The following is a 108,929-nucleotide window of genomic DNA, read 5'->3' as shown; positions in this document are numbered from 1 at the left end:
CCGGGAGATTGGCCGCACCGGGCAGCAGGTCCGCGCTCGGCTCGCAATACTCCACCCCGGCGAGGTGCTCGCCGTCGAACTTCAGGCTGGTCACGGAGGCCAGCGTGCACTGCCGCCGTCGCGGGTCGTGCCAGAGCCGACGCCGCTCCGCGGCCAGGCGCGTGACCCAGATGGGCAGCTGGTGGCTGACCATGATGGCCTCCGCCCCCGGGCCGCCGATTTCCTCGGCGGCCTTCCGCGCATCTTCCGCCGCCGCCATCACCCGCAGGACCTGGGCCGTGTATGCCTCGCCCCAGGACGGCCGCATCGGATTGCGCAGGGAGGCCCAGTGCCGCGGATCGCGCAGCTGCCGCCTGATGTCCGCCAGGCCCTCGAAGCGGTTTTCCGCCTCGATAATCCGGTCGTCGGTGACGATTTCCAGGTTCAGCGCCGCCGCGGTCGGCTGGGCCGTCTCCTGCGCCCTGGTCAGCGGCGACGAGACGAGATAGCAAATGTTGGCACCGTGGGCGACCCGGTCGGCGAAATAGTCCGCCGCCCGCTGCGCCATCTTCTGGCCCAGCTCCGACAGGTGGAACTCGGGCAGCCTGCCATAGAGCACACGGCCCGGATTATGGACTTCTCCGTGGCGGAGCAAATGAACGGTCGTTGGCGGCATGGTCTTAAGTGTCTCAAAGGAGGCCGCTATTGCCCAAAGCGCGGGCCGCCGCAAGAATGGCCGGGGAGGGCCCTCGAGCGCGGGCCCTTGAGGCACGAACCGTTGATCCAGGCATCTACCATTCCAGGAGTTCACGATGACACTGCCCCAGGGCCTCACCGAAGGCATTTGGAAACTCGACCAGGCGCACAGCGAGATCGGCTTCACGGTCCGCCACGCCGGCATCAGCAAGGTCCGCGGACGATTCACGGACGCAGACGCCGAAGCGCGCGTCGGAGCGACACTGGCGGACTCGACCCTCCACGCGACCGTCAAGACCGCCAGTTTCAACTCGGGCGAGGCCAACCGTGACGCACATGTGAAGGGCCCGGATTTTTTCGATGTCGAGCAGTTCCCGGAGATGACCTTCGTCGCGACGGGGGTTGAGGGCGACGGCGAGGAGTACACCCTCACGGGCGACCTCACCATCCGCGGCGTCACCAAGCCGGTCGAGGTCGAGGTGGAATTCACCGGCGTCGCCGTCGACCCGTTCGGCGCCACCCGCGCCGGCTTCACCGGCGAGGCCGAGATCAGCCGCAAGGAGTTCGGTCTGACCTGGAACGCGGCGCTCGAGGCGGGCGGAGTGCTGGTCAGCGACAAGGTGAAGATCAACCTGGACGCAGCGCTCATCAAGCAGTCCTGAACCGTCGCCCGCGGGCCAGGGCCCTGCGCTTCCGCCCCGCCCGCCGGCGGCGCCGAATATCATCCTTTCGAGCTAGTCACAGCGCACTCGGCGCCGCTGTAATGTTGGCTTAACAGGCCCTGCGAAGGCGCCTGCAAGCGTCCGCCGCTTCCTGTGCAGCCAAGAAAAGGATCCGACCATGTCCACTCCTGAAAACCAGCCCGACCCCTCCGGCCAGCCGGAACAGCAGCGCGGCCAAGCGGCCAACGGTTCTGGCCAGGAGCAGCCCCGGTACGGGCAGAACCCGCCGCAGTACGGTCAGAACGCCCCTCAAGACGGACAGAGCCAGCCCCAGTACGGGCAGAACGCACCCCAGTACGGACAGTCCGCCCCTCGATACGGGCAGAACCCGCCCCAATACGGCCAGAACGCACCGCAGTACGGACAGCAGCCCGGCCCCTACGGCCAGTCCGCTCCCCAGTACGGCCAAAACCCGCCGCAGTACGGACAGGCTCCCCAGCAGTACGGCCAGCAGCCCGGCCCCTACAGCTACCAGAGCGCCCAGCCGGGCCAGTACAGCTACCCCTCCTCCCAGCCGCAGGCGGGCGCTGTGCCAACCCGGCCCAAAGAAGTAGTCATCGCCTTCTGGCTGATCATCGCCGCGGCGGTGCTGACCGCCATCTCGATCATCACCTCGCTCGCCACGATGGACACCCTCCTGGCGGGTATGGCGGACGACCCGGCCGTCCGCGACGCCCTCGCCCAGACCGGCGGCGAGATCAGCGAACAGCAGTTCATGGACATGATGAGCGGCACGGCGGGCGTCGTCCTCGTCATCGCGGGCCTGATCGCCGTCGGCCTCTACCTGATGGTGGCCTTCGGTGTGAAAGCCGGCAAGAACTGGGCCCGCATCACCGGCACGGTTTTCGCGGCGCTGTCGCTCGTGGGCCTGGTGCCGTTCGGACTCAACACGCTGACAGCGCTTCTGGGCATCGCGGCGATCGTGCTGTTGTTCATGCGGCCGTCCAACGAGTTCTTCAAGGCCGTCTCGGCCCGGAAGTACGGCATCTACGGCCGCTGACCGGCCGGCTCTAGCGGGCGCTGCGGGCGCGGGATTCGGAACCTGGTTCCGATTCCTGCGCCCGTTGTGCGTGGTAGGCAAGAATCTGCAGTTCGGTGGCCATGTCCACCTTGCGCACCTCGACGCCCGGCGGCACCTGCAGGACGACTGGAGCGAAGCTGAGGATACTGCGCACCCCGACGGCCACGAGTTCGTCGCAGAGCTCCTGCGCGGACCGGGCCGGAACCGCCAGGACCACCATGTTCACTCCGGTGCGCGCCAGCACCTTCTCCAGGTCCCTGACCGCGCTGACCTTCAGCCCGCCGACCTCGGAACCGATGATGGCGGGGTCGGCGTCGAAAATGGCCGCCACTTCGAAGCCACGGGTCGTGAAGCCGGAGTAGCCCGCCAGGGCCCGGCCAAGATTACCGGCGCCGACAATGGCGACCCGCCACTCCTGGGTCAGGCCGAGGCGCGCGGCAATGGTCCGGGTGAGGAGCTGGACTTCGTATCCGACGCCGCGCGTGCCGTAGGAGCCCAAATAGGACAGGTCCTTGCGCAGCATGGCCGACTTCACGCCGGCGGCTTCGGCGAGCTCCTCCGAAGAAACGCGCTCCACGCCTTCGGCCAGCAGGGAGTTGAGGGCCCTCAGGTAAATGGTCAGCCGGGCCACCGAAGCGGGAGGAATGGGCCGACCGCGCATCTCCGGCCCCGCAGCGGGACCTGAAGGATCGTGGGTAGTCACGGTTCGGTCCTTACGCTATCGGTCTGTATCCCAACTGTAGGGGCTCGGTTCGGCGCCCACCAATCCGGCCGCACCGTCACGCGGTAAGCAAGCGCCGCAGCCGGTCCGGGTCGATGTGCCAGAAGTCCCGCTGCACGCCGTCGATCATCACGACGGGAATTTCCTCCGCGAAGCGCCGCTCCAGCTCGGCGTCGTCCAGGATCGACTGCTCCCGCCATTCCACCCCAAGTTCGCCGGCGACCTCGGCCACGGTGCGCCGCGCAGCCTCGCACAGGTGGCAGCCGGGCTTGGTCAGCAGCAGCAGGTCGTGCGACGGGGCGGGTGATTCACTCATGGCACCACGGTAGCGCGAGCCGTACTCGGGGCGCCACGCGGCATTCAGCCGCCGGAGACGGCGGCCAGGGCGGCACGGCGAGTTCCCGGGCGGTCTGCACCCGTGGACCTCGGTCGCTAGACTCGAGACATGCCGACAGCCGACCAGGACCCAGCCTCCCGCACCACCGGCCCGCCGGACCGGCAGGCAGCGGCCGCATTCTTCGACGTCGACAACACCCTGATGCGCGGGGCCAGCCTCTTCCATGTCGGCTTGAAGATGTACCAGCGCGGTTCCTTCCGGCTGCGCGACGCCCTCGGTTTCGCCATCAAGCAGGGCCGCTTCCTGCTCACGGGCGAGAACCTCAAGGACATCCACGCCGTCCGGGATTCTGCGATGGCCATCGGAACCGGCCTGCTGGTGAGCGACGTAAAGGCCCTGGGCGAGGAGGTCTACGACGAGATCATCGCCTCGAGGATCTGGCCCGGCACGCGCGCACTGGCGGACCAGCATCTGCGGGCGGGACGCCGCGTCTGGCTGGTCACCGCTACTCCCCTGGCGGTCGCCGAGGTCATTGCCGACCGTCTCGGCCTGACAGGTGCCCTGGGCACCGTGGCGGAAATCGCCGACGGCGCCTACACCGGAGCGCTGGTCGGCGAGATCCTGCACGGGCAGGCCAAGGCGGACGCCGTGGTGGAACTGGCCCGTCTGGAGGGGCTCAAGCTGGAGCGTTGCTGGGCGTACAGCGACTCGTACAACGACGTGCCGCTGCTGTCGCTGGTCGGCAATCCCGTGGCCATCAACCCGGACGCCCGGCTGCGCCGGCACGCGCGCGAGCACAACTGGCCGGTCTACGATTTCCGCAGCGGCCGCCGTGCTGCGACGCTAGGCCTGAAGGCCGCGACCGGCGCGGGAGCCATCTACGGTCTCTGGCGGGGCCTGAGCAGGGTCCGGCGTCCCCGCGCCTGATTGCCGGGGCTACCCGGCTGCGGGCCGGCGGCCGGGCGAAGGCCCGGTGTAGGCCGGGCTTAAAGACAGCAGGCCCGCCGGTTTCCCGGGCGGACCTGCGAACTGCCGGCTGTGCGGCTACTTCTTGTTGCGGCGCTGGTGGCGGGTCTTGCGAAGCAGCTTACGGTGCTTCTTCTTGGCCATACGCTTGCGGCGCTTCTTGATAACTGAACCCACGAGTTCCTCACAAATCACTTCGGTTGGCATCCGCCGGCCCCGACTGCCCGAAGGGCCGGGCAGGCCAGCAAATCTTACGACGACGTAAAACGTTCCTTAACAGGGTACCGCCTAATTCGGAACAGCTTTGACCGCGGCCCGGCAACCCGACCCGCGCCGCGCCCGATCCGATCGGGTCAGGCGGTGCCGCTCTCGCCGTCCACGACTGCTCCCTGCACATACTGCTCCACCGCGGATTCCGGAACGCGGTAGGAGCGGCCGAAGCGGACGGCAGGCAGATCGCCGGCATGGACCAGGCGGTAGACGGTCATCTTCGAGACGCGCATGACCTCGGCAACCTCCGCGACCGTCAGGAAGCGGACGTTCGAGAAGTTCTTCTCCTCAGCCATTGCACATCAATCCTTAACTCCAGGCGGGCCCACTCCGGGCTAAGGCCCAACGGCGTGCCGCCTTGCCAAGCGAGTAAGTGCCGTCTCACTCGATACTCTAGATGCATGAGTGGCCAAAGTGAAAGTTGCCCCTGTGGCTTAACCGTTAGATGACTAGGGCTTTTTTATGCCCGGACCTATGACTGCCCGGCCGCGGCACGGCTGGCGGCCGCCAGCTGCTCGAGCACCAGCTCGGTCGTTTCCCAGCCCATGCAGGCGTCCGTCACACTGCGCCCGTAGACGAGCTCGGCCTCTCCCCTGGCCACCTCGGCCACGTCCAGCTTCTGCGCGCCGCCGGTCAGGAAGCTCTCGAGCATGACGCCGGCCAAAGCCCCGGTCCCGGCGGCCTCCAGCTGGGCCGCGAGCTCCAGCGCGACTTCGGCCTGCCGGTGGTGGCTCTTCCCGCTGTTGGCATGGCTTGCGTCCACGATGACCCGCGGGTTCACTCCCGCCGCGGCCAGCTGGCGGGAGGCGTCGAGGACGCTGTCCGCCGAGTAGTTCGGGCCGCCACTGCCGCCGCGCAGGATCAGATGAGCGTCCGGATTACCGGGGGCCGCCACCACGGCCGCGCGCCCGTCGTCGTCCATGCCAAGGTAGGCCTGTTCCGCCGATGCCGCCAGGCATGCGTCGACCGCTACCTGGATGCCGCCGTCGGTCCCGTTCTTGAAACCGACGGGCAGCGGCAGGCCGGCCGCGAGCTGGCGGTGGATCTGGCTCTCGGTGGTGCGGGCCCCGATGGCGCCCCAGCTGACCAGGTCGGCGAGGTAGGGCGCGCTGACCGGTTCGAGGAACTCGGTCGCGACGGGCAGGCCGAGTGCCGTCACATCCAGCAGGAAGCGGCGGGCCGTGCGCAGTCCGGCCGCCACATCGTGGGAGCCATCGAGGTGCGGGTCGTTGATCAGGCCCTTCCAGCCGACTGTGGTGCGCGGCTTCTCGAAGTACGTCCGCATCACCACCAGCAGGTCCGCGCTATGCCGGCGGGCCGCCTCGGCCAGCCGCGCGGCGTAGTCCAGCCCGGCCTCCGGATCATGGATCGAGCAGGGTCCTGCGATCACGAGCAGCCGGTTATCAAGTCCGTTGAGAATGGCCCGGATCCCCGTCCGTCCGCGTTCGACGGCGGCAATCGCCCCGGGCGCCGCCGGCAGTTCCGCTGTCAGTTCCCCCGGCGAGGGCAGCGCGCTGAACGTCGCGACGCCGGTCGAAGGGCTGTGCGTGGCGGTGAGGCTGGACAGTGGCGGCATGTGGGTTCCCGTCTGGTAAATGGCGGGAACGGTAGCCCAGAACCCGCCGTGGAAATGGCGAAGGGCAGAGAATGATCTCTGCCCTGTTGGCTCTGGAGGTTCGTTGGGTGCGTATGCCGCTAGGCAGTCACGTTAGGCCCCTCCAGAGCCAACGGAAAATACGCATACCAACGGGTTGTCATGTAGCGAGGGTACGCCGCGCGCAACCGCGGACGCCACTTGTAACGGAAAATGACGCGGCGCCCTCAGGCCTGTTCCCAACCCGACAGGAAGGCCGCTCCCAGCACCGGCGCCCGGTCGAGGGGCCGCACACCGGTGATCCCGTGGGCGGCGACCTCGGCCGCAATGCCCTGCGCCATCCGGGGAACGTTCGCACCGATGCTGCCGCCGAGGATGACGGGGCCGCGGCTGCCGGTCCGGCGCGCAACCAGGACAATCAGTTCTGCCAGCTCCCTGACGGCGGCCTTCAGCAACGCTCCCGCCACGGGATCCGAGCCGGCCGCGTCGACCACCACGCGCGACCTCTGCGCCCAGTAGGCCCGGCCCGCGCCGCCATGGAAGGCGGATATCAGTTCCACGGGTTTCGACAGGCCGCAGTCCGCCAGCAGCGCCCGAGTGAGTCCGTCCGGTTCCAGGCCCTGGTCGCGGCGGCGAAGGGCATGCCGGACGGCCTCGCGGGCCAGCCAATAGCCGCTGCCCTCGTCGCCGAGCAGGTAGCCCCAGCCGCCGGCCCGCGCCTCATTTCCCGCGCCGTCGGTCCCCCAGACCGCGGACCCCGTGCCGATGATGACGGCGATGCCGCTGCTGGCGCGGCCCGCGGCCAGGATGAGCCGCGAGTCGTGGACCGCCTCGATCCTGGCCCCCGGCGCAAGAGGGGCGATAAGCGATTCGAGGGCACCGGCGTCGTCCGCGGTATCGATGCCTCCGGCACCGGCTACGACGTGGTGCGCCCCCGCACCCACCGCGGCGAACACCTTCGCCAAGGATTCCGCGGCCTCGTCGCGCGAGACGTTCTGCACGTTCGCGCTGCCGGCCACGGCCTCGCCCGCGGGCACGCCGTCTTCGAAGCGGACGGCATGCGTCTTGCTGCCGCCGATGTCCAGCCCAATCAGGACGTCCGTCATGGGCAGAGCCTACCGGGAAACTGCTAGATCAGGCCCTGGGCCAGCATGGCGTCGGCTACGCGGCGGAAGCCGTCGATGTTGGCACCGGCAACGTAGTTGCCCGGCATGCCGTACTCCTCGGCGGTTGCGGCGCACCTCTCATGGATGTTGACCATGATGTCGGTGAGCCGCTCCTCCGTGTGCTCGAAGGTCCACGCGTCGCGGCTGGCGTTCTGCTGCATTTCCAGGGCGGAGGTGGCCACGCCGCCGGCGTTGGCAGCCTTGCCCGGACCGAAGAGGGTGCCTGCTTCCTGGAACAGGGCGGTCGCCTCGGCCGTGCACGGCATGTTGGCACCCTCGGCGACGGCGATCAGGCCGGCGTCCAGCAGGCGGGCGGCGTGCTTGTCGTTGAGTTCGTTCTGGGTGGCGCACGGCAGGGCCACCGTGGCGTCGACGTCCCAGACGGATCCGTCGGGAACGTAGCTCACCGACGCTCCGCGGCGCACCGCGTAGTCGGAGATCCGGCCGCGCTCCACTTCCTTGATCTGGCGGAGGAGTTCGACGTCGATGCCTGCCTCGTCCACGATGTAGCCGCCGGAGTCGGAAGCGGTAACGACCTTGGCGCCGAGGGACTGGGCCTTGGCGATGGCGTTGATCGCCACGTTGCCGGAGCCGGAGACGGAGACACGCTGGCCGTCGAAGGTCTGGCCGCGGGTCTTGAGCATCTCCTGGGCGAACAGGACCGCGCCGTAGCCGGTGGCCTCCGGGCGGACCAGGGAACCGCCCCAGCCGATGCCTTTGCCGGTGAGCACGCCGGATTCGTAGCGGTTGGTGATGCGCTTGTACTGGCCGAAGAGGTAGCCGATTTCGCGCCCGCCGACGCCGATGTCGCCGGCCGGGACGTCGGTGTACTCGCCGATGTGGCGGTAGAGCTCGGTCATGAAGGACTGGCAGAAGCGCATGACCTCGGCGTCGGACTTGCCGCGCGGGTCGAAGTCTGCACCGCCCTTGCCGCCGCCGATCGGCATGCCGGTCAGGGCATTCTTGAAGATCTGCTCGAAACCGAGGAACTTGACGATGCCCAGGTAGACGGAGGGGTGGAACCGGAGGCCGCCCTTGTACGGGCCGAGGGCCGAGTTGAACTCCACCCGGAAGCCACGGTTGATCTGGACCTTGCCGGCGTCATCCACCCACGGAACGCGGAAGATGATCTGCCGCTCCGGTTCGCAGATCCGCTGCAGGATGGCGGCGTTGGCGTATTCCGGATGCCGGGCCGAGAGCGGCGCAAGAGACTCGAATACCTCGTTGACGGCCTGGTGGAACTCGGTCTCTCCCGGGTTGCGGCGGAAAACTTCGTCACGGATCTCGAGCAATTGGGCGTCCAAGGCCTGCTCCTTCTGTTGCGTTTTCGGCGCACGCATCCGGCGTGCATGGACCGACTAACGATGGAACCACAGACCTGTGAGAAAAACGAAACACACTCGACACGTCGGGAGTCAAGCGTGTAATGAAGGCTGCGCCGCAGCGCGCGGTTCAGGTCCGCCGGCCGCGCCTCAATTTCGGCAGGTGCGCCAGTAGATCCGCGGCCTGTTTCGCGGCCTGGTTGGCGGCCTGTCCGAACGACCGGCCCAGCGGCGCGGCCCCTGCCGCTTCGCCCTCCGCGGCCGGCGCCATCGCCACGGCCGGCTCGGGAACCAGCGCAACGGCCGGCGGCAGCGGCTCGGCCGCGGGGGCCGGTGCCGCCCCGAGACCGAACGATCCGACCCAGTCCGCGACATCCTGCAGCGGCCCGGGCTGCAGACCGTAGTAGCGCTTCTGCCCCTGCGCCCGCATCGAGACGAGGCCGGCTTCGCGCAGGACCTTCAGGTGCTTGGAAACCGTGGGCTGGCTGACTTCGAGCTCGTCCACGAGTTCACCGACGGCCTTGTCGCCGTCCCGGAGCGCCGCCAGGATTTCCCGGCGGGTTGTCTCCGCGATAACGGCGAAGACATCATCGATGACCATTCCATTACCCTAACCGCATATACGCTCTCTGGCATCCTCCTAGGCGGGCGCGCCGCCGGGACCTCAGTCGAACCAGGGATCCAGGCCGTGCAGCGGGAAGATTTCCTTGCGCGTTGCCATTACCGTGCGGTCAACGGCGTCGTTGGGGTCGTAGCCCACTTCCCAGGATCGCCACCAAAGCCGGGCGTCGTCATTCATCACCAGAGGCGCCGACTGGCCGTACCGTTCATGGACGTACGCGCGCCACGGACGAGGCACCTCGGACTGCAGGGGAACCGGGTGGCCCGAGACGATGGCCAGCAGATGCGTCCAGGCGCGGGGAACGACGTCGAAAATGTTGTACCCGCCCCCTCCCGTGGCGACCCACCGGCCGCCACAGACCTGGTCAGCGAGTTCCGCGATGTCCAACATCATCTGCCGCTGCGCGTCGACGCTCAGCCGAAGGCTGCTGAGCAGGTCCTGGGCGTGGCCGTCGCAGCCGTGCTGGCTGACGATTACTTCGGGCTGGAACGCCTTGGCCAATTGCGGCACGACGGCGTGGAAGGCGCGCATCCACGCGGCGTCTTCCGTGCGCGGCGGCAGCGCGACGTTGACGGCGCTGCCGAGTGCATCCGGCCCGCCGACCTCGTTCGAGAAGCCGGTACCGGGGAACAGGGTCCGCCCGGTTTCATGCAGCGAGACGGTCATCACGCGCGGGTCGTTCCAGAAGATGTTCTGCGTGCCGTCCCCGTGGTGCGCGTCCACATCCACGTAAAGCACGCGCTGCACGCCGCCGTCGAGCAGCCGCTGGATGCCGACCGCGCAGTCGTTGTAGATGCAGAAGCCGCTGGCCTTACTGCGGGCCGCGTGATGCATGCCGCCGCCGAAATTCACTCCGCGGACGGCGCGGCCGTCGAGCAGTGATTCCGCCAGGTGCAGGGTTCCCCCGGCCAGCCTGGCGCTGGCTTCATGCATCCCGGCGAACACCGGGTCGTCCTCCGTACCCAGTCCGCGGTCCTCGTCCGGTTCATCCGGATTGGCGCTCACCTTCCGGACGGCCCTGACGTACTCGGGCTCGTGGACCGTTTCCAGCTGCGTGTCCGTGGCCACCTCGGGCCGGACCACAGTGACGTTGCTGCGCTCGAGGATGCCGAATTCGGCGGCCAGCCGGGCCGTCAATTCCAGCCGGATCGGCGACATCGGGTGCTGCGGCCCGAAGTTGTACGCCAGCATCGATTCGTTCCAGACGATTTCCGTAGGAAGGGCGGCTGCTGGGTTCTCGGACATCTCAGACATCCCCGTCAGGCTACGCGAATCGGCGCCGTGGCGCATGATTCTGCTCACTGTGACGAAGGGAGGATGATTTACTACTGCTAGGAAAACCGTCCTCCCCGATCCAACCGTCAGAAGCGGACCATGACACTGAACCAGCGGCCACGGCTGCAGGAGCAAAACACCGGGCTGCGCTCCATCTTCGGCAACATCCGGGACTTTGTCGACCGGGTGGCCAACAGCTCACCGGCACGGCTCGCACTGATCGTATATGCCGCCGTCGTCCTGGTCTTCGCAGGGCTGCTATCCCTGCCTATTTCCGCCGTGAACGGGCAGATCACGCCGCTGTACGACGCAGTCTTCACCGCCGCTTCCGCGGTTTGCGTGACGGGGTTGACCGTCGTGTCCACGGCGACGTACTGGACCTTCTTCGGGCAGGCGGTCATCCTGCTGGGCATTTTCATCGGCGGCTTGGGCACCCTGACCCTCGCCTCGATGCTGGCGCTGATGGTGAGCAAGCGGCTGGGTGTGCGCGGCAAGCTGATCGCCCAGCAGGCCCTCAGCAATGCGGGCCGTCTTGGCGAGATCGGCACGCTGCTGCGGATCGTCATCACCACCTCGGTGCTGATCGAACTGGCCTTGGCGCTGATGCTGATCCCGCGGTTCATGATCCTTGGCGAGCCGTTTGGCCAGGCGGTCTGGCATGGAGTCTTCTATTCCATCTCGGCTTTCAACAACGCCGGTTTCACGCCCCACTCCGACGGGCTGGTGCCCTATGAGGAGGACCTCTGGATTCTTGTGCCGCTAATGCTCGGCGTTTTCCTCGGCAGCCTGGGCTTCCCCGTCGTCATGGTGCTGCTGGAGCGCGGCTGGCGCTTCAGCAAGTGGAACCTGCACACGAAGCTCACCATCCAGGTCAGCCTGATCCTGCTCGCTGCCGGCAGCGTGGCGTGGGGAGCGCTGGAGTGGAACAACGCAGCGACCATTGGCGGCCTGTCAGCAGGTGACAAGAGCATTCACGCCGTCTTTGCCTCCGTCATGACGCGCTCCGGCGGCTTCAACCTGGTTGACCAGAATTCCATGGAACAGACCAGCATGCTGCTGACCGATGCGCTCATGTTCGCCGGCGGGGGTTCCGCGTCGACTGCCGGCGGCATCAAGGTTACGACTATCGCCATCGTCTTCCTCGCCATTGCGGCGGAAGCGCGCGGCAACCGGGACGTGACCGTACACGGCAGGACCGTTCCTGAGGGCGCCATGCGCGTGGCCATCTCCGTCATCGTTATGGGCGCAACGTTCGTCGCCCTGGCGGCGGGTGCCCTGCTGACGATCTCCGGCGATTCCCTTGACCGCGTGCTGTTCGAAGTCATCTCGGCCTTCGCGACGGTGGGCCTGAGCACCAACCTCAGTGCGGAGCTGCCGCCCGAGGGCAAGTATGTGCTCTGTATCCTGATGTTCGCAGGGCGCGTGGGAACGATCACCCTGGCCTCCGCACTAGCGCTGCGCGAGCGGCGCCAGCTCTACCACTTCCCGGAAGAAAGGCCGATCATTGGCTGACAGATCCTCGGGCAACCGCCCCTCGCACAACGCTCCGGTGCTCGTCGTCGGACTGGGCCGTTTCGGGGCTGCCACGGCCGAGCAGCTGGTCAAGCAGGGCCGCGAGGTCCTGGCGATCGAACGCGACCCCGCGCTGGTGCAGAAATGGTCCGACCAGCTGACCCACGTCGTCGAGGCCGACGCGACCAACATCGACGCCCTCCGGCAGCTCGGCGCGCAGGACTTCACCTCGGCCGTCGTCGGGGTGGGCACCTCGATCGAGTCCTCGGTGCTCATCACCGTGAACCTGGTGGACCTGGGCATCGAACACCTGTGGGTCAAGGCCATCACCGCCTCGCACGGCAAGATCCTGACCCGCATCGGCGCGAACCACGTGATCTACCCGGAAGCCGATGCCGGCCGCCGCGCCGCACACCTGGTCGGAGGGCGGATGCTGGACTTCATCGAGTTCGACGACGGTTTCGCGATCGTCAAGATGTACCCGCCCAAGGAAACCCAAGGCTTCACGCTCGGTGAGTCCTCGGTCCGATCCAAGTACGGGGTGACCGTCGTCGGCGTGAAATCACCGGGCGAGGACTTTACCTATGCCCGGCCGGAAACCAAGGTCTCCGGCCGGGACATGCTCATCGTTTCAGGCCACGTCGACCTGCTCGAGCGCTTCGCCGCCCGCCCTTAGCGGGTCAGCCCAGCTCCTTCGAAAGTTCCGCGGCCCGGTCCGCCGCGGCGCGCATCCCGGCGGCAATAACGGCGGGCAGCCCGGCCTCGTCGAAGGCCGCGATCGCTCGTTCCGTCGTGCCGTTCGGGCTGGAAACGGCCTTCCGCAACGCCGCTGGGTCCGCCCCTTCCTGGGCCAGCATGGCGCCCGCCCCGGCCACAGTTTCCTGTGCGAGGATCAACGCCAGCTCGGATCCCAACCCAAGCTCCGCCCCCGCCTTGGCCATAGCCTCCGCCAGGTAGAACACATACGCCGGACCCGACCCGCTGACCGCGGACACCGCGTCCAACTGATCCTCCGGCACGACCACCACAGTCCCCGCCCCGGAGAACAATGCCTCGGCCAGCTTCAGCTGCTCCGCGCCGGCATGGGTTCCGGCGGCGATTCCGACGGCGCCGCGCCCCACCTTCAGCGGGGTGTTCGGCATGCTGCGCACCAGCGGCTGGCCCTGGGGCAGGGCTGCCTCCATGGTCGCCACCGTGATCGCTGCGGCAACACTAACGACGACGGTCTCCCGCGCCAAGTCATCCGAGATCCGCCGGCAGAGGTCTGCGATGCCAGCCGGCTTCACGCCCAATACCACAAGCCCGGCTCCCTGCACGGCCTTGCTGTTAGCCTCGGGATCTTCGTTCTCGGCCAGCACCGACAGACCCGGATACCGGCCGCGCAGCTCCTCTGCGCGCTCCGCGCGGCGCACCGTAGCGGTGACTGATTGCGCGTCCGTCCCGCTGGACAGCAGCCCCGCCAAAATGGCCTCGTTCATGGATCCGCAGCCGAGGAAGACCGTGCGGCCGGAAGAAGAAGTGGAAGTCTGTGCAGTCATGCTGACATTGAATCACGGGGCGGAAGAGGGCTCCGGCGGAAAGCATTCACAGACTTCTCCCAGCTTCTTAAGGGTTTCGTCCCAAATTCGCTCCCTACAGTCTTAACTACCTCATAAAGGTGCGAGTGATTACGGATCAGACTTCCTGGTCTGATCCGAGTGCCGGCAGGTCAGCGGATGTCTCCCCCAACCGTCCGCAGGACCTGCCGGCACTTCTCTTTAACCAGAACCTGCACCGGCTCCCGGGGTCATCTCCCCGCCTCGGCCGCAAACGAACGGGCCGTGACCTACCCAGAAGCTGCACCGGCTCCCGGAGTCATCTCCCCGCCTCGGCCGCAAACGAGCGGGGCATTGCTACCGCCCGAGGGCGCCGGATTGCCGGGTGAACCACCTCCTCGCCCGTCGGCCTCTTACCCGGTTTCGGCCCGTTTCACTCGTCCTACACTACGAAGATTTAACGTGCTATCAGAACGTATCTTCGATAGAATGAGACATGGCGATCGCACCCTTCGAAGCGGTTCAGGAAGCCCCCGGCTTCCTCGCTTCGATGCGCGACGAACTGCAGGACTTCGCCGCCGCCTTCCGCCGGGAAGCCGGCCTCCAGAGCCCGCAAACGGTGGCCCAGTGCGTCGGCCTCTTCGAAGACCTCTCCCGGACCCTCGAGCAGCTCCAGGTCGCCGGGGCGCACGCCGCCGACCGGCACGGCGTCGCCGGCATGACCGGCCGGGATCCGGCCAGCCCGGACCCGGGCAGCCCGGAGCCGAGGTCGGAGTTCCGGGACACCGCGGACTACCTCCGCACGAGGCTGCGGATCAGCCGCAGCGAAGCCCGGCGCCGCCTGCGCATCGGGGCCGGCACCCTGCCGCAGACCCTGATCTCCGGCGGCCAGGCCCCGCCGGCATACGAACACCTCGCCGAAGCGCTGGCCGGATCCGGGCTCGGCGGCACCGCCGCCACCCTGATCCACGACACCCTCGAACGCGTCCGCCCGGCAGCGGCCCCGGAGGACCTGGCCGCCATGGAACACCAGCTCACCCGGCAGGCCACCGAAACCGACCCCGACACCCTGCGCGTCATCGCCCGGTCCTGGGAAGCCGCGATCGACCCGGACGGGGCCGAACCCAGCGACGAACAACTCGCCGCCCGGCAGGGCGTCTTCCTCAAAGGCAAACGCCGCGGCCTGCACCGCTTCGAAATCGCCGCGACCGACGAACAATACGAACACCTCATCACCGCCATGAACACCGCCACCAACCCCCGCCTGCAGACCACCTTCGGCGATCCCGGTGACACGAGTGAAGGCGGTAAGACCGCCGGCACCGACAACAGCGAAGCCGCCACCGGGCACGGCGACCGCGCCGACGGCGACTCCGCAGCGGCCGGGGTCGCGGCCGGCATGGACGGCGACGGGCGGGCGTTCCCGGGCTGGCCGATGCCCACCCGCCCGCAGCAGCTGCTCGAAGGCCTGGTCGGCTCCTGCCGGATCGCCCTGACCACCGACAAGCTCCCCAGCGCCGGGGGCCACCGGCCGCAGGTCATGGTCACCATCGACTACCAGGACCTCGTCCAACAGATCGGCGCCCAAGCCGGCACCTCCGGCCAGGCCGTGTTCGGCGGCCTCATCACACCCCGCACCGTCCGCAAAATGGCCTGCGACGCCGACCTCATCCCCATCGTCCTCGGCGGCAAAGGCGAAGTCCTCGACGTCGGACGCGCCCAACGCCTCTTCACCCCCGCCCAGCGCCGCGCCCTCGTCGCCCGCGACAAAGGCTGCGCCTTCCCCGGCTGCACCATGCCCGCGCACTGGACCGAAGCCCACCACATCCGCTACTGGAAGAAACACAACGGCCGCACCTCCGTCGCCAACGGCGTACTCCTGTGCTCCTTCCACCACCACCTCATCCACACCGGCGACTGGACCATCGAAACCATCGACGGCATCCCCTGGTTCATCCCGCCCGCCTACACCGACCCCTCCCAAATCCCACGCCGCAACCACTACCGCTCCCCACCAGTCCTCAAACGAGCCGAACAACCCACCGAAACCACCCGACGGACCGACAGCCGAAGCCCAAGCTCCGCAGGGCCACCCCCACAGGCCGACAGCAGAAACCCAAGCACCGCAGGCCCACCCCCGCGGACCGACAGCAGAAACCCAAGCACCGCAGGGCCACCCACGCGGACCGACGGCCGAGGCCCAAGTCCCGCCGCGTCCCCGTCGGCGGGCACTGCCGCGGCTTCCCCCGAACCGGCACCGGCCACATCAACCCGCGGCTGGAGCCGACCCTTCGGCGACGGCCCGCTGCAGCCGGACACGCCTCCTTGGTAGAAAGGTATTGGCAGCACACGACCACTTGATTCCAGCCAGAGAAATTGGTGACCGATTATGCCCACCCAGGCGCAGGCAACCGTCCAGATCGACAACGAACATTTCCGCGTCACCGAATGGCGGTTCCAGCCCGGTACCGAGACCCGTTGGCACCGCCACGAGTTCGACTACGTTGTGGTGCCGATGACGACGGGGCCTCTAAAACTGCAATTGGCTGACGGCGAATCCATCAATGAACTGACAACCGGCCAGTCCTATACTCGGCTGGCCGGCAGCGAACACAACGTCATCAACCCCGGCCCGGAGGAGTTTGTGTTCGTCGAAATCGAGGCCAAGAATCACTCGCGAGACTAGGACCTGAGCCCATAGCCACTTAGGCCGCGTAGGAGGAAAATCAATACCGGCACCGCCATTCTCCCGGGGGAATTCGGGAAGGAGTCTGAAATGGCATGGCATATTGAGGGGACCTACTTCGAGAACTGCAATTGCGACATGGCCTGCCCGTGCTCGATCTCGGGTTTGACCGCGCCGGCGGACCAGGACCGATGCGTTGTCGCACTCGTCTTCCATGTGGAGAACGGGGAGGTAGACGGCGTCGACGTCGGCGGCCTGACCGTCGGGGTGCTCGGCGATGCGCCGCCATTGATGAGCGAGGGCGGCTGGAAACTCGGCTTGTTGCTCGATTCCAGGGCCTCCGCCGAACAGGCGGCAGCGCTCGAAGGTGTGTTCAGCGGCCAGCTTGGTGGCCCAATGTCAGGGTTGGCTCCGCTGGTAGGTGAGATTGTCGGCAAGGAATCCGTTGAGATGTCCTACTCCGACGATGGACGGCAGCACCGCGTGTCCATGGGCAGTGCCGTCGACCTGGCCGTCGAGGACTTCGTCTCCCCGCTCGATCCCACCGAGCAGGGCGTCAAGCTCACGGGAATCGGGTTCCCCGCCGACACCTTGGCCGTCGGCCGAGCGACCACCGGACGCGTAGATGTCTTCGGAATGACTTGGGACAATGCCGGCAAGAACTCCTTCTCCGCTCCCTTCGCCTGGTCAGCGTAGGAGCACAGGCAGCGGCACGCTGGCGCGGCTCCATCCGGGGCTGTTCGTGCTGCTGGCACTTGCACTGGTCGCCTGGTACTTCACCGTGCAGGCCGCCATGGCTATGCCTGCCGGGCCGGGCACTATGGGCCTTGGCCTGGGCGGCTTCCTCGCGGGCTGGGTCCTGATGATGACCGCGATGATGTTTCCGGCCCTGGCCCCGCTGCTCACTGCTTACCTCCGCACGATCCGCGCCGTGCGCAGCGGCTGGGTCAGGATCGGGCGTACGACGGCGCTGTTCGTCGGCTATTTGCTGGCCTGGGCCCTCTTTGGTGTGCTGGCCTATGGGGCGGCCGCGCTAATGGGCAGGGTCGCCGAGGAAAAGCCCGCCGCGGCCCCCTGGATCGGCGCCACCGTGCTGGCAGCTGCAGGCCTTTACCAGCTGACGCCAATGAAAAACTACTGCCTCCGGCACTGCCGCTCGCCGATCAGCTTCCTACTGCACGTTTCGAACTACAAGGGGCCGCTCCGCGACATCCGCGTCGGTATGTACCACGGCACCTACTGCGTCGGCTGCTGCTGGGGCATGATGGCCGTGCTCGTGGCCGTGGGAACGATGAACCTGGCATGGATGGTCGTCATCGCGCTGGCAATCCTGTTGGAGAAGACATGGTCGCACGGGGTGCAGTTCAGCAAGGCCGTCGGCGTAGCCCTGATCGTCTTCGCCTTCCTCGTCCCGGTTAACCCCTCGCTGCTCCCCGGGCTCTATCCCGGACCCGGCACGGTCCAAGACATGGAACCGGACATGCCGGCAGACATGCCCGCGATGTAGCGGCCGCACGGCTTCCTGCAGCTACCTTCCGCACCCGCCGCCGCGGCAGGTGCCGCCCTACCGCAGGCGATCCCGGCACCTCAGCGCACCGGCACCTCCTACCTGCTGGCGCGCAGCACCTCCACACGCTGGCAAACCAACACGCCGGCAAACCAACACGTCAGCACGCCGGCCCGCAGCGCGCCCGCCGGTCACGCCAGTGCCGGGCGGCGGCGCCAGGTGAGGCGGGCAATGCCCCAAACGGTGAGGAATACGGCGACGAGGATAAGGCCCGCGTGGCCGAGGTCGAGTTCGCCGAGCCAGGTGGTGATGGGGTCGCTCAGACCCGCACTGTGGAGCAGGCCAGCGATGGTGATGGCTGCGATGAACAGCGCCGAGAACGAGGACAGGCCTGTGACGACCATATTGAAACCGATCTTCTTCTCAGGTTCGGAGATCGCCGTGCGGTACATCTTCATCATGGCGAGGCCGTTGGCGGTGTCGCAGAGGGTCATGGCGGCGGTGAAGCCGAGGGGCAGGGCCATGAGGGCCAGTGGTGAGACGCCGGCGAGAGCGGCGGAGGCGGTCAGGAGGAGGAAGGCAATGGTGGTGGCGGTGTCGAAGCCGAGGCCGAAGAGGAAGCCGATCACGTAGATGTCGCGCGGGCGGTTGATGCGGGACAGCGGCTTGTCGAGCAGCCGGGCGACGAGTCCCTGCGGGCGGAGTTCGTCGGCGGTGACGGGTTGGCCGGCGCGCACTCGCTGGTAGACCTTGGCCGCGCGGCGGAAGGCGGCGCCGTTGAAGATGCCGATGGCCAGCAGGAAGGTGGCGGATACGACGGCGCCGATCAGCCCGAGGGCGGTGTTAACGGGCGAGCCGTCGTCCAGCGCAGTGGCGATCACGGCAGCGCCGCTGACCACGAGGATCCCCGCGATCAGGACGATGCTGCTGTGCCCGAGGCTGAAAGCGAAGCCGACGCTGACCGGCGAACGGCCTTGGGCGGCGAATTTGCGGCTGGAGTTGTCGATGGCAGCGATGTGGTCCCAGTCGTAGCTGTGCTTGACGCCGGCTAGGTACGCGGTGAAGAACATGCCCAGCGCCAAGGGGCTGGCGTCCGCCGTAAAGGAGTAGGCGAGCAGGCCGAGGCAGACCAGGTGGAGCAGGCCCACAGCGCCAAAGGTGGCGGCGATGCGTTGGGACTGCGGAAGTTGTTCCCGCTCGAGGTGGCTGAGTCGGGATGGGGAGAACGGCAGGGCGTTCATACTTTGTCTCCTTTGGCCGGTCCTCCAGTCCAGGGTGGCCGATGTTGAGGACCGGATCAGTACTTGCGAAGATTCAGTGGCTGCTGACGGTACCAGCGGTGGCGAAGCAGGTCGATGGCTGTGAACAGCATTTTGTTCAGGGCGCCGGTGGAGCGGGACAACGCGCGCAATGCGAAGCCGGGGCCGTTGAGCAGGGAGAGGCCGAGCTGCCCGCCGGGATCCAGCGGGGCCAGCAGATCCTGCAGTTCCTGCACTAGGTCGGCGTCCACCCGCGGGTCCACGACGAGCATCGAGCCTAGGTGCGAATAGTCCTCGAGGAAGAGCATGCCGGAGAGCGGCGAGGCCGGATCGCCGGGGCGGATCAGCAGGTTGTCCAGGGCAAGCAGGTGGCCGTCCCGATGGATCTCGTTGCGGAGGCGCACCTCCTCATATCGGAATAGGTCACCATCCGGCGACCACCCGGGGGTAACGACGTCGCACATCACCAAGGAGGAGTCCGCGGCGAGTTCGACGACGGTCTGCTGCCGGTAGGTGGCGTCGCGGTAGGCGATGAGCTGGTCGGGCACGTACTCCAGGCTGGCTCCGGGGCCGAGCCTGATCCGGGTGTGCTGAAGGGCCGGAGCGCCGGGGGTCCGGTAGATCTTCGTGGCGGACTGCGTGGTCAGCAGCAGCCGGGCCTGCTCCTCGACCTGGATGTCGACGTCGTAAACGTCCCCTCCCAGATAACCGCCGCCGGGGTTGACGATCGTGTACGCCACCTGCCCGGACGCGTCCAGGTAGTGCGGCCGGATCACCCTGAGGGCGCCCTGGTGGTACTGCGAGGTGGCGACACCGCGGCCGCCGCGCCGGCCGACCGTCAGGCGCAGCTCGCCCGTGGGCAGCTGCGGGTCAGCAGGTTGGGCCTCGGTCACTGCCCCAGGTCCTGCATCAGCACGTCGCGGCGGAGCCATTCGATGACCTTGTCCAGGCCCTCGTCCGTCTTGAGGTTGGTGAAGCAGAAGGGCCGCTGGCCGCGGAACTCCTTCGAATCGCGCTCCATCACCGACAGGTCGGCGCCGACGTACGGCGCCAGGTCCGTCTTGTTGATGATGAACAGGTCGCTCTTGATCATGCCTTGGCCGGCCTTGCGCGGGATTTTTTCGCCTTGGGCCACGTCGATGATGTAGATGGAGAAGTCCACCAGCTCGGGGCTGAAGGTCGCAGAGAGGTTGTCTCCCCCGCTCTCGATGAACACCACCTGCAGGTCCGGGTGCCGCTGCTTGAGCTCCTCCACGGCGGCCGAGTTCATCGAGGTGTCCTCGCGGATGGCCGTGTGCGGGCAGCCGCCGGTTTCGATGCCGATAATGCGGTCCAGCGGCAGGATGCCGTTGGCAGCGAGGATCTTGGCGTCCTCGATGGTGTAGATGTCGTTGGTGATGGCGGCCATGGAGATCTCGCCGGACAGGTGCCGGGTCAGGCGCTCGACCAGCTGGGTCTTGCCTGCGCCGACGGGGCCGCCGACGCCGATCTTGATGGGTTCCATTGCGTCTCCTTGTTCCGGGGCCGCCGCGGACTGCGCGGCGGCGGGTGTTAGTCAGTGGGTAGGCTGCGGGGCGGGTCAGCAGGCCGTGCGGGGCGGGTCAGCAGGCCGTGCGGGGCGGGTCAGGCGGCTGGGCCGTGCAGAGCGGGTCAGGCGGGCCGGGCCGGGCGGTCAGGACATGAACATCCGCGCCCGCTGCCGTTCGTGGCGCATCTGCGCGATTTCCAGGCCCGGTGCCGTGGCGCCGAAGTCGCTGCGGTCCAGTCCGGCGATGCGCGCTGTTGCTGCGGCGATGTCCGGATGGATGCGGCGCAGCACCCGCTGTCCCGCGTCCTGGCCGATCGGGATGCCGCGGATGGCGTTCTGGGTCAGCGAGGTCGCCGTCGAAAACAGATAGGTGCCTACCAGCTCCGGCAGCGGAACCTGCAGGCTGCGCCCGGCGAGGGCGAACGCCAGCGCCGGATGTCCGCTGCAGTCGCCGCCCGCCACGTCCTCGCGGTACTGTTCCACCTCGGCAGTGTCGAGGATGAGGGAGGCGATCTGCAGCATCCGGGCGCCCATTTTCACACCGGCTTCCCGCACCTGCCGCGGCAGGGCCTGGGCCGTGAGCAGCGCGTCCAGGTCCCTCAGCTCGGCCGCGGATCCGGCCTCCAGCGCCAGCCGGATGGCCAGTCCATCGCTGTAGGTCAGCTGGGTATGGATGAACTGGCTTAGCCAGATCCGAAAGGTCTCCTCGTCGCGGACCAGGCCGCGCTCCAGGAAGGTTTCAAGTCCGAACGAGTGGCTGAAGGCGCCCGTGGGCAGGGCCGAGTCGGCCAGCTGCAGCAAGGGCAGCCAGTACGATGGCGGGTGGTGCCCGGGTGCCTCCCGCGGCTCAGTGCGTGTGTTCTGCATGTCGAAAGGGCGCCGGCATGACCCGCTCCTGCCGCGAGTACGGCACCTGCATGTGCTGCAGGTAGTCCTCGACAGTGTGGTCGTACTGCACCACCATGACTTCCGCGCGGTAGTCGCTGCCGCCGTCGAAAAACTGCGCCTGCAGGTGACGGTTGCCCAGGCTGTGGGCCACCACGCCCATCTCCCGGATGGTGCGCGGGGCAATGACCAGGACATCCGTGGGCAGGACGCTGACGACGATCACGTTGGACTCGTCGCGGAACAGGATGTCGCCGTCGCGCAGGTCGCCCTGGGTGGCCAGCCGGATGCCGATTTCGCGGCCGTGGTCGGTGGTCACGCGCTGGACGCGTTTGACCAGCGCGGCGCTGGGCAGCGCCACTTTCTCTTCGTGCAGCCCGGCCAGTTCCGTCTCCGGAAGATCGTGCCGGTTGGCGATGACGCGCTCAATGATCATTGACTACGTCCTTTCGGTAAGAGTTCGGTTCATTCGGGAAGCACGCGCGCGTGTGCGGAGCGGGGACACCCTCGACGAGGGGCACCGCCTAGAACAGGAAGTAGCGCTGGGCCATCGGCAGCACGCTCGACGGCTCGCAGGTCGCCACTTCCCCGTCCACGGTGACGGTGTAGGTCTCCGGGTCCACCTGGATGTCCGGTGTCTCCCCGTTGTATTTCAGGTCCGCCTTGGTCAACGCACGGATGCCGTGGGCGGGACGGACGGTGCGGCGCAGCTGCAGCCGCTCGGGAATTCCTTCGTCGATGGCGATTTGGGGCAGGAACGTGATCGACGACGTGTGCACCGCCTTGCCCATGCCGCCGAAGTTGAGCCGCAGCGTGCGCGGCTGCGGGGTCGGAATGGATCCGTTGGGGTCGCCCATGATGGACTGGACGATCTGCCCGCCCTTGATCACCATGTCCGGCTTGACGCCGAAGAAGGCCGGATCCCAAAGCACCAGGTCGGCGAACTTACCGACCTCGACGCTGCCGACCGAGTCGGCGATGCCGTGGGCCAGCGCCGGATTGATCGTGTACTTGGCGACGTAGCGCTTGAGCCGGAAATTGTCGCCCACTTCGGGGTCCTTGGCGAACTTGCCGCGCTGCCGCTTCATCGAATCGGCCACCTGCCACGTCCGCAGCACCATCTCGCCGATCCGGCCCATAGCCTGCGCGTCGGAGCTGGTAATCGAGAAGACGCCAAGGTCATGCAGCACGTCTTCGGCGGCGATGGTCTCCTTGCGGATCCGCGAGTCGGCGAACGCGACGTCTTCGGGGATGTCAGGGTTCAGGTGGTGGGCGACCATGAGCATGTCCAAGTGCTCGTCGACGGTGTTCTTCGTGTACGGCAAGGTGGGGTTGGTCGACGCCGGCAGGACGTTGGGCATCCCGGCGATCCTGATGATGTCCGGGGCGTGGCCGCCGCCGGCGCCTTCGGTGTGGAAGGTGTGGATGACGCGGCCGTCGATGGCGCGGATGGTGTCCTCGACGAAGCCGCACTCGTTGAGCGTGTCCGCGTGGATGGCCACCTGCACGTCGAACTCGTCGGCTATGCGCAGCGACATGTCGATCGAGGAGGTCGTGGCTCCCCAGTCCTCGTGGATCTTGAGTCCGATGGCGCCGGCCCTGATCTGCTCGGCCAGCGGACCGCGCGCGCTCGCGTGGCCCTTGGCGAGCAGCCCGATATTGATCGGCAGGTCATCGACGGCCTGCAGCATCCGGCCGATGTGCCACGGCCCGGGCGTGACCGTGGTGGCTTTGGCCGCGTCCGACGGCCCGGCGCCGCCGCCGATCAGCGTCGTGACGCCGTTGGCCAGCGCCACCGGCACTTGGTCGGGGCTAATGAAGTGCACATGGGTGTCGATGCCGCCAGCCGTGAGGATCTTGTGCTCCCCCGCGATCACGTCCGTGGCTGTACCAATGACGATGTCGACTCCATCGGAGATATCCGGGTTTCCGGCCTTGCCGATCTTGAAGATGTGTCCGTCGCGGAGCGCTACGTCAGCCTTGTAGATGCCGGAGTAGTCCAGCACGACGACGTTCGTGATCACCGTGTCGGGGACGTCCTGGTCGCGGGTGCGCTGGCCGTTCTGGCCCATGCCGTCGCGGATCACCTTGCCGCCGCCGAACACCACTTCCTCGCCGTAGCGGGTGTAGTCATGTTCGATCTCCAGCAGCAGATCGGTGTCGGCCAGCCGGATGGCGTCGCCGGTGGACGGACCGTACATTTCGGCGTAGTGCCTGCGGCTCATTTCGAAGCTCATCGCTGCTCCTCCCCGCTGTCGCCGGATTGATCCACCGGATCGCTGCCGAAGCTCGGAAGGAAGCCTTCCCTCTCCTTGCCAACGTTGGGCAGGTCGATGTCGTATTCCGCGGCGACCTCCGGCTCCTTCTCAGCGTCGATGCCCGCCGTGCCGCCGATGGCCTCGGTGTGGACGGCCGGGACGCTGACGCCAACGGCGCCGTTGACCCGGTTCTGGAAGCCGTGGACCTCCCGGTTCCCCGAGATTTCCACCAGATGCACGCTGCGCGCATCGCCGGGTTCGAAGCGCACGGCCGTGCCGGCAGGAATATCCAGCCGGAAGCCGCGCGCCGCCACCCGATCCATCTCCAGCGCCGGATTCACCTCGGCGAAGTGATAGTGGGACCCAACCTGGACCGGCCTGTCGCCGCGGTTGGTCACGTTCATGATCCTGGTTTCGGCGCCCTCGTTGCACTGGATGGGCTCGTCGCGGAGGATATATTCTCCCGGTTTCATGGGTGCTCCTCTACTCGATCAGCGGATCGGGTTGTGGACAGTGACCAGCTTCGTGCCATCAGGGAAGGTGGCTTCGACCTGCACGTCGGCGATCATGTCGGCAACGCCGTCCATCACGTCGCCGCGGCCGAGGATGGTGCTTCCGAAGCTCATCAGCTCCGCGACGGTGCGTCCGTCACGGGCCCCCTCGACCAGTTCGTACGTGATCAGGGCGACCGCTTCGGGATAGTTGAGTTTCAGGCCGCGCTGCTGGCGCCTGCGGGCCAGGTCGGCCGCGACCACAATCATGAGTTTTTCTTGCTCACGGGGCGTTAAATACATGCAGAACTCCCTGGTTCGTCAGGAACAAATAGGTGTCCACCCGTTATCTACAACCGGTCAGAGACTAGACCGGGAGGCCCGTGGATATGGCAAGAGTAGCAGAGCTGGACGAGCCCGCAACTTGGCTGCTTTGCGCCGCGCCGCCGGCCGCCGTCGACGGGTCCAGGCTGGAGATCCACATCACAGAACCTACTCCATGCAAACGGCCGCATCGGCCCATCCCGGCAGATTTTCGGCAGGCTGCGACGTCCCCGGGCGGGGCCGGCTACGGCAGCCCGGCAGCCCGGACACCGCCGGCCGGCGGACGGGGCCTACGATGGACCCATGTCACGGACGGACAGTGCCTCGCGCGTAGTTGCGGCCTCGCCGGAGAAGGTGTTCGCCGCGCTCATCGATCCGGAATCGCTCGCGGCATGGCTGCCGCCCGAGGGCATGGCCGGCAGGTTCGAGCGGTTCGATGCCCGGCCTGGCGGCTCCTACCGGATGGTCCTCACCTACTTGGATGGAACGGCGGCATCGGGGAAGGCGACAGCCGACACGGACGTTGTGGAAGCCCGCTTCATCGAGATCGTGCCCGGCGTACGAGTGGTTCAGGCGGTGGACTTCGTCTCGGATGACCCGGCCTATGCCGGGACGATGACGATGACATGGGAGGTGTCGCGGGCGGATGGAGGAACCCGGGTGGAGATCCGGGCCGACGACGTCCCGGACGGCATTTCCGCCGAGGACCACGCCGCCGGACTCGCCTCGTCCTTGGCCAACCTGGCGGCGCACCTCGAGCGGTAGCAGCCGGACCCGCCTCGTCACTGGCCAACCTGGCGGCGCACCTCGAGCGGTAGCAGCCGGACCCGCCTCATCCCCTGCCCGATCCGGCGGCTTACGCGCAGCGCCAGCGGCCGCCCCGTCTCCGCGCCCCCGAGCCCCGCCGGCGGCCAGGATGCTGGCCGGCTTCCGCGCGGGAAGCGTCTAGGGTTTATTCGTCGGTCGTGAAGTACCACTGCCCGTTGGAATCGGTGCAGTCCCGGACGAGCGTGGTGTCAGGCTGGTTGAGCACGGACCACTGCTTGACCTTGCAGTTTATGTAGCTGGGCTCCCAATACACGTAGGTCATTCCGGCCGCGTTGGCGGCGGTCATACCCACGGCGGCGAGGCCGGTGGCCAGGGTCGTGGCGGCGATGGCTCGCGTCATCACGCTACGGATGGACATTGCTTCTCCGTTCGTTGTCGACAGCCAGGCTGGGGCCCGGCCGCTTACCATCCTAGATCACGTTTCCATAACGGCGGGCGGCAGAGGAAGAAAGCGTGGCGAGCGCGGCATCACATCAAGCCGGCATCACCGCAGGTCACTGACTCATTTGGGCAAGCTTCCGCCGCCCCGGACAACATGGTTCCGCTACCGGGAAGGAGCGCCCCAAGTCATGCCTGCGTTCCTGCGGCCGGCACCGGGGCGGCGCCGAGGCCCAGTTCGTCCGGGCCGAGGTCGGCGAAGTAGGCCTCGACGGTGGCGCGGTCCACGTCGGCCAGCGTGGCGGGATTCCAGCGGGGGTTGCGGTCCTTGTCGATGACCTGTGCTCGTACGCCTTCGGCAAAGTCCGGGGCGTGCAGCAGGCGGATGCCGAGCCGGTAGTCCTGGTCCAGCACCTCCTCGAGCGTGGCCATGCCGCGGGCGCGGCGGAGGGCTTCGAGCGTGAGCTTCACCGAGGTGGGCGATTTCGCGGCGAGTTCGACGGCGGCCTCCCGCGCCTTGGGTTCGTCACTGGACTCGAGCGCCGCGAGGACCTGTTCCGCGTCGTCGTGCCGGTAGCAGTCATCGATCCAGCGGCGGTCCTTGTCCAGGTCCGACGGCGGGACCTCCGTGCGGGCGAAGCGGGCAATGGCTTCGTCCGCGGAGGCTACCGCGAGCGCCTCGGCCAGGGCCGGCAGGTCCGTGCTGTCCACGTAGTGGTCGGCCAGGCCCAGCACGATGGCGTCGGCTCCGGTGCCGGTGCCCGCGGTGAGGGCGAGGTGGGTGCCGAGTTCGCCCGGCGCGCGCGAGTAGAGGTAGCAGCCGCCGACGTCGGGGATGAAGCCGATCCGGGTCTCCGGCATGCCGACCGTGGACCGCTCGGTGACCACCCGGTGCGAGGCGTGCGCGGAGACGCCGATGCCGCCGCCGAGCACCACGCCGTCCATCAGTGACACGACCGGCTTGCGATAGCGGGAGATGTACGAGTTCATCCGGTACTCGTCCTCCCAGAAGATCTCCTTGGACGCGCCAGCCTGCACGTGCTTGTAGATGGCGACGATGTCGCCGCCTGCGCAGAGCCCCCGCTCCCCCGCACCCGAGATGAGGACGGTGGCGACGCCGTCGTCCGTTTCCCAGTCCCGGAGCGCCGCCGTAATCGCGGTGATCATGGCGTCGTTGAGGGCGTTGATCGCCTTGGGCCGGTTCAGGACGATGTGCCCGACGTGGCCGCGGCGCTGCAGCAGGATCTGGTTCGTCTCCACAGGCACAGCCTAGCGTGCCCCGCGAACCGGCACCTGACTTTGGCCGTTGCCGGAGCGTGCCAGAATGGTGTGAGCTACGCCGCAATCGCGGCATCTACTTCGGACGGAGGTTGGGGATGGCTGTGTCGGAGCAGGCGAAGACGGTGCGGACGGCGCGGCTGGGCTTTGTGTTCCTGGGCATTGTGCTCATCGCGGTCAACCTCCGGGTGGCGTTCGTCAGCGTGGGCCCGGTGCTTTCCGACATCAGCAGCGAATTCGGCTGGTCCGCGAGCACGGCTGGATTGCTGACCGGGCTGCCGCTGATCTGCTTCGCCGTCTTCTCGCCGGTGGCGCCCGGGGTTGCCCGCCGGCTCGGCCTGGACCCGGCGCTGTGGGTCTCGCTGCTGCTCCTCCTGGTCGGCATTCTCACCCGCTCGGTTCCGGTGGAGGCGGCTGTCTGGGCCGGCACCGTGCTGATCGGAACCGGGATTGCGTTCCTGAATGTCCTGCTGCCCTCGCTGGTCAAGCGGGACGTGCCCTCGCGCGTGAGCCAGGTGACCGGGGTCTACACCGCGATCCAGGGCGCCGTGTCCGCGGTGGGGGCGGCCGTCGTCGTACCTATTGCCCAGGCCACGCCCTACGGGTGGCGGCTGGCGCTGGGCGTGTGGGCGGGGCTGGCGCTGATCGCGCTGGCGGTCCTACTGCCGCATCTGCGCGCGCGGAACGCGGGAAACAACGACGGCGGGGGCCGGGCGGTGCGCTACCGCTCGCCGTGGAAATCGGCGCTTGGCTGGCAGGTCACGCTCTTTATGGGGCTGCAGTCGCTGGCCTTCTTCGTGATGATTACCTGGCTGCCCGCGATCGAACATGACCAGGGCCTTTCGGCGATCACGTCCGGCCTGCATACCTCGGTGTGGCTGCTGGTGGGCGTGGGCGCCAGCCTGACCGCCGGCGCGGTGCTGCACCGGGCATCGGACCAGCGGCCGGTGGCGCTGGCCAGCAGCCTCCTGGCGTTCTGTGCCTACGCAGGCCTGGCCCTCGCCCCGCAGCTGTCCCTGCTCTGGGTGGTGGTCGGCGCGGCCGGGTGCGGCAGCCTCATCGTGATCGGGCTGTCCCTGTTCAGCCTGCGCACCGAGCACCACGAACAGGCGGCCGAACTCTCCGGCATGGCACAGTCCGTCGGCTATGGCATCGCCGCCGTCGGGCCGGTGGCCTTCGGCGCGCTGCACGATGCTACCGGCGGCTGGACCGTGCCGCTGCTGGCCGGGGCGGGACTCATGCTCATCCTCTGCGTGACCGCCTTGCTGTCGGGACGGAACCGTTTCATCGGCTGATATCGGCAGACCCGGGCCGCCGATGCCGCGTGCCGGCCTCGACACGTCCGCCATTGGCGGCCACACTTTTGGTAGCACCACCCCTGCGGACTCATCGCGCGATCTGTCGCCCATAGCGGCCTCCTGTCCCCCGGACCTGTCCCCTGCGAAATGGTGAACTCCCATGAGAAATGCAGCACTGGCCTCCCTGGCCCTCGCGATCCTGCGGGTTGTCCTCGGTTACATCTTCGTCATGCACGGCTGGCAGAAGTACAACGACATAGGCATCGCGGGGATGCAGGCTGGGTTCGGCCAGATGGGCGTGCCGAATGCCGAGGTCTTTGCCGTGCTCGTCATCATCCTCGAACTGGTTGGCGGCGTCCTGCTGATCATCGGGTTCCTGTCGCGGCCCATCGCGGCCCTGCTGGCCGTGGAGATGGTCGGCGCCTGGGTCCTCGTCCACGCACCAAACGGCTTCTTCGTCAGCGAAAACGGCTACGAGTTAGTGCTCATCCTGGCCGCCGCCGCGCTGACGATCGTGCTGGCCGGTCCGGGACGTTTCTCCCTCGACTACGCCCTGTTCGGGCGCAGGAAGTCGAAGCTGAGCGCCTTGGCCTGACCTCGGGGGGCGACTGCCGTGAGGCTGCGCTCCCCCGGGTCCGGTGTTCCCGCCAGCGCTTACGCCGCCGCCCGAACGAGGGCCAAGCGGGCGTCGTGCCGCTACCTCCGCACGGGCTGGAAGGTTGTCGCCCGGCGGAGGATCTTCACGGGGCGGTCATGCGGGACCGAGACGGCCTCGGGAATGTCCTGCAGGTGGATGTCCACGGTTTCCTTGGTGCGGCGGACGATGTAGCCGGCGAGCACTCCGGCGTGCTCGTCATCGTTGAAGCCAACTATGCTCACCGGACGGCCCAGATCCTCCAGCCTGAGATCCGCCGCGAGCCTCTTGATGGTGGCCATCCTGGCTCCTCTAGGAGTTCTTATCGGTAGGGGAAGTCTATGCCCGGCAGTAGGCTGGGAGTACCTGCGACCAAGGAGAACAGATGAGTTCACTGCTGACGCCGCTGATCACAAGCGCCGGGCTGATCGGCGGATTCCAGACCGCGCGAGCCACCAAGAACCGGCCGCTGGGCGGGGCCGTCCTCGCCGCCGCCGGAGCCGCCGCCTTCACCCTGTGGAAGCGCGACGCCGGAACCGCTACGGCCTCGGCGCTGACCGCCGCGTACCTGGCCGCGTTCGGGCTGTCCCATCCGCTGGCGAAGAAGATCGGCGCCTGGCCGTCCGTCTACACCGTCACGGGAGCGACGGCGGTGCTCGCCGCGATCTTCGGCGGCCGGCGCGGCGCGTAGCAGCAGAAAGGACCCGAACGCGGAAGGCGTCGGCCGCGGCCCTGGCGCGCAGCCGGCCCTGGCACCGAAGAGTTCGGCCGGTCCTTACAGGCCGGCGAGGTAGCCGGCGAACCCCGCGGGGGTCCGGCCGTGCAGCCGCCCGGAGGTGACTGCCGTCAGCCCCGGGCAACTGCGCACGGCAGCGCCGGCGGCCCGCAGCCTGGCCACGAGCCGGACGTCTTCATGCTCGGACACGCTCTCGAATCCGCCGGCGGCGAGGTACGCCGACGCCCGGAGGCCCAGGTTGGCTCCGTGGATGCGGCTGTGCCGGTCCTGCTGGGTGTACTGCCGCCGCCAGCTGCTCAGCCGGACCGCGTCCAGTTCGTCCGGATCGGGTTCCACTGTCCCCAGGACGGCGTCGGCTCCCGCGTCCGCCAGCGCCGCCTGGACGCTCAGCCAGTGCCCTGGGACGCGGGTGTCCGCGTCGGTGCAGGCGATCCAGGCCTGCGATGCCATACTTCCGCCCGCGAGGACGGTGAGCTCTCCCCCGGAAGCGACGGGGCCGCCGGCCAGCACAGTGTCCAGCACGGGTCCGCCGCGGAGGAGGCTCCCCAGCGCGGCGGCGGCTCCGGCGGCCCGGGCCGCGCCGACCGACCCGAACCGGGCGTCGAGGATCCGGATGCGCGGGTCCCGGGCTGCCGCGGCGCTGGCGATCCGGCCGGACGTGTCGGTGCAGCTGTCCAGCACGAGCGTTAGCGTCGCCGAGCAGCCGGGGCGGGCTTCCGCCAGCCGGTCCATCGCCACCCGAATGTGCTCAATGCAGGCCCCGAGGAGTGCTTCCTCGTTCCGGACCGGGACCACCACCAGGACCTGCCCGACCGGCACGGGACCGGAAGCCGCGGGTGACGCGGTGCGCTCGGCCCGGGACCCCGGCGTCGTTCCCGGCAGGACCCCGGCGAGCTCAGCCATGCGTTTGCTCCGGCGCTTGCAGGACTTCCAGCAGGAAGTCGCGTTCCCGGTGCTCGACAACCACGTCCCAGCCGGTCGTGGCTCGGGCCATCGCGTGCACCGTCTCGCCGTCGAGCTCCCAGCCCATGATCGGGTTCAGCCAGTGGCAGAGCACCAGGTGGCCGCCCGGCACCAGCGCCCGTTTGGCGCGCTCCAGGAGCCGGCGCAGTTCGGCTGCCTGGAGGAAGTAGCCGATCTCCGAAACCACCACGAGGTCCAGGTCCCGGGCGGCGTCCGGCCACCCGTCCGGAAGGTCGGCGCGCAGCAGCTTCACCTGCGGGCGGCCGGCGAGCCGTTCCCCGGCGCGCTGCAGGGCGACCTCGCTGGCGTCAACGGCGGTCACCCGGCTGCAGCGGGCGGCGAGCTCCTCGGTGAGCAGCCCCAGCGAGCAGCCGGCTTCGAAGGCGTGCCGGTAGCGTTCGCGGGGCAGGGCGGCCATGGTCACCGACCGCTTGCGCTGCTCGTACCAGCTGGAGAGGTACGACCACGGGTCTGGCTTGCGGCGGTAGAGCGAATCGAAGTCCTTGGCGGCCGTGCCGGCTCCGCGCGGCGGCGGCGTCCAGCGGAAGACCTCGACGCCGCGGTCGAAGTAGGAAAGGAAACCGGGGCTCAGCAGGGCTTCGTCGCCCGGCAGCGGTGACAGCGGTCCGGTCTGCGACACGTGCGCGGCCAGGGCCTGCTGCTTGGCATCCAGCGCCGCGGAGTCCAGCGGCACGGCGCACCAGTTGCGCCACTCCTCGTGCCCGGGCTCGGGCTCGGACCAGTGCCAGTACCAGATGGGGAATTCCAGCAGCCCGGCTCCGGCTTTGCGGGCGGCGCGGGCGGCCGACCGGCCGACGGCCTCGTGGTCCGTGTGCCCGTCGTCGCGGTAGGTGGAAACGACGACGGCGTGGCGGCCGGCGGCGAGGAGTTCCGCCAGGGCGTCGTCCAGGTCCGCGGTCCGCTGGGCGACGCCGCTGTCCGGCAGGCCCAGGTACCGCCAGGTCAGGGTCCCCGGGCCGGCGGCGTTGGCGGCGGAGGCTTGGGAAACGGCCGCGGTTTCGGCGGTGTTCCGGGCGGCCGCCGACAGTGTGTCCATGGCCCGCCCGAATTCGGCGAGCCGAAGCTCCGCCAGCTGGTCGGGGGTGGTCGACGGCGATTCAGGGTGGGATGCCTCGCCGGCCGTGCACAGGAGGACGGCCACGTCCGCGCCCGCACGCAGGGTCCGGTGCACGAGGCCGGCCGCCCCGAGGGACTCATCATCCGGATGCGCGGCGACGACGATCAGCTGGCCGCCGCGGCCCGGCAGCGCGTGCGGATCCAGGGCTGGCAGGGCCTCGACACCAGCCTCCTGCCAACTCTGCTCGGGCGTACCTGCGTCCAGATGCGAAAAGGTCACCATGGGGATCCGTCCTCCGCCAGGACCAGGCGGCCCAGGGCGGCGTCGTCGCGGGCTGCGTGATGCTGGCGGACGTAGAGCGTGAGGTCGGCGATGCGGCGGGCATGGTCCTCGTCGAAGGCAAGCGGCCCGGGGCCGAGGGCCTGTCCGCAGATGTCGATCATGCGGGCGCAGAGCCCGGCGATCTGCCCGCGCACGCGGTGGGCTTCGGCGGCCCCGGCCCGGTCCCGGTCCACATGGCCGGCGGCGGCCTCGAGCGCCGCGGCTCCGGCGGCCAGGAGCCGGTCCGCCTCGCCCAGCCATGCGAGCGCCAGCTGGTCGGGTTCGCGGCGGCGGGCGGCCGCTTCGAGGGTTCGGAACAATCCGACGGCGCCGCCGAACCAGCAGGCGGCCACGCCGATCCCGCCCCAGGCAAAACCCGGCCTCGTAAGGTACCAGTCGGTGCCGCCGACCGGTCGGGCCGCCGCCCGCTCAAACCGCACGGGGCCGCTGGGCAGCTGCCGCAGCCCATGGCTGGTCCACGCGCTTTCGACCGGCCGCACGCCCTCCTGCCGCAGGTCCACGGCAAAGGCGCGGCGTCCGCCGGGAACGTGGGCGGTGACGATGGCGGCGTCCAGCTCCCCCGCGAGGGAGCACCACGGTTTGGTGCCGGTCAGCACCCACCCCGGCGCCCCGCCGTCGTCAGTTGCTTCGAGCCGTTCGGTGGCCGACTCCGCGGCGAAGACGCCCCACGCCGTCCCGGCAGGCAGCGTGTCGCCGGCCTGGTCGAGGATGGCGGCGGCGTCCAGGTGCGGTTCAACGGTCCTGGCGGCAGCGAGGTCCACGGCCGCCAGCGCTGCCAGTAGCTCCCACAGCGCCAGGGTCTGTCCGGCGCCCGGCAGCGGCACCGGCAGCCGGTTGCCGCGCAGCACGTCGAGCACGGGCTTCGGGTCGCCGGAGCAGTCGGCGGCGGCAGCCAGCAGGGGCCCGGCCGCGCCCCAGGCATGCTGGGCGGCGGGCCGGGCCCCGAAGGCGTGCTGCACTGGTCCCTCTGAGGACATCAGGACAGTGCTACTTGGACTTGCCGGACTTGTTGTCCTTCTCCGTCTTGCCGGCGGCATCCTTTTCCGTCTTGGCGCCCTCCGACTCCAGCCGGCCCTCGGAGTTTTCCAGGTGCGCGCGGATGAACCACTGGAACAGCTCCAGTTCGGCGGTCTGGCCGATCAGCAGGTCCTCGGTGATCGGGTCGAGGTCCCCGACCGCTTCGATGGCCTTGCGGTGGTCCTCGACGACGCCGTTGTAGACCAGGTTCAGCGCGGCCAGGTGCTCGGCGGTGCCGGCGCGGCCGATCGAGTAGTCGTCCCAGGTGCGCTCGCTGACCAGTGCGCCGGGGAGGCCGTTGGGCGAGACGCCCATGGTGGCCATGCGCTCGGCCACCGCGTCGATCATTGCGCGGACCTGCTCGATCTGGGGGTCCAGCATCTCATGGACGCCGATGAAGTCCCGGCCCACCACGTTCCAGTGAGCGTGCTTGAGGGTCAGCTGCAGATCGTTCAGGGCATGCAGCCGCATTTGCAGCGTCTCACCGACCTTGTAGCCGTCCTCCAGCTTCAGACCCGGTACCGTAAAGCCTGCCTTCGATCCGTTCTTCCCGGCCATCAAAAACCTCCTTACTCGGCGCTGCCGCTTCTCGGCGCGTTGTGTTCCCCAACGTAATCAGCATGCTTAGGGAAGTCCATTCGAACCGCACACCGTCCGCTGAGCGCGAAAACTGCGCCGCCGCCGGAATTGCCACTGATTCGCTCCGTCCCCACCCGGCCGGTGCTAGATTTCGGAGCATGACGGATGGATCACCCGACGAACCTGACGCGGCCCACCAGCGGCCGGCGGGACTGGACGACGCGACCGTGGAAGCGCTCGGCAAGCTGTCCGAGGCGCTCGAGGTGGTCGAGCACGCGCGCGGCAATCTCTACGGCTTCCACCGGCTGACCGGCAAGGCGGACCTCAACCTCGGAGAGGCGGCCGAGCTGCTCCGCAAAGCCGGACATTCGGATCTGGCGGACAGGATCGATACGGAACTTGTGGGCCGCAACGTGATCGAGGGCCGCTGGACCTTCCAGATCGTGGAGGATTACGACGACGGCTACTACGCCGCATTCAAGGAACTGGAACGGCTCGCGCGGGATGAGCTTGCCGGGGGCCGGCGCCACCTGTTCGAGGCGGAGATGAAGGAAGCGCGCCGGACCCACGGGCGGCGCCACCACGAGGCGAGGCCGCAGCAGGGACCTGGGCCGGACGACGAGCCGGCGCCCGGGAAAAACCCGCGCGACGGCTAAGCCCGCTACCCCGGCAGAGCCCGCCACTGCCCCGCAGAGGTTGGTCAGGCCGGAAGGGTCCGCCGTCCGCGGCGCAGCCGGAGGACAATGCCCGCGATGAGGACCACGGCGGCGCAGATTGTGGCGGCCGTGGCAACGCCGGTTGAGACCAGTCCGCCGTCCAGCCGGCCTACGCTGATCCAGGCCAGCCCCCAGGACAGAGCCAGTGCGGGAGCCAGCCGCCCGCCGAGCCACGCCGTGGCCACACCGATCAGGGCCGCGGCAGCCAGCACGGCTGAGGCGAGCGCGACCGGCATGCCGAAGCCGTCGAAGCCGGCGGCCCCCAGGACGGCGGAGGTGTTGGCGACGGTAGCGATGGTGACCCAGCCGAAGTAGAGGCCGAAGGTTCCGTCAGTGATGATCGTGTCCGCGGTTCCTTCGGGGCTGGTACGGGCCAGCAGCACGAAAATCCGGGCCAGTACCGCCAGCAGCACCACGATCACCGCCAGGCTCAGCCCCAGCCAGCCGGCCTGCACCACCCAGATCCAGGCCGCATTCAGCAGCATGGCCGCGACTGCCGAAGGCCGCAGGATCTGCTGGCGCGCGGACCGGCGTTGGGCCGGCAGCAGCTGCCAGACAGAGTAGGCCAGTAGGCCCAGGTAGATCAGCGACCAGATCCGGAAGGCGCCCTTGGCCGGTGCCAGAGGTGTGGAGTCCTCATTCAGCCATCCGTCTGCGGCCAGCTGGATCGGCGTCCCGCCTAGCACCCCGCTACCCAGGAAGGCGCCGACAATCGCGACGATGCCGCTTGCCAGCACCAGCACCGGGACGGCCAAACCGGTCCCGCCCCGTGTTGTGGTCTCCATGGTTCCTCCTCGGTTGGCGGCCGGTTGCCCGGTGTGCTTGACTCGATCATAACCATTTCGATAATCGAGAGATAAGGCAACTGTTCATCCCGTGGCAGGGTCGGCGGGACACCAGGAAGGGGCATCCCATGACGACGTCGCTGGTATGGTTCCGCGACGATCTGCGGGTCCGGGACAACCCGGCGCTGCTGGCCGCGGTCGCGGACTCCGCCGCGGTGGCGCTGTATGTCCTGGACGAGGAGAGCGACGGGGTCCGCCCGCTCGGCGGCGCCGCACGCTGGTGGCTGCACCACGCGCTGGAAGACCTGCGCGGCGAGCTGGACGGCCTCGGCGTCCCGCTGCTGCTGCGCCGCGGGGCCGCCGCCGGAATCGTGGGCGAAGTTGCGGACGCCTTGGACGCGGAGGCCGTGTACTGGAACCGGCGCTATGGCGTGCCCGAGCGCCAGGTCGATGCCGAGGTCAAGGCGAAGGCGGAGGAGGCCGGCCGCCACGCGGAGAGTTTCCAGGCCTCGCTGCTGCATGAACCGTGGCGGATCCAGACCGGCCAAGGCACGCCGTACAAGGTGTTCACGCCGTTCTGGAAGACCGTATCGGAGCTGGATTTCCGCAAGCCGCTGGACGCGCCGGAACCGGCGCAGCGCTTCCGCGGCCGGCTCCCGCAGTCCGACGAGCTGGACGGCTGGGAGCTGCTGCCGCGCCGGCCGGACTGGGCCGGCGGCCTGCGGGAGACCTGGACCCCGGGCGCCGCGGCCGGCCACGAGCTGCTGGAGGACTTCGTCGACGGGGCGCTGGCTGACTACCCGCAGGGCCGCGACCGCCCGGCCGTCCGGGGCACCAGCCGTCTCTCCCCCTACCTCCGCTGGGGGCACCTGAGCCCGTTCCAGGTCGGGCATGCGGTGGCCGCCCGGCGCGGCGCCAAGACCGGCGAGGCCGTGCGCACCTACCTCGGCGAGCTGGGCTGGCGGGAGTTCTGCTGGCACCAGCTCTACCATCAGCCGCTGCTGGCGGAGCGGAACCTGCGTCCCGAATTCGACGCCTTCCCGTGGGATCGGCCGGGCCGCAAGCGGCAGGCGGACGACGGCGGCCCCTCGCCTGCCGCACGGGTCCGCGCCTGGCAGCGGGGCAGGACCGGCGTTCCGCTGGTCGACGCCGGCCAGCGCGAGCTCTGGACCACCGGCTGGATGCACAACCGGGTGCGGATGGTCTCGGCCAGCTTCCTGGTCAAGAACCTCGGCATCGACTGGCGGGTCGGCGAGCAGTGGTTCTGGGACACGCTCGTGGACGCCGACGCGGCGAACAACCCGGCGAGCTGGCAGTGGGTGGCGGGCTCGGGAGCGGACGCGGCACCGTTCTTCCGCATTTTCAACCCGCTGACCCAGCAGGCCAAGTTCGACCCCGAAGCCCGCTACGTTGCGCGCTGGGTGCCGGAGTACGCGAGCCCGGAGTACCCGGAACCAATCGTGGACGTGAAGGAATCCCGGCAGGCGGCGCTCGAGGCGTACCAGGCGCTGCGCGAGGACAAGTCGCCGGCTCAAGACAAGGCCAGCCGCCGGGGCGGGGCCGGCTGATGGGCTCCGGCGTCTCCGTGGTGATCCCCTGCCTCAACGACGCGGGGCCGCTGGAGGCCTGCCTGCGCTCGCTCGCCAGCCAGCTAACGCCGCCGGACGAGGTCATCGTGGTGGACAACGGCTGTACGGACAACAGCGCGGAGGTCGCCCGCAGGTCCGGCGCCCGCGTGGTCGCCGAGCCCGCCCCCGGCATTCCGGCCGCGGCGTCGGCAGGCTACGACGCCGCCGCAGGCGAGATCATCGCGCGCTGCGACGCGGACTCCGTCCTGCCGCCGGACTGGATCCTCCGGATAGCCGCCGCCTTCTCCCGCGATCCCGGCCTCGCCGCCGTGACCGGCAACGGACGTTTCTACGCACTCCCCCGGCCCGCCGCCGTCGTACTTTCCGCCCTGTACCTGGGCTCCTACTACCTCGCGGCCGGGTCGGCGCTGGGCCACCCGCCGCTGTTCGGATCCAATATGGCCCTGCGGCGCTCGTGCTGGCTCCAGGTGCGGGACCAGGTGCACCGCGCGGACGCCGAACTGCACGACGACCTGTGCCTGAGCTTCCACCTCGGGCCGCTGCGGCGGATCCGCCTCGATCTGCGGCTGGCGGCCGGCATGTCACCCCGGGCGATCGCCAGCCGGCACAGCCTGGTGCTGCGCTTCCGGCGTGCCTTCCACACGTTGTCCGTACACTGGCCGGAGCAGGCGCCGGCGCGGCGCTGGCAGGCCCGCCTTGCCGCCGGCCGCACACTTCCCGCCAACCGAAGGAGACAGTCCGCATGACACAACGGGTACTGGTCACCGGGGCCACCGGCTACATCGGCGGGCGGCTCGTCCCGCGGCTGCTCGAGGCCGGCTACACCGTCCGCGTGCTGGTGCGGTCGCCGTCGAAACTCACGACGGTCCCCTGGCACGACGACGTGGAAGTCGCCGAGGGGGACCTGGGTGACGCGGAGGCCGCGGCAAAGGCCTGCGAGGGCGTGGAGACGCTCTTCTACCTGGTGCACTCGATGGGCTCCGGCGCCGGGTTCGAGCAGAAGGAACTCGCGATGGCCCGGACCGTGGCCGAGGCCGCCGCGCGCTCCGGGGTGAAGCGGATCGTCTACCTCGGCGGGCTGCACCCGGAGGGGGTGGAACTCTCCCGGCACATGCGCTCGCGGACCGCCGTCGGACGGGTGCTGCTGGAAGGCGAGGTGCCCGCGGTGGTGTTCCAGGCCGGCGTCGTGATCGGCTCCGGTTCCGCGTCCTTCGAGATGATCCGGCACCTGACCGAGAACCTGCCGGTGATGCCGGCGCCGAGCTGGGTCCGGCGGAAGATCGAGCCGATCGCCATCCGGGACGTGCTGCACTACCTGGTACACGCACCGGAGCTGCCGGAGGGGCTGAACCGGACGTTCGACATCGGCTCGCGCGAGGTGCTGACCTACGCCGGCATTATGTACGGCTACGGACACCAGGCCGGGCTGACGCGGCGCAAGGTCTTCTCGCTGCCGGTTCCGGCGCCGAAGCTGGCGGGCTGGTGGGTGGCGCTGACCACGCCGATCCCGCACTCGATGGCGGTGCCGCTGGTGGAGTCGCTGCAGCATGACGCGGTGGCCGCGGAGCACGATATCGACGCCTACATCCCGCAGCCGGACGGCGGGCTCACCGGCTACCGCAGGGCGGTGGAGCTGGCGCTGGGCAAGATGGCCGCGGGCGAGGTGGAGACCAGCTGGACCAACGCGTCGCAGGCGCCCCCGTCGGATCCGCTGCCCAGCGACCCGGAGTGGGCGGGCCGCACGGTGTTCGTGGACGAGCGCACGCGCAGCACCGATGTCGCTCCGGAGCATGTCTGGCGGGTGATCGAGGGGATCGGCGGGGCCAACGGCTGGTACTCCTGGCCGGCCGCGTGGGCGATCCGCGGCGTGCTGGACAAGCTGGTCGGCGGGGCCGGGCACAACCGCGGCCGCCGGCACGGGGACCGGCTCAGCGTCGGGGAGGCCGTGGACTGGTGGCGGGTGGAGGCCATGGAGGACTCGCCGGAAGGCAAGGTGCTGCGGCTGCACGCGGAGATGAAGGTCCCCGGCCAGGCCTGGCTGGAGCTCTCCGCGCTGCCCGACGGCGCCGGCACCACCTACCGGCAGCGGGCCATCTACTTCCCCACCGGGCTCTCCGGCAAGCTCTACTGGTGGATCGTGCTGCCGTTCCACGGGCTGATCTTCCCGTCCATGGCGCGCAACATCATTCAGCGGGCGGCCGCGTACCAGAGCAGCAGCATGGTCACGAAGAACCCGGTCACGTAGTTCAGCCAGAGGAACCGCTTCCAGCCGGCGTTGCTGGTCTCCGCCTCGGCGTCCGGGACCGACCGGAACGGCCAGATGTTCGCCAGGTACGGCAGCGCCAGCAGGGCGCCCAGCGCGCCCGGCCAGCCGCTGAAGAGCATCAGGATGCCGGCCAGCGCATAGGCAGCGAGGGCGTACCTGACCGTGGCGGCGGCCCCGAGCACCGTCGCCACGGAGCCGACCCCGCCCTGCCGGTCCGCATTGATGTCCTGCACGGCGCCGAACGCCTGGCTGGCCATCCCCCAGAGGAAGAACGCCCCGAGCACCGTCCACAGCCCGGCGGTGAAGTCCGCCCCGGCGAGCACCAGCCCGAACAGCGCCGGGCTGACGAAGTGGAAGCTCGATGTCATCGAGTCCACGAACGGGCGCTCCTTGAACCGAAGACCGGGCGCGCTGTAGGCGACCACGGCGAACAGGCTGAGCGCCAGCACCACCGCGGACAGCCAGGTCCCGACCGCCAGCAGGTAGGCCACGAACGGCAGCGGCAGCAGCACGGCGGCCAGCAGCGTGGTCCGGTGCAGCGAGCGGTCCAGCACGGCGCCCTCCGCGCCGCCCTTGCGCGGGTTGAGCACGTCGGACTCGTAGTCGAACACGTCGTTGATCCCATACATCGCGAGGTTGTACGGGATGAGGAAGAACAGCGTGCCGATGATGAGCGGCAGGTCCACCGTGCCCGCGGCGAGCAGGTAGGCGGCCGCGAACGGGTAGGCGGTGTTGACCCACGAGACCGGCCGCGAGGAGACCAGCAGGTTCCGCAGGGTCGATCCGGGCTTGAGGTCATTCTCCATGCGCGTCCTTCCTCCTGGCCGGTTGCTTTCCGACGGCTTGCTTTCCGACGGTTTGCCGGCCGGCCCTCTGCCGTCCGGCCGGCAGCAGCGTCCACAGCGCCGGCAGCAGCAGCGCCGCCGCGAGCACGTAGGCAAAATCCTCCAGCGGGGCGAGCCCGATCCGCCATCCCGACGTGTGCTCCGCGCTGTACTCGAAGAGCCCGGCGGCAATCATCAGGTTGTCGAACACCGCCGTCAGCACGCACAGCGCCAGCAGGGTGAGTACGACGGCGGCACCCGCTTTCCGCGGCCGGCGCGCCTCCGTCTGGGCCGGAGTATGCCTGCGGTGCCGGACGAGGGCGGCGGCCAGGGCGACGGCCGCCGCGGCTGCGAGGAAGACGGCGTTGAGCAGCCAGTACGTCATGGGCGCGCCTCCTCGTGGGCCCCGCGCGGGCCGGACCGTCCGCGCCGGACATCAACCGCCGTGGTGCCGGCGTCAGGCAGGAACGAGCCGGTGGCCAGCCTGCGGGCGAAGAGCAGGTACAGGTTCATGGTCAGGTAGCCGAGGAAGGTCAGGAAGACGGCCTCCTCGAGGGGAAGCTCGGGCGCCAGCAGGAGGCCGGTCATGATGTCCGTCTGCCCGCGGTAGAAGATGCCGAGCGCGATGCCGGACAGGTCCCACGCCAGGAAGAACGCCAGGCCGGCCAGCAGCACCAGGCCGGCGCGCAGCGGCGCCGCGCGGAAGAACAGGCGCAGCCGCCAGTCCAGGATGGCCATGCCCGCCAGCGAAACGAGCAGCGCGGCCAGGTAGACAAGCCCCGTCACGGCAGCCCCGCGCCCGAGGAGGCCGGCAGCGGTTCGGGCAGCGCCGCCGTCGTTAGGTCCCCGCGCACGCGCTTGAGCAGGATCTCCGCGCTGATCAGGCACATCGGCAGACCGATGCCGGGGATGGTGCTGCCGCCGGCATAGAACAGGCCATCGACCTTGCGGCTCCTGTTGCTGCCGCGCAGGAAGGCGCTTTGCCGCAGGGTGTGTGCCGGGCCGAGGACGCCGCCCTGCCAGGAGTTGAAGTCGCGGGCGAAGTCCGCCGGGCCGACCGTCCGCCGCACGCGGATCCTGCCGGCAAGGTCCGGGACACCGGCCCAGCGGGCAATCTGGGCGATGACGCGGTCGGCCACCTCTTCGACACGCGGGTCGCCGCCGCCGTCGATACCCCCGCCGCCCAGGCCCGGGTCGGCCGGGACGGGAACGAGCACGAAGAGGTTCTCCCGGCCCGCCGGGGCGACTGACGGGTCGGTGGCGCTGGGCCGGCAGATGTAGACGGAGGCGGGATCCGGAACCCGGGTCTGCTTGCCGAAGATCGCCGCGAAGTTGGCGTCCCAGTCCGAGGTGAACATCAGCGAATGGTGGGCCAGCTCGGGCAGCCGGCCGTCGACGCCGAGCATCAGGAGCATGGCGCCCGGCCCCGGCACGCGGCGCCGCCAGTAGCGCTCGGGATAGCTCTGCAGCTCCCGCGGCAGCAGCGCGGTTTCGGTGTGGTGCAGGTCCGCGGCGGAGACCACGGCATCGGCGGCCAGCACGTGGGACCCGCCGCCGCCCCGGTAGCTGACGCCGAAGGCACGCGCCCTGGTACCGGCGCGCTCGGTCAGGATCCCGTCCACCTCGGCACCGGTGACGATGCGGACGCCGTGGTCCTCGGCGAGCGCGCGGATGGCGCCGATGATCCGGGTGAAGCCGCCCTGCGGGTAGAGCACGCCGTCGTCCAGGTCCAGGTGGCTCATCAGGTGGTACATGCTGGGCGCGAGCTTCGGCGCGGAGCCGAGGAACACCGCCGGGTAGCCGAGGATCTGGCGCAGCCGCGGGTCGGTGACAAAGCGGCCGGCCCAGGTGTCCAGGGACTCGAGCAGCAGGCGGCCCAGCTTCGGCGCGCCGCGCAGCACCTCGCGTGTGAGCAGCGGCCGGAAAGAGGCGAAGGATGTGTAGAGGAAGTACTTCTTGGCCAGGCCGTAGGTCTCCTCGGCGGAATCGAGATACGCGGAGAGCCCGGCCCCGGCGCCGGGTTCCAGGGATTCGAACAGCTCCTCGTTCAGCCGGCGTTCCCGGCGCAGGTCCACGGCCGGGCCGCCGTCCTCAAAGAACACCCTGTAGCCCGGATCCAGCACGCTCAGGTCCAGCTGCTCGGCGGCGGAGGTGCCCAGCAGCCGGAAGAAATGGTCGAAGACCTCCGGCATCAGGTACCAGGACGGCCCGGTGTCGAAGCGGAAGCCGTCGCGCTCCCAGCTGCCGGCGCGGCCGCCCACGTCGGCCTGCTTCTCCAGGACGGTGACCCGGTAGCCGTCGCGGGCCAGCAGCGCCGCCGACGCCAGGCCGGCGATCCCGCCGCCGATGACGCTGATCCGTCCGCCCGGTTCCACGGCCGGGCGGGCACTGGCCGACCTGCCCAACCGCGGCGCGGCAGGAGGCCTCACCGGTGGCTCCGGAACAGGGCGGCGGCGGGCAGGTGCCGGAGCCGGGCGGCCGGAAGGTGCACGGGCAGCCGCGCCGCCGGGAGCTGCTCCTGGTACCAGGCCTTGGCGATCAGCCGCAGCTTGACCTGGTTCGGCACCTGGACGCGCCGGAGCAGCAGGTCCCCGGCAGGGGTGCGCCGCAGCCGGGCGGAGAGCTCGGCGAACAGCGCATGGACGGCCGCGACGGCGGTGCGGCTGCCCGCGGGCAGCTCCGGCACTACCGCGCGGGCGGCGGCCAGGTCGGCGTCGATCCCGTCCAGCACGGCGTGCTTCTCGGCTTCCGTGAATCCGTCGACGGATACCCCGGGAAAGTAGCTGCGGCCGAGGTCGCGGTAGTCGTCCGCCAGGTCGCGCAGGAAGTTGACCTTCTGGAACGCCGCGCCGAGCCGCCGGGCGCCGGCGTCGAGCCTGGCGAGGCGGTCCACGTCCACCGGCTTGCCCTGCAGGAAGGCGCGCACGCACATCAGCCCGACCACCTCGGCGGAGCCGTAGACATACTGGTCGAAGCTGTCGGCGCTGTGCGCGGCGCGCTCCAGGTCGGCCCGCATGGAGGCGAAGAACGGCCTGATCAGGTCCGCGCCGATGCCGGTCCGCTTTGCCGTGAGGCCGAAGGCGTGCACCACCAGGTTGGAGCTGTAGGCGCCGGACGCCGCCTCAAGCGCGTCCTGTTCCAGCTTGTCGAGGCACGCGCGGATGGCTTCCGGCGCGGATCCGCAGCCGGCGCTGGCGCCGTCGACGATCTCATCGGCGATCCGGACCAGCGCGTAGATGCTCTCCACGTCCCGCCGGACGGGCTTTTCCAGCAGCCGGGTGGCCAGCGAGAAGGAACTCGAGTAGCGGCGGATGACGACGGCGGACGCCTCCTGGGCGACCGCCGCATAGAGTTCCGCTTGGGTCCGGTTATCCATTACCGCCTCCTTTGGACAGCACGTTCCAGCACGCCTTCGAGGTCGGCCACCAGGGCCGCGGGCAGGGCGGACTCGGCCAGGGCGGTCCGGGCCCGGCCGGCATAGCACTCGGCGAGGTCCTCGACGTAGTCCCGCGCGCCGCACTGCTCCAGCAGGCGGCGTGCCCGGGCTGCGTCCTGCCGGGTGGGCGTGCCGCCGAGCAGCTCGGCCAGCTGCTCCCACTCCGGGCAGAGCCGCGCGTAGGCGATCAGCGGGGTGCACTTGCCCTCGGCCAGGTCGCCGGTGGTCGATTTTCCGGTCTCTGCCTCGTCTCCGAACATGCCCAGCAGGTCGTCCACCAGCTGATAGGCGGTGCCGATGCAGCGCCCTGCGGTTCCCACTGTCCTGAGCGCGTCCGCGGACGCTCCCGCCATCAGCGCCCCCGCCCGCAGCGGCGCCTCGAAGGAGTACACCGCGGTCTTCAGCCGTGACATCCGCAGGACCTCCTGCAGCGACGGCTGCTCGGGCGTGCCGGAGAACTCCACGTCCAGCAGTTCGCCGCCGGCCGAGGCGAAGACCGCGGAGTCCAGCTCCTCCAGCAGCGTGAGCCGCAGGTCGGCGGCGAGGTCGGCGCCGGCGATGAGCCGGTAGGCCCCGGTCAGGGCCAGGTCGCCGGCGATGATGGCGGCGGACTGGCCGCGGTGGGCCGCTTCCTCGAGGCTTATCCCCTGCCCGGCGGCGCGGGCGCGGTAGGTACCGGCCAGGTTCGGGACGCCCCGGCGCTTGAAGTCGTGGTCGATCACGTCGTCGTGCAGGACCAGCGCGGTGTGCAGCAGCTCGAAGGCCGCCGCCACCGGTGTCGCGACGGCGGGATCCGGGCCGCCGAGTCCGGTATAGGCGGCCAGGACCAGGGCAGGCCGGACGCGCTTGCCGCCCTGTGCGGCCGAATGCAACGCGTGCCAGAGCCCGGCATAGCCGGCGCCCAGGCGGGCGGCGCGGGCGGTGCCGTCGCTGAAGAACCGCTCCAGCGTCCCGTCCACGAGCCGCAGCCCATCAAACTCGATTCCTCCGGACACCGGAGGGTACTGTCGGGCGATGGGAATCGTCATGATTCATAGTAAACATGATTATTTCTCGATAATCGAGAGATAGGGAGGATGGCGTTGTGCGGAAGGACGGCGGCGTGGCAAGCGTAGAAGAAGTGGTACTGGTCGACGAGGCCGGCCGGCCCATCGGGACGGCCGACAAGGCGACCGTGCACGGCCCGGCCACTCCCCTGCATCTGGCCTTCTCCTGCCACCTCTTCAACGAGCGCGGCGAATACCTCGCCACCCGGCGGGCGCTGTCCAAGAAAACCTGGCCCGGTGTGTGGACCAACTCCTTCTGCGGCCACCCGGGGCCGGGCGAGGACACCGCGGATGCCGTGCTGCGCCGCGCGCCGCAGGAGCTGGGCGTCGAGGTGGCGGAACTGCGCGTAGCGCTTCCGGATTTCCGCTACCGGGCCACCGATGCCGCCGGAACGGTGGAGAACGAGATCTGTCCGGTCTACGTGGCCCGCCTGCACGGCGACCCGGCCCCGGACGCAACGGAAGTCGCCGAGTGGAAGTGGGCACCGCCGTCGTTATTGCTGCAGGCGGTCACCGCCACGCCGTGGGCCTTCAGCCCGTGGCTGGCGCTTCAGCTGCCGCTGCTGGCCGAGGCCTCGCCCGCGCTGTTCTCCGGCTGACCCAGAGCGCGTTCCCGCGCCGCCGTCATCGCGTCCCGCAGCTCCTCCATGAACCCGGAGAGCAGCTCGATCTCCTCGGGCGTGTGCCGGGCGACCACCTTGAGCAGCTCCTCGACCATCGGCGAGAAAATCTCCGAACCGCGCAGCCGCGCGCTGTCCGTCACGTCGAGGTGGACCCGCCGCCGGTCCTCCCCGCTGCGGGTACGGACCATGTGGCCCACCTTGCTCAGCCGGTCCACCAGGGCGGTGGTGGCGGCTGAGCTCAGCGACAGCTTCTCCCCCAGCACGCCGGGGGTGATCGGCAGGCCGGCACGCCGCGCATTGATCACGGCGGTGAGCGCGTTCAGGTCCGTGCGGTGCATCCCGTACTTGTGGCCCAGCGCCTCGATGTAGCGGTCCGTCTCCGTGGTGAAACTCTGCAGCAGCAGCATCAGCTCGCGGCCGCGGTAGTCCGCTCCGGGACGGATCTCGCCGGCTTTGAACTCGACCTGCGGCCCATCGTTCCGGCCGACGCCGGGGGCAGCCGCGGAGGTACTGGATGAGCTAGGCATAGTGACCATGTTAAGCCTCGGTTCACCTTCCCGCCCGCGGGCATCCAAATGGCCTAGTCGACGGCGAAGAACTCCAGCTGGACCGCGTCCGGCGTGCGGACCCCGCTGCCGATGAAGAGCCGCGAATTGACCCAGGCGAAGGCGCTGTCCGTCGCGGCCGTGATCCGCGGCGCACAGCGGAAGTAGATCAGCGAGGGGTCGACCGTGCCGCCGCTGACCATCCGGGCCAGGTCCTCGGGCCGCCCGGCCCGGAGCGCCTTGTTTTCGACGAAGAGCCGCGTGCCGTCCCCTGCCTCGATGACGTAGGTGGCCGTGAGGTACGCCGTGTCCGCGGACGGGTACAGCTGGAAGTCCGCGCCGGCGTCCAGCACGCGGCCCGACCAGCCGTTTCCGGCGACGCTTCCCCCGCGGATCGGAACCACGCGGCGCCGGCCGTCAATGGTCTCACCGAGGTCCAGCACCTCCCCGACCTCGACGGTCACGGACGCGAAGTGGGTCAGGGCCGGCTGCGGCACGGCGCCGGCAACCTGGTCTCCCGTCATCGCGCGGCCTCCCGTCATGGCTGTTGCTGCTGTCGTTGGTGTTGCTGTTGTTGCTGGCGAATGTGCCGACGCCTACTTGAGCAGGGCAACATCCGAAACCAGTTCGATGTGGGACTGCATGGCCCGGGCCGCCACGTCCGCCTCGCCGTCACGAATGGCGTCGGCGATCCGCTGGTGGGACGCCAGGGACTGCTCCGGCCGGCCCGGCTGCCCGAGCGATTCCAGCCGGGTCTCGAGCACCATCTCGGCGATGAAGGTCATCATCTGGGCCAGCACCGGCGAATGGGCCGCCTGCGTCACCGCCCGGTGGAACAGCTCATCGCCGTGCGCGCCGCGGTCTCCCGCCGCGATTTCCTGCTCCATGGCGGCCAGGGCGGCGTCGATCGCCTCAAGGTCCTCGGACGTCCGGCGGGACGCTGCGAGCTCGGCCAGCTTGACCTCCAGGGCGCTGCGGGCCTCCACGATCTCGGGCAGCCGGTTCCGGTGCTCCTGCAGCTCCTTGACGAGCTTGGCCACGCTGGGCCGGTAGACCAGCACGGCCCCCGTCCCGTGCTGGACGTCGATCACGCCGAGCACTTCGAGGGCCACCAGCGCCTGCGCGAGCGTCGCACGGGAAACGCCGAGGCTGTCCGCGAGCTCCCGCTCCGGGGGCAGATGGTCGCCCGGGCCGAGCTGGGCGTCCTCGACGTACTCCAGAATCTGCTTCATGAGCTGCTCATAGAGCCGCTGGCGCGAAACGCGCGCCAGCGGTCGCGCCGTCTTCTTTTCCGCCACGCTGCAGTTCCTTTCGGATCGAAGGCCTTTCGAGAACTTTACCCGTCCTTCTTGACAAGGACGGCCACTCTCCTAGAGGCTAGGCCACTGAGACAGTGATTCACTTCACAACTATCCTAATCCACGGAGGAGTGCGATGTCCGCGCCAATTCTCTCCATCATCGTCCTCGCGGCGATGTTCCTGTTGGCTACGGTGCTGCCCATCAACATGGGTGCCCTGGCCTTCGTCGGGGCCTTCCTGCTGGGAGCGGTCTTCCTGGGCATGGACCCGGATGCCATCCTGGACAACTTCCCCGGCGGCCTGTTCCTGACCCTGGTCGGCGTGACCTACCTGTTCGCGATCGCGCAGAACAACGGCACGATCGACCTGCTGATCAGCAAGGCCGTCAAGCTGGTCGACAACCGCGTGGCCCTGATCCCGTGGGTCATGTTCATCATCACCGCCGCCATCACCGCCGTCGGCGCACTCGGCCCCGCCGCCGTGGCCATCATGGCGCCGATCGCGCTGAGCTTCGCGGCTAAGTACAAGATCAATCCGCTGATGATGGGCATGCTCGTGGTCCACGGCGCCCAGGCCGGCAGCTTCTCCCCTATCGCGGTCTACGGCGTGATCGTCAACGACCTGGTCAGCGGCGCGGGATTCCCGGGCAGCCCGATGGCACTGTTCCTGACCAGCCTCATCTTCAACCTCGCCATCGCCGTCGTCCTCTTCTTTGTCCTCGGCGGGCGCAAGCTGTCCTCCTCCCGTGTGGGGCAATTCGTCGAGCAGGTCGCCGAGGCCCGCATGGCGGTCAGCGTGGGCGCGCACGCCGCCGACGTGAACTACAAGGGCTCCGGCTCCGGCACCTACGGCCCGCGCGACCCGGCCGGCGAGGGCATGCCGGCCATGAACACTCCGGGCGAGAAGTTCCCGCAGATCATGACCGTCCTCGGGCTCATCGCCCTGGCCGTCGTGGCACTGGGCTTCAAGGTCGACGTCGGATTCGTCTCCATCACGATCGCCGTCATCCTCGCGCTGGTCTCGCCCAAGGCACAGAAGGGCGCGGTCAACAAGATCAGCTGGTCCACGGTGCTGCTGATCTGCGGCATGCTGACCTTCGTCGGCGTCCTGCAGGAGGCAGGCACCATCGAGTATGTGTCCGACGGCGTGGCAAACCTGGGCGCCCCGCTGCTGGCAGCGCTGCTGATCTGCTACATCGGCGCCGTGGTGTCGGCTTTCGCGTCCTCCACCGCCATCTTGGCCGCTCTCATTCCGCTGGCCATCCCGTTCCTGGATTCGGGCGCCATCAGCGCCGTCGGCGTGGTGTGCGCCCTGGCGATCGCTTCCACGATCGTCGACGTCTCGCCGTTCTCCACCAACGGCGCCCTCGTGCTGGCCAATGCGCCCGAGGGCACCGACAAGGACCGGTTCTACAAGCAGATCCTGGCCTACGGCGGCGTCGTCGTGGTCGCCGGACCGCCGCTCGCGTGGGCCACGCTCGTCCTTCCCGGCCTGCTGTAGCCGCCCGCACGCTTCCCATTCATCGAACCAGAAGGAGCCGTTTTGAGCACTGAAACGATGCCAGAGACCGATTCCCCGGCCGTTCCGGCCGCCGCCGGACCGCTGACCGGTTACACCGTCATCGACCTGAGCCGCGCGCTGGCCGGCCCGCACGCCGGAATGATGATGGCCGACCTGGGCGCCCGCGTGATCAAGGTCGAAAATCCGGGCCACGGGGACGACACCCGCGGCTGGGGGCCGCCGTTCGTCGGCCCCGAGGAGGACCCGATCGCCACATACTTCCTCTCATGCAACCGGAACAAGGAATCCATCGCCCTGGACCTCAAGTCCGATGAGGGCAAACGGCTCCTGTCGGCACTCATCGAGCGCGCCGACGTCGTGCTGGAAAATTTCCGCCCCGGCGTGCTGGACCGGCTGGGCTTCAGTCCCGAACGGATGCACGAACTGAACCCGGGGCTGGTGATCCTCTCCATCACCGGCTTCGGCCATGACGGTCCGGAATCGCACCGCAGCGGCTACGACCAGATCCTCCAGGGCGAGGCCGGCCTGATGTCGCTGACGGGCTCCGGTCCCGACGACCCGCAGCGCGTCGGCGTCCCGATCGCCGACCTGCTGTCCGGAATGTACGGGGCCTACGGCGCCCTGGCCGCGCTGCTGGAGCGCGAGCGCACGGGACGCGGCCAGGTGGTCCGGACCTCGCTCCTGGCGGCGCTGGTCGGCGTGCATGCCTTCCAGGGCACCCGGCACACCGTCGCGGGCGAAACCCCGCGGGCCCAAGGCAACCAGCACCCGTCGATCGCCCCATACGGCCTGTTCAAGTGCGGCGACGGACACGTCCAGATCAGCGTGGGCAGCGAGAAGCTCTGGACGGCCTTCGCGCAGGCCTTCGGGATCGACCCGGCCCGCGAGGACTTCGCCACCAACGCCCGCCGCGTGGCGCACCGGCCGGAACTGATCGCTGAGGTCGAGAAGGCGTTCAGTGCCTACGGCGCGGAAGAACTGCTGGCCAAACTCAACGAGGCAGGCGTCCCCGCCGGCAAGGTCCGCAGCCTGGACGAGGTCTATGCCTGGGACCAGGTCAGGTCCCAGGGCCTGACGGTCGACGTCGAGCATCCCGTCCTCGGCAAGGTCACCTTGCCCGGGCCGCCCCTGCGGTTCTTCGCCCCCGACGCGAGCGAAACAACCAAGGCCGCGCACCAGGCACCGCCGCTGCTGGACGCCGACGGCGAGTCCATCCGCCGCTGGATTTCCGGGGCCGAGTCCGATGGCGAGGCCGCCTGAGATGCCCACCCTGGACAAGACCCGCCGCCTGGACGCACTGGAACTCATCGGCACCGTCCTCGATGAAGGCTCGTTCCGCTCGTGGGACGTCCCCGCGGCCGCACGGGAGGTGGATGCCGACTACCTCGACGACCTGGCCAAGGCCCGCGCCAGGTCCGGCACCGACGAGTCCGTCCTCACCGGCGAGGGCCTGATCCGCGGCCGACGCGTCGCGGTCATCGCGTCGGAGTTCAATTTCCTCGCGGGCTCGATCGGCCGGGACGCGGCCGAACGCATCACCGCCGCCATCGAGCGGGCCACCGCGCAGGCCCTGCCGCTGCTGGCCGGGCCTGCCTCCGGCGGGACGCGCATGCAGGAAGGCACCCCGGCGTTCCTCGCGATGGTCAAGATCACCGCCGCCGTGCGCAGGCACCGCCAGGCCGGGCTGCCTTACCTCGTCTACCTGCGCCACCCAACCACTGGCGGCGTGATGGCATCGTGGGGCTCGCTGGGACACATGAGCGTCGCCGAGCCCGGGGCGCTGCTCGGGTTCCTCGGCCCCCGCGTCTACTCTGCCCTGCACGGAAAGCCCTTCCCGCCGGGCGTCCAGGTCGCCGAGAACCTCTTCGAGAAGGGACTGGTCGACGCGGTGGTGCCGCCCGAGGAGCTGGCAGGCATCCTCGACCGGGCCCTGCGCATCCTGATCCCGGAACCGGCCGAAGCCGTGCCGGCCCCCGCCACGGTCGATGTCGAGCCCTCCCCCGTGGATGCGTGGACCTCCATCCAGCTCTCCCGCAACCCCCGCCGGCCGGACCTGCGCTGGCTGCTCGCGGCCGGAGCGGACGACGCGTTGCCACTGAACGGCACCGGCCAGGGCGAAAACGACCCCGGCCTGCTGCTCGCGCTGGCACGGTTCGGCAGCCAGTCCTGCGTGGTCCTCGGACATGACCGGCCGCGGCATCCCGGCGGACCTGCCATGGGCCCCGGGTCGCTGCGTGAAGCCAGGCGGGGCATGCGGCTGGCCGAGGAACTCAAGCTGCCCCTGCTGACTGTCATCGACACCCCGGGTGCCGACCTGTCGAAGGAAGCCGAGGAAGGCGGCCTGGCCAGCGAGATCGCCCGCTCGCTGTTCGACCTGATCGGGCTCGAATCCCCCAGCGTCTCGGTGCTGCTGGGCCAGGGCGGCGGCGGCGGGGCCCTGGCCCTCCTCCCCGCGGACCGGACCATCGCGGCGCAGCATTCCTGGCTTTCCCCGCTGCCGCCCGAAGGGGCAAGCGCCATCCTGCACCGCAGCACCGAGTTCGCGCCCTCGATTGCCGCGGCACAGGAGGTCAACGTTGCCGGCCTGCGGCGGGTCGGACTGGTGGACCACATCGTGGACGAGCACCCGGACGACAAGCCCCGGGAGTTCTGCCGCCGGATGGCCACCGCCATCGAGTACGAGCTGTCCCGCACAGCGGCTGCTCCCAGGGATGAGCGGCTCCAGCGCCGGTGGGAGAAGTTCCGCTACCTCGGCGGCTGACCCGAGCTGTCCTCGGACGCGCGGCGCGGTCCGGGGACAGACCCGCCGCGCGTCCGGAGCGCCCCCTCAGTCCGTTGGGCGCACGGCGGCGAAAAGCAGCACGTCCTTGCGCTCGCCGCCGATCTCCTGATGGCTGCGGAGCAGGCCCTCGCGCTCGTAGCCGGCGGCAAGGGCCGTGCGGACCGAGGCCTCGTTCCACGGCTCGATGTACAGTTCGACGCGGTACAGGGCGGGCAGCGTCCAGGCGAACCTGGTCAGAGCGGTCAGGGCGGCGGCGGCCACGCCCTGGCCGCGGGCGGACGGCGCCACGATATATCCCGCCTTCGCCCGGCCGGTATCAACGGCCTTCAGCCACAGCCCTATCTGGCCGAGAGCCTCGTCGGTGGCGGCGTCGGCGATGGCGAACGAATAGCCCATTCCCTGCGTGAAGCGGCCGTTCTGGCGCAGGATCCACTCCGTGCCCTCTTCCTCCGAGGCATCCGCAGGGACGGTGCTGATCAGGGGAACGTACGGGTCGCGGGACAGTTCCGTCACCACCGCGGCGTCGGTTTCCCGGAACGGACGGAGCACCACCGAACCGTGCGACGGCGGGGTCCTGGGCCATTCCAGCGGCAACTGCACGTCCATGCCAGCGATTCTGCCACGGCCCCGGGCCTGGCGACGGAATCCGACGACTTCGGCGCCGCCCTATTTCTTGTTCTCCCAGAGGCCCATCACGTTGCCCTCAGTGTCGCGGAAGTAGGCCGCGAAGCCCATGTCCATCACGGCCTGCTTGGCGAGCACGGTGGATCCGCCCAGGCTGCCGATCTTCTCCAGCGTGGCATCGATGTCATCCACCTCGACCGTGATGACCGGCGTGGCCAGGTCCCCCTCGCGGGCGAACATGCCGCCGTTGATGGAGCCCGGTTCGGCCGGCATGCCCTGGTCGTTGACCGGCGAGGTCATGACCATGTGGTAGTTGATGTCCGGCACCTCGCTGATGTTCCAGTCGAACGCGGACTGGTAAAAGTCCCGCGCGCGGTTCTGGTCATCGGCGGGAATCTCGAAGTGCACTACTCGTCCAGCCATTGTGCTCACCTGCTCCATCGAAGGTCGGCCATAGGTCGGCGCGGGCGGCCCGCGCCACAGGTCCAAGTGTAGAGCCGTATCCCCTCGGCTGCCCCGGCCATCCGTGGACGAAGTTCAGGCAAAGTTCACGTTCGGCGATCACCAGGGCCACAGGCTCCAGGAGCGCCTGTCGGGCCCGCTGGCCAAACGAGCGCGGCCGCTGGACCAGACTGCCAGGCGGCCAGTGAAGCGTCGAACACGGGGAACGGGCGCCCCAGCGGATGATCCGCGTCACTCCGATCCCTTCCGCGCAGGTAAACGGCGGGTAAACAGCCAGGAGTTGCGCCTGCTCAGGCGGCGGTGAAACCTTTGGACGCGCGGAGCGTCTGCCCCGCTTCCGCCTAGGCTGGTCCCCTACACTGGGCTGACATCAATGACTCGTCAACCACGGAGAGGCGGCCGCACTTGACACAGCTCGGCTCCGACCCCCTTTCCACGGGCGGGTCGTCCTCTCCCTTGGAGGGCCAGCCAGCCTCCCAGGAAGCAAGCCCGTCAGCCTCCCAGGAAGCAAGCCCGCCTGCCGACCCCGAAGGACCCTTGCCCCACTCCGCCGAAGCTCCAGCCCTTTCCCGCGCTGCCCCGACGGTCACGATCCGCCCCGCCACGGCGGCAGACCTGCCGGCCATGGCCGCCTGGCAGTGCCGCTACGTTCCCGACGGCCTCTTCCCGCAGATGGGCGAGCGGTTCGTGCGGCGCTGGCACGGCAGTTTCCTGGACACCCCCTACGGCGTAGCGCTCGTGGCCGAACGGCCCGACGCATCCGGTACCGGCACCTCTGCCGCACCGATCGGTTTCCTCGTCGGCTCGACGGACCAGGTCCGCCATGTGGAAGAAGTCGTCCGCCGCCACCGCATGAGGCTGGCCTCCGCCGGACTGGTCGCGCTGGCCGGGCGGCCCCGGCTGGCCGCCCACTTCATCCGCACCCGGGCCCGCTCCTACCTGAGCCGGATCCTCCGCAACGCCAACGCCGGCAACCGGCACCCTGGGGATTCCGCTGATGCCGGAGCGCCCGCGGTGGAAACAATAACGACGGCGGCCGACCAGGTCGCGGTGATTACCGCGGTGGCCGTGGACACCGCCGCCCGGGGCTCCGGGGCCGGACAGCTGCTGGTGGAGAGGTTCCTCGAGGAAGCCCGCGCCGCCGGCGCCCCGCGGGCAGAGCTGGTCGCGATGCTCGGTGAGGGCAGCGCCGCCCCGTTCTACGACCGGCTGGGCTGGATCCCGGTGGGCGAGCATCCCTCGCGTGACGGCAGCCTCGCCCGGACCTACCGCTACAACCTCTCCTAGTCCGGTTCGGCAGGCCCCGCCCGGCAGGCCCGGCTGAGGTGCCGGCCTGCGCGGCCCGGACTAGAGTTGGTTCCAGGCAGGCAAGCAGCTCCGAGGCCGGTGGCGCCATGGGTTCCGACTCGATCTCGATCTTCCTCGCCGGCGACGTGATGACCGGCCGGGGCATAGACCAGCTGCTGCCCGGTTCGAATCCGCCGCGGCTCCGGGAGTCCTTCGTCCATGACGCGCGGGACTACATTGCGCTGGCCGAGGCGGTCAACGGCCCGATCCCCCGCCCGGTCACGCCCGAGTGGCCGTGGGGCGAGGCGCTGGCGCTCCTCGACCAGGCGGCCCCGGACCTGCGCATCATCAACCTCGAAACCAGCGTGACCACCAGCGGCCGCTTCGCTCCGGGCAAGGGCATCCACTACCGCATGCATCCCGGCAACATCGGCTGCCTCACCGCCGCCGGGATCGACGCCTGCGTCCTGGCCAACAACCACGTGCTGGACTTCGGTGTGCGCGGGCTGGAGGAGACGCTGGATGTCCTGCGGGCCGCGGGCCTGCGAACCGCCGGCGCCGGACGGAACGCCGCCGGCGCATGGGCGCCGGCCGAGCTCGGCACGCCCGGCGGCCGGGTCCTGCTCTTCGCCGCCGCGCATTCCTCCAGCGGAGCAACCCGCGGCAACAGCGCCCTAGGGGAACGGCCGGGCCTGGCCTTCCTGCCCGACCTCTCCGACGCAGCAGCGGATTCGCTGCTGGAGCGGATCCGCGCCGAACGCCGGCCCGGCGACGCCGTTATCGTGTCGCTGCACTGGGGTTCGAATTGGGGTTACGGCGTCCCGCCCGAGCAGACCCGTTTCGCGCACCGGCTCGTCGACGGCGGGGCCGACATCATCCACGGCCACTCCTCGCACCACCCCCGGCCGCTGGAAACCTACCGCGGCCGGCCGGTGCTGTACGGCTGCGGCGACCTCATCAACGACTACGAGGGCATCCGCGGCTACGACGAGTTCCGCGACGACCTGCGCCTGCTGGTGCTGGTAACGCTCGACGCCGTCACGCACGAGCTCCGCGGGCTGCGGCTGGTGCCCGTCCGCTCCCGGCGGCTGCGGCTGGAACGCGCCGGACTCCAGGACGCGGAGTGGCTGCGCCGCACCCTCGCGGACGCCTGCTTGCCTTTCCGCACGCAGATCGAGGACGACGGCGAGGGCGGCTTCCGCTGCGGCGTGCCGTAACCGCCGGGCCCGGTCCGGCGGTTACGGTGGCCTGCGGCCACTTGCCGCACCCATCTTCATTCATAAGCAAAACCGTTGAACTAGGGCAGTTATTTCAGTTTTACAAGGGTGACTGTGACTCGGATCATGGAATGCAGAACAACCGGCCGAAGCCGGAGCAGCTCATCCTAAGGACTTCCCATTCCATGAAGACTTCCCTGAACCCGCATGTCGTCACGCTCGGCACCGCGGGCGGCCCGCGCTGGTGGACGGGCGAGAATGCCGGCCGCCGCAGCGGAATAGCAACCGCCGTCGTCGTCGGCGACGCCGTGTACCTGGTGGACGCCGGCAGCGGTGTCGGGCGCCAGCTGATGAAGGCCGGCCTGCCGATCTCCTCCCTGCGCGGCATCTTCCTGACCCACCTGCATTCGGACCACACCATCGACCTGGCGAGCCTGGCCATCTTCGGCATGTTTACGCTCAAGCAGGACCAGCACACCATCCGGATCGTCGGCCCCGGCAACCGCGGGGAACTCCCGCCTGCCTCCCCGCGCGCCACGACGCCGCCGTCGCCGGTGTTCCCGGACCTGCCCACCCCGGGCACCCGCGAGATGTTCCACCACCTCATGCAGGCCTACGGCACCGACCTCAACGACCGGGTCATCGACGCGCTGCGGCCGTCACCGCTGGACTACTTCGCGGCCGAGGACATCGCGGTCCCGGCGTCGTCGGGCTACCACCCCAACGTCAACCCCACCCCGGCCGGCATGGAGCCGTTCGAGATCTACCGGGACGAACTGGTGACCGTCACCGCCACGCTGGTGGAGCACCCGCCAATCGCCCCGGCCTTCGCCTTCCGGTTCGATACCGAGGAGGGCTCGGTCACCATCTCGGGCGATACGGCGCCATGCGATAACCTGGTCCGGCTCGCCCGCGGCACCGACCTGCTGCTGCACGAGGCCATCGACTTCGACTGGGTGGAGCGCGCCTACGGCAGCATCGACACGGACGAGGCCCGCGCCTCCATCGACCACCACCGCCGGTCGCACTCCTCTCCGCAGGACGCGATCCGGATCGCCCGGCAGGCGGGTGCCGCGCGCCTGGCGCTGCACCACCTGGTCCCCGGCACCACGCCGGACGCGGTGTGGCGTGCGCACGGCACGTCGTTCGAGGGCGGCTTCCACATCCCCGACGACCTCGACATCATCCCGTTCTCTTCCCGATATTCCGGCGCCGACCCGGTCGCCGCCGCGGACAAGCATGAAATGGCGGTTGCACGATGAGCACACGCACGACGCCGAAGTCGTCTCCACTGCCGCAGACCCCTGCCGGCGGCCACGGCGAGCCGCTGAAGGTTCCCAGCCTCAACACGCCGCAGATGCGGCGCATCCTGGCCTCCAGCTTCATGGGCAGCGCCATCGAGTTCTACGACTTCATCCTGTACGCGACGGCGGCCTCGCTGGTGTTCAACAAGGTGTTCTTCGTGAACATGGACCCGGCGGTGGGGATCTTCGCGTCCTTCGCCACCCTCGCCGTCGGCTATATCGCCCGGCCGCTGGGCGGCATCGTCTTCGGACATTTCGGCGACCGGCTCGGCCGCAAGGGCGTGCTGATCACCTCGATGCTGCTGATGGGCGTGGCCACCACGCTGATCGGCCTGCTGCCCACCACGGCGCAGATCGGCATGCTCGCCCCGACCGCACTGATCACGCTGCGGATCGTCCAGGGCCTGGCCGTCGGCGGCGAGTGGGGCGGCGCCATGCTGATGGCGCTCGAGCACGCGCCGAAGGAACGCCGCGGATTCGCCGCCAGCTTCGCCAACATGGGCGGCCCCGCCGGCGCCGTGATGGCTACCCTGGCAGTCTCCGCCGTCTCTACACTGCCGGACGAGGCCTTCCTCAGTTGGGGCTGGCGCGTGCCGTTCCTGCTGAGCGTGGTACTCGTCGGCATCGGCCTCGTCATCCGGCTCAAGGTCGCCGAGTCCCCGCTCTTCCTCGCGCTGGAGCACAAGGCCCAGGAGCGCAAGATCCCGATCCTCGAGGTGCTGACGAAGTACCCGAAGAACGTCATCATGGGCACCCTCGTCGGCATGAGCTCCTACACGGTGCAGGGCCTGATGACCGTCTGGGCCATCTCCTACGTGGTGGACCACGTCGGCCTGGACCGCACCGGCGTGCTCAACATCAAGGCGCTCGGCGCCGCGCTGACAGTCGTCGCGATCTGGTTCGCCGCCCGCTACTCGGACCGGATCGGCCGCAAGCCCGTAATGCTGATCGGCATCCTGGCCGGCGCCGTCCTGGCCTTCCCGATCATGTGGATGCTTGAACTCGGCGCCCTGTGGCTGTTCGCCATCGGACTCTTCCTGGCCAACGGCGTCATCCAGGGCACCATCTTCGGCCCGTTCGGCGCCTTCACGGCAGAGCTCTTCCCCACCCGGGTGCGCTACACCGGCGCCTCACTGGTCTACCAGCTCTCCTCCACGCTGGGCGCCGGCTTCACCCCGATGGTCGCCAGCGGCCTGGTCCTCGCCGCTGGCGGGGAGCTGTGGATGGTCGCCGCTGCCTGGGCCGGCGCGTTCGTGCTCGCCGCGGTCTGCCTGCTCGGCGTGAAGGAGGGCCGGGACCAGGACCTGACCGCCGAAAAGATGTAGCCCGGTCCTCCCGCCGGCCCCGGCCGGCCCCTCCCGCAAAGGCGGCCGCTGCCCAGCGCAGCGGCCGCCTTCGTCTTGGTTCAGTGCCTGCCGCTGGTCTTCCTCCCCCGTGCCAGCACGCCGGCGAGCAGGTGTGCTGGCGTTTGGGTAACGACCGCGGCAATGAGTATGAGCACGACCGCGAGGATGGCCGAAGGGAGGACCGGCTCGTGGAGGAATATGGCGCCGATGACCATGGCGATCACGGGCGGGATGTAGGTGGCCGTGGATGCGGTCAGGGCCCCGAGTCCGGCGATGGTGATGTAGTAAAGGATGAACGCCACCCCGGTGCCGACCGCTCCAAGCCCGAGGACCACCGCGACCATGGTCGGCGGATCCTGGGTGATGGCGGTGATGCCGTGCAGGTCGGTGAACGTCAGCAGTCCGAGGGATGCCAGGACCATTTGGTAGGTCGCCGAGGCTGCGGCCGGGATGCCCAGCGGGCTGATGAAGCGCCGGGCGTAGGCGAACGAGGCGCCCAGGCTCGCCGAGCCGAGCAGCATGAACAGCACGCCCGTGACGTCGACGGCACCTGCAGCCCAGGGGCGTGCAAGGAGGAACACCCCCAGCGCGCCGATTACCAGCCCTGCGGCTTTACGGGCGGTAAACGGCTCGGTACGCAGCGCCACGACCGCAGCCAGGAAGGCGAACAGCGGGATCGAGCCGCTCAGGGCGCCCGCGATGCCGCTGTCGAGCCGGTAGGTCCCGGCCGCGTACGCGTAGTAGTACAGGCCTGAGGCCAGGACCGCCATCACCAGGAAATGATGGATGTGGCGCAGGTGCCGCCAGGCGAAGGAGCGTTTCGCGAGTGCGAAGATGACCACGGGGACCAGGCCGAAGACGATCCGCAGCAAAGTTGTCTGTTCTGCGCTGATGAACGGTGAGGCCATGTGCATGAAGACGAAGTTGAAGCCCCAGACGAGGCCTAGGACCACGTAGGCTGCGATGGCGGTTGAGCGTGCCGGTGTCATGGCAGGGTGATGACCTGTCCGGTAGCGGCGCCCTCGACCGCTTTCTGGAATCCCCGCGCCACCTCGGCCAGAGGAACCGGGACGAAACCGGGGAAGAAGTCAGCGTAGTCATCCAGGCTCTCGGTGAACACCGAGGGACTGACCACGTTGATCCGCCTTGGTGCGATCTCGACGGCGGCCGTGCGCGCGAACGCCTCGATGGCCCCGTTAGCCATCGCCGCGGCTGCGGCGGAAACCACAGGATCCCGCGAAGGAATACCGCTGATCAGAGTGAACGATCCGCGCTCAGCCACATGGCCCAGCCCGGTGCGGACGAGGTTTATCTGGGCGAGCACTTTTTGGGTAAAGGCCGCCTGATAATCCTCTGAGCTGAGTTCATCAATCGTGGCGTAGGGGACCTCGCCGGCGGCGCAGACCACCGCGTCGACGCGTCCGGCCTGCGCCCACAACTGGTCGAGCTGGGCCGGGTCCGTGATGTCGCAGCGGATGTCGCCTGAGCTGCGTCCGACCGTGATGATCTCATGGCCCCGCCCCGCCAGGTGCCGGTGGACCGCCCGGCCCGCTTTGCCTGCTGCTCCGATGATCATGATTTGCATGCCGCTACCGTAAGGAATCCGTGCACCGTAGGGAAATACGCCCCTGCGAAGGCTGTTATACGCTGGACGTATGGATGTGGAGCTGCGCCATCTTCGGGCGCTGGTCACGCTCGAGGACTCCGACACGTTCACGACCGCCGCTGCCGTCCTGGGGACGACCCAGCCCACGCTTTCCCGGACCATTGCGCAGCTGGAGCAGATCGTCGAGGTGCCGCTGGTGGACCGCTCCACTCGGTGGGTCAGGTTCACCGCGGCGGGACGGCGGCTCGCAGCCGAGGCCAGGATCCTGCTCGTCCAGCTCGACAATACGCTGGCCGGCCTGCATGACGACGCCAGCCGGCCGCTGCGGCTCGGATGGGCCTGGGCAGGACTAGGCGCCCACACGGTTCCGCTCCTGGAACAGTGGCGGCATGCCAGCAACTTGCCCGTTGAACCCAGCCGCCCCCAGGATCCCGAATCGGCGCTACTGAACCAAGAGATCGACGCCGCCATCATCCGGCGCGCCCTGCCCGCGGACCCGCTCCAAACCGGCCTCAACGTTTCGACGCTGTTCAGCGAGAGCCTTGTGGCCGCCGTCGCCAGGACGAGCCCGCTGGCCGCCAGGAGTGCGCTGTCGCTGTCGGACCTGGCCCCTGGCCCGATTGCCGTGTGCAGGACCGCGCCGACCGCCACGGCGAGGCTGTGGGAGAACGCAGGCCGGAAGCCGTATACGATCACCGTGGCCAATACCGACGAGTGGCTAGCGCGGATTTCCGTCGGCGATGCCCTTGGGTTGACCTCCGCCACGACGGCTTACAGCCATCAGGACCCCGACGTCGCTTACCTGCCAGTGGAAGACTCCCCGCGCGTCGAAGTAATCCTGGCTTGGCCGTCCACCGGCTCGCACCCGCAAGCCGCCGCCTTCGCCGACTTCGCACGTGGCTACTTCACCCGGCTCATCAGTGGTAGCACCCCGCCGGCAATGTTCGCGCAACCTTGAGACACGGCGCCCGAGACGCGTCTCTGTCGACCCAGCAGCCGGGATGACAGGCACTAACGACGGCGGTGCCTGCGCACCGTCCCTCGTGCCACCTCTGGCGCGCCGACCCCGAGAGGGCGCGCTACGCCGTCGTCCTGGCTGCCGGGCCGCCGGCCGCCCCGCCTGCATCCGCACAGAAGTCCAGGAACGCGCGCAGGCGCAGGCTCGGCCGGGCCGTGGACGAATAGGCGACGCAGACGTCGCTGTGGCCGACCGGGCCGTCGATCTCCACGGTGGCCAGCGGGAGGCCGTCGTAGCTAGTGTTGACCGGCGGGCGCTGGACCAGCACGGTGTAGCCGAGTCCCCGCGCGACCATGCCGCGGACGGCTTCGAAGCTGGAGGAGCGCCAGGCGATTTTCGGATCCAGGCCGGACAGCCGGAGGTTGACCAGCTGGTTGTCGCGGACCGTGGGGATGTCCAGTGAGACGAAGTCTTCCTCGGCGAGTTCGGCCAGCCTCACGCTCTTGCGTCCGGCCAGCGGGTGGTCCGCGGCGAGCAGCACATAGGGGCGCCCCTCCTTGACCGTGCGGGCTTCGACCCCGGGCAGCAGATGCCGGGTGTGGGTCAGCACCGCGTCCAGGTAGCCGTCCAGCATCTTCTGCTGTAGCTCCCTGCCCTCGCCCTCTTCCAAGGTGACCTCGAGCCGGCGGTTCGGCTTGATGAACTTCTCGCTGATCACCGGAACCCAGAAGGCGGCGAGCGTGGTGTAGCAGCCGATGGCCAGCGGACCCACCGCCCCTGCTGGCGCTCCACGATGGTGTCCTGGACGCCATCCGCGTGGCGCACCAGGGAGCGGGCGTCCCGCAGGAACTGCTGTCCGACGCCGGTCAGCGAAATGCCGCGGGACCGCTGGCGGACCACCAGCTGCGAGCCGACGGCCCGCTCCAGATCCGTCAGCGCCTGCGACATCGCCGCCTGCGAGATGTGGCTGGCAGCGGCCGCAGCCGAGATGGATCCGTGGTCCGCGACGGCGACGAAGTACTGCAGCTGCTTCAGCGTGAAATTGACCACCGGCCCAGCCTACGCGGCCCGCTCCCGTCAAGGGGCGGCCTCCGGCGGCGGCGCCCGAACGGCGTATTTGTTGATCGGACGGGCCCGCGGGGATGATAAGCAGTGAACCCTTTCACTTTGCGGAGGTTGGCAGCGACGATGACGAAGCACGTTCCCGAGTCCCAGACGGCTGAGGCCGTCGGGCAGCCAGCCAGCCGTCGCGCCCTGCGGCAGTCCCAGTCCGGCAATCCTCCCGCGCAGCCGGCCCAGCCGCCGCGGCCGCTGTCCGCTCCCGCCGAACCGATCTCGTCGGTGCCTTCCGCGCGGGCCGAACCGATCCAGTCAGCGCCCTCCGGGCCCGCGAATCCGATCTCGTCAGTGCCCTCCGCGCCGGCCGCGCAACCGGCGGCCGGCCAGCCGGCGGCGCCTTCCCGGGCCCCGGAGGCTGCGGTCCCGGCCCAGGTCCAGGCCGCTGCCATCCCGTCCGCTCCCCCGGCGCGCCGCCGCGACCTGCGCGAGACGTCCTTCCTGGTGACCGGTTCCACGCAGGAGCCGGCGACGAAGGGCTGGCGCGGGGTGCTCTCGCGGATGGGCCTGCGGATCGAGCCGTCCCGGGAGGAGCTGGCCGAGCGCGAGGATGTGCTCATGGTCAGCCAGCACTGGCCCGGGCCGAGGACGGTCGCCGTCGTCAACCGCAAGGGCGGGGCGAACAAAACCCCCACCGTCGTGATGCTGAGCGCAATCCTGGCGCGCTACGGCGGCGGTCCTGTGCTGGCCTGGGACAACAACGAGTCGCAGGGCACGCTGGGCTGGCGCACCGAGCAGGGGCCGCACAATTCCAGCGTGCTGGACCTGGTGGATTCGTCCGTCAAGCTCCTCTCCCCCGAGTCGAACGCCGCGGACCTGGCGCACTATGTCCATCACCAGGCCGCCGACAAGTTCGACGTGCTGCGCTCGGACGAGGACGACGAGGGCGACCACGAGGTCACGGCGGAGGAAGTCGACATCGCGCACCGGGTGGCCGGCAAGTACTACCGGCTGATCGTCATGGACTCCGGCAACACCTCGCGCTCGGCCAACTGGCGGCGGATGATCGACCACAGCAACCAGCTGGTGGTGCCGGTGACGGCCATGGAGGACCGCGCGGAGGCGGCACGGCTGACCCTGCAGACACTCGAGTCGCGCGGCGAGCACGAAGCGAAACTCGCGCGCAACGCCGTCGTGGTGGTCTCCGAGTCCACGGATGCCGGCCGCGGCCTGGCCGGCGAGGCCCGCAAGCGCGCCAAAATCGAGGCGGAACGGATCGAGGAGGGCTTCCGCCCGTTTGTCCGCGAAGTAGTGCGGATTCCCTACGATCCGGCGCTGGTCAACGGGCCCATCCGGTACGCGATGCTGCAGCCGGCCACGCAGCGGGCCTGGCTGCGCGCGGCGGCCGCGGTGGCGAAGGGGTTCTAGGGCCCGCTGGCCGCTCCTCCCATGGGTGCGCCCCGCCCGGATCCGACGCTGGATACCGGCGCCGGAATAACCGGGCGGGGCCAGGCCGTTGCCTTAGGCAAGCCATCCGCAACCAAGGGAAAACCACGTGAGCCTCTTTACTCCCCTGTCCGTCGGCGCCCTCGACCTGCCGAACCGCCTCGTTATGGCCCCGCTGACCCGACTGCGCTCCGGCACGGACGGCGTGCCCGGCCCGCTGGTGGCCGAGCACTACCGGCAGCGCGCCTCGCTGGGCCTGATCGTGACCGAGGGGACCTACCCGAGCTTCGCCGGCCAGGCCTACGCGCACCAGCCCGGGCTGGTCACCGAGGAACAGATCGCCGGCTGGCGGCGGGTCGCCGAGGAGGTGCACGCCGACGGCGGACGCATCGTCGCGCAGGTGATGCATTCCGGCCGGGTCAGCCACCCGGCGACCAACGGCGGCCGCGACGTGGTGGCACCCAGCGCCATCGCGATCGACGGCGAAACCCACACCTATGAGGGCAAGAAGCCCTACCCCGTCCCCCGCGCCTTGGACATGGACGAGCTGCCCGGGATCGTCGGCGAGTTCGTGCAGGCCTCCAAGAACGCCGTAGACGCCGGGCTCGACGGTGTGGAGCTGCACGCCGCCAACGGCTACCTTCTGCATGAATTCCTGGCGCCCTCGTCCAACCAGCGGACCGACGCCTACGGGGGTTCCCCGGAGAACCGCGCCCGCCTCGTCGCGGAAGTAGCCGCCGCCGTCGTACAGGAAATCGGCGCGGACCGCGTGGGGATCCGCATCTCGCCCGAGCACAACGTCCAGGATGTGCTGGAGACCGACCCGGAGGAAACCCGCGCCACCTATGCCGCCCTGCTGGACCGGCTGGCGCCCCTGGGCCTGGCCTACCTGAGCATCCTGCACAAGGACCCCGCCGGCCCGCTGGTCCAGGACCTGCGCGCCCGCTTCGGCGGCGCGGTGCTGGTCAACACCGGCTTCAGCGTGGTCACCACCCGCGAGGAAGCCCTCTCGATCCTCGACGACGGGCTGGCCGACGGCGTCGTGGTCGGCCGCCCGGCCCTCGCCAACCCGGATCTGGTCCGGCGCTGGCAGGAGGACCTGCCGCTGAACACGCCGGACCCGCAGACGTTCTACACCGAGGGACCCTCCGGCTACACGGACTACCCGGCTTTGGCCAACTAGGCCGCTCCGGTGCGCCGCACGCCGCGGCGCACCTAGGCTGGCGGTATGGACTCCCCCATCCAGACGTACCTGCAGGCCCTGCACGACGAGATCGCCGGCATCCGGGACGGCACGCCGGATAGCAACATCCCGGGCATCGCCGGCGTGGATCCGGACCGCTTCGGCATCTGCCTGGCCACGGCGGACGGCTATGCCTATGAGGTCGGCGACACGCGCGAGGACTTCACCATCCAGTCCATCTCGAAGCCGCTGACCTACGGGCTGGCGCTGGCCGATCTGGGCGCCGGGGCGGTGGACGAGAAGATCGACGTCGAGCCCTCCGGGGACGCATTCAACGAGTTGTCGCTGGCCGAGGGCACCGGCAGGCCGGCCAACGCGATGATCAACGCCGGCGCCATCGCGGCGGCCTCGCTGGTCAAGGGCAGGGGTGGAAGCTCCCGGTTCGAGCGGATCCTGAAAACCTACTCGGACTTCGCCGGCCGGGACCTCGACTACAGCGCGCGGGTCTACGAGTCCGAGCGGCGCAGCGGCTACCGCAACTACGCGATGGGCTACCTGCTCCGGCAGTTCAATATCCTCGAGCAGGACCCGGTCCCGGTGCTGGAGGACTACTTCCGGCAGTGCTCGGTCCTGGTCACCTGCCGCGACCTCGCGATGATCGCCGCCACGCTGGCCAACGCCGGCGCCAACCCGGCGACCGGGAAGCAGGTGCTGGAGCTGGACGTGGTGGAGCGTGTGCTGTCCGTGATGGCCACCTGCGGAATGTACGACGACGCGGGTTCGTGGCTGAGCTCGGTCGGCATGCCGGCCAAGTCCGGGGTCGGCGGCGGCATCATCGCGGTGCTGCCGGGCCAGGTCGGCGTGGGGATCTACGCGCCGCCGCTGGACGAGCACGGCACTAGTGTCCGCGGCGGCGCCGCCTGCCGGCGGCTCTCGCGCGACCTCGGGCTGCACTTCGTCCATGCCGCCCGCACCGGCCGCTCCGCGATCCATGCCAGCTACGACATCACCGCCGCGCCCTCGGGCATCCGGCGCAACGACGAGGGCGCCGAGGTGCTTCGTTCCCACGGCCACCGCGCCCGGGTCATCGAGCTCAACGGCGACCTGCTCTTCGCCGGCACCGAGTCCGTCATCCGCGAGGTCAGCGCGCAGGGCCCGGACGTGGAGCTGGTCATCCTGGATTTGCGGCGGGTGGACGAAACCGGCCGGGTGGCGGCCAAGTTGTTTCCCCGGCTCCGCGACGCCCTGGCCGATGCCGGGTGCGAGCTGCTGCTCATCGACCCCGGAGGCGTGCTGGCCGGCAGCCTGGGCGGCGGCAGTCGCGACGGCGAGGACGACGGGGACGACGGGGTCGGTGCCGGTAGCGCACCCGCGTTCGGCACCCGGCGCGCCGCCGTCGAAGACGCCGAAAACCGGCTGATCGCCCGCTACGGCAGCGAGCTCTGCCTTCCGGAAACGGTGGCTGTGCCGGATTCCCCCGCCCTCGGAACGCTGGACCCCGCGGTGGCGAAGGCGCTGGCGGAGCGGATGGAGCCAAGGGAATACGACGACGGCGACGTCATCCGCCGCGTGGGCCAGCGTTTCGGCGGGGTCTACTTCATCCTCTCCGGCAAGGTGGCCAGCTCCCTCCCCGCGCCCGGCGGCGGCCGGCTCCGGATCAGCACGCTCAGCGCCGGCATGACCTTCGGCGAACTCGCCCTGGCCAGCGACGACCGGCAGGAAACCACCGTCAAGGCTGTGGGCCCCGTCCGGGTCAGCGTCCTGACCGCGGACGCCATGGCGGAGATCGAGGCGGAAGACCCGCTGCTCGCCGTCGAACTTTGGAAAACGCTGACCCGCGACGCCTACGTGCGAGTGGACCAGTACCTGCGCGAGACCGCCATCCGGGACGACGGGAGGTAACCGGAGTACGGTGGAAGTACCAGTCCGCCCCGTGCGGCGGACGCTTCTGTTGGAGGACAGCAGCTATGGCACAACCAACAATCCCGCAGGAATTCGACCGCAGGCACAGCGAAGACGCCGTAGAGGGCGAGGCGGAGCAGGCGGTGCAGGTACCGCATCCGCATTCGCAGGAGGCGGCCGAGGGGCCGGATATCGAGGAAACCCCGCGCTAGGACCCGCCTCTCATCCTGGCCGGGCCGAAAGGCCTTAGCCCGACCACGGGGCCTGAATAGGGTTGGCAGTTCGAAGCGCGTCGCCCTCCCAGTCAACCCGCCCACGGCGTAGCGGCTCAGGCCCGGGCGGCCAGCCCCAGCCCCGCCAGGACGGTGTCCACCCCGAAAAGGAACGCCTCGTCGTCGTTGTTCCGCTCCGCCGCTTCCGGCAGCAGGCCGGCGGCGGCGAGGTCGGCGTGCGTCTGTTCCTCCGCCACCGAGCCCAGGATGCAGTGGGTCAGCGTGCGCGCGCCCCAAGCCGCGTGCTGCGCGCTCAGCCCACGGCGCTCGAGCAGCCGGCGCAGGGTGCTGATGGCCGGGAGCGCCTCGGGGGTCATCGCCTGCGCCAGGGAGACGACATCCGCGCCGTCCCGCACCGACAGCAGGGCCGAGCGGATGTCCAGGGCCAGCTGCCGCACGGGCTCCCGGCCGTCGCGGGAGGACCCGGCATCCGGAGTTTCGACGGCGCCGGACGCCTGCTCATCCGGCCCGTCGAAACGGCCGGCATCCGGCTCCGGCACGGCGGCCAGGATCTGCCCGGCCAGCACGCCCAGCAGCTCCTGCTTGTTCTTGACGTGCCAGTACAGCGCCCCGGGCTGCACGCCGAGGTCGCGGGCGAGCCGCCGCATGGACAGGTCAGCCAGTCCGTAGCTGCGCAGGATCTCCATCGCCGCATCCTCGATCTGCCGGCGGGTCAGCGCCATCGGGTCCTCCTGTTCGGGTCGTATCCGCCGCAGCGGCAGGTTCCAGTCCATCATGCCGCGTCATATTCGGAGCACCCTTGAACGCTGTTCAATATTCTCTTGACACCGCCTCCGCCCCTTCCGATACTTGAACGGTGTTCAATACTTTTAGCGACCTGGCCGCAAAACAGCTGGGCGGCGGCCTCCTGAGCCGCGAAGAAGCCCTCGCCATCCTGCATTCGACCGACGATCAGCTGCTCGACGTGGTGACGGCCGCGGGCCGCCTTCGCCGCGCCCACTTCGCCAACACCGTCAAGGTGAACTACCTGGTCAACCTGAAGTCCGGCCTCTGCCCGGAGGACTGCACCTATTGTTCGCAGCGGCTGGGGTCGGCGGCCCAGATCCTCAAGTACACGTGGCTGAAGCCGGAGGAAGCGGCGGAGCAGGCGGCGACCGGGATCCGCGCCGGCGCCTCCCGCGTCTGCCTCGTGGCCAGCGGCAAGGGCCCCACGGACCGGGACGTGGACCGGGTGGCCAGCATGGTTGAGGGCCTGAAGGACGAGCACCCGCAGGTCGAGGTCTGCGCCTGCCTGGGGATCCTCAAAGACGGCCAGGCGGACCGGCTCAAGTCCGCCGGCGTCGACGCCTACAACCACAACCTCAACACCAGCGAGTCCAACTACGCGGACATTTGCACCACGCATGAATACGCCGACCGGGTCCGCACCGTGGAACACGCCAAGGGCGCCGGGCTCTCCCCGTGCTCCGGCCTGATCGTCGGCATGGGCGAGTCCGACGACGAGCTGATCGACGCGGTGTTCGCGCTGCGCGACCTCGACGCCGACTCCATCCCGGTCAACTTCCTGATGCCCTTCGAGGGCACGCCGCTCGAGGGCACCTGGCTGCTCACGCCCGCGCACTGCCTGCGCATCCTCGCGCTGGTCCGCTTCGCCTGCCCGGACACGGAACTGCGCATGGCCGGCGGCCGCGAAATGCACCTGCGCTCGCTCCAGCCGCTCGCCCTGCAGGTGGCCAACTCGCTCTTCCTCGGCGACTACCTGACCAGCGAGGGGCAGGAGGCGAAGGCCGACCTCGAGATGATCGCGGACAACGGCTTCGTGGTGCTCGGCGCGGACGCCGAGGCCGATTCCGCCGGCCGCGTCACGATCCGACGCCGCGGGGCCGGAACCCAGCTCGCCCCGAACGCCTAGGCGCGCCGTGGCACCGCACTCCCCCGCCGCCGTCGCTCCCGGCACGGCCCCCGGCTCCGGGACCGAAACCACGCGCCGGCGTACGCCCGGCACCGGCACGATCCGGCGCGACCGCGGCCTGCTCTGGCACCCCTATGCCCCGCTGGACGGCCCGGCCCCCTACGCCGTCGAGGCGGCCGGCGGCGTGCGGCTGCAGCTGGAGGCGGCGGACGGCGAGCGCTTCGACGCCGTCGACGCGATGAGCTCATGGTGGTCCATGATCCACGGCTACCGGAACCCGGCGCTAGACGAGGCGCTGCGGCACCAGGCGGAGCGGTTCAGCCATGTCATGTTCGGCGGGCTCACGCACGAGCCCGCGGTGCGGCTGGCCGAGCAGTTGGTCCGGCTCGCGCCGCAGCCGCTGGAACACGTGTTCCTCGCCGACTCCGGCTCGGTCTCCGTGGAGGTGGCGCTCAAGCTGGCCGTCCAGTACCAGGCGGCGACGGGGCGGCCGGAGCGGCAGCGTTTCCTCGCGCTGCGCGGGGGCTACCACGGCGACACCTTCGCGGCCATGAGCGTCTGTGATCCGGTGGACGGCATGCATTCGGCCTTCCCCGGCCTGGTGGCGCGGCAGGAGTTCCTGCCGCGCCCGCCCGCGGCGCGGTTGAATAACGACGGCGAACTGGTCGCCGATGCGGCGGAGGTGGCGGGCTGGATCGCCGCGCTCGAGGAGACCGTCGCCCGGCAGGCTGGCGGGCTCGCAGCAATCATCGTGGAGCCGGTGCTGCAGGGCGCCGGCGGGATGTTCACCTACGCGCCGGAATGCCTGCGCGCGGCGCGGCGGGTGGCGGACGAGCACGGCCTGCTGCTGGTCTTCGACGAGATCGCCACCGGCTTCGGCCGCACGGGCCGGCTTTTCGCTGCGGAGTGGGCCGGGGTCGCACCGGACATCATGTGCGTGGGCAAGGCGCTGACCGGCGGCTACCTCACGCTGGCGGCCGTGCTCTGCTCCGGCCGGGTCGCCTCGGCCATCACGAACTCGGAGTTCCGGGCGCTGCTGCACGGGCCGACCTTCATGGGGAATCCGCTGGCCTGCGCCGTCGCCTCCGCCTCGCTGGACCTGCTGGAGGCCAACGGGTGGCGGCAGCAGGTGCGCGGGATCGAACGCGGGCTGGCCGCCTCGCTGGCCCCGGCCTCCGCGCTGGGATCCGTGCGTGAGGTGCGTGTGCTCGGCGCCGTCGGCGTAGTACAGCTGGACCGGCCTGTGAACGTCCCCGCGCTCACTCGGGCCGCGCTGGAACGCGGCGTCTGGGTCCGTCCGTTCCGGGACCTGGTCTACACCATGCCGCCCTACGTCTCTTCCACGGCGGATGTCGCCGCCATCGGCGCTGGCATCACCGGCGCCATCGCGGAGGTGCACGGCTGATGGGCGCCATGCAGCGGTGGCTGGAGGACCAGGCCCGGGTGCGGAGCCGGCGCGGGATCGTCCGGCATACAGCCGTCCGGACCGGCGCCGCGGGCCCTGCGCCCGAGGCCGGCCGGCGCACCGCGCGCCCGGTGCTCGACCTCGCCTCCAACGACTACCTGGGCCTCTCGACCGAGCCGCGGCTGAAGGCTGCGGCGGCCCGGGCCATCGACCGCTACGGCACCGGCGCCCGGGCCTCCCGCGTGGTCACCGGGACCCTGCCCGTCCACGGCGAGCTCGAGGCCGAACTGTGCCGGCTGGCCGGACAGCCCGCCGCCCTCGCCTTCTCCAGCGGCTACGCCGCGAACCTCGGTGTGCTGACGGCCCTCGGCGGCCCGGGGACGCTGCTGCTCAGCGACGAGCACAGCCACGCCTCGCTGATCGATGCGGCCCGGCTCTCGCGTTCACCTGTCCAGGCCTTCCCGCACGGGGACCTCGCCGCCCTGCACGCCATGCTGGCCGCGCGCACGCAGCCGCGCGCCGTCGTCGTTGTCGAGTCCATCTACTCGGTGCTCGGCGACGCCGCGGACCTGGCCGAAACGGCCCGGCTCTGCGCGGAGCACGACGCCCTGCTGGTGGTCGACGAGGCGCACGGGATAGGAGTCGCCGGCGGCGGCCGCGGCGCGGTGCATGCCGCAGGGCTGGCCGGAGCCGAGCACGTGGTGATCACGGCGACGCTGTCCAAGGCGCTCGGCGCGCAGGGCGGCGCCGTGCTGGGCTCCTTGGCTCTCCGCGGGCACCTGGTCAACACGGCCCGCAGCTTCATCTTCGACACCGGGCTGGCCCCGGCCGCGGCGGCGGCCGCGGCGGAGGCGTGCCGGATCGTCGCGGCCGAACCGCAGCTGGCGGGACGGGTCCTCTCGAATGCCGCGGTCCTGGCACAGACCTGCGGCGTCGCCCAAGCCGCGGGCGCCGTGCAGTCGGTCCCCGTCGGCCGCCCCGGGCGCGCCGCCGCGATCGCGGAGGAGCTGGAGGCGGAGGGCGTGCTGGTGGGCTGCTTCCGGCCGCCGAGCGTGCCGGACGGCATCTCCCGGGTGCGGCTGACCGCCCGCGCAGACCTCACGGCCGCTCAGACCCGCCGGGCCGCGGAGCTGGTCGCGAGCCGGCTGGCGCCTGCGGTCCAAACCGCCCAGGCCATCCGATGAACTTCCATGTCGTCACCGAACCGGCGCAGGTCCGGGAGGTCATGGGCCGCACGGAAGATTTCCTCCCGACGAACGCGCTCACCGCCGTCGTTCCCCTGACCCCGGCAGCACTGCGCATCCTCAGCCGCGCCCGCTTCGCGCTGCCGCCGGTGCTTGCATCCGCGACCGGCGAGGCGCACCTGCGCGTACGCCGCCTGGTCGCCGGCTTCTTCACCCCCGCGAAGGTCGCTGCCGTCACTCCCCGGGTGCGCGAGCTGGCGGCAAAGCGCTGCGCGGAGGCCGCGGCGGCGCTGCACGGCGGGCCGGTCGACCTGGCGGACATGGTCGCCAAGCACGTCCCGCCGGTGGTGATGGCGGAGCTGATCGGCACCAGCCTGCCGGACCTGGACACACTGAAGCGGTGGAGCCGCGACTCGCTGGAGCTGTTCTGGGGCTGGCCCGATGCCGACCGCCAGCCGGCCCTGGCCGGGAGCGCAGCCGAGTTCTACACCTGGCTGCGCGGCGAAGTTGCCGCCGCGCGGGGCACGGACACACTGTTCGGGGTGCTGGACCGCGCGGGCCTCAAGCAAGCCGAAATCTGCTCGCTGGGCTACTTCCTGGTCATCGCCGGGCAGGAGACCACGGCCCAGCTGATCGCCACCGCGCTCTACCGCACGCTGCAGCACCGGGACCGGTGGCGGCTGCTCGCGGCGGGCGGTTCCGGCCGGGACTTCGTTCGGCAAGTGCTCGCGACCGAATCATCGGTCCACACCTGGCGCCGCGCCGCCGCCCGTGCCACGACGCTGGGCGGCACCGTGCTGCCCGCCGGAGCGGAGATCGTGCTGGAACTCAGCGGCCACCACGGGCCCGACACCGGCGCCACGGCCTACTCGCTGGCCTTCGGCCACGGGCTGCACCGGTGCCTCGGCGCGAAGCTTGCCGAGCTGGAAACCGTGCTGGTCCTCGAGGAGACGGCCCGTGCCCTGCCCGAGGTGCGGCTGCACGGACCGGACCCCGCGTGGCTGCGCCTGCTGTCCTTCCAGAGCCCCCATACCGTCGTCGTCCGGCAGGAGCCCGATTTCCCATGACCACCCCTACACAGCCCGGCCCACAGCCCCTCGAAGCGGACACCGCCCCCGGAATCCGCGGGCTGCCACGCATCATTTTCGTCACCGGCACGGACACCGGCGTGGGCAAGACCAGGACGACGGCGGCGCTTGCCTCCGCGCTGTCCGGCCACCGGAAGGGGCCAGTGGCGGTCTACAAGCCGGCGCAGACCGGCGTGGCTCCGGATGAGCCCGGAGACATCGATGAGGTCCGCGAACTCTCCGGCGTGGACCGGGTCTCCGAAGGCGTCCGGCTGCTGCACCCGATGGCCCCGCCCGCAGCCGCGCGCCGGGAGGGAGCGGTCCTGCCCGGCCTGGACGACCACGTCCGGCACATCCGGGCCGAGGCTGAAACGGCCGCCCATGTACTGGTCGAAGGCGCCGGCGGCCTGCTGGTCGAGCTGGACGGCGAGGGGCATACCCTGGCGGACCTGGCGGCGCGCTTCCCGGACAACTCGGCCACCATCGTCGTCGCCCGCAGCGGCCTGGGTACGCTCAACCACACGCTGCTGACGCTCGAGGCCCTAGGCACCAGGAAGCTGCGCGTGGGCGGTCTCGTGATCGGCTGCTGGCCGTCCGACCCCGACCTCGTGGAAACGGACAATCTCAAATTTTTCTACGGTCTTAATACCCCCCTTTTGGGCGTCGTCCCGGAGGGTACATCCGTCCTAGTCAGGCCGGATTTGCTCGATCAATTCCCAACTGTGGATGAACAGAATCCGAATGTGAAGTTGTCCACATCTGCCCGGATTCGAGTTGGTGGTTACCAAACCGTTATGTAGTGTTGTCGAAGCGTCGGGCCCCTACCCGGCCAGCTCGAGTGGATTGCCTAACTCTGCCACCACAATTCGAGCCCGTTCAGTTACCGCTGGCAGAGGCGGGGGACCCAAGTTTTTCGGGCTTCCACGAAGCCCTTGGGGTTAAGCCGAGGAGTACGTTCCGTACTGCTCCACGGCCGGGTGACTCCCATCCGAACCCGACAGCTCACCTCGTAGGCATTGGGAGAGGCACAACTGTGTTCACGAACAATTCGGCGCGCCACCGCGCCACCCCGGCCCGCAACTTCCTCATCAGCGAGGCCACCAAGTCCGTTTCGGCCAACGCAGGCAAGGTCGGCCGCGGCGCCGCCGTTGTCACCGCCGGTGCCGGCCTGATGCTCGGTGCGGGCATGCCCGCTGCCAACGCCGCCGGCGAGGCCCCGGACCACGCCGCCGCCTACGTGGCGCCGGCCGGTGCCGCCGAAGCCGCCGCCTCCGAGGCCGTGGCCGCAGTTGCACAGTCCGCCGCTTCCTCCCACACCGTGAAGCCGGGCGATACCCTCGGTGCCATCGCCAGCCAGCACGGCGTGGCCCTGGAAGACGTCTTCGCTGCGAACGGCCTGGGCATGGATTCCATCATCTACCCGGGTGACGTCATCGCCCTCTCCGGTGCCGCCGCCGACGCCGCCCCCGCCCCCGCCGCAGAGGCCCCCGCTGCCGAGGCTCCGGCCCCGCAGGTCCAGGCCGCCCCGGCCGGCAGCATGAACGTCTCCCTGGCCAGCGCCGAGATCAGCCCGGCTTCGTCCACCTCCGGCATTGCCGGCATCGCCAAGTCGATGGTCGGCAGCCCCTACGTCTGGGGCGGCACCACCCCGGCCGGCTGGGACTGCTCCGGCTTCACCAAGTGGGTCTACGCCCAGGCCGGGATCAAGCTGCCCCGCACCGCCGCGGCCCAGGCCGCTTTCCTGACCCCGACCAGCAACCCGAAGCCGGGTGACCTGGTGTCGCAGAACGGCGGAAGCCACATCGGCATCTACCTCGGCGGCGGCAAGATGGTCAGCGCCCTGAACCCGGGCGACGGCACCCTGGTCCACCCGACCAGCTGGATGAGCGTCGACGGCTACTACACCGCTCGCTAAAACTTAGGCTTCCGGGCCGGCCCTTCCCCCATAGGCCGTCCCGGGATCACGGAGCAGCTCCGTCGGATTCGTTCCGGCGGAGCTGCTCCTTTTAACCCCCGGAGCCCGGAATTCCCTCTTCCGGGGGACCCGGTCCGCCCGTCCGGGGGATCTCCGGCGCGGCGGGCCTGGCCAGACTGAAGCCATGACTACTTCACCCGCACCATCCCCCGGTCCCCTGCCGCCGTCGGATAGCGTTCCGGCCGCCGCACCCCAGCCGTCCCGCCTACGGGAGGGCGGACCGGTTTCCGCCGCGCCGCTGCTCACCGCCGTAGCCGCGCTCATCTACGCCGCCGCCGCCTTCGCCGTCGTTCTTCCCGGCCGGAAGCTGCCGCTCGCCGACCCCGCCGTACCCGTGGAATTGGCCCCGCTGAACGGTCCGCTCGGCGAGGTGCTCATGTACCTGCTGCCCGCGGGCGCCGTGCTCGGCGGACTGCTGGCGCTGGCGGTCCACGTGCGCCGGCGCCCGCGCCGGCTGCTGGCAGGCGCCGCCGTGGCGTTTGCCCTCCTCTATGCGGCCGCGGTCCTGCTGCTCGCCGTGGACACCCGCATCCTGACCATGCTGGGTTATGTTCCCTTCCTGCTGGTGCTCGCGCTCACCGATCCTGCTGCCCTGCCGGAAAACTACGGCTGGCCGATCGTCGGGCACCAGCTCGTGCTGCTGGCCGGGGTGGCGCTCTGGACCATGACCGCGGCCGCCAGCCTTCGGAAGTCCTCCGGCGCGTGCCTGCGCTGCGGCCGCAATGGCGGCGGCGGCCGGTTCGCCGCCGCCACCCGCCGACGGGGCACGCCCGTGACCATAGCCGCCGCTGCGATTCCCGCGGTCTACGGAGCCACACGGTTCGCGTGGGCGGCCGGGATCCCGCTGGGGATCAGCCCGGAGGTCCTGGCCATGATGCAGGAGACCGGCATGGTCTACGCAGGCCTCGCCCTGGCCTCGATGGCGCTGCTTGGCACGCTCCTGACGCTCGGGCTCCTTTGCCGCTGGGGTTCCGTCTTTCCCCGCTGGATCCCCTGGCTAGGCGGACGCCGGGTGCCGATCCTGCTCGCGGTCATTCCGGCCGGCCTGGTCTCCGTCGTGGTAGTCCCGGCCGGAGCCGCCTATTTGAGGATCTTCACCTCGGGAATCTCCACCGGAATTCCGTTCGATGCGGTCAACTGGGCCACTGGCGCGCCCACCCTGCTCTGGGTCGTGTGGGGCCCGCTGCTGGCGGCTGCCACGCTGGCCTACTACCTGAAGCGGCGCACCGGCTGCCTCCGCTGCGGACGCGGAGGCTGACCCGGTGCGGGGCCAAGGCTAGCCGCGTGCGGGCTCATCCTGTCGGCGGGATAGGCAAGAATAGGGCCATGACCGAGTCGGGCCGCCCCATGGCACGGCGGGCGGGGCTGATCTTCAGGCACTTTGTGTTCATGATGATCGGTGCCCTGCTGGCCGTGCCGTATTTCGCGGTGTTCATCTGGGCCACGCAGCTGGCGGCGGTGAGTGCCGGCCTGGCGTCGTTCGCCTTCGCGATCCTCTGCACCCTCCTGGCCGTCCCCGCGCTGCTGCCCGTGACGCGTGAACTCGAGCGCACGGCAGTACGGGAGCTGCTGGCGGTGGACCTGCCCGGCCTTCCGGACGTATCCGCTCCGGCTGGCCGGCCAAGCAGGCCAGCCTTCGGCCGGCGCTGGCGCGGCGCGGCCTGGTACCTGGTCCACCTGCTGTCCGGATCCCTGCTGCTGCTCGCCCTGGTGGTGGCCGGCCCCGTGCTTCTGTCGATCACCTTCTCCTGGCTCGCCGGACGGCGACAGGCCGTCGCGGAGGTGGCCGCCGCCGTCGTCCCCTTTGCGGATACGACGACGGCCGCCCTCTGGGCCGCCGGACTGGGACTGGCCGTGCTGGTGTTCACGGTGTTGACCGGCAGTGCCCTGCCGCACTGGGCCCGCGGCCTGCTCGGGCCGAGCCCCGCGGAACTGGCCGTCCTGGACGAGGCCCTCGCCCGGGACGAGGCGAGGCGGAACGGTCTGGCCCGGGAGCTGCACGATTCCGTCGGGCATGCGCTGACCGTAACCACGTTGCAGGCCACGGCCGCCCAGGGCCTGCTGGCACGGGATCCCGCGGCGGCGGCGCGCGCAATGCAGGCCGCCGCCGAGACCGGCCGGGCAGCCCTCGCCGAACTGGACCGCGTCATCGGCATCCTCCGGTCGCCCGTCCCGGAGGAACCCGCCGCCGGCCTTGAGGAGCTCCCGCGCGTGCTCGCCGGTTTCGCCGGCCAGGGCCTGGAGGTGGAACATGATGACGACGGCGAGGGGCTCACCCGACTTCCCCGGGACGTCTCCGCCGCCGCGCTCCGGATCCTGCAGGAGGGCCTGACCAACGCCCTGAAATACGCATGTCCGACACGGGCCCGGCTCCGGATCCGCACCGAGGCCGGCACTCTGCTGGTCCGGCTCAGCAACCCCGTCGCCGCGCGGGCTGAAGTTGTGGGAGCGGCTGCCGGTTCTGCGCCGGCACCGGAGGCTGCGGTCCCGGGCGCCGCCACCTCGCCCCGGCCGGCTGTTCCGGGCGCTCCCCCGGCTGCCTCCGCCGGGGGCCGCGGCCTGGACGGCATTCGCGAACGCGCCCGGCTGGTCGGCGGTACCGCGCACGCCGCTGTGGCGGGCCGGACATGGATCCTCGACGTCGTCCTTCCCATCACCCGGAATCCCGGTGCCGCCGCCGCGGCCGCCCGGCGAGGGGCGGATTCCGCCGACAGGAGTGACCAGCATGAGTGAGCCGATCCGCATCCTGCTCGCCGACGACGAGCCCCTGATCCGCTCCGGATTGTCCGCCATCCTGTCCCTAGAGGAGGACCTGGCCGTCGTGGGCGAAGCAGGCGACGGGGCCGAGGTCTGGACCCAGGTCCGGCAGCTGGAGCCGGATGTCGTCATGATGGACGTCCGGATGCCGGTGATGGACGGCATCGAAGCCACCGCGCGGCTCGTCGCGAACCCGGGACGGCTCAGCCGGATCCCGCGGATCCTGATCCTGACCACGTTCGAGAGCGACGACTATGTCTACGACGCCCTCAAGGCCGGTGCCGACGGCTTCCTGCTCAAGCGTGCCCGCCCCGAGGAGCTCATCCGCACCGTGCGGGCCGTCGCGGCGGGCGAATCCATCGTCTTTCCGGCCAAGCTAAGGGAACTCGTGGCCGAGAGGCAGCACCGGGGACAGGCAGCCGGACCGGGCGGACAGGCCGCCGGGCAGGACCTCGTGTCGCGGGCGGGGCTGAGCGTCCGCGAGGCCGAAGTCCTGCGGCAGGTGGCCGAGGAAAGCAGCAACCAGGAAATCGCCGGCCTCCTGTTCCTCGGGGTAGAGACGGTCAAGAGCCACGTCGGCTCCATCCTGGCCAAGCTGGGCGTGCGGGACCGGACGCAGGCCGTCATCGCCGCCTACGAGTCCGGGTTCATCCGTCCCGGCCGCTAGCTGTGCCCCGGGCCTACGCCCGGTCGGCCAGGTCGGTATGCCCTGATTCGCGCGCGCAGTGGGCGCAGCAGTAGATCTGCCCGCCGGCTTCGACACCGTGGCCCAGGATCCGGCAGCTGCAGTGGGCGCAGGTCGGTGCCATGGCCTGCACGGCACATTCGAAACTGTCGAAGGTCTTGGTCTCCTCGCCCTTTGTTATGGTGAACGTCTTGTCATAGGTGTTGCCGCAGGTATCGCAAGTCGCCATGGCCAGGTTCCCCTTTGGATCGTGCCGGCCACCCGGGAGCCGCCGGCTGCCATTGCCGTATCCGGCACGAGCCAACTTACTCCCAGCCGCGTCGATTGCAACGCCCCCGGCCTGCCCCGCGGGTAAGGTGAGGTCCGTGGACCTCGTGACCATCGCCGTCGAACTCTACGCGCTGATGCCCGACGAGTTCACGGCGGCGCGGAACGCGAAAGCGAAGGAAGTCGGCGCGGCCGGCGAGAAGGAACTGGCCAAGCAGGTCAGGGCACTGCCCAAACCGTCCGCGGCGGCGTGGCTGGTCAACATGCTGGTCTCGCGGCGGCGCGAGGAAACGGACCAGGTACTGGAACTGGGGGCGGCGCTCCGCGAGGCGCAGGAGGAGCTGGATCCGCGGCAGCTGAAGGAACTCAGCCGGCAGCGTCACCAGTTGCTGGCCGCCGTGGTGAAGGAGGGGCGTTCACTCGCCGGGGAACTCGGGCATCCGGTCAGCACGGCGATCGGCGACGAGGCAGAGCAGACGCTGCGGGCGGCGATGACGGATGCCGACGCGGCCGCCGCGGTAGCCAGCGGCCGGCTTGTCAGGTCATTGACCGCCAGCGGGCTGGAGCCGGTGGAGCTCGACGGCGCCGTGGCAGGACCGCTGCCCTCCGTGCGTTCGGCACGGACCGGGCGGCCGGCGAAATCCACCCGGCCCAAGGTGGTCGAGGAACCGGCCCCCGCCGGGAAACGGCGAGCCGACCGGGCAGAGCGCGCCGAGCAGCGGAAGGCCGAAGAAGCGGCGCGTGCTTCGCAGCAGGCCCGCGCGGAACTGGAGCGGGCCGAGAAGCGGGTGGCCAAGGCCGAGGCGGACGCGGAGAAGGCGCAGCATCGGCTGCAGGACGTAGAGGCACGGCGGGAAGAGCTGGCCGGGGACCTGGCGGAGCTCAAGGAGCGGATGCGCGAGCTGGACAAGGAAATCGCCGCCGCGGACCGGGAGGCTGATATTGCCCAGGGTGTCCATGAGGAAGCCGAGGCAGGCCTCGGCAAGCTCCAGGCCGAGGCCTACCGGGCGCGGAAGCGGCTGGACCAGCTCGGCTGACGGGGCGGATTAAACGCACCCAGGGGGATGCGAAACCGTTTGATCCGGCCCGGACCGGCCATACCGGAACGGCTGACCTAGTTCCCGCCGTTCTCCGCCTCTTCAGCGTTCCCGGAGTTATCCGAGTTGCCGGACTCCTCCGCGTTCTGCGAGGAGCCCGAGCAGCCGGCGCTCAGCTGCCGGACGGCCTCCGCGGGAACCTCGTCGCCGGCCCGGGCGACCTGGTTGAGCGGCCCGGTCACGGACTCCGGCGCTCCCGCCGACTCGGCGGCCGAGACCAGGCCGGCCAGGAACTGCTGCTCGGACGCGCTGACTGCGCCGTCGTCCAGCACACCGCAGATCTGGTTTGTCACTTCCTGGACGGCCGCGTTGGTGATGTCGTCGACCGCTTGGTTGGCGGCGTCGGAGGCGGCATCCTCAACGGCGCTGCAGCCGGTAGCAAGGAGGGCAAGGGGCACGAGGATCAGGGCTGAGTAACGGCGCATCGTTGACCAGCCTACCTGTCAGTGGACCGGCACGCCTGCTTCCGACGCCGCGGCCGCCTGCGGCTGCCTGACGAAGAAGCCGGCGACGACGCCCAGGACGGAGATCACGGCGCCGCAGAGGAAGGCCGCATGGATGCCTCCGGCCAGGGCCTGCTGTTCTCCCGCCCCCGCGAGCGCGAGCGCTGCCGACTGCAGCGTCATTACCGAGATGAACAGCGCCGTGCCGGCGGCACCGGCAAGCTGCTGCACCGTCCCGACCACCGCGGAGCCGTGCGAGTACAGTTCCGGACGCAGCGAGGCCAGCGCCGAGGTCAGCAGCGGCGTGAACGTCAGCCCCAGGCCCACGCTCAGGCACACATGCGCGACCAGGACCAGGAACACCGGCGTCGTCTCATTCATCATCGCCAGGCCCCAGAAGACCAGGCTCACCAGGACCGTGCCGGGCAGCACGAGGATGCGGGCGCCGCGGGCGTCGTAGATCCGTCCGACCACGGGCCCGAGCAGGCCCATGACCAGGCCGCCGGGCAGCAGCAGTGCACCCGTGGCCAGCGGATCCAACCCGAGGACCGACTGCAGGTAGATCGGCAGCACGATGATCATGCCGAACAGCGCCATCATGAGCACGACGACCGTCAGGATGGAGATCGTGAAGGAGCGCGAGGCGAAGGTGCGCAGGTCCAGCAGTGCCCCGTCCGTGCGCTGCAGCCGGCGCTGCCGGAGCACGAAGAGCAGCAGCGCCACACCCCCGACGACGAGCGGCAGCCACGCCGGTACCGTTCCCCCGCCGTGCGCCGCTTCACCCAGCTGGCTTAGTCCGTAGATCAGGCCGCCGAAGGCGAAGGCCGATAGGACCACGGACAGCACGTCGATCGGCTTGTGCTTGGGCTCGGTGACGTTCTGGATGCGCAGCAGCCCCATGGTCAGGGCGGCCAGGGCGATCGGCAGCACCAGCCAGAACATCCAGCGCCAGTCGAGGATGCTGAGGATGAAACCGGAAATCGTCGGGCCGATGGCCGGAGCCACGGAAATGACGATCGAGATGTTGCCCATGACCTTTCCACGGGACGACGGCGGCACGAGCGTCATCACCGTAGTCATCAGCAGGGGCATCATGATCGCGGTTCCGGTCGCCTGGACCACCCGGCCCGCGAGCAGGACCTCGAAGCCCGGTGCCAGTGCGGATATCAGGGTGCCCAGGCTGAACAGGCTCATCGCGGCGGCGAAGACCGGGCGGGTGTTGAAGCGCTGGAGCAGGAAGCCCGTCACCGGGATCACCACCGCCATGGTCAGCATGAAGGCGGTAGTCAGCCACTGCGCCGCGCCGGCCGTGATGTCCAGGTCCTCCATCAGGCGCGGCAGCGCCACACCCATGATGGTCTCGTTGAGGATTACCACGAACGCGGAAACCAGGAGCAGCGTGATCACCGAGCGGTCGCGCGGGGACAGCCTGTCCACGACGGCGGAGGATTCAGCGGGCCCCTGGGGCGGCTGCGGCGGTGCCTGCCCGGACGCAAGGGTCGATTTGTTTTCAGGCACAGTATTTCCTTAAGGAACGAGAGAAGAATATGAGGCGGAACCGGAGCCTGCCGGAGTGATCGGCATATCTCAATCAGTAAAGCACAGGCAAACATCATAAACGCCAGCCCGGACCAGGTCTATTCCCCGGCCCTGAAGTTCGCGCCGTCACACTCTTCCCGGCCCGCGCGTCGGCCTCTTCGCGCGCGGGGAAAGTCAAGAGGCAGGGAACGGCGGCGCGCCACAGGACAGCGGGCGCCGGATAGGAGGACCGGCGCTGCATCGATTAAGATCGATGGTCGGGTCCCACCTTAGCCAGAGTCCCACCGCAGCTAAGCGGCTGGCAGAAAGTTCTTGATGCGTTCCACTCAGCAAGCCGTCGCCAACTGGCATGCCCAGAAGGAGTTCAAGCTCTCTCCCGCGTGGAAGCTGCTGTCGGCCGCCCCCTGGACAGTCGCCTTCTTCCGGTCCGAATTCACCGCGAACCGGCCGCGGATAGGCATGGAGGAGTTCCACGCGGCGCTGGCCGCCTTCATCGCGGAACTGCGCGAGGAGCACCTGAGCCTGAACGAACAGTGGCAGGCGTCGAACTACGCGGACTCGTGGGTCCGCCAGCAGTTCCTGGCGCGCCCCATGATCGACGGCCAGTTCGTCTATGAACCGACCGCTTCCACGCAGCGCGTGCTGAACTTCATCGACGGCCTGACCCGGGAGCGCACCAACCTGAACTCGTCGCGGCTCAATACGCTGCTGACGAGCATCGAGTCGCTCGCCCACGAAACCGACCCCGATGCGGACGCCCGGATCCGGCAGCTCGAGGCGGAAATCGAAGAGCGCCAGGCCCAGATCCGCGCGCTGGAAGCCGGCGCGGAGCCCGACGTGCTCCCGCACGACACGGCCGTGGCGGCCGCGCGCAGCATCCTGGACCTCGCTTCCAGCCTGCCGGCGGACTTCAAGCGGATGCGCGACGGCGTCGAGCGGATGCTGCACGCGATCCGGCAGGAAATCATGGAATCGAGCGTGGCCAAAGGTGTCGCCGTCGGACAGGTCCTGGAAGGTGACCGGCAGCTGCGCAGCACCGCCGAGGGCGAGACGTTCCGCGGCTTCACCGAATTCCTCAACGATCCGCAGCAGCAGGCACGCTTCCGGCAGGCCGTGCGCGAGGTGCTGGAGCGGGAGTTCGTCGAAGAGCTGGCCGCGGACGAGCGCCACACGCTCGCGAACCTGGTCCGCGAGCTGCGCCGGCAGGCCTCCGAGGTGCACGCGATCTACGGCCGGCTGTCGGAGAGCCTGCACACTTACGTCCAGAGCGACGAGTTCCGCGAGTCGATGCTGCTGCGCCGGGCGATCCGGGCCGCCGAACTCTCGGTCGCCCGCTCCCCCGCGCTGCGCACCCGCACGCCGGTCGCCCGGCTCCACCTGTTCGCCCCGGAGTTCGAGACCCTCGCCGGGATCGGGCTGTTCAATCCCGATGACCATGTTCCGCCGCCCAAGCTGGCGGACCCGCCGCAGCTGGGCGAGGAGGACATCCAGCGGACCCCCGCAACCCCGAAGGGGGACTTCGCCGCCATCAAGGCGGCGGTGGCGGAGGCGACGACGGCCGGACCGGGCGGCCGGGCCACACTCGGGGCGGTGCTGGACCGGCTGCCGGCAGGCCACCGGCATATCAACACCGTCCGCGGACTGGTGCTCACCGCGCGCAACACCGGGCAGGACATCTCCGGCGACCGCTTCGAAGAGGTCGAGTTCACCGAGCTCGGCGGCGCCAGCCGTAAGGCCTACCTGCCGCTCATCACGTTCACGAAGGAATCCGCATGACCGCCACTGACCTCACACCCGACGTCGAGAACGGCTACCGCGCGGAGCGGCAGCTTTTCGACGGCGATACCGGCGCCTTCGCTTTGGCGCTGCGGCAGGCGATCGTGCGGTTGCTGCGGGGGCCGTACATCGACGGCGTGGCCGAGCCGCGGCTCTGGAGCACTATCCTCGACAACCGCAGCGCCATCGCCGACTACTTCTGCGAGATCTTCCTGGTCCTGAGCCTCGACCCGGAGCGCAAGATTGCCATGCTCGCCCCGGCGGAGGTGGACGCCGTCCATACCACCGCAATCCAGCCGCGCAAGCCGCTGCGCCGCGAGGAGACCCTGCTGGCGCTGCGGCTGCGCCTGCTGCTGGACCGGCACGCCGGTTCCGGGACGGATGCCACCATCTCCCGGGCCGGAGCGCGCGAGATCCTCGAGGAGCACCGGCAGCCCGGCTCGGCCGACGACAAGCGGCTGGAGGAACTCACCGACGCCTCGATCCACCGGCTCCTGTCCCTGCGGCTGCTCCTGCCGACGGAGCTGGAGGGCGTCTACCGGGTCAGCAACGCGCTGGCCATGGCGCTGCCGTTCGACCACATCGACGAAATCCCGCCCTACCTGGAAGCGCTGACCCGGAGTGCCGGGACCCTGCCCGCCGATGGGGATGGCGACCCCGACGATGACGACGCGGCCGGCGCCGCGGCGGACGAGACCGACCTGATGGCTGCGGCCGAAGAAGAGGATGACGAGCTGTGAGCATCGCGCAGACCCTGCCGTTGGGCGAAGAGATCAATCCGGGCCAGTACCGGCTGAGCAGCATCCAGGTGATCAACTGGGGCACGTTCCACGGGCGGCACTCGATGTACGTCGACCGCGCCGGCACCCTGCTGACCGGCCATCCCGGCGTGGGCAAGTCCACCCTGTTCGACGGCATCCAGCACATCTTCTATGCGGCACCGCGCCTGAACGAGTCCGCGAACGAGGCCAGCAACCGGCAGGACCGGCGCACCACGTACAGCTACATGCGCGGACGCAAGGCCAAGACCAACGCCGGGGTCACCTACCAGCGCCCGGGCGCCACGTGGTCGGCCATCGCCCTGGTGTACGACGACGGCCTGGGCCGCCAGGTGAGCATCGCGGCACTGTTCGACCTGCCGGCCAACGGTCTCGAGGGCCAGGTCGGCAAGCACTACGTCATCCACAACCGCCCGCTCGACACCGCCGCCCTGGAAAACCACGGCGGGCGCCGCTTCTCCCCCACCTCCCTCCAGGCGGCCCTGCCCGGCTGCGAAGCCTTCGACGTCCACAAGGCGTTCGCCGAGCGGTTCCGCCGCCGGCTCGGCATCGACAATGACAAGGCCTTCAGCCTGCTCCGCACGCTGCAGAACGGCAAGGGCCTCGACAAGGGTGTGAACAGGTTCTTCCGCTACGAAGTGCTGGACATCCCGTCGACCCTCGCCGCGGCGGCGGGCGCGGCGGAGGACTTCAGCCATCTGCGCGGGATCTACCGCCAGCTGGAGGACGCCCGCGGGCAGCGCGACGCCCTGGCCAAGGTGCCGGAGCAGCACCGCCGGTACCGGGAACTGACCGGGCTGCTCGGGCGCAACACCGAGCTGGCCACCGTCCAGCTGCCGCTGCTGCGGCAGCAGCAGGCCGCGGCGGTGCTGGCGGCCGGGACGAAGAAGCTGGAGGGGCAGCGCGCGGAAACGGCGGCGCAGATCGAGGCCGAGGCCGCCAGGAAGGAGAGCCTGGAAGAACAGGTCGTCTCGCTCGAGGAGCGCCATGCCAGCCACGGCGGCCGCGCGATCGAGTCGCTGGAGCGGGACATCCGCGCCGCCGGTGTGGAGCTGGAGCAGCGCGAACGGATCGAATCGCAGGTTCGGCGGGAGATGGACGACGCCGGACTGGGGCTTGAGTGGTCCGCGGCGGGTCTGGCTGCGGCCCGGGAGGAGGCCGCGCGGACCGTCGATTCCCTCGCCGAGGAGGCCAAGGCCGCACGGACGCTGGAGTACGAAGCCGTCGCGGCGAGCATCAACGCCAAGGACCGGGAGAAGAAACTGCGGGCGGAGATCGCCTCCTACCAGCGGCGCGGGAGCAATATCGACGGCGCCAGCGCGGCGGCCCGACGGCAGATCAGCGCCGCCACCGGTATCGCCGCCGAAGACATGCCGTTTGCCGGCGAGCTCGTGGACATCGGGCCGGAACACTTGGCATGGCGTCCCGCGGCGGAGAAGGCGCTGCGTTCGCTGGCCACCACGCTGCTGGTCCGCGGCGAGCACCTCCGCGCGGTCACGCGCGCCATCGACGGGCTGCAGGCGCACGGCAAGCTGCGCTGGATCAACATCGCCTCGGAGCCGCGTCCGGCCACCGCCGGCCCGGCGGACCTGGTCACCAAGCTGGAATTCAAGAACTCCGACGCCGGTGCCTGGCTGCGGGGCAAAATCACCGCCGACTACGCCTTCACCTGCGTCGAATCGGACGAGGGCCTGCATGACGAGGACAAGGCCATCAGCCTGGCCGGCACCCTGAAACTCGGCCGCAGCGCCTTTGAGCGGGACACCCGCACCGTCAACCCCGGCGACTACCTGCTCGGCTTCAACAACACGGAGAAGATCGCCCAGCTCCAGGCGCAGGCCGAGGGCATCCGGCAGGAGCAGGAGGACGCCGCGGAGCTCGCCGACGAACGCAGCAAGGCCAAGGACGCCCTCTCCGGCCGGCTGGAGGCCCTGCAGCACGTGGCCGCTGACCGGCGGGAGTTTGCCGCCGTCGATGCCTCGCCGCTGCGCGCCGCGCTGGCAACGCTGCAGGATCGGCTCCGCGAAACCGTGGACAGCAGCGCAACCCTCGCCGGCATCCATGCCGAACTCAAGGCGGTCAAGGCAGAACTGGAGGCCTGCGTCGGCCGGCTGGCGGTGCAGCGCAATGAGCTGCAGGGCCTGGACCGGCGGTTCGAGGAATCCCGCGCCGCCTGGGAACAGACCGAAGCCAAGGCTGCGGCCAACGCCCCGGCCGGGTGGGCCGCCGATGCCCTGGCCGCCTATGCCCCGGTGCCGGAAGACCATCGGTCCGCGTCCGACGGAGCGGCGCCGGATCCGGCCGGCCCTGCCGCTGCCGCCGGGCTGGACGCGCTCGAGGCCCGGTTCCACGCGGCGCACCTGAAGCTGAACGAAGAAGCCGCCGCGCTCCGCGAGGAACTGCACCGCACCGAAACCGCGCTGACGGACACCTTCAAGTTCTTCGCCCGCGACTTCGGCGAGCACCTGAATGCATCCTTCGGCACCGGCGTCGAAAGCGCCGCGCAGTACGAGGCGCTCTACGAAAGCATCATTGACGAAGGCCTGCCGCAGCGCGAGGACGAGTTCCGCGAGTACTTCAACAACCGCTCCTACGAACGCTTCTCCGACCTGCTGCAGCTGCTGGAAGAGGAACGCCGCGCCATCGAGGAGCGGATCCTGCCCCTGAACCAGATCCTCGCCGACGTGCCGTTCGACCACGGCAGCCGGCTCAAGATCGAAGTCAGGACCACCATTCCGGAGGAGGCGCGGACCTTCCGCACCCAGCTGAAGGAGGCGCTCGGCAACGCCTACGTGAAGCAGACGCCGGAGCAGATGTCGGCCAGCTACCGGGCGCTGGAGCGCATCGTCGAGGCGCTGAACGATCCGGCGCGGCAGCATTGGCGCGACACCGTCCTGGACGTCCGCCAGCACGTCACCATCAGCTGCAACGAACACCGGCCGAACGGCGAGACCGAGACCGGCCTGGAGCCGGGCACGCTCTCCGGCGGCGAAGGCCAGCGCTTCACCTCGTTCATCATGGGCGCCGCGCTGGCCTACCAGCTCGGCATCGCCAGCCAGGGCTACAGCAGCTACGGGACGGTCATGATCGACGAGGCCTTCATCCAGGCCAACTCGGAATATGCCGGGGCCGGCATCAACGCGCTGCAGGAATTCGGCTTCCAGCTGCTGCTGGCCGCGCCCGAAGACAAGGTGGACCTGTCGCGGCATCTGGGGTCGATCACCGACATCATCAAGCACCCGGACGCCAACGTCTCCGGCTTCGTGGTCTCCGGCAAATCCCCCGCGACGGCCACCGAGATCGTGCTGCGCTGACGGGAAGCGCGGGGGCTGCCGGCTGAAGCCGGCCCCGGGTCAGGCGGCCAGCACCAACCCGGCCGCGCAGGCAAGCGCGGTTAGCAGGAGGGTCCCGAGCGCGTTGGCGAGCGCGGAGCCCCAGCGCGCCTGCTGGACCAGCCGGACCGTATCCACGCTGGCGGTGCTGAAGGTCGTGTAGCCCCCGAGGAATCCCGTCCCCAGGATCAGCTGCAGTTCCGGTGCGGCATGGTGTGAAAGCACGACGCCGGTGAGAAGTCCCAGCAGGAAGGAACCTGTGGCGTTCACCAGCAGGGTTCCCAACGGAAACGCGGCACGCTCCACCCATTGGTGGACGAGACCGTCGACCAGGAATCGGGTGCCGGCGCCGGCACCGCCGGCGAGTGCCATCAGCAGCAGCGTCATGCCCGGCGGCCACGAAAGTGCGACGCCGCAGCGACTCCAGCCAGGCTCGCCAGGAAGCCTCCGACCAGAGTGAAGAGCCAATAGCCGGTAGCGAGGCCTGGCCCGGACGCGGCCAGCAGTTGGTTGCCCTCCAGCGCCAGGGTGCTGTAGGTGGTGAAAGCCCCGATGAACCCCGTGGCCGCCACCAACCGCAAGGCCCGGCGGCCGTCGTCGTCCGGCGCCCGAAGCAGCAGGAACTCCAGCAGCAGGCCCAGCGCAAACGCTCCGGTCAGATTGACGGCCAGCGTGCCCAGCGGCCAGCCGAACGCCGGCGGAAGCAGTTGTGAAACGCCGAAGCGGGCGAGCGTTCCGAGCGCGCCGCCGGCCACCACCAGCAGGATTGCGCCGGGCTGCAGGTGCAGCGGCCGCTGGTCCTGGCCGTCGGTCGGGGTGTGCATGCGCCTCCTGAAAATTTTCCTTGACCCATTGAACCCGATGCCTCACGCTTACGTCTAAGGAGTATCCGGCGCGTTCTCCTCGTGCCGGGCATTGCCAGAGGGGGGATTCCAATGCCTGCCGTCCAAGACGACCATCTGAGCGCACAATTCACGATTTATTGGGATGGAGTAGTTGCCGGTTCACTGCGCTACCGGCTCGAAGGAAACGAAATCTGGTTCCTGCGCACCACGATCGACCGTGGCTTCAGGAACCGGGATCTCGAAACCGTGTTGGTGATGAACGCCCTCGACAGCGCCCACCGCCGGCACCTTGCGGTCCGCCCGTTCGATCGCACGGTGCGCAAGACCATGGTGGAGCATCCCGAGTACCACCACCTGTTGGCCCGCCGCCAGACCGTTCCCGCCCGTTCCCTGGCCACTCGATAGGCTGCCGGGGACCGGCCAACGACGTCGGCGCCCGCCTTTCGCACGAGGTCAGCCTTCCGCGCCTGCCCGCGTGTGCGGCGCGGCAGGAGCGTGCCTCCTTCAGTGCCTGCTCACGTGTGCGGCGCGGCAGGAGCCCGCCTGTCAGTGGCGGTGGCTAAGGTGTTGGCATGGATCCGAACCTGCCCCCGGACGTGCACTGGCTGCGCCATCGCCGCAGCGGCGATGACGCAGCCGGCGGTCCCGCCCTGCCGGACGAGCCGGCGGTCCGGGACGCGGTGGAAGTGGCCGCCCTGTTCTGCGAGGCGCTGCTGGACCGCCGCCATTACCGGGCCACGCTGGAGAGCCTGGTGGTGCCCGAGTCGCTCGCGGGCTGGGGCGACTTCAGCGCGGCTGCCCGGATCGTGGAGGCCATTCCCGAGCCGGATTACCTGGCTGGCGCCACGCATCCGGAGCGGGGCGGGGTCGAGGTGGCCGTCCGATCCACCCTGCCTACCGGCGCGCAGGCAACCGTGGAAATGGCCTGGCAGGAAAGGATCGGAGCCTGGCTCGTGGCCGCGATCGACTAGCGCGCCGGCGTGACGCCGGCGGGCCCGGTCCCTGCGCCGTGGGCGAGGAACAGGCCGACCGCGATGCCGAGCAGTCCGATCGACGCCACCGGCACGGCCGAGGCATACAGGCCCAGCAGGATTCCCACGGCGCCGAGGAAGGCCAGCAGCCACCCGGCGAGCAGCCGGCTTCGATGCGACGCGGTCGGCGCGGCCAGGACGTCATGGAGTTCCGGGGCCTCTGTCCTGAGTTGCTGCTCCAGCAGCCGAAGCTGTTCGCGTTCGTAGTCAGAAAGCGGCATCGCCGTCTCCGACTCCTGTGAAGTCGGGACGCACGCGTCCTTGCGCTGAAAATTCCATGTTTCTCCCGTGCGGGCCTGTTGCCACCGTTGTGGCCTGCAACAGATTACGAGATCCCGCCGCCCGGCGAGGCGAGACTCGCCGGGAAAATACCGGCGCGGCGGCCCGGATATCCGGGCCGCCGAACCCGCTCACTTTTGCGGCTCTCCTGCACCGTCCTGCAGTTCGTCCTACACCGCGAGCTGGCGCAGGACGAACTGCAGGATGCCGCCGTGGCGGTAGTAGTCGGCCTCGCCCGGAGTGTCGATCCGGACATCGGCGTCGAACTGCTTCTGCGATCCATCCGCGGCCGTCGCGGTGACCCGCACGGTCCGGGGCGTGGCGCCGTCGTTGAGCGCCGTGACGCCCTCGATCGCAAACGTCTCCGTGCCGTCGAGGCCCAGGGACGCCGCGCTCTCCCCCGCCGGGAACTGGAGCGGCAGCACGCCCATGCCGATCAGGTTGGACCGGTGGATGCGCTCGAAGCTCTCGGCGATCACGGCCTTGACACCCAGCAGCGCGGTGCCCTTGGCCGCCCAGTCGCGGGACGAGCCGGAGCCGTACTCCTTGCCGGCCAGGACGACCAGCGGGATGCCTGCGGCCTGGTAGTTCATCGCCGCGTCGTAGACGGTGGACTGCGGGCCGCCCTCCTGGCTGAAGTCGCGGGTGAAGCCGCCCTCCACGCCGTCCAGCAGCTGGTTCCTGATGCGGATGTTGGCGAAGGTGCCGCGGATCATCACCTCGTGGTTGCCGCGGCGGGAACCGTAGGAGTTGAAGTCCTTGCGCTCCACGCCGTGCTCCAGCAGATACTTGCCGGCCGGGGTGTCCGACTTGAAGGAGCCCGCCGGGCTGATGTGGTCCGTCGTGACCGAGTCCCCCAGCTTCAGCAGGACGCGGGCCCCGCTGACGTCCGTCACCGGCTCCGGGCGGGCCTGCATTCCCTCGAAGTACGGAGGCTTGCGCACGTACGTGGACTGCGGGTCCCAGGCGAACGTGTCCCCCGACGGAGTCGGCAGCGACTGCCAGCGCTGGTCGCCGTCGAAAATGGTCTCGTAGCTCGAGGTGAACATTTCCTTGTCGATCGACGAGTCGATGATGCGCTGGACCTCGGTCGCATCCGGCCAGATATCCCTGAGGAAGACGTCCTTGCCGTCCGGATCCTGGCCCAGCGGATCATCCTCGAAGTCGAAGTCCATGGAACCGGCCAGCGCGTACGCAACTACCAGCGGCGGCGAGGCCAGGTAGTTCATCTTCACGTCCGGGTTGATCCGGCCCTCGAAGTTGCGGTTGCCGGACAGCACGGCGGAGACGGCGAGGTCGTTGTCGCCGATGGCCTGCGAGATCTCCTCCTCCAGCGGCCCGGAGTTGCCGATGCAGGTCGTGCAGCCGTAGCCCACCAGGTAGAAGCCGAGCTTCTCCAGGTACGGGGTCAGGCCGGAGCGCTCGTAGTAGTCCGTGACGACCTTGGAGCCGGGGGCGACAGAAGTCTTTACCCACGGCTTGGAGGCCAGGCCCTTGTCGACGGCGTTGCGCGCCAGCACCGCGGCCGCCAGCATCACCGAGGGGTTGGACGTGTTCGTGCAGGAGGTGATCGAGGCGATCGTCACGGCGCCGTGGTCCAGCCAGAAGTTCCGCCCGTCCGGCATCGTCAGCTCCACCGGGTGGGTGGCGCGGCCGGAATCCGGATCCGTCTTCTTCACGGTCAGGTGCGAGGGGTTCTTGACCTTGCTGCCGGCGTCCGTGTAGGTCGGCGGGTCGGAGGCCGGGAACGTCTCTTCGATGGCCTCGTCCACGCTCGGCCCCTCGGCTTCCACCTCCTTGTGCACATAGTTCTCGAGGTCCCGGTGGAACTGCATCTTGGCGTTGGTGAGTTCCACGCGGTCCTGCGGGCGCTTCGGCCCGGCGATGGAGGGAACCACGGTGGAGAGGTCCAGCTCGAGGTACTCGGAGTACTTGACCTCCTTGGAGGGGTCGTGCCAGAGCCCCTGTTCCTTCGTGTAGGCCTCGACCAGCGCCACGTCCTGCTCGGAGCGGCCGGTGAGCCGCAGGTACTCCAGGGTCACCTCGTCGATCGGGAAGATCGCGGCCGTAGAGCCGAATTCGGGGCTCATGTTGCCGATCGTGGCGCGGTTGGCCAGCGGCACGGCCGCGACGCCGTCGCCATAGAACTCGACGAACTTGCCGACGACGCCGTGCTCGCGCAGCATCTCGGTAATGGTAAGCACGACATCGGTCGCGGTCGCCCCGGCGGGAATCTCCCCCGTGAGCTTGAAGCCGACCACCCGGGGAATCAGCATGGACACCGGCTGGCCCAGCATCGCGGCCTCCGCCTCGATGCCGCCGACGCCCCAGCCCAGCACCCCGAGCCCGTTGACCATGGTGGTGTGCGAATCAGTGCCGACGCAGGTGTCCGGGTAGGCCTGCAGCGTCCCCTCCACCTCGCGGGTCATGACGGTGCGCGCCAGGTACTCCAGGTTCACCTGGTGCACGATGCCCATGCCCGGCGGCACCACCTTGAAATCGTCAAAGGCCGTCTGGCCCCAGCGCAGGAACTGGTACCGCTCGCCGTTGCGCTGGTATTCGATCTCGATGTTCCGCTCGAGGGCCTGGGCATTGCCGAAGACGTCGATCTGCACGGAGTGGTCGATCACCAGTTCCGCCGGCGCCAGCGGGTTGACCCGCTTGGGGTCGCCGCCCAGGTCCACGACGGCCTCGCGCATGGTGGCCAGGTCCACCACGCACGGGACGCCAGTGAAGTCCTGCATGATCACGCGCGCCGGGGTGAACTGGATTTCGGTGGAAGGCTCGGCCTCCGGATCCCACTGCGCCAGCGCGTTGACGTGGTTCGCCTTGATGTTCTGGCCGTCCTCGGTGCGCAGCAGGTTCTCCAGCAGCACCTTGAGGCTATAGGGAAGGCGCTCCGCGCCGTCCACCGCGTTGAGCCGGAAGATCCGGTAGCCGGTTCCGGCCACATCCAGCGTGCCCTGCGAACCGAATGAATTGACTGAAGCCATGGTTGGGTCCCTTCGAAGACCGATGGGGTGGGGCTAGGACTAGGCTATTTCGCTGCCTGTCGTTTGTATATGGAGGGCGCTCAGGCCAGGTGCATGCCGCCGGTGACGCCGATGACCTCGCCGGAGACGTAGCGCGCATCGTTCGAGGCAAGGTAGACGAAGGCCCCGGCGACCTCGGCCGGCTGGCCGGCACGGCCCAGCGGCGTCGCGTCGCCGAAGCTCTCCAGCTTTTCGGGCGACGTGGTGGCCGGCTGAAGCGGCGTCCAGATCGGTCCCGGCGCCACGGCATTGACGCGGATGCCCTTCGGTCCCAGCAGTTCGGCCAGGCTGAAGGTCAGGTTGTTCAGCGCGGCCTTGGTGGCGGCGTAGTCCATCAGGCCCGTCGAGGGGTGGTAGCCCTGGATCGAGGTCGTGTTGATGATGGCCGAGCCCGCCGACAGGTGCGGCAGCGCGGCCTGGATCATCCAGAAGGTGCCGAAGACATTGGTCTCGAAGGTCCGGCGCAGCTGCCCGGCGCTGATGTCGGCGATCCCGTTGGGCTGCTCCAAGTGGTAGCCGGCGTTGTTGACCAGGATGTCGATCCCGCCCAGCTCCTCGACCACCTCGGCGACGGCCTTGGTTGCGTAGTCCTCCTCCCGCACGTCCCCCGGGACCGCGAGGGCCTTGCGTCCCTCCGCGAGGATCAGTTCGAGGCAGTCCTGCCCGTCCTCTTCCTCCTCTTTCAGGTAGGAGATTGCGACGTCGGCGCCTTCCCTGGCGAACGCGAGCGCCACGGCGCGGCCGATGCCGGAGTCTCCCCCGGTGATCAGCGCTTTCTTGCCCTCAAGCCGGTTGTTGCCGCGATAGCTGTCCTCGCCATGGTCCGGCCGCGGCTGCATCTCCTCGGTGAAGCCCGGATACTCCTGGGTCTCGGTGGAAACATCGACCTTCGGTTCGCGGGGATTCTCCCCGTCCAGCGTCCCGTGCGGCGCCTCGCTCATGCTGTCCTCCTTGTCAGGTGGTGCAGACGGGCCCGCTGTTCGCCCGTGCGGGCCCGTTCCTCACGCTATAAGCGCCCCGGCACCGCGGCAAGGCACCTGCCCAAGCCGGGCGCCGGCGTCGTTGTTTGCGCCCCTTGCCCTAGGTGTTGACCGGCTTTGTATGGTGGGTGCATGGCAGAACAACGTCCCCTTGGATTCTGGCTCCGGCTGGTCGACGGCCTGATCAACGAGCAGTTCGACACCATGGTCGAGGAACACGGCGTCACCCGCCGCCAGTGGCAGATCCTCAACGTGCTGGCGGAGCAGCCCTCGACCGCGGCGGAACTGAACGACGCACTGAAGCCGTTCTTCAGCCAGACCGCGGATGAGTCGTCCGCCGAGCACCTCGACGAACTGCTGGAGAGCGGCTGGGTATCCAACGAGGGCGACCGCTTCTCGCTGACCGATCTGGGCCGCAGCAGCCTCGCGTCGCTAGGCGACGTGGTGGACCGGAACCGGCAACGGATCACCGAGGGCGTGTCCGCGGACGAGTACGACGCGGCCCTCGATGTGCTGCAGCGGATGGCGCGCAACCTGGGCTGGGACGGCTGACCCGGCTGTAGGGTAGCCACCCTCAGGAAGGCTCGCTAGGCTGGCGGATAGGCACTGTGCACGGTTCCGACGACCTACGTCAAAGGATGTCCGATGGGCTTTGACCAATACCACGAGCCGGCCGGGGAACTCTCGGCCGATACCCGCACCTTCGCCCGCATGTGTGCGAACTTGACGGAGGAAGCCGAGGCGATCGGCTGGTACGAGCAGCGGATCTCCTTGGAGCCCGATCCTGCCGCCCGCGCCATCATGGAGGACTCCATGGGCGAGGAGTTCAAGCACTTCAGCATGGACCTGGAATTCCTGCTGCGGCGCAAGCCGAAATGGCGCGAGACCGCCCGCGGAGTGCTGTTCCGCGACGGGGACATCGTGGAGCACGGCGAGGCCGCGGAGGCCGCCGCGAGCGGCTCCGCCCAAGAGCCGACGGCTTCCGATCCCTCGCTCGGCATCGGGAGCCTGAAGGGGCAACAGTCATGGCGATGAACCATCTCCTGCGCGAGCACGCGCCGATTTCCGACGGCGGATGGCGGCTGCTCGACGAAGAGGCCCGGCAGCGGCTCACCGTCGCACTGGGCGCCCGTAAGCTGGTGGATTTCAAGGGCCCGCTGGGCTGGGAATACTCCGCCACCAACCTCGGCCGGACCGAGGGCGTGGACGGAGCCCCCGCCGAGGGCGTCTCGGCGCTGCGTCGGCGGACCCTGCCGCTGGTCGAAGTACGGGCGGACTTCGTGGTCTCGCGGCGCGAACTGCTCAACCACGACCGGGGCGCCGCGGACGTCGACCTGACCGACCTGGATGAGGCCGCCCTTCGGATCGCCAGCGCCGAGAACGTGGCAGTGTTCCACGGCTGGCGGGGCGCTGGCATCACCGGCGTCACGGAGGCCACCCCGCTGGCGCCCGTGCCGCGGGTGGAGGACTTCAACGACTACCCGAAGCGGATCGCCAAGGCCGTGGCGGTGCTGCTCAAGGCGGGCATCGGCGGCCCGTTCGGGCTGGCGCTGGGCCCCGGCCACTACACCGCCGTCGTCGAAACGGCCGAACACGGCGGCTACCTGCTGGCCGAGCACCTCCGCCGGATCCTCGACGGCCCGATCGTGTGGGCACCCGGTGTCCGCGGGGCCGTGGTGATGAGCATGCGCGGCGGCGACTTCCTGTTCGAGTCCGGCCAGTACCTCTCGCTGGGCTACGACCATCACGACGCGGAGAACGTGTACCTGTATATCGAGGAGTCCTTCTCCTTCCGGGTGGCGACGCCGGAGGCGGGCATCCACCTGACCAGCAGCGGCTGAGCCCCGCGCACCAAAAAACCCCGCGCTGGCGGGCGCGGGGTTTGATGTTGCTGTACGCGGGCTGTTTAGCCTTCGCAGTCGCGGCAGTACAGTTCGCCGTTCTTTTCGCGCGCCACCTGGCTGCGGTGGCGGACCAGGAAGCAGGAAGAACAGGTGAACTCGTCCTCGCGCGGGGGGACGACCTGGACTACCAGTTCCTCGCCGGAAAGGTCGGCACCGGGGAGGTCGATACCTTCAGCGGTGTCCGAATCCTCAACATCGATGATTGCGGTCTTGGCGCCGCCCCCACGCTGGGACTGCAGCGCTTCCAGGGACTCGTTACTCTGGTCTTCGTCCTTGTTGCGGGGTGCGTCGTAGTCGGTTGCCATGCGGGTTTAAAACTCCTGAAGCTGTTGTCGTATTGACGAGGTGTCGGCCCATTTTAGCGTCTCGCACTGAATAATCAACATCTATTTTCCTCGTCGCGATGATAACGAGCGGCGGGGGCCAGTAATTCCCATTGCCGGGGCCTATTTTCGGGGTCGGATCCGCGGCCAAACGGGCTGGCCGACCCGGTCAGGCGGGGAAGCCTGCCACCGCCGCGACGGCCATTCCGGCCAGTACCCAGCACGCCATAATCACGGCCGCAAAACCGGCAAGCCACAGGGCCGAGGGGACACCCGTGCGGCGGGAGAGGATGTGGGCATCCGAATTGGCCAGCTGGTGGCGTCGGCGGGTGTGCACACCGAGCAGGTTCAGCCAGTCCCGCACGGATCCCACGAGCAGCCCGATCCCCAGCGCCAGGGTCAGATGGCCCAGCAAAGCCGCCGGCGCGAACCAGACCAGGAGGCTGGACGCGAGGGCCAGCCCGACGGCGATGACCGCGCCCTGCGCGTTTCGGATGAACAGCAGCGTGGCCAGCAGCAGCAGCGCACTGACGGAGAGTGCCAAGGAGGACCAGCCGCTGAAGGCCGCCAGGACCAGGACGCAGCCGACGACGGCCGGCACGGGATAGCCCCAGAACCCGGCCCAGACAGCGCCGGCGCGGCCGGACCCGCGGCTCATCATGGCGCCTGACTGGTCGAACCTGAGGTGGATCCCTTTGACCAGGCGGCCGGTCGTCAACGCGGCGAACGCGTGGCCGAGCTCGTGGACCATGGTGACGAAGAGCCCGAAGTACCGCCAGCTGGCCCGCGGAACGGACACCGCCAGCGCAACCGCGAGGATCAGCCCGAGCTCCAGCAGCGTCGGCTCCAGGCCCGCGTCCCGGTGGAAGCCGGCGAGGATCCTGCTCCACCATTCGGCGGCGATTCCCTGCAGGTCGTTCAGATCCATCGTTCCCTTTGTCCAGAGCCTGTATTGTTCCGCTGCGGACTGTAGCAGGCCGAGCTGTACGACCGCCCGACGCACCCCGCCGCCGCCTTTCGGGCGGTGTGACAGGCACGACAGGGCATAAAAATTGACATTTCAACCTATCAGCTGTCAGCCTTTTATTGAAGCGTCAACAATTGATGCTTGTAGCTCGTTCCAGACGGCCGCTCCAATGACCAAACGAAACGGTGAAAACATCATGAAGAACCCCGCTTTGAACACGACCGCCCGCACCGTCCTGCGCGTTGTCCTCGGCTTCCTCTTTGCCGCCCACGGCTTCCAGAAGTTCAACGAATGGACCATCGCCGGCACCCAGGCCGCCTTCGGCCAGATGGGTATCCCGGCTGCGGAAATCGCCGCCCCCGTTGTGGCCGTGCTGGAAGTCGCGGGCGGCATCGCCCTGATCCTCGGCCTCCTCACCCGCCCGGCGGCCATCCTGCTGATGCTCAACATGCTCGGCGCCATGTTCCTGGTCCACATCAGCGCCGGCGTCTTTGCCGCCAACGGCGGCTACGAACTGGTACTGCTGCTGGCGGCCGCCTCGCTGGCCATCGCCATGGTCGGCCCGGGCCGCATCTCCGTGGACCACGCCCTGTTCGGCCGCAAGGACTCCAAGCTGAGCGTCCTCGCGTAGCCAGCACCGAGGTCGCTTCCTTCAGGAATTGCGCCCGCAGCCTCGATCCGCCCGCCGCCCGTCTGGGCAGCCGGGCAGGGCCGAGGCTGCGGGCTCCTTTATTCGGCGCCCCTTTTTTTGGGTGCCTGCGTCAGGGTGCCGCCGAATGCGGTGCTTCGACCGGCGGCGTCAAGCGGCACGGTCCCACACGAGGCCGTCGTCCGTCATGCGAGCCCCTTCGGAAGGACGATGCCCTGACCGCTTTCCGCCGGGCATCAGGTGGACGACTTCCACGCCGTGCCGCAGGACCAGGACGTCGGAAATGAGCCGGCGGTGGCAGCGCCACCACACCGTCTCGCTGCACATGATTGCGACAGCTTCGCCCGCAGCCAGCTCCAGGAGCCGTCCGAGTCCCGCCTCGAACGGCGGCGTGCGGGTGTAGGCCGCGTACGCCCGGAACGCCTCGACGTTCCACCAGGTATCAGGTTCCGGCTCCCCGGCCGGAATGCGCCGGCGCCCGCCCAGGTCTTCTTCCCAGCGGTAGCCGATGCCGGCACGAGGCAGCCACTCGCCCAGGGCCTCCCTGGCCATCTCCGGATGCTTCCGGCTCCCGGGAAAACGGCGCACATCCACCAGGACCTCGACCCCGGCGGCGGCCAGCATTCCGGCCAGGTCGGCGGGGCTGCTGGTCCCGTGGCCGAGGGTGAAGATCCGTGTCGCCGAGGAGGGTGCCATCTGCCCAGTCTCAGCGCCGGCGTCGGCACTGTCCAGCGGCCGGCCGGGCACCGGGCGCCAACGCAACGCCAGGCTCCGGGTCCTTACGGGAAGTTGGACTCCCCCACGTACGGCGCCAGCCGCTCCTTGTGGTCCGCGGTCACCCGGAGCAGCCGGCCGGTGGCTTCGTTGAAGAACGCCAGCGTGGTCTCCGCCTTCACGCACTCCTCAAGGGTCACCGGATCCTTGACCACATACGCGATGGTCAGGCTCGCGGCCTTCAACGCGCTGATCCAAACCTCGACGTGCGCCGGGATATTCCGGTAATTGAGCGGCCGGACATACCTGACCCGGTGCTCCACCACTAGTGCTTGAGTATCCGCGGGCAGGTCGGAAAAGACCGGCAGATCCACCTCCAACCCTTCCCCGCCGGTGCCGGCCGGCGGGCCGAAGGCGTGGATACGCGCTTCCTCGAGGATGCGCAGGATCTCCACATTGTTGATGTGCCCGTAGGCATCCATGTCTCCCCAGCGCATCGGCACGTTGCAGCTCAGCCGCAGGCCTGCCGCCGGACCGCCGGGATTGCGGTTCACAGCCGTTGTATCAGTCATCGGTAACTATTTTGCCGCCGCTGGACCTCCAGCAGGAACTTCATGCCGGCCTCGGAGAGTTCCTGGCTCAGCCACGGCCGGTTCGAGGGCAGGTAGATATTCAGCTGCCCGAACGTGTCCGCCATCCGGCGGGCGAGGTCCCGGCCCGCCGGCAGCGCGATGGGCCGCTGGTCGGGTCCATGGAAGCCTTCCGCCGTCATGATCTCCACCAGGATCTCGCCGCGCACGGACACCGGGGGCAGCTGGTTCTCCACGAGCCACTCGGTGAACAGCCGGTGCAGGAAGTCCTCGCCGAGGCTGCCCGGCTTGGCCATCCGCGACGCGAGGTAGTGCCAGAGCCCTTCGTCGTCGTCGCAATGTTCACGGCCCGCCGGTGTGCGGAGCAGCCGTCCCTTGTACTTACGCAGCAGTCCCCATTCCTGCACCTGACGGCGCAGCCCGAGGACCTCACGGGTGTTGACCTCGCGGTTCCCCTTGCCGTAGACGCGTCCCGCCAGCCCCAGCGCGACGACCGCTTCCTGCACCACGGCGGGGCGAAGGTAGCCGTCCTTGGTCAGCTCCAGCCCGTCCGGCCCCACGCGCTGCAGCAGCCATTTGACCGGCCGGACTACTTCGGCGACTTCCTCCGGCGTCGGCGGCGCGTCGGACCAGCGCAGCCCCAGCCGGGTGAGCCTGCGGTTCACCTGCTCGCGGTCGAAGTGCGCCGGATCGAAGGACAGCTCCCCCGCGACCCCGTAGAGCCACTCCTGGACAGCTTGGTGTTCCGGGTGTGCGGGGTCCTGGGCTGCGGCGCAGAGCCGGGCGTAGCCGTCCATCCCGCCCGAGTCCTCCACCGGCCCCCGGTTGGCGCCTGCCAGGCAGATCAGTACTCCCGCGGGCACGACGGCGTGTCCGGCCACCTCGATCTCGTGCAGCCAGCAGTCACCGAAGTCGTACTCGTACACCAGCCGAGTATTCCTGGCGGAGAAGATGTCTTCCAGCGTGTAGCCTTCGGCGGACTCCATCCCTAGTTCCAGGGCGGTGTCCTCGTCCCCGGCGAAGATCCGCTCGCGGCCGCCGGGACCGCCCGTCCTGAACAGGTGGAGGTGCCGGTCCTCCCAATCGAACGCGAGCTGGATGACGCGGTGCATTTCGGGCAGTGTCAGCCCGGCCGGAACGCGAACGTCGCGCCAGATCGGCTCGGCCGTCCCGGCGAGGACGATATGCAGATCGAGGGCTTTCACGGCGGCTCGCATGAACGACATTCTGCCAGCCAGCGGCGCCGTTCGGCAGACCTACTTTGCGAACTCGAGGGCCCGCCCGTATATCGCCGCCAGATCCGCGGGTCCGCCGGCTTCCAGCTGCGAGGCCCAGGTGTCCAGCGAGGCACGCACGACGACCGAGGCGATATCGATGGCCAGCCGCAGTTCCAGCGGATCCGTCCGCTCCGGCCCGAGCCTGGCCGCCAAAGCCTGCTGCACCTCCTCGGTGCGCTCAAGGTTCTGCCGCACCATGGCCGCCCGCAAGGCCGGCTCCTTCCGGATCAGCCGGCTGACCTGCAGCATCCGCTGGGCCGCCGGCGAATCGTTGTCCAGGTACGGCCGGACCATCAGCCCGTACAGCCCGTTCACCTCCCGGCGCAGATCGCCACCCGGGTCCACGGCGGGCAGCCCGTCGGCGAGGGCGGCGTTGAACTCCTGGTGCACCGGCAGGGCCGCTTCTTCCTTGCTGGCGAAGTAGCGGAAGAAGGTCCGCGCGGACACTCCCGCGGCCGAGGCAATATCGTCCACGGTCGTCGCCGCGACTGAGCCCTGAGCGAACAATTCGAGCGCCGCATCCGTGATCTCGGCCCTGGTCTGCTGCCGCCGGCGCTCCCGCAGGCCCTGCCCGGCCGGCCTGGTAGCGCGTAATTCCGCGGTCCTTGCGCTCATGGGCCCCTTCCGATTCCTCCTGCCGGCCGCCTGGAACGTCCGGGCAGCCGTGAGCTTCCACGATATCGCACGTTTGCGCCTTCCCTGTCAATATGACAGTATCTGCCACAATGGCATGAGAGGACAAAATGAAACTTAAAGTGGGCGAAAACCTTGTCTACCCGCCGCACGGCGCCGTCACGGTCACGGGTCTGACCAACCGGACGTTCAAAGCGGCCGAGACCACTTATGTGCAGTTCCGCGTCCACCACGACGGCCTGACGATCGAGGTCCCCGCGGACAAGGCCAAGGACCTTGGCGTCCGCCCGGCTATCGGCAAGAAGGGCGTGCAGAAGGTGGTTAGCATCCTGCGCCAACCGGCCTCGATGGAGAAGGAAATCTGGTCCCGCCGCTTCAAGGCGAACCAGGAGAAGATCACCACCGGCGACGTCTACAAGGTGTCCGAGGTCGTCCGCGACCTCACCCGGCGGCTGCAGGCAGGGCTGGCGCCGGCCGGCGAGAAGCGGCAGCTGGACCAGGCCCGCCGCATTCTGGTGTCCGAACTGGCCCTCTCCGAGCAGACGGACACCGAGGGCGCCGGCGCCATCATCGACGACATCCTGCTCCCCGAGGACGTGCAGCAGGAAGGCACGACGGCGAAGCGCGCCAAGGCGAGCTGACCGCCCGGCGGGACCAGCCGGGGCCGGTCCTCGGCCCGGGGGTCAGTCCTCGGCGATGATCCCCAGCTCGCGCAGCTGGACGGTGATGCCGGCCCCGTCCGGCGCATAGATCCATGGAATGCCGGGCGTGGCATTACCGGGCTTGGCCTGCGAGCGGCCGCCGGCGAGCACGGCCTCACTGGCCGAAAGCTGGCGGATCGCGATGGCCGCCACGTGGTCCGGATAGCGCTGGGCGAAGCCGGCGTAGATCGCTTCGTCGTGCTGGCCGTCGTCCCCGATCAGCAGCCACTTCACCTGCGGGAACTCCTCGGCCAGGCGCATCAGCTGCGTGGTCTTGTGTTCCATCCCGCTGCGGAACCACCGGTCCTTCGTCGGCCCCCAGTCCGTCAGCAGCAGCGCCCCGTCCGGGTACATGTTCCGGGTGAGGAAGCGCGTGAGCGTCTGCGCCACGTTCCAGGCGCCGGTCGATAGGTAGAGCACCGGGCTGCCGGGGTGCTGGCGGGTGACGCGTTCGAGCATCACGGCCATCCCCGGGGTCGCATTGCGCGCGTGCTCATCCAGCACAAAGGTGTTCCAGGCGGCGAGCATCGGCCGCGGGAGCGCGGTGACCATCACGGTGTCGTCGACGTCGGACACTACGCCGAACCTCTTCGCGGACGGGACGATGTACACCGGCGCTTCCACCGGCGTGGAGCCTTCGCAGCTGAGGCGGACGGTGTTCCACCCCTCCGGCAGGTCCGCAGGAACGTGCGCGTCGATGACGCCGCCCCGATCCGCCGTGACCTCGTGCTCCTCGCCGTCCACCTTGATGCTGACCTTGGCACTGGACACGGGCGGGCTGATGAAATTGCGCCACCCGCGGATGCCGTCCGCGATGAGCTTCGAGGACACCCGGCCGTTCTCGAACGCCTCGGGTTTGGCCATCACGACCCGTCCGAGGACGCGCACCCAGCCCGCCGACCCGTAGCCGGTGAAGGGCAGCACGGTCGCCAGGTCCCCGCGCTCGCGCGCACGGCGTTCACGCCAGATCTGCCACCGGTCCTCGATCCGCATGCCGATGTGCGCGGCCTTGTCCTGGATCTCGGCCTTGTGTTCCGTCCGCGATGACATACCGACAGTTTGCCACGCGCGGGCCGCAGCGGCGCAAACCGAAGCCCTTTCGGGTAGCCGGGGCCACCCCAGGGTGGTTCCGGCCTCCGGCACCGGCCTGCAACGGCCCTACTGCCGGATGTTTATGCAAGCCAGCCGATCGCCGGCGGTCCCAGCCTTGCCCGTCTCGGTCGCCGTCGGCATGGCGTGGATGACCACGGACTGGCCCTCGCCGTCGCGCAGCTTCCAGGCGACCTCGCTTTCGGCCTCCCCTTCTCCCTTGCCGTCCGTGGTGAAGTCCAGCCAGATCTCGTTCTGCGGGTTGGCGTACGCCGGGTCGGTCGACGGTTTCTGGGGATCCGCCTTGTTCTGGTAGTGCGGACCGGCGTCGTCCGGATTCTCGCCGCAGGCCGCGACGTGCACGTGCGAGCCGAAGGCAGTGTCCGGCTCCAGCCCCTCGACCTTCAGCTTGACCTTGGTACCCCCGTCTTCGTTTTCGACTTCCACCTCGGCCTCGGCCCCGACGGGCACGCGCTGGAGATCATAGGTGATGGCGGTGGCACCGGCGGAGTACTCCTCGAACTTGGCCGACACCTCCTGGCCTTCGGCACCGGCCGATGCACTTGGCGAGCCGCTCTCCGCCGTTCCGCCGGGCGTGGCACCGGAGGCGGTCGGGGCAGCGGTTTGCGGGGAGGGATTATCGGGCAGTTCCTGGTCCGGCTCGGCCGGCCCGCAGGCGGCCAGGACCATGGCCAGCGCCGCGGCACCGAGCAGTTGGATTCCGTACTTGCGCTCCATTATCGGCTCCTGAATCGGGGGTGGCTTACGGTTCGAAGCCTAGTGATCGGGCCGCGCGCCCGACAGGGCCCATGGGCATTCCGGGCCCCCAAAGCCCGCATCCGCCGTCGTCATTGGCCCCGCCGCCCGGATCCGCCGAATCAGGCGACAGGAGCCGGCCGCCGCCTCCCGGCGGTCACCGGCACATACGGAAAATGCCCCGCATCCATGCGGGGCACATCCTCATCCAAGCGGCTGCCTTCGGTGCGGAAGGTCAGTCCGTCTCCGGGACCGCCTCCTTGCTGGGCCCGTCCTCGTGCCCGAGGGGCTCGTCCAGTTCCGCACTGTCCTGGTCTGGAGTTCCCGTGGTTCCGGGCTCCGGGACCGGCTGGTCCGCGCTATGTTGCATCTGGTCCTGCGTTCGCATTGTCCGCCTCCTGCAGGCTGGCGCCTCTGACTTCCCCCGGCCGGCCGGCCTGCCCAACTGCCGGTACTTCCACATTAACAGCGCGGCGTTCCGTTGGTAAGGACCAATGGAAAACCGCCCTGCAGTGCGGGACTGCAGGGCGGTTCCGCCAGTCCAGCCGGAGGCCGGTCAGGCGGCCGCGACGGCCGCTTCGCTGCGAACGGACGCGAAGCCCTTGGCCCAGGGGACCAACTGGTCCACCATCGGGGCCAGGGTGCCCGCGTTCTGCTCGGTCGGCTTGAAGTCGGAGAAGTTCTCGAAATCGGTGAACAGGCTGAACATGACCTGGTTCCGGACCACGGCAACCTGCAGTTCGGCCAGGATGTTGCGCAGGTGCTCCGCGGAGCGGACGCCGCCCATGGAACCGTAGGAAACGATGCCGGCGGCCTTGTTGTTGAACTCGGCATTCAGGAAGGACAGCGCGTTGGTCAGGGCCGGGCCCACCGTGTGGTTGTACTCGTTGGCCACAAAAATGAAGCCGTCGAACGCGGCAACCTTCGCGGACCAGGCCTTGGTGCGCTCGTTCTGGTAGCTCTGGTAGGCGGCCGGAGCCGGCTCGTCCAGCAGCGGCAGGTTGAAGTCGTTGATGTCGACGAGCTCGAACACGGCATCGCTGCGCTCGGCCAGTTCGGCGATCACCCAGTCGGCCACGGAGTTGTTGACGCGCCCGGGCCGCGTGCTGCCGGTAACGACGGCGATGCGCGGCAAAGGTTTCCCAGCTACCTGCTCGGGGACTTCAGCGACGGGAGCCGCAGCGTGCCTGCCGGCAGGAGCCTCAGCGGGGATGGGCGCGCTCTCGGTGCGCGCCTTGGACGAAAAGAACTTCTTGAACCAGGACATCTCGACCCTCCAGGTTGGTTGACGTTTCAATCATTGTGGCAGAAGCTAATTGACACGTCAACAATACTGGCGGTCCGCTAGGCGGAGGACTCCCTTTCCGCTATGGCCCGCAGACGCTCAAGGCTGGTCAGGATGTCCTCATGCATGGTCCGGCGGCGGTCCTTGTCCGTGCCGAAGCCGCTGACAATAACCCAACCGATACGGGTGATCGGGCGGATCAGGAGGTAGGACTCCGTGACCCGGGTGCCGCCGGCTTCCGGCTCGAACCGGTACCGCCACTGCACCGTGCCGCAGAACGGCTCGGTCCGGGCAAAAGTGAACTCCCGGCCGTGCTCGGCCGCCGTGACTATCGGAGTGTTGTGCCACGAGAATTTTCCGCTGGTGTTCGTCGCCCTGAACCTGGCTCCGGCCACCGGCCCCCGTGCACCCGTCACCCACTTGGCTTCACTGACCTCGGGGCTGTATTCGGGCGTCCTGGTAACGTCCGCAACCAGGTCGTAGACGGCATCCGGCGGCGCGTCGATGTGGATGGTCAGTTCGTCCTGATCCAACGTCTGCATGCTGCCAACCCCTCGCTCGCGGCGCCGCCCCGTTCCGGATTTCAGCATCGGGCCGCCACCGCACCCCGGTCAAGGCCCGATCCGGAGGGGCCGGGAACCCGCGCAGCCGCCGCCGCGGCAGCGTCGCCCTGCCTTCAGCGGACCGCGCTGCCGCGCCCATCGGGCCTGCACCGCCGGGCCCGCGAACCTTAGTCCGCCGGGCGGGCCGTACCGGGCCTGACGTAGTCGAAGAGCACCGCGGTGCTGGTGCCCGCAACCTCGGGCCGCACGCTGAGATTGCTGGCCACAAGCTCCCTCAGCGCCGCCGAATCCGGAACGGCGACATGGATGAGGAAGTCCCGGTCTCCGGTCACGAAGAAGATACCCTCGACTGCCGGCAGTTCGCCCAGGTACTCCTCGAAGCGCGTCAGGTTGGCGCGCGCGTGGGCCTGCAGCCGGATCGATATCAGCGCCTGCAGTCCGCGGCCCACGGCGGCGGGGTCCACGTCGGCGTGGTAGCCGCGGATGATGCCGCGTTCCTCGAGCGACCTGATCCTTGCATGGCAGGTGGAGGCGGCAATGCCGGCTGCGGCCGCGATGGCATTGTTCGGCAGGCGCGCGTCGTCCTGCAGCAGGCGCAGGATCAGCCGGTCCGTGGCATCCAGCTCGGCCGCCCGAAGGTTCTTCGTTCCGGCGGGCACTTTCCTGCGCGTCTCCGAAGTATTCATGTGTTGTCGCCCTTCCGACGAATGATATTCGATTCTATTGAGTCAAGCTCTCCAAATATTCACAATGAAGCTAGAGTACGTGTCGTAGATCACGACCAAGGAGAGTGTATGTATACGCGCGCCCGGAAGCCGCAGACCGCCGTCGTTGTCGGGGCCGGAATGGTGGGCCTGTCCACCGCTTGGCACCTGCAGGAGCACGGGATCGAGGTGACGGTCGTGGACCGGTCCGGTGTCGCCGCCGGCGCCTCCTGGGGCAATGCTGGATGGCTGACGCCTGGCATGGCCATGCCGCTGGCCGACCCGACGCTGTGGTCCTACGCACCCAAGGCACTGCTGGACGCGACCGCCCCGCTGCACATCCCGGCGCGGCTGGACGTCAGGCTCTGGATGTTCCTGGCGCGCTTCGGGCTGCATGCCACATCCAGGGCGTGGAAGCGCACGATGGATGCATTGACGCCCATCGACCGGATGGCGCTCGATGCGTTCGACGAGCTGACCTCGAACGGCGTCGACTCCTGGACTCGCAGCGGACCGTTCATCGTCGGCTTCGAGAACGAGCGGGAGAGCAAGCCCTTCATCCACGAGATCCAGCAGGTGGAGCGCGCCGGGCAAAGCGTGCCGCTGCGGCCGCTCGAGAGCCCGCGGCTGAAGGTGCCGCAGCTTTCCGCAGGCGTCAGCACCGTCCTCGAGATGGAAGGCCAGCGCTTCATCGAACCCGGGCCGTTCGTCGAGGCCCTCGCGGACGCCGTGCGGGCGCGCGGCGCGTCCATCATTTCCGGCGCCGACGTGCGCGGGCTGCGGCACGGCCCGGGCGGGATCGCGGTGGACAGTTACGGGCATGATCCGCTATCCGCCGACGTCGTGGTCCTGGCCAACGGCGCGTGGCTGCCGAAGCTGGCCAAGCCGCTCGGCGTTCGGACGCAGATCCAGGCCGGACGCGGGTACTCCTTCAGCGTCGCGACCGAGGAGCCGGCCGAGTTCCCGATCTATTTCCCGGCCCGCCGTGTCGCGTGCACCCCGTACCAGGGGCGGCTGCGAATCGCCGGGACCATGGAGTTCCGCGGACCGGACGAGCCGTTGCAGACCGGCAGGATCGAGGCGATCCTCGCCGCCGTGCGGCCGCTCTTCACCGGCATGGACCTGGATCAGCTCGAGGATCTCTGGGTGGGTCCGCGCCCGGTGACCCCGGACGGGCTGCCGGTCATCGGCGCCACCCGCTCCCCCGGCGTCTTCGTTGCCGGCGGCCACGGCATGTGGGGCATCGTGCTCGGCCCGGCCACGGGCAAGCTGCTCGCGGGCCAGATCGTCAACGGCACCGTCCCCGAGGAGCTCAAGCCCTTCGATCCGCTGCGTTAGCGATCCGCACGCGGAGGTTCCGGCCGCCCGCGAGGCGGCCGGAAGTTCCGGCGATGACAGCCGCCTGCGGCAGGTCTAGCATGGACTTCACGCAGGAAGGTGGCGGTCATGGAAGCGCTGACAATACCCGGCCTGGAGCCGCGGATCATGGAGGGGCTCCGCATCCTGGCCGAGTCCCACGGGCGCACGCTGGAAGCCGAAGCGCGGGCCATCTTGTGCCAGGCCGCCCGCGGGCTGACGGAAGCCGACGAGTTCCTGGCCTCGATGGTCGGCGAGCCCGGGCTGGAGCATTCCAAGCGCACTGCGACCTAGATCGAGGCCAAAGGCGGCCGGGCCGAGGCACAGCCGCCTTCGCCGCCGCGCCCGCGGTCCCGCGCCCGAGGCGGCGCCCTCGAGACGTTGCGGGCCACCCTTGAGCCGAAGCAACGACGTGCCTCTTAGTCCGCTGTCGTCATTAAAGCGCGCTGCCTGCGCACCGCGATGGTGCACAGGCAGCGCAGCGGGTCCGCATGGACCCGCGTTGGGGGCGGTCAGCCGCCGAAGGCCGGAGCGATCGCCTTGACCAGCTGCTGGATGCCGAGGACACCGAAGAGCAGGGCGCAGACACCCAAGGCGATGTTGGTATGCATCCGGTTGGCCCATTCCTTCGGGATGCGCTTGCCGTTGAGCAGGCCCAGCAGGGTCAGCGCGAGGAACGGCATGAACAGCGAGCCGAGCACCCCGTACGCCAGGATCAGCGCGATCGGCTTGCCGAGGGCAAACAGGATCATCGGCGGGAACGTCAGCCAGAGCACATAGAACTTGAAGTACTTGCCGCCCACGCGCGTGTCCGGGTGGCCCGATTCCTTCTTGCGCATGTGGCCCCAGAAGTCCGCGAACATGAGCGACACGCCGTTCCACACGCCGATGATGGAGGAGAACGATGCAGCCCAGAAGCCGACGAGGAAGCCGGTGCCGATGACCTCGCCGTAGCGGGCGTTCAGGACCTCGGCCAGGTCCAGCAGGCCTTCGTCGCCGCCGCTGATCGAGACACCCGCGGAGCGGACTACCTCGGCGCCGACGACCAGCATGGCCAGGACGAAGACGCCGGTCATGATGTAGGCGGCCGAGTTGTCGATCCGCATGACGCGCATCCACTTCGGGGTGTACCAGCCCTTTTCACGGAGCCAGTAGCCGTAGGCCGCCAGCGTGATGGTGCCGCCGACGCCGCCGGCGAGGGCCAGGGTGGACAGCAGGCCGCCCTTTTCCGGGATGGACGGGACCAGGCCCTTCAGCATTTCGGGGATGTTGGGCAGCGCGATGACCGCCAGTCCGACGACGGTGACAAACATGATGCCGACCAGCACGGCCGTGATTTTCTCGAACGTGGCGTACTTGCCGAACCACACCATGACGAAGCCGGCCACGCCCATCAGGACGGCCCAGACCCACAATGGCAGCACCGGGAACAGGGCGGCCAGCGGCAAGGCCGCCGAGGACATGGCTGTACCGCCGTAGACGAAGCCCCAGATGAGGATGTACGGGCCGAAGTACCAGGTGGTCCAGCGGCCCAGCGAGCGCCAGCCCTCGAAGATCGTCTTGCCCGTGGCGAGGGTGTAGCGGCCGGCGCCCTCGACCAGGACGATCTTCAGGATGACGCCGACAATCACGGCCCAGAACAGCTGGTAGCCGAACTGGGATCCGGCCACGAGCGTGGCCACCATGTCCGCCGCACCGACGCCGGTGGCCGCGACCACGAGGCCCGGGCCGATAATTTTCCATTTCGCGGGTGCGCCGCCGTCGTTGTCGACACGGTCGGCGTGGTTCACCGTCCCCGCGGGGATGTGTTCAGAGGACATTTGTGGGGAATTCCTTACCTATCAGAGTGCGAGAGCCGCTGGCCGCCGTGTCCCGGCCGTCACAGGGCCCCGTGTATTCTCCCACAAGATCCGACCGGCCAGTCGGTAATTCGCCTGCGAGGCAGAACGGCGGCGTAATTTACCACCGCGTGACCCCCGTGTGAAGTGCCGAACGGGGCCCCGTTCGAACCCGCGGCGACATTCCAAAATTACGACACAAAAGTTTGACGTTAAGGATTACCTAAGTAAGGCTTACCTTTGTTCTGACCGGCCTACAAGGAGTCCCCCATGACCCTCTCGCCCCACCTCGACGACCTGGAGTTCGACGCCGCCGTCGGATTTCCGCCTGAACCGCGCGGGCAGCTGCTCAATGCGCGGAACACGGCGCAGTACGCCGCTGATGTGCTGCAGGCCGTCAATGCCGTGGCGGCCAAGATCGCGGCGACGGACAAGCCGTTTACGGGAACCTCGCCGGCACGGCTGCGTCCCGCCGTCGACGCGATCGATCTGGACCGTCCCCTCCCCGACACGGCCGCGGCCCTGGAAGAACTCGAGACCGTCTACCTGCGCGACGCGGTCTACTTCCACGACACCAAGTACGCAGCCCATCTGAACTGCCCGGTGGTGATCCCCGCGCTGGTGGCCGAGGCGGTGCTCTCCGCAGTCAATTCGTCGCTGGACACCTGGGACCAGAGCGCGGGCGCCACGCTCATTGAGCGGCGGCTGGTCGACTGGACGACGGAGCGGCTGGGCCTCGGCCCCGCGGCCGACGGCGTCTTCACCAGCGGCGGCACGCAGTCCAACCTGCAGGCGCTGCTCCTGGCCCGCAACCACGCGGTCGAACGGCTGCACGGGACCGGCGGCCCCCGCCGGCTGCCCCAGGCCCTGGCTCCGCTGCGGATCTTCGCATCCCGCGCCAGCCACTTCAGCATCGCCAAGTCCGCCGCGCTGCTGGGATTGGGGTACGACGCCGTCATCCCCGTCGAGTGCGACCGCCACCGGAGGATGGCTCCGGACGCGTTGCGCACGGCCCTCGCGGAAAGCCGGGCCCGCGGCGAACATCCCATGGCGGTCGTGGCCACCGCGGGCACCACCGACTTCGGCAGCATCGATCCGCTGGGACCGGTGGCGCGGCTGGCGCGCGAGGCCGGCAGTTGGCTGCACGTGGACGCCGCCTACGGCGGCGGACTGCTGGCATCGCTTCGCTACCGGCACCTGCTGGACGGGATTGCGGCCGCAGACTCGGTCACCGTGGACTTCCATAAGACGTTCTTCCAGCCGGTCAGTTCCAGCGCCATGCTGGTCCGCGACGGCTCGACGCTGCGCCACGTCGCCTACCATGCCGACTAC

117 protein-coding genes and 1 riboswitch (2 of these 118 only partly in view) are annotated in these 108,929 nt (G+C 69.3%); of the genes, 53 read left to right on the top strand and 64 right to left on the bottom strand.

From position 1 onward, the window contains the following. Window positions 1–655 carry the 5' portion of a histidine phosphatase family protein gene (locus WFH44_RS04400; RefSeq protein ID WP_336712082.1) on the bottom strand. 8 nt of this gene lie to the left of the window's left edge, so 655 of the gene's 663 nt are visible here — the first part of the coding sequence; the start codon lies at window positions 653–655; its stop codon lies off the left edge, out of view. A gap of 136 nt (window positions 656–791) precedes the next feature. On the opposite strand from WFH44_RS04400, the gene WFH44_RS04395 reads away from it, so the two are divergent. Then, the gene (locus tag WFH44_RS04395; RefSeq protein ID WP_336712080.1) at window positions 792–1,337 is read left to right on the top strand and encodes a YceI family protein; all 546 of its coding nucleotides are present in this window, start codon (window positions 792–794) and stop codon (window positions 1,335–1,337) included. Between the two features lie 178 nt (window positions 1,338–1,515). Next, window positions 1,516–2,397: a hypothetical protein gene (locus WFH44_RS04390; protein WP_336712078.1), complete on the top strand. Its 882-nt coding sequence runs from the start codon at window positions 1,516–1,518 to the stop codon at window positions 2,395–2,397. 10 nt (window positions 2,398–2,407) lie between these two features. Here the strand turns inward: WFH44_RS04390 and WFH44_RS04385 are convergent, their stop codons facing one another. Then, the gene (locus WFH44_RS04385) at window positions 2,408–3,121 is read right to left on the bottom strand and encodes a redox-sensing transcriptional repressor Rex (protein ID WP_336712077.1); all 714 of its coding nucleotides are present in this window, start codon (window positions 3,119–3,121) and stop codon (window positions 2,408–2,410) included. Between the two features lie 76 nt (window positions 3,122–3,197). After that, on the bottom strand, window positions 3,198–3,455 hold the full coding sequence (locus tag WFH44_RS04380) for a glutaredoxin family protein (RefSeq protein WP_264795758.1): 258 nt from the start codon (window positions 3,453–3,455) through the stop codon (window positions 3,198–3,200). A gap of 129 nt (window positions 3,456–3,584) precedes the next feature. Here WFH44_RS04380 and WFH44_RS04375 point away from each other — a divergent pair, with 129 nt between their 5' ends. Beyond that, entirely contained in the window at window positions 3,585–4,403 is an 819-nt protein-coding gene (locus WFH44_RS04375) for an HAD family hydrolase (RefSeq protein WP_336712075.1), read from the top strand. 117 nt (window positions 4,404–4,520) lie between these two features. Here WFH44_RS04375 and WFH44_RS04370 read toward each other — a convergent pair whose 3' ends face one another. The 7 genes from WFH44_RS04370 to WFH44_RS04340 form a co-directional block, all read right to left on the bottom strand. Further along, the gene (locus WFH44_RS04370) at window positions 4,521–4,619 is read right to left on the bottom strand and encodes a 30S ribosomal protein bS22 (RefSeq protein WP_003792170.1); all 99 of its coding nucleotides are present in this window, start codon (window positions 4,617–4,619) and stop codon (window positions 4,521–4,523) included. A 176-nt stretch (window positions 4,620–4,795) separates the two neighbouring features. Beyond that, window positions 4,796–5,008: a helix-turn-helix domain-containing protein gene (locus WFH44_RS04365; protein WP_336712073.1), complete on the bottom strand. Its 213-nt coding sequence runs from the start codon at window positions 5,006–5,008 to the stop codon at window positions 4,796–4,798. 176 nt (window positions 5,009–5,184) lie between these two features. Then, window positions 5,185–6,288 carry a 3-deoxy-7-phosphoheptulonate synthase gene (locus WFH44_RS04360; RefSeq protein WP_336712072.1) on the bottom strand — a complete coding sequence of 368 codons (1,104 nt, stop codon included), beginning with the start codon at window positions 6,286–6,288 and terminating at the stop codon, window positions 5,185–5,187. A gap of 245 nt (window positions 6,289–6,533) precedes the next feature. After that, complete coding sequence (locus WFH44_RS04355) at window positions 6,534–7,412, bottom strand: N-acetylglucosamine kinase (RefSeq protein ID WP_336712071.1); 879 nt, start codon at window positions 7,410–7,412, stop codon at window positions 6,534–6,536. 23 nt (window positions 7,413–7,435) lie between these two features. Then, entirely contained in the window at window positions 7,436–8,776 is a 1,341-nt protein-coding gene (gene gdhA, locus WFH44_RS04350; RefSeq protein ID WP_336712069.1) for an NADP-specific glutamate dehydrogenase, read from the bottom strand. A 148-nt stretch (window positions 8,777–8,924) separates the two neighbouring features. After that, window positions 8,925–9,395: an ArsR/SmtB family transcription factor gene (locus WFH44_RS04345; protein WP_336712067.1), complete on the bottom strand. Its 471-nt coding sequence runs from the start codon at window positions 9,393–9,395 to the stop codon at window positions 8,925–8,927. A gap of 63 nt (window positions 9,396–9,458) precedes the next feature. After that, the gene (locus WFH44_RS04340) at window positions 9,459–10,670 is read right to left on the bottom strand and encodes an acetoin utilization protein AcuC (RefSeq protein WP_442892866.1); all 1,212 of its coding nucleotides are present in this window, start codon (window positions 10,668–10,670) and stop codon (window positions 9,459–9,461) included. Between the two features lie 120 nt (window positions 10,671–10,790). On the opposite strand from WFH44_RS04340, the gene WFH44_RS04335 reads away from it, so the two are divergent. After that, window positions 10,791–12,203, top strand: a complete 1,413-nt coding sequence (locus WFH44_RS04335; RefSeq protein WP_336712066.1) for a TrkH family potassium uptake protein — start codon at window positions 10,791–10,793, stop codon at window positions 12,201–12,203. 37 nt (window positions 12,204–12,240) lie between these two features. Next, window positions 12,241–12,879, top strand: coding sequence for a potassium channel family protein (locus tag WFH44_RS04330; RefSeq protein WP_336712894.1), 639 nt, complete (start codon window positions 12,241–12,243; stop codon window positions 12,877–12,879). Between the two features lie 4 nt (window positions 12,880–12,883). Here the strand turns inward: WFH44_RS04330 and proC are convergent, their stop codons facing one another. Then, window positions 12,884–13,741, bottom strand: coding sequence for a pyrroline-5-carboxylate reductase (proC, locus tag WFH44_RS04325; protein ID WP_336712064.1), 858 nt, complete (start codon window positions 13,739–13,741; stop codon window positions 12,884–12,886). 493 nt (window positions 13,742–14,234) lie between these two features. Between proC and WFH44_RS04320 the strand changes: the two genes are divergently transcribed. The 4 genes from WFH44_RS04320 (at window position 14,235) to WFH44_RS04305 (ending at window position 17,931) form a co-directional block, all read left to right on the top strand. Beyond that, entirely contained in the window at window positions 14,235–16,070 is a 1,836-nt protein-coding gene (locus WFH44_RS04320) for an HNH endonuclease signature motif containing protein (protein ID WP_336712063.1), read from the top strand. Window positions 16,071–16,127: 57 nt separating this feature from the next. Next, window positions 16,128–16,424, top strand: coding sequence for a cupin domain-containing protein (locus tag WFH44_RS04315; RefSeq protein WP_336712062.1), 297 nt, complete (start codon window positions 16,128–16,130; stop codon window positions 16,422–16,424). A 90-nt stretch (window positions 16,425–16,514) separates the two neighbouring features. Then, a complete protein-coding gene (locus WFH44_RS04310) occupies window positions 16,515–17,120 on the top strand; it encodes a DUF1326 domain-containing protein (RefSeq protein ID WP_336712060.1) in 606 nt (201 codons plus the stop codon). A 46-nt stretch (window positions 17,121–17,166) separates the two neighbouring features. Next, window positions 17,167–17,931: a DUF2182 domain-containing protein gene (locus WFH44_RS04305; protein ID WP_336712059.1), complete on the top strand. Its 765-nt coding sequence runs from the start codon at window positions 17,167–17,169 to the stop codon at window positions 17,929–17,931. A gap of 191 nt (window positions 17,932–18,122) precedes the next feature. On the opposite strand, the gene WFH44_RS04300 is transcribed toward WFH44_RS04305, so the two are convergent. The 8 genes from WFH44_RS04300 to WFH44_RS04265 all read right to left on the bottom strand — a co-directional run bounded on the left by WFH44_RS04300 (window position 18,123) and on the right by WFH44_RS04265 (window position 24,655). Continuing rightward, window positions 18,123–19,172, bottom strand: coding sequence for a HoxN/HupN/NixA family nickel/cobalt transporter (locus WFH44_RS04300; RefSeq protein ID WP_336712057.1), 1,050 nt, complete (start codon window positions 19,170–19,172; stop codon window positions 18,123–18,125). Window positions 19,173–19,228: 56 nt separating this feature from the next. Next, complete coding sequence (locus tag WFH44_RS04295) at window positions 19,229–20,083, bottom strand: urease accessory protein UreD (protein ID WP_336712055.1); 855 nt, start codon at window positions 20,081–20,083, stop codon at window positions 19,229–19,231. Beyond that, the gene (gene ureG / locus WFH44_RS04290; RefSeq protein WP_336712054.1) at window positions 20,080–20,694 is read right to left on the bottom strand and encodes an urease accessory protein UreG; all 615 of its coding nucleotides are present in this window, start codon (window positions 20,692–20,694) and stop codon (window positions 20,080–20,082) included. Before ureG ends, WFH44_RS04295 begins: the two co-directional genes overlap by 4 nt. 168 nt (window positions 20,695–20,862) lie before the next feature. Next, window positions 20,863–21,585, bottom strand: coding sequence for an urease accessory protein UreF (locus WFH44_RS04285; RefSeq protein WP_336712052.1), 723 nt, complete (start codon window positions 21,583–21,585; stop codon window positions 20,863–20,865). Next, window positions 21,566–22,039 carry an urease accessory protein UreE gene (gene ureE, locus WFH44_RS04280; RefSeq protein WP_336712051.1) on the bottom strand — a complete coding sequence of 158 codons (474 nt, stop codon included), beginning with the start codon at window positions 22,037–22,039 and terminating at the stop codon, window positions 21,566–21,568. The genes WFH44_RS04285 and ureE overlap by 20 nt, the downstream gene beginning before the upstream one ends. 88 nt (window positions 22,040–22,127) lie before the next feature. Then, window positions 22,128–23,840 (bottom strand): urease subunit alpha, encoded by a 1,713-nt coding sequence (ureC, locus tag WFH44_RS04275; RefSeq protein ID WP_336712050.1) that lies wholly within the window; start codon window positions 23,838–23,840, stop codon window positions 22,128–22,130. Continuing rightward, window positions 23,837–24,334 carry an urease subunit beta gene (locus tag WFH44_RS21430; protein ID WP_442892865.1) on the bottom strand — a complete coding sequence of 166 codons (498 nt, stop codon included), beginning with the start codon at window positions 24,332–24,334 and terminating at the stop codon, window positions 23,837–23,839. Before WFH44_RS21430 ends, ureC begins: the two co-directional genes overlap by 4 nt. An 18-nt stretch (window positions 24,335–24,352) precedes the next feature. Continuing rightward, entirely contained in the window at window positions 24,353–24,655 is a 303-nt protein-coding gene (locus WFH44_RS04265) for an urease subunit gamma (protein ID WP_336712049.1), read from the bottom strand. A gap of 324 nt (window positions 24,656–24,979) precedes the next feature. On the opposite strand from WFH44_RS04265, the gene WFH44_RS04260 reads away from it, so the two are divergent. Further along, the gene (locus WFH44_RS04260) at window positions 24,980–25,441 is read left to right on the top strand and encodes an SRPBCC family protein (protein WP_336712048.1); all 462 of its coding nucleotides are present in this window, start codon (window positions 24,980–24,982) and stop codon (window positions 25,439–25,441) included. A gap of 187 nt (window positions 25,442–25,628) precedes the next feature. Here the strand turns inward: WFH44_RS04260 and WFH44_RS04255 are convergent, their stop codons facing one another. Together WFH44_RS04255 and WFH44_RS04250 are read right to left on the bottom strand one after the other, a co-directional pair. Continuing rightward, a complete protein-coding gene (locus tag WFH44_RS04255) occupies window positions 25,629–25,862 on the bottom strand; it encodes a hypothetical protein (protein ID WP_336712046.1) in 234 nt (77 codons plus the stop codon). A gap of 209 nt (window positions 25,863–26,071) precedes the next feature. Next, on the bottom strand, window positions 26,072–27,142 hold the full coding sequence (locus tag WFH44_RS04250; RefSeq protein ID WP_336712045.1) for an enoyl-CoA hydratase/isomerase family protein: 1,071 nt from the start codon (window positions 27,140–27,142) through the stop codon (window positions 26,072–26,074). A 116-nt stretch (window positions 27,143–27,258) separates the two neighbouring features. Between WFH44_RS04250 and WFH44_RS04245 the strand changes: the two genes are divergently transcribed. Together WFH44_RS04245 and WFH44_RS04240 are read left to right on the top strand one after the other, a co-directional pair. Then, complete coding sequence (locus tag WFH44_RS04245) at window positions 27,259–28,455, top strand: MFS transporter (protein ID WP_336712043.1); 1,197 nt, start codon at window positions 27,259–27,261, stop codon at window positions 28,453–28,455. A 163-nt stretch (window positions 28,456–28,618) separates the two neighbouring features. Beyond that, a complete protein-coding gene (locus WFH44_RS04240) occupies window positions 28,619–29,053 on the top strand; it encodes a DoxX family protein (RefSeq protein WP_336712042.1) in 435 nt (144 codons plus the stop codon). Window positions 29,054–29,154: 101 nt separating this feature from the next. Here WFH44_RS04240 and WFH44_RS04235 read toward each other — a convergent pair whose 3' ends face one another. Then, window positions 29,155–29,394 (bottom strand): hypothetical protein, encoded by a 240-nt coding sequence (locus WFH44_RS04235; protein ID WP_264795781.1) that lies wholly within the window; start codon window positions 29,392–29,394, stop codon window positions 29,155–29,157. 83 nt (window positions 29,395–29,477) lie between these two features. On the opposite strand from WFH44_RS04235, the gene WFH44_RS04230 reads away from it, so the two are divergent. After that, complete coding sequence (locus WFH44_RS04230; protein ID WP_336712040.1) at window positions 29,478–29,783, top strand: hypothetical protein; 306 nt, start codon at window positions 29,478–29,480, stop codon at window positions 29,781–29,783. An 84-nt stretch (window positions 29,784–29,867) separates the two neighbouring features. On the opposite strand, the gene WFH44_RS04225 is transcribed toward WFH44_RS04230, so the two are convergent. The 4 genes from WFH44_RS04225 to WFH44_RS04210 are packed head-to-tail and all read right to left on the bottom strand — an operon-like array spanning window position 29,868 to window position 33,786. Further along, on the bottom strand, window positions 29,868–30,731 hold the full coding sequence (locus WFH44_RS04225; protein ID WP_336712038.1) for a glycosyltransferase: 864 nt from the start codon (window positions 30,729–30,731) through the stop codon (window positions 29,868–29,870). Beyond that, window positions 30,724–32,151: a bifunctional PIG-L family deacetylase/class I SAM-dependent methyltransferase gene (locus tag WFH44_RS04220; protein ID WP_336712037.1), complete on the bottom strand. Its 1,428-nt coding sequence runs from the start codon at window positions 32,149–32,151 to the stop codon at window positions 30,724–30,726. The genes WFH44_RS04225 and WFH44_RS04220 overlap by 8 nt, the downstream gene beginning before the upstream one ends. Next, window positions 32,145–33,188 carry an acyl-CoA dehydrogenase family protein gene (locus WFH44_RS04215; RefSeq protein WP_336712036.1) on the bottom strand — a complete coding sequence of 348 codons (1,044 nt, stop codon included), beginning with the start codon at window positions 33,186–33,188 and terminating at the stop codon, window positions 32,145–32,147. Before WFH44_RS04215 ends, WFH44_RS04220 begins: the two co-directional genes overlap by 7 nt. Before the next feature lie 10 nt (window positions 33,189–33,198). Further along, window positions 33,199–33,786: a Dps family protein gene (locus WFH44_RS04210; protein WP_336712034.1), complete on the bottom strand. Its 588-nt coding sequence runs from the start codon at window positions 33,784–33,786 to the stop codon at window positions 33,199–33,201. A gap of 179 nt (window positions 33,787–33,965) precedes the next feature. Between WFH44_RS04210 and WFH44_RS04205 the strand changes: the two genes are divergently transcribed. Then, window positions 33,966–34,463, top strand: a complete 498-nt coding sequence (locus tag WFH44_RS04205) for a hypothetical protein (RefSeq protein ID WP_336712033.1) — start codon at window positions 33,966–33,968, stop codon at window positions 34,461–34,463. 44 nt (window positions 34,464–34,507) lie between these two features. Here the strand turns inward: WFH44_RS04205 and WFH44_RS04200 are convergent, their stop codons facing one another. Beyond that, window positions 34,508–35,308: a TspO/MBR family protein gene (locus WFH44_RS04200; RefSeq protein WP_336712032.1), complete on the bottom strand. Its 801-nt coding sequence runs from the start codon at window positions 35,306–35,308 to the stop codon at window positions 34,508–34,510. A gap of 128 nt (window positions 35,309–35,436) precedes the next feature. Here WFH44_RS04200 and WFH44_RS04195 point away from each other — a divergent pair, with 128 nt between their 5' ends. Genes WFH44_RS04195 through WFH44_RS04185 form a run of 3 tightly spaced genes read left to right on the top strand, consistent with a single transcriptional unit; the run spans window position 35,437 to window position 39,142 of the window. Beyond that, window positions 35,437–36,876, top strand: a complete 1,440-nt coding sequence (locus tag WFH44_RS04195) for a cryptochrome/photolyase family protein (RefSeq protein WP_336712031.1) — start codon at window positions 35,437–35,439, stop codon at window positions 36,874–36,876. Next, window positions 36,876–37,643: a glycosyltransferase family 2 protein gene (locus WFH44_RS04190; RefSeq protein ID WP_336712029.1), complete on the top strand. Its 768-nt coding sequence runs from the start codon at window positions 36,876–36,878 to the stop codon at window positions 37,641–37,643. Before WFH44_RS04195 ends, WFH44_RS04190 begins: the two co-directional genes overlap by 1 nt. Then, window positions 37,640–39,142 (top strand): SDR family oxidoreductase, encoded by a 1,503-nt coding sequence (locus tag WFH44_RS04185; RefSeq protein WP_336712027.1) that lies wholly within the window; start codon window positions 37,640–37,642, stop codon window positions 39,140–39,142. Before WFH44_RS04190 ends, WFH44_RS04185 begins: the two co-directional genes overlap by 4 nt. On the opposite strand, the gene WFH44_RS04180 is transcribed toward WFH44_RS04185, so the two are convergent. The 6 genes from WFH44_RS04180 to WFH44_RS04155 are packed head-to-tail and all read right to left on the bottom strand — an operon-like array spanning window position 39,085 to window position 44,451. Beyond that, window positions 39,085–39,969: a prenyltransferase gene (locus tag WFH44_RS04180; RefSeq protein WP_336712026.1), complete on the bottom strand. Its 885-nt coding sequence runs from the start codon at window positions 39,967–39,969 to the stop codon at window positions 39,085–39,087. The genes WFH44_RS04185 and WFH44_RS04180 overlap by 58 nt on opposite strands. Then, on the bottom strand, window positions 39,959–40,372 hold the full coding sequence (locus tag WFH44_RS04175) for a lycopene cyclase domain-containing protein (RefSeq protein ID WP_336712024.1): 414 nt from the start codon (window positions 40,370–40,372) through the stop codon (window positions 39,959–39,961). The genes WFH44_RS04180 and WFH44_RS04175 overlap by 11 nt, the downstream gene beginning before the upstream one ends. Further along, window positions 40,369–40,773 carry a lycopene cyclase domain-containing protein gene (locus WFH44_RS04170; RefSeq protein WP_336712022.1) on the bottom strand — a complete coding sequence of 135 codons (405 nt, stop codon included), beginning with the start codon at window positions 40,771–40,773 and terminating at the stop codon, window positions 40,369–40,371. The genes WFH44_RS04175 and WFH44_RS04170 overlap by 4 nt, the downstream gene beginning before the upstream one ends. Then, window positions 40,770–42,362, bottom strand: a complete 1,593-nt coding sequence (crtI, locus tag WFH44_RS04165) for a phytoene desaturase family protein (RefSeq protein ID WP_336712892.1) — start codon at window positions 42,360–42,362, stop codon at window positions 40,770–40,772. Before crtI ends, WFH44_RS04170 begins: the two co-directional genes overlap by 4 nt. A 50-nt stretch (window positions 42,363–42,412) precedes the next feature. Then, window positions 42,413–43,363: a phytoene/squalene synthase family protein gene (locus WFH44_RS04160; protein ID WP_336712020.1), complete on the bottom strand. Its 951-nt coding sequence runs from the start codon at window positions 43,361–43,363 to the stop codon at window positions 42,413–42,415. Continuing rightward, window positions 43,363–44,451: a polyprenyl synthetase family protein gene (locus WFH44_RS04155; RefSeq protein WP_336712018.1), complete on the bottom strand. Its 1,089-nt coding sequence runs from the start codon at window positions 44,449–44,451 to the stop codon at window positions 43,363–43,365. The genes WFH44_RS04160 and WFH44_RS04155 overlap by 1 nt, the downstream gene beginning before the upstream one ends. A 74-nt stretch (window positions 44,452–44,525) precedes the next feature. On the opposite strand from WFH44_RS04155, the gene idi reads away from it, so the two are divergent. After that, on the top strand, window positions 44,526–45,068 hold the full coding sequence (gene idi / locus WFH44_RS04150) for an isopentenyl-diphosphate Delta-isomerase (RefSeq protein WP_336712016.1): 543 nt from the start codon (window positions 44,526–44,528) through the stop codon (window positions 45,066–45,068). Here idi and WFH44_RS04145 read toward each other — a convergent pair. The 3 genes from WFH44_RS04145 to WFH44_RS04135 all read right to left on the bottom strand — a co-directional run bounded on the left by WFH44_RS04145 (window position 45,020) and on the right by WFH44_RS04135 (window position 46,935). Continuing rightward, complete coding sequence (locus tag WFH44_RS04145) at window positions 45,020–45,619, bottom strand: MarR family winged helix-turn-helix transcriptional regulator (protein WP_336712015.1); 600 nt, start codon at window positions 45,617–45,619, stop codon at window positions 45,020–45,022. The two genes, idi and WFH44_RS04145, sit on opposite strands and share 49 nt — an antisense overlap. A gap of 53 nt (window positions 45,620–45,672) precedes the next feature. Then, a complete protein-coding gene (locus tag WFH44_RS04140) occupies window positions 45,673–46,161 on the bottom strand; it encodes a DUF3237 family protein (protein ID WP_336712013.1) in 489 nt (162 codons plus the stop codon). A gap of 72 nt (window positions 46,162–46,233) precedes the next feature. Further along, window positions 46,234–46,935, bottom strand: a complete 702-nt coding sequence (locus tag WFH44_RS04135) for a FadR/GntR family transcriptional regulator (protein WP_336712012.1) — start codon at window positions 46,933–46,935, stop codon at window positions 46,234–46,236. Between the two features lie 136 nt (window positions 46,936–47,071). Between WFH44_RS04135 and WFH44_RS04130 the strand changes: the two genes are divergently transcribed. The 3 genes from WFH44_RS04130 to WFH44_RS04120 are packed head-to-tail and all read left to right on the top strand — an operon-like array spanning window position 47,072 to window position 51,218. Further along, complete coding sequence (locus tag WFH44_RS04130; RefSeq protein ID WP_336712010.1) at window positions 47,072–48,436, top strand: SLC13 family permease; 1,365 nt, start codon at window positions 47,072–47,074, stop codon at window positions 48,434–48,436. A gap of 57 nt (window positions 48,437–48,493) precedes the next feature. Beyond that, window positions 48,494–49,717, top strand: coding sequence for a CaiB/BaiF CoA transferase family protein (locus WFH44_RS04125; protein ID WP_336712889.1), 1,224 nt, complete (start codon window positions 48,494–48,496; stop codon window positions 49,715–49,717). A 1-nt stretch (window position 49,718) separates the two neighbouring features. Next, window positions 49,719–51,218: a carboxyl transferase domain-containing protein gene (locus WFH44_RS04120; protein WP_336712009.1), complete on the top strand. Its 1,500-nt coding sequence runs from the start codon at window positions 49,719–49,721 to the stop codon at window positions 51,216–51,218. Window positions 51,219–51,284: 66 nt separating this feature from the next. Here the strand turns inward: WFH44_RS04120 and WFH44_RS04115 are convergent, their stop codons facing one another. Both WFH44_RS04115 and WFH44_RS04110 read right to left on the bottom strand, forming a co-directional pair. After that, complete coding sequence (locus tag WFH44_RS04115) at window positions 51,285–51,845, bottom strand: GNAT family N-acetyltransferase (protein ID WP_336712007.1); 561 nt, start codon at window positions 51,843–51,845, stop codon at window positions 51,285–51,287. Between the two features lie 60 nt (window positions 51,846–51,905). Then, window positions 51,906–52,286, bottom strand: a complete 381-nt coding sequence (locus tag WFH44_RS04110) for a VOC family protein (protein WP_336712005.1) — start codon at window positions 52,284–52,286, stop codon at window positions 51,906–51,908. 576 nt (window positions 52,287–52,862) lie between these two features. Here WFH44_RS04110 and WFH44_RS04105 point away from each other — a divergent pair. The 4 genes from WFH44_RS04105 (at window position 52,863) to WFH44_RS04090 (ending at window position 57,458) form a co-directional block, all read left to right on the top strand. Beyond that, on the top strand, window positions 52,863–53,612 hold the full coding sequence (locus WFH44_RS04105) for a GNAT family N-acetyltransferase (protein ID WP_336712004.1): 750 nt from the start codon (window positions 52,863–52,865) through the stop codon (window positions 53,610–53,612). 107 nt (window positions 53,613–53,719) lie between these two features. Beyond that, a complete protein-coding gene (locus tag WFH44_RS04100) occupies window positions 53,720–54,829 on the top strand; it encodes a CapA family protein (protein WP_336712002.1) in 1,110 nt (369 codons plus the stop codon). A gap of 185 nt (window positions 54,830–55,014) precedes the next feature. Beyond that, window positions 55,015–56,091 (top strand): MBL fold metallo-hydrolase, encoded by a 1,077-nt coding sequence (locus WFH44_RS04095; protein WP_336712000.1) that lies wholly within the window; start codon window positions 55,015–55,017, stop codon window positions 56,089–56,091. Further along, on the top strand, window positions 56,088–57,458 hold the full coding sequence (locus WFH44_RS04090) for an MFS transporter (protein WP_336711998.1): 1,371 nt from the start codon (window positions 56,088–56,090) through the stop codon (window positions 57,456–57,458). The genes WFH44_RS04095 and WFH44_RS04090 overlap by 4 nt, the downstream gene beginning before the upstream one ends. Before the next feature lie 80 nt (window positions 57,459–57,538). Here WFH44_RS04090 and WFH44_RS04085 read toward each other — a convergent pair whose 3' ends face one another. Next, the gene (locus WFH44_RS04085) at window positions 57,539–58,468 is read right to left on the bottom strand and encodes a DMT family transporter (RefSeq protein WP_336711996.1); all 930 of its coding nucleotides are present in this window, start codon (window positions 58,466–58,468) and stop codon (window positions 57,539–57,541) included. Continuing rightward, window positions 58,465–59,055, bottom strand: coding sequence for a short chain dehydrogenase (locus WFH44_RS04080; protein WP_336711994.1), 591 nt, complete (start codon window positions 59,053–59,055; stop codon window positions 58,465–58,467). The genes WFH44_RS04085 and WFH44_RS04080 overlap by 4 nt, the downstream gene beginning before the upstream one ends. A 79-nt stretch (window positions 59,056–59,134) precedes the next feature. Between WFH44_RS04080 and WFH44_RS04075 the strand changes: the two genes are divergently transcribed. Next, window positions 59,135–60,043, top strand: a complete 909-nt coding sequence (locus tag WFH44_RS04075) for a LysR family transcriptional regulator (RefSeq protein WP_336711993.1) — start codon at window positions 59,135–59,137, stop codon at window positions 60,041–60,043. A 121-nt stretch (window positions 60,044–60,164) separates the two neighbouring features. Here the strand turns inward: WFH44_RS04075 and WFH44_RS04070 are convergent, their stop codons facing one another. Both WFH44_RS04070 and WFH44_RS04065 read right to left on the bottom strand, forming a co-directional pair. Further along, a complete protein-coding gene (locus tag WFH44_RS04070; RefSeq protein ID WP_336711992.1) occupies window positions 60,165–60,815 on the bottom strand; it encodes a LysR substrate-binding domain-containing protein in 651 nt (216 codons plus the stop codon). Then, window positions 60,758–61,093: a LysR family transcriptional regulator gene (locus WFH44_RS04065; RefSeq protein ID WP_336711991.1), complete on the bottom strand. Its 336-nt coding sequence runs from the start codon at window positions 61,091–61,093 to the stop codon at window positions 60,758–60,760. Before WFH44_RS04065 ends, WFH44_RS04070 begins: the two co-directional genes overlap by 58 nt. Window positions 61,094–61,231: 138 nt before the next feature. On the opposite strand from WFH44_RS04065, the gene WFH44_RS04060 reads away from it, so the two are divergent. The 4 genes from WFH44_RS04060 (at window position 61,232) to WFH44_RS04045 (ending at window position 65,842) form a co-directional block, all read left to right on the top strand. Beyond that, window positions 61,232–62,527, top strand: a complete 1,296-nt coding sequence (locus WFH44_RS04060; protein WP_336711990.1) for a MinD/ParA family ATP-binding protein — start codon at window positions 61,232–61,234, stop codon at window positions 62,525–62,527. Window positions 62,528–62,654: 127 nt separating this feature from the next. Beyond that, complete coding sequence (locus tag WFH44_RS04055; protein ID WP_336711989.1) at window positions 62,655–63,728, top strand: alkene reductase; 1,074 nt, start codon at window positions 62,655–62,657, stop codon at window positions 63,726–63,728. A gap of 45 nt (window positions 63,729–63,773) precedes the next feature. Further along, window positions 63,774–65,630 (top strand): glutaminase A, encoded by a 1,857-nt coding sequence (gene glsA, locus WFH44_RS04050; protein WP_336711988.1) that lies wholly within the window; start codon window positions 63,774–63,776, stop codon window positions 65,628–65,630. 65 nt (window positions 65,631–65,695) lie between these two features. Further along, entirely contained in the window at window positions 65,696–65,842 is a 147-nt protein-coding gene (locus WFH44_RS04045) for a hypothetical protein (protein ID WP_336711987.1), read from the top strand. 116 nt (window positions 65,843–65,958) lie between these two features. On the opposite strand, the gene WFH44_RS04040 is transcribed toward WFH44_RS04045, so the two are convergent. Beyond that, window positions 65,959–66,639, bottom strand: a complete 681-nt coding sequence (locus tag WFH44_RS04040) for a TetR/AcrR family transcriptional regulator C-terminal domain-containing protein (RefSeq protein ID WP_336711985.1) — start codon at window positions 66,637–66,639, stop codon at window positions 65,959–65,961. A gap of 80 nt (window positions 66,640–66,719) precedes the next feature. Between WFH44_RS04040 and bioB the strand changes: the two genes are divergently transcribed. From bioB to WFH44_RS03995, 9 genes are all read left to right on the top strand, one after another. After that, a complete protein-coding gene (bioB, locus tag WFH44_RS04035; protein ID WP_336711983.1) occupies window positions 66,720–67,775 on the top strand; it encodes a biotin synthase BioB in 1,056 nt (351 codons plus the stop codon). A 100-nt stretch (window positions 67,776–67,875) separates the two neighbouring features. Then, complete coding sequence (locus WFH44_RS04030; RefSeq protein WP_336712888.1) at window positions 67,876–69,180, top strand: adenosylmethionine--8-amino-7-oxononanoate transaminase; 1,305 nt, start codon at window positions 67,876–67,878, stop codon at window positions 69,178–69,180. Beyond that, the gene (locus WFH44_RS04025) at window positions 69,180–70,364 is read left to right on the top strand and encodes an aminotransferase class I/II-fold pyridoxal phosphate-dependent enzyme (RefSeq protein ID WP_442892864.1); all 1,185 of its coding nucleotides are present in this window, start codon (window positions 69,180–69,182) and stop codon (window positions 70,362–70,364) included. The genes WFH44_RS04030 and WFH44_RS04025 overlap by 1 nt, the downstream gene beginning before the upstream one ends. Further along, window positions 70,361–71,431, top strand: coding sequence for a cytochrome P450 (locus WFH44_RS04020; protein WP_336711982.1), 1,071 nt, complete (start codon window positions 70,361–70,363; stop codon window positions 71,429–71,431). The genes WFH44_RS04025 and WFH44_RS04020 overlap by 4 nt, the downstream gene beginning before the upstream one ends. Continuing rightward, window positions 71,428–72,231, top strand: coding sequence for a dethiobiotin synthase (gene bioD / locus WFH44_RS04015; protein ID WP_336711980.1), 804 nt, complete (start codon window positions 71,428–71,430; stop codon window positions 72,229–72,231). Before WFH44_RS04020 ends, bioD begins: the two co-directional genes overlap by 4 nt. 59 nt (window positions 72,232–72,290) lie before the next feature. Further along, window positions 72,291–72,461: riboswitch (cyclic di-AMP (ydaO/yuaA leader) on the top strand. 3 nt (window positions 72,462–72,464) lie between these two features. After that, window positions 72,465–73,346, top strand: coding sequence for a C40 family peptidase (locus tag WFH44_RS04010; protein ID WP_336711978.1), 882 nt, complete (start codon window positions 72,465–72,467; stop codon window positions 73,344–73,346). A 184-nt stretch (window positions 73,347–73,530) separates the two neighbouring features. Beyond that, window positions 73,531–74,664, top strand: a complete 1,134-nt coding sequence (locus tag WFH44_RS04005) for a hypothetical protein (RefSeq protein ID WP_336711977.1) — start codon at window positions 73,531–73,533, stop codon at window positions 74,662–74,664. Window positions 74,665–74,732: 68 nt separating this feature from the next. Then, on the top strand, window positions 74,733–76,139 hold the full coding sequence (locus WFH44_RS04000) for a sensor histidine kinase (RefSeq protein WP_336711976.1): 1,407 nt from the start codon (window positions 74,733–74,735) through the stop codon (window positions 76,137–76,139). Continuing rightward, window positions 76,132–76,830, top strand: coding sequence for a response regulator transcription factor (locus tag WFH44_RS03995; protein ID WP_336711974.1), 699 nt, complete (start codon window positions 76,132–76,134; stop codon window positions 76,828–76,830). Before WFH44_RS04000 ends, WFH44_RS03995 begins: the two co-directional genes overlap by 8 nt. A gap of 13 nt (window positions 76,831–76,843) precedes the next feature. Here the strand turns inward: WFH44_RS03995 and WFH44_RS03990 are convergent, their stop codons facing one another. Beyond that, window positions 76,844–77,077 (bottom strand): hypothetical protein, encoded by a 234-nt coding sequence (locus WFH44_RS03990; protein WP_336711973.1) that lies wholly within the window; start codon window positions 77,075–77,077, stop codon window positions 76,844–76,846. 136 nt (window positions 77,078–77,213) lie between these two features. Here WFH44_RS03990 and WFH44_RS03985 point away from each other — a divergent pair, with 136 nt between their 5' ends. Beyond that, window positions 77,214–78,152 (top strand): transposase, encoded by a 939-nt coding sequence (locus WFH44_RS03985; protein WP_336711972.1) that lies wholly within the window; start codon window positions 77,214–77,216, stop codon window positions 78,150–78,152. A gap of 77 nt (window positions 78,153–78,229) precedes the next feature. Here WFH44_RS03985 and WFH44_RS03980 read toward each other — a convergent pair whose 3' ends face one another. Further along, window positions 78,230–78,637: a hypothetical protein gene (locus WFH44_RS03980; RefSeq protein WP_336711970.1), complete on the bottom strand. Its 408-nt coding sequence runs from the start codon at window positions 78,635–78,637 to the stop codon at window positions 78,230–78,232. Between the two features lie 18 nt (window positions 78,638–78,655). Next, entirely contained in the window at window positions 78,656–80,173 is a 1,518-nt protein-coding gene (locus WFH44_RS03975; RefSeq protein ID WP_336711967.1) for an MDR family MFS transporter, read from the bottom strand. A 336-nt stretch (window positions 80,174–80,509) separates the two neighbouring features. Here WFH44_RS03975 and WFH44_RS03970 point away from each other — a divergent pair, with 336 nt between their 5' ends. The 3 genes from WFH44_RS03970 to WFH44_RS03960 are packed head-to-tail and all read left to right on the top strand — an operon-like array spanning window position 80,510 to window position 86,063. Next, window positions 80,510–81,970, top strand: a complete 1,461-nt coding sequence (locus tag WFH44_RS03970; protein ID WP_336711964.1) for a DUF3375 domain-containing protein — start codon at window positions 80,510–80,512, stop codon at window positions 81,968–81,970. After that, window positions 81,967–82,710: a DUF4194 domain-containing protein gene (locus WFH44_RS03965; protein WP_336711963.1), complete on the top strand. Its 744-nt coding sequence runs from the start codon at window positions 81,967–81,969 to the stop codon at window positions 82,708–82,710. The genes WFH44_RS03970 and WFH44_RS03965 overlap by 4 nt, the downstream gene beginning before the upstream one ends. Beyond that, window positions 82,707–86,063 carry an ATP-binding protein gene (locus WFH44_RS03960; protein ID WP_336711960.1) on the top strand — a complete coding sequence of 1,119 codons (3,357 nt, stop codon included), beginning with the start codon at window positions 82,707–82,709 and terminating at the stop codon, window positions 86,061–86,063. Before WFH44_RS03965 ends, WFH44_RS03960 begins: the two co-directional genes overlap by 4 nt. Window positions 86,064–86,102: 39 nt before the next feature. Here WFH44_RS03960 and crcB read toward each other — a convergent pair whose 3' ends face one another. Both crcB and WFH44_RS03950 read right to left on the bottom strand, forming a co-directional pair. Then, a complete protein-coding gene (gene crcB / locus WFH44_RS03955; protein ID WP_336711959.1) occupies window positions 86,103–86,468 on the bottom strand; it encodes a fluoride efflux transporter CrcB in 366 nt (121 codons plus the stop codon). Further along, window positions 86,465–86,905, bottom strand: a complete 441-nt coding sequence (locus tag WFH44_RS03950; protein WP_336711957.1) for a fluoride efflux transporter FluC — start codon at window positions 86,903–86,905, stop codon at window positions 86,465–86,467. Before WFH44_RS03950 ends, crcB begins: the two co-directional genes overlap by 4 nt. Before the next feature lie 111 nt (window positions 86,906–87,016). On the opposite strand from WFH44_RS03950, the gene WFH44_RS03945 reads away from it, so the two are divergent. After that, window positions 87,017–87,331 carry a GNAT family N-acetyltransferase gene (locus tag WFH44_RS03945; protein WP_336711956.1) on the top strand — a complete coding sequence of 105 codons (315 nt, stop codon included), beginning with the start codon at window positions 87,017–87,019 and terminating at the stop codon, window positions 87,329–87,331. Between the two features lie 167 nt (window positions 87,332–87,498). Continuing rightward, the gene (locus WFH44_RS03940; RefSeq protein ID WP_336711953.1) at window positions 87,499–87,897 is read left to right on the top strand and encodes a hypothetical protein; all 399 of its coding nucleotides are present in this window, start codon (window positions 87,499–87,501) and stop codon (window positions 87,895–87,897) included. On the opposite strand, the gene WFH44_RS03935 is transcribed toward WFH44_RS03940, so the two are convergent. The 3 genes from WFH44_RS03935 to WFH44_RS03925 all read right to left on the bottom strand — a co-directional run bounded on the left by WFH44_RS03935 (window position 87,894) and on the right by WFH44_RS03925 (window position 92,209). Further along, window positions 87,894–88,178 carry a DUF3040 domain-containing protein gene (locus WFH44_RS03935; RefSeq protein WP_336711951.1) on the bottom strand — a complete coding sequence of 95 codons (285 nt, stop codon included), beginning with the start codon at window positions 88,176–88,178 and terminating at the stop codon, window positions 87,894–87,896. The two genes, WFH44_RS03940 and WFH44_RS03935, sit on opposite strands and share 4 nt — an antisense overlap. A gap of 228 nt (window positions 88,179–88,406) precedes the next feature. Continuing rightward, window positions 88,407–91,229 carry an aconitate hydratase gene (locus WFH44_RS03930; RefSeq protein WP_336711948.1) on the bottom strand — a complete coding sequence of 941 codons (2,823 nt, stop codon included), beginning with the start codon at window positions 91,227–91,229 and terminating at the stop codon, window positions 88,407–88,409. A gap of 80 nt (window positions 91,230–91,309) precedes the next feature. Beyond that, on the bottom strand, window positions 91,310–92,209 hold the full coding sequence (locus WFH44_RS03925) for a glucose 1-dehydrogenase (protein ID WP_336711946.1): 900 nt from the start codon (window positions 92,207–92,209) through the stop codon (window positions 91,310–91,312). 171 nt (window positions 92,210–92,380) lie between these two features. Between WFH44_RS03925 and WFH44_RS03920 the strand changes: the two genes are divergently transcribed. From WFH44_RS03920 to WFH44_RS03910, 3 genes are all read left to right on the top strand, one after another. Then, on the top strand, window positions 92,381–92,800 hold the full coding sequence (locus WFH44_RS03920; protein ID WP_336711944.1) for a MarR family winged helix-turn-helix transcriptional regulator: 420 nt from the start codon (window positions 92,381–92,383) through the stop codon (window positions 92,798–92,800). 93 nt (window positions 92,801–92,893) lie between these two features. Further along, window positions 92,894–93,283, top strand: a complete 390-nt coding sequence (locus WFH44_RS03915; protein WP_336711942.1) for a ferritin family protein — start codon at window positions 92,894–92,896, stop codon at window positions 93,281–93,283. Continuing rightward, complete coding sequence (locus tag WFH44_RS03910; protein WP_336711941.1) at window positions 93,274–94,089, top strand: family 1 encapsulin nanocompartment shell protein; 816 nt, start codon at window positions 93,274–93,276, stop codon at window positions 94,087–94,089. Before WFH44_RS03915 ends, WFH44_RS03910 begins: the two co-directional genes overlap by 10 nt. 65 nt (window positions 94,090–94,154) lie before the next feature. Here the strand turns inward: WFH44_RS03910 and WFH44_RS03905 are convergent, their stop codons facing one another. Together WFH44_RS03905 and WFH44_RS03900 are read right to left on the bottom strand one after the other, a co-directional pair. Continuing rightward, window positions 94,155–94,457 carry a DUF4193 domain-containing protein gene (locus WFH44_RS03905; protein ID WP_262106043.1) on the bottom strand — a complete coding sequence of 101 codons (303 nt, stop codon included), beginning with the start codon at window positions 94,455–94,457 and terminating at the stop codon, window positions 94,155–94,157. Between the two features lie 187 nt (window positions 94,458–94,644). After that, window positions 94,645–95,403, bottom strand: a complete 759-nt coding sequence (locus tag WFH44_RS03900; RefSeq protein ID WP_336711940.1) for a M50 family metallopeptidase — start codon at window positions 95,401–95,403, stop codon at window positions 94,645–94,647. Window positions 95,404–95,638: 235 nt separating this feature from the next. On the opposite strand from WFH44_RS03900, the gene WFH44_RS03895 reads away from it, so the two are divergent. Beyond that, window positions 95,639–96,073 (top strand): DoxX family protein, encoded by a 435-nt coding sequence (locus tag WFH44_RS03895; RefSeq protein ID WP_336711939.1) that lies wholly within the window; start codon window positions 95,639–95,641, stop codon window positions 96,071–96,073. Between the two features lie 168 nt (window positions 96,074–96,241). Here WFH44_RS03895 and WFH44_RS03890 read toward each other — a convergent pair whose 3' ends face one another. From WFH44_RS03890 to WFH44_RS03875, 4 genes are all read right to left on the bottom strand, one after another. Continuing rightward, a complete protein-coding gene (locus WFH44_RS03890) occupies window positions 96,242–96,787 on the bottom strand; it encodes a DUF488 domain-containing protein (RefSeq protein ID WP_336711938.1) in 546 nt (181 codons plus the stop codon). 83 nt (window positions 96,788–96,870) lie between these two features. After that, window positions 96,871–97,377 (bottom strand): acyl-CoA thioesterase, encoded by a 507-nt coding sequence (locus tag WFH44_RS03885; protein ID WP_442892863.1) that lies wholly within the window; start codon window positions 97,375–97,377, stop codon window positions 96,871–96,873. After that, window positions 97,374–98,612, bottom strand: a complete 1,239-nt coding sequence (locus WFH44_RS03880; RefSeq protein WP_336711935.1) for a plasmid pRiA4b ORF-3 family protein — start codon at window positions 98,610–98,612, stop codon at window positions 97,374–97,376. Before WFH44_RS03880 ends, WFH44_RS03885 begins: the two co-directional genes overlap by 4 nt. Before the next feature lie 39 nt (window positions 98,613–98,651). Then, window positions 98,652–99,287: a TetR family transcriptional regulator gene (locus WFH44_RS03875; protein WP_336711933.1), complete on the bottom strand. Its 636-nt coding sequence runs from the start codon at window positions 99,285–99,287 to the stop codon at window positions 98,652–98,654. A gap of 128 nt (window positions 99,288–99,415) precedes the next feature. On the opposite strand from WFH44_RS03875, the gene WFH44_RS03870 reads away from it, so the two are divergent. Next, the gene (locus WFH44_RS03870; protein ID WP_336711931.1) at window positions 99,416–99,946 is read left to right on the top strand and encodes a CarD family transcriptional regulator; all 531 of its coding nucleotides are present in this window, start codon (window positions 99,416–99,418) and stop codon (window positions 99,944–99,946) included. A 42-nt stretch (window positions 99,947–99,988) separates the two neighbouring features. Here WFH44_RS03870 and WFH44_RS03865 read toward each other — a convergent pair whose 3' ends face one another. From WFH44_RS03865 to WFH44_RS03840, 6 genes are all read right to left on the bottom strand, one after another. Then, window positions 99,989–101,056, bottom strand: a complete 1,068-nt coding sequence (locus WFH44_RS03865) for an App1 family protein (RefSeq protein ID WP_336711929.1) — start codon at window positions 101,054–101,056, stop codon at window positions 99,989–99,991. Between the two features lie 108 nt (window positions 101,057–101,164). Next, entirely contained in the window at window positions 101,165–101,833 is a 669-nt protein-coding gene (locus WFH44_RS03860; protein ID WP_336711928.1) for a superoxide dismutase family protein, read from the bottom strand. Between the two features lie 253 nt (window positions 101,834–102,086). After that, window positions 102,087–102,221, bottom strand: coding sequence for a hypothetical protein (locus tag WFH44_RS03855; protein ID WP_336711926.1), 135 nt, complete (start codon window positions 102,219–102,221; stop codon window positions 102,087–102,089). Between the two features lie 186 nt (window positions 102,222–102,407). Then, on the bottom strand, window positions 102,408–102,986 hold the full coding sequence (locus tag WFH44_RS03850) for an NADPH-dependent FMN reductase (protein ID WP_336712884.1): 579 nt from the start codon (window positions 102,984–102,986) through the stop codon (window positions 102,408–102,410). Between the two features lie 209 nt (window positions 102,987–103,195). Beyond that, window positions 103,196–103,678 carry an SRPBCC family protein gene (locus WFH44_RS03845; protein WP_336711924.1) on the bottom strand — a complete coding sequence of 161 codons (483 nt, stop codon included), beginning with the start codon at window positions 103,676–103,678 and terminating at the stop codon, window positions 103,196–103,198. Window positions 103,679–103,866: 188 nt separating this feature from the next. Continuing rightward, window positions 103,867–104,385, bottom strand: coding sequence for an Lrp/AsnC family transcriptional regulator (locus WFH44_RS03840; protein ID WP_336711922.1), 519 nt, complete (start codon window positions 104,383–104,385; stop codon window positions 103,867–103,869). 108 nt (window positions 104,386–104,493) lie between these two features. Here WFH44_RS03840 and WFH44_RS03835 point away from each other — a divergent pair, with 108 nt between their 5' ends. Further along, window positions 104,494–105,741, top strand: coding sequence for an NAD(P)/FAD-dependent oxidoreductase (locus WFH44_RS03835; protein ID WP_336711920.1), 1,248 nt, complete (start codon window positions 104,494–104,496; stop codon window positions 105,739–105,741). Window positions 105,742–105,849: 108 nt separating this feature from the next. Beyond that, window positions 105,850–106,053: a FitA-like ribbon-helix-helix domain-containing protein gene (locus tag WFH44_RS03830; protein WP_336711918.1), complete on the top strand. Its 204-nt coding sequence runs from the start codon at window positions 105,850–105,852 to the stop codon at window positions 106,051–106,053. Window positions 106,054–106,271: 218 nt separating this feature from the next. On the opposite strand, the gene WFH44_RS03825 is transcribed toward WFH44_RS03830, so the two are convergent. After that, window positions 106,272–107,579 carry an Nramp family divalent metal transporter gene (locus WFH44_RS03825; RefSeq protein WP_336711916.1) on the bottom strand — a complete coding sequence of 436 codons (1,308 nt, stop codon included), beginning with the start codon at window positions 107,577–107,579 and terminating at the stop codon, window positions 106,272–106,274. A 288-nt stretch (window positions 107,580–107,867) separates the two neighbouring features. On the opposite strand from WFH44_RS03825, the gene WFH44_RS03820 reads away from it, so the two are divergent. Beyond that, window positions 107,868–108,929: the 5' portion of a pyridoxal phosphate-dependent decarboxylase family protein gene (locus tag WFH44_RS03820; protein WP_336711915.1), read on the top strand. Its footprint extends 468 nt past the window's final position; only the first 1,062 of its 1,530 coding nucleotides appear in the window; its start codon is at window positions 107,868–107,870; the stop codon falls past the right edge of the window.

This window comes from Arthrobacter sp. USHLN218 (assembly GCF_037144715.1).
Lineage (GTDB): Bacteria > Actinomycetota > Actinomycetes > Actinomycetales > Micrococcaceae > Crystallibacter.
The sequence above is the reverse complement of the archived record's forward strand: the minus strand, read 5'-3'. Positions and strand labels throughout refer to the sequence as shown.

Bases quoted from the DNA above. Each gene is read 5' to 3' on its own strand.
- WFH44_RS04215 (WP_336712036.1), bottom strand. From the start codon at position 33,188: ATGTCCTCAGAGGGACCAGTGCAGCACGCCTTCGGGGCCCGGCCCGCC.
- WFH44_RS03830 (WP_336711918.1), top strand. From the start codon at position 105,850: ATGGAAGCGCTGACAATACCCGGCCTGGAGCCGCGGATCATGGAGGGG.
- WFH44_RS04355 (WP_336712071.1), bottom strand. From the start codon at position 7,412: ATGACGGACGTCCTGATTGGGCTGGACATCGGCGGCAGCAAGACGCAT.
- WFH44_RS04360 (WP_336712072.1), bottom strand. From the start codon at position 6,288: ATGCCGCCACTGTCCAGCCTCACCGCCACGCACAGCCCTTCGACCGGC.
- WFH44_RS04340 (WP_442892866.1), bottom strand. From the start codon at position 10,670: ATGTCTGAGATGTCCGAGAACCCAGCAGCCGCCCTTCCTACGGAAATC.
- WFH44_RS04380 (WP_264795758.1), bottom strand. From the start codon at position 3,455: ATGAGTGAATCACCCGCCCCGTCGCACGACCTGCTGCTGCTGACCAAG.
- crcB (WP_336711959.1), bottom strand. From the start codon at position 86,468: ATGACGCTGCTGCTGATGGCACTCGCCGGCGGTGCCGGCGCCGGCACC.
- WFH44_RS03980 (WP_336711970.1), bottom strand. From the start codon at position 78,637: ATGCGCCGTTACTCAGCCCTGATCCTCGTGCCCCTTGCCCTCCTTGCT.
- WFH44_RS03890 (WP_336711938.1), bottom strand. From the start codon at position 96,787: ATGGCACCCTCCTCGGCGACACGGATCTTCACCCTCGGCCACGGGACC.
- WFH44_RS03845 (WP_336711924.1), bottom strand. From the start codon at position 103,678: ATGCAGACGTTGGATCAGGACGAACTGACCATCCACATCGACGCGCCG.
- WFH44_RS03925 (WP_336711946.1), bottom strand. From the start codon at position 92,209: ATGAGCGAGGCGCCGCACGGGACGCTGGACGGGGAGAATCCCCGCGAA.
- WFH44_RS04315 (WP_336712062.1), top strand. From the start codon at position 16,128: ATGCCCACCCAGGCGCAGGCAACCGTCCAGATCGACAACGAACATTTC.
- WFH44_RS04180 (WP_336712026.1), bottom strand. From the start codon at position 39,969: ATGGAGAATGACCTCAAGCCCGGATCGACCCTGCGGAACCTGCTGGTC.
- WFH44_RS03990 (WP_336711973.1), bottom strand. From the start codon at position 77,077: ATGGCGACTTGCGATACCTGCGGCAACACCTATGACAAGACGTTCACC.
- WFH44_RS21430 (WP_442892865.1), bottom strand. From the start codon at position 24,334: ATGAAACCGGGAGAATATATCCTCCGCGACGAGCCCATCCAGTGCAAC.
- WFH44_RS04000 (WP_336711976.1), top strand. From the start codon at position 74,733: ATGACCGAGTCGGGCCGCCCCATGGCACGGCGGGCGGGGCTGATCTTC.
- WFH44_RS04390 (WP_336712078.1), top strand. From the start codon at position 1,516: ATGTCCACTCCTGAAAACCAGCCCGACCCCTCCGGCCAGCCGGAACAG.
- WFH44_RS04090 (WP_336711998.1), top strand. From the start codon at position 56,088: ATGAGCACACGCACGACGCCGAAGTCGTCTCCACTGCCGCAGACCCCT.
- WFH44_RS04335 (WP_336712066.1), top strand. From the start codon at position 10,791: ATGACACTGAACCAGCGGCCACGGCTGCAGGAGCAAAACACCGGGCTG.
- WFH44_RS04040 (WP_336711985.1), bottom strand. From the start codon at position 66,639: ATGATGGACTGGAACCTGCCGCTGCGGCGGATACGACCCGAACAGGAG.
- WFH44_RS03905 (WP_262106043.1), bottom strand. From the start codon at position 94,457: ATGGCAACCGACTACGACGCACCCCGCAACAAGGACGAAGACCAGAGT.
- WFH44_RS04220 (WP_336712037.1), bottom strand. From the start codon at position 32,151: ATGGTGACCTTTTCGCATCTGGACGCAGGTACGCCCGAGCAGAGTTGG.
- WFH44_RS03865 (WP_336711929.1), bottom strand. From the start codon at position 101,056: ATGTCATCGCGGACGGAACACAAGGCCGAGATCCAGGACAAGGCCGCG.
- WFH44_RS04125 (WP_336712889.1), top strand. From the start codon at position 48,494: ATGCCAGAGACCGATTCCCCGGCCGTTCCGGCCGCCGCCGGACCGCTG.
- WFH44_RS04240 (WP_336712042.1), top strand. From the start codon at position 28,619: ATGAGAAATGCAGCACTGGCCTCCCTGGCCCTCGCGATCCTGCGGGTT.
- WFH44_RS04320 (WP_336712063.1), top strand. From the start codon at position 14,235: ATGGCGATCGCACCCTTCGAAGCGGTTCAGGAAGCCCCCGGCTTCCTC.
- WFH44_RS03965 (WP_336711963.1), top strand. From the start codon at position 81,967: ATGACCGCCACTGACCTCACACCCGACGTCGAGAACGGCTACCGCGCG.
- ureC (WP_336712050.1), bottom strand. From the start codon at position 23,840: ATGAGCTTCGAAATGAGCCGCAGGCACTACGCCGAAATGTACGGTCCG.
- WFH44_RS04345 (WP_336712067.1), bottom strand. From the start codon at position 9,395: ATGGTCATCGATGATGTCTTCGCCGTTATCGCGGAGACAACCCGCCGG.
- WFH44_RS03885 (WP_442892863.1), bottom strand. From the start codon at position 97,377: ATGACTGATACAACGGCTGTGAACCGCAATCCCGGCGGTCCGGCGGCA.
- WFH44_RS04185 (WP_336712027.1), top strand. From the start codon at position 37,640: ATGACACAACGGGTACTGGTCACCGGGGCCACCGGCTACATCGGCGGG.
- WFH44_RS04260 (WP_336712048.1), top strand. From the start codon at position 24,980: ATGTCACGGACGGACAGTGCCTCGCGCGTAGTTGCGGCCTCGCCGGAG.
- WFH44_RS04265 (WP_336712049.1), bottom strand. From the start codon at position 24,655: ATGTATTTAACGCCCCGTGAGCAAGAAAAACTCATGATTGTGGTCGCG.
- WFH44_RS03835 (WP_336711920.1), top strand. From the start codon at position 104,494: ATGTATACGCGCGCCCGGAAGCCGCAGACCGCCGTCGTTGTCGGGGCC.
- WFH44_RS04160 (WP_336712020.1), bottom strand. From the start codon at position 43,363: ATGGATAACCGGACCCAAGCGGAACTCTATGCGGCGGTCGCCCAGGAG.
- WFH44_RS04195 (WP_336712031.1), top strand. From the start codon at position 35,437: ATGACGACGTCGCTGGTATGGTTCCGCGACGATCTGCGGGTCCGGGAC.
- WFH44_RS03945 (WP_336711956.1), top strand. From the start codon at position 87,017: ATGCCTGCCGTCCAAGACGACCATCTGAGCGCACAATTCACGATTTAT.
- WFH44_RS04005 (WP_336711977.1), top strand. From the start codon at position 73,531: ATGACTACTTCACCCGCACCATCCCCCGGTCCCCTGCCGCCGTCGGAT.
- WFH44_RS03855 (WP_336711926.1), bottom strand. From the start codon at position 102,221: ATGCAACATAGCGCGGACCAGCCGGTCCCGGAGCCCGGAACCACGGGA.
- WFH44_RS04310 (WP_336712060.1), top strand. From the start codon at position 16,515: ATGGCATGGCATATTGAGGGGACCTACTTCGAGAACTGCAATTGCGAC.
- WFH44_RS04095 (WP_336712000.1), top strand. From the start codon at position 55,015: ATGAAGACTTCCCTGAACCCGCATGTCGTCACGCTCGGCACCGCGGGC.
- WFH44_RS03970 (WP_336711964.1), top strand. From the start codon at position 80,510: ATGCGTTCCACTCAGCAAGCCGTCGCCAACTGGCATGCCCAGAAGGAG.
- WFH44_RS03840 (WP_336711922.1), bottom strand. From the start codon at position 104,385: ATGAATACTTCGGAGACGCGCAGGAAAGTGCCCGCCGGAACGAAGAAC.
- WFH44_RS04225 (WP_336712038.1), bottom strand. From the start codon at position 30,731: ATGGCTGAGCTCGCCGGGGTCCTGCCGGGAACGACGCCGGGGTCCCGG.
- WFH44_RS03940 (WP_336711953.1), top strand. From the start codon at position 87,499: ATGGATCCGAACCTGCCCCCGGACGTGCACTGGCTGCGCCATCGCCGC.
- ureG (WP_336712054.1), bottom strand. From the start codon at position 20,694: ATGGAACCCATCAAGATCGGCGTCGGCGGCCCCGTCGGCGCAGGCAAG.
- WFH44_RS03860 (WP_336711928.1), bottom strand. From the start codon at position 101,833: ATGGAGCGCAAGTACGGAATCCAACTGCTCGGTGCCGCGGCGCTGGCC.
- WFH44_RS04130 (WP_336712010.1), top strand. From the start codon at position 47,072: ATGTCCGCGCCAATTCTCTCCATCATCGTCCTCGCGGCGATGTTCCTG.
- WFH44_RS04075 (WP_336711993.1), top strand. From the start codon at position 59,135: ATGGATGTGGAGCTGCGCCATCTTCGGGCGCTGGTCACGCTCGAGGAC.
- WFH44_RS04285 (WP_336712052.1), bottom strand. From the start codon at position 21,585: ATGCAGAACACACGCACTGAGCCGCGGGAGGCACCCGGGCACCACCCG.
- WFH44_RS03910 (WP_336711941.1), top strand. From the start codon at position 93,274: ATGGCGATGAACCATCTCCTGCGCGAGCACGCGCCGATTTCCGACGGC.
- WFH44_RS04020 (WP_336711982.1), top strand. From the start codon at position 70,361: ATGAACTTCCATGTCGTCACCGAACCGGCGCAGGTCCGGGAGGTCATG.
- WFH44_RS04375 (WP_336712075.1), top strand. From the start codon at position 3,585: ATGCCGACAGCCGACCAGGACCCAGCCTCCCGCACCACCGGCCCGCCG.
- WFH44_RS03875 (WP_336711933.1), bottom strand. From the start codon at position 99,287: ATGAGCGCAAGGACCGCGGAATTACGCGCTACCAGGCCGGCCGGGCAG.
- WFH44_RS04120 (WP_336712009.1), top strand. From the start codon at position 49,719: ATGCCCACCCTGGACAAGACCCGCCGCCTGGACGCACTGGAACTCATC.
- WFH44_RS04145 (WP_336712015.1), bottom strand. From the start codon at position 45,619: ATGCCTAGCTCATCCAGTACCTCCGCGGCTGCCCCCGGCGTCGGCCGG.
- WFH44_RS03870 (WP_336711931.1), top strand. From the start codon at position 99,416: ATGAAACTTAAAGTGGGCGAAAACCTTGTCTACCCGCCGCACGGCGCC.
- WFH44_RS04175 (WP_336712024.1), bottom strand. From the start codon at position 40,372: ATGACGTACTGGCTGCTCAACGCCGTCTTCCTCGCAGCCGCGGCGGCC.
- WFH44_RS04300 (WP_336712057.1), bottom strand. From the start codon at position 19,172: ATGAACGCCCTGCCGTTCTCCCCATCCCGACTCAGCCACCTCGAGCGG.
- WFH44_RS04235 (WP_264795781.1), bottom strand. From the start codon at position 29,394: ATGGCCACCATCAAGAGGCTCGCGGCGGATCTCAGGCTGGAGGATCTG.
- WFH44_RS03900 (WP_336711940.1), bottom strand. From the start codon at position 95,403: ATGGATCTGAACGACCTGCAGGGAATCGCCGCCGAATGGTGGAGCAGG.
- WFH44_RS04060 (WP_336711990.1), top strand. From the start codon at position 61,232: ATGACGAAGCACGTTCCCGAGTCCCAGACGGCTGAGGCCGTCGGGCAG.
- WFH44_RS03920 (WP_336711944.1), top strand. From the start codon at position 92,381: ATGGCAGAACAACGTCCCCTTGGATTCTGGCTCCGGCTGGTCGACGGC.
- WFH44_RS04085 (WP_336711996.1), bottom strand. From the start codon at position 58,468: ATGACACCGGCACGCTCAACCGCCATCGCAGCCTACGTGGTCCTAGGC.
- WFH44_RS04045 (WP_336711987.1), top strand. From the start codon at position 65,696: ATGGCACAACCAACAATCCCGCAGGAATTCGACCGCAGGCACAGCGAA.
- WFH44_RS03930 (WP_336711948.1), bottom strand. From the start codon at position 91,229: ATGGCTTCAGTCAATTCATTCGGTTCGCAGGGCACGCTGGATGTGGCC.
- WFH44_RS03825 (WP_336711916.1), bottom strand. From the start codon at position 107,579: ATGTCCTCTGAACACATCCCCGCGGGGACGGTGAACCACGCCGACCGT.
- WFH44_RS04205 (WP_336712033.1), top strand. From the start codon at position 33,966: ATGACGGATGGATCACCCGACGAACCTGACGCGGCCCACCAGCGGCCG.
- WFH44_RS03935 (WP_336711951.1), bottom strand. From the start codon at position 88,178: ATGCCGCTTTCTGACTACGAACGCGAACAGCTTCGGCTGCTGGAGCAG.
- WFH44_RS03915 (WP_336711942.1), top strand. From the start codon at position 92,894: ATGGGCTTTGACCAATACCACGAGCCGGCCGGGGAACTCTCGGCCGAT.
- WFH44_RS04190 (WP_336712029.1), top strand. From the start codon at position 36,876: ATGGGCTCCGGCGTCTCCGTGGTGATCCCCTGCCTCAACGACGCGGGG.
- WFH44_RS04115 (WP_336712007.1), bottom strand. From the start codon at position 51,845: ATGGACGTGCAGTTGCCGCTGGAATGGCCCAGGACCCCGCCGTCGCAC.
- WFH44_RS04110 (WP_336712005.1), bottom strand. From the start codon at position 52,286: ATGGCTGGACGAGTAGTGCACTTCGAGATTCCCGCCGATGACCAGAAC.
- WFH44_RS03950 (WP_336711957.1), bottom strand. From the start codon at position 86,905: ATGCACACCCCGACCGACGGCCAGGACCAGCGGCCGCTGCACCTGCAG.
- glsA (WP_336711988.1), top strand. From the start codon at position 63,774: ATGGACTCCCCCATCCAGACGTACCTGCAGGCCCTGCACGACGAGATC.
- WFH44_RS03995 (WP_336711974.1), top strand. From the start codon at position 76,132: ATGAGTGAGCCGATCCGCATCCTGCTCGCCGACGACGAGCCCCTGATC.
- WFH44_RS04100 (WP_336712002.1), top strand. From the start codon at position 53,720: ATGGGTTCCGACTCGATCTCGATCTTCCTCGCCGGCGACGTGATGACC.
- WFH44_RS04365 (WP_336712073.1), bottom strand. From the start codon at position 5,008: ATGGCTGAGGAGAAGAACTTCTCGAACGTCCGCTTCCTGACGGTCGCG.
- ureE (WP_336712051.1), bottom strand. From the start codon at position 22,039: ATGATCATTGAGCGCGTCATCGCCAACCGGCACGATCTTCCGGAGACG.
- WFH44_RS04245 (WP_336712043.1), top strand. From the start codon at position 27,259: ATGGCTGTGTCGGAGCAGGCGAAGACGGTGCGGACGGCGCGGCTGGGC.
- bioD (WP_336711980.1), top strand. From the start codon at position 71,428: ATGACCACCCCTACACAGCCCGGCCCACAGCCCCTCGAAGCGGACACC.
- WFH44_RS04200 (WP_336712032.1), bottom strand. From the start codon at position 35,308: ATGGAGACCACAACACGGGGCGGGACCGGTTTGGCCGTCCCGGTGCTG.
- WFH44_RS03895 (WP_336711939.1), top strand. From the start codon at position 95,639: ATGAAGAACCCCGCTTTGAACACGACCGCCCGCACCGTCCTGCGCGTT.
- WFH44_RS04230 (WP_336712040.1), top strand. From the start codon at position 29,478: ATGAGTTCACTGCTGACGCCGCTGATCACAAGCGCCGGGCTGATCGGC.
- WFH44_RS04395 (WP_336712080.1), top strand. From the start codon at position 792: ATGACACTGCCCCAGGGCCTCACCGAAGGCATTTGGAAACTCGACCAG.
- WFH44_RS04155 (WP_336712018.1), bottom strand. From the start codon at position 44,451: ATGACGATTCCCATCGCCCGACAGTACCCTCCGGTGTCCGGAGGAATC.
- WFH44_RS04210 (WP_336712034.1), bottom strand. From the start codon at position 33,786: ATGGCCGGGAAGAACGGATCGAAGGCAGGCTTTACGGTACCGGGTCTG.
- WFH44_RS03880 (WP_336711935.1), bottom strand. From the start codon at position 98,612: ATGCGAGCCGCCGTGAAAGCCCTCGATCTGCATATCGTCCTCGCCGGG.
- proC (WP_336712064.1), bottom strand. From the start codon at position 13,741: ATGACTGCACAGACTTCCACTTCTTCTTCCGGCCGCACGGTCTTCCTC.
- WFH44_RS04080 (WP_336711994.1), bottom strand. From the start codon at position 59,055: ATGATCATCGGAGCAGCAGGCAAAGCGGGCCGGGCGGTCCACCGGCAC.
- WFH44_RS04025 (WP_442892864.1), top strand. From the start codon at position 69,180: ATGGGCGCCATGCAGCGGTGGCTGGAGGACCAGGCCCGGGTGCGGAGC.
- WFH44_RS04140 (WP_336712013.1), bottom strand. From the start codon at position 46,161: ATGACGGGAGACCAGGTTGCCGGCGCCGTGCCGCAGCCGGCCCTGACC.
- WFH44_RS04255 (WP_336712046.1), bottom strand. From the start codon at position 25,862: ATGTCCATCCGTAGCGTGATGACGCGAGCCATCGCCGCCACGACCCTG.